We start from the raw sequence: 115,343 nt of genomic DNA on the forward strand, positions 1-115,343 counted from the left end.
CGGGCTCCACGGGCTCCCCGGACCTCACGGGCTCCGCGAGGTCGCGGTCTACGCCGAACTCCAGGTGGGCGGGACGGTCTTCTGGGGGGCCGGGACCGGACCGGACCTGCGGGCCGCCGCGCTGTCGGCCGCCGCCTCCGCCGTCGCCAGATCGCGGCGGGAACGGATGCGCCGCACGGCGGCCCCGGCGGCCCCGGCGGTCCCCGCGGAGACGGTTCCCACGGCGGCCCCCACGACGGCGCCCACGGCGGGTGTCGCGGCGGAGCCGGGGGCGCTCACCTGGACGAGGAACACGCGGACGAGAAGTGCGCGGGCGAGGAGCACGCGGACGACGGCGGGACGGTGACGACCGGCGGGTGATGACCGGCCGGATGACGGCGCGACGAGACGGAGAACCCCGGCGAGGGCGGGGCCGAGGAGGGATACGACGATGAAACTGGTCGAGCGGGAGGAGGAGCTGGCCTGCCTGCAGGCCCTCCTCGACAGCGCGGTGCTGGGCAGGGGCAAGGTGGCGCTGGTCGGCGGCGCCGTCGCGACGGGCAAGAGCGCGCTGCTGCACGTGTTCGCCGAGCAGGCCATCGAGCGGGGCGCGCTGGCCGTCACCGCGACGGGCTCGCGCATGGAACGGGACCTGCCACTGGGTGTGCTCGGCCAGCTCATCCAGGACGCGCCGCTGGTCCCCGAGGAGCGCGACCGGGCGCTGGCGCTGCTGAACGAGGGCGCGCGCGCCGTGCTCGCGGCCGGGCCGGAGGACACCGGCGGCCGGCAGATCGACGCCCAGACCGTCCACGTCCTGTGCACCGTCCTGCTGGAGCTCTCGGAGCGGTACCCGCTCATGATCATCGTCGACGACGTGCACCACGCCGACCGCGCCTCCCTGCTCTGCCTGGCGTACCTGGCGCGGCGGGTACGGCTCGCCCGGATCGTGATGGTGTTCGGCCACGCCGACCACGGCCGCTGGCCCGACGGGTTCTTCCAGACCGAGCTGGTCCGCCAGCCGCACTGCCGCCGCATCCAGCTCACCCGGCTGTCACGGGCCGGGGTGGCCGCCCTCGTCGAGGAGGAGGCGGGCCGGGAGACCGCCGACCGGCTCGCCGACGAGTGGTACGCCCTCAGCGGCGGCAACCCCCTGCTGGCCAACGCCCTGGCCGACGACTACCGGCAGCTCACCCGGTCCGCCGCGGACGAGCCTCCGGACGGGGTCACCGCCGGCGACCACTACGGCCAGGCCGTGCTGTCGTGCCTGCAGCGCGGCCACGAGCAGACCATGCGGGTCGCCCGGGGTCTGGCGATCCTCGGCGAGCCGGAGTCGCTCGACCGGCTGCTCGGCCTGCCCGGCCCCGACGTCGGCAGGGAACTGCACTCCCTCAGCGCCGCCGGGCTGCTCACCCTCGGCAGGTTCCGGCACGACGCCGTCCGCGAGGCCGTCCTCGCCGGAACGGACGCCCAGGAGCGGGCGGACCTGCACCGCCGGGCCGCGGAGCTGGGCTACGACCTGGGCTCCTCCCCGGCGGTGATCGCCGGACACCTGCTGCAGGCCGGCCGGGTCGAGGCCCCCTGGGTCGTGCCGATCCTGGAGGAGGCCGCCAGGAGCGCCCTGCGCACCGGGCGGGTGGAGGCGGCGGTCGACTACCTGCGCATGGCCTGGCGCGAGTGCGCCGACGAGACCCAGCGCGCGAAGATCATGACGATGCTGGTGCGCGCCGAGTGGCGGATCAACCCGGCCGCGCCGACCGGGCACCTCGCCGAGCTGGCCGAGGCGATGAACCGGGGCAGCCTGCGCGGCGTCGACGCCGTCGTGCTGGCCCGGGCGCTGCTGTGGTACGGCCGTTTCGACGACGCGCGCGACGTGCTCGAACAGCTCAACCGGCCGGGCGCCGCGGCGGACCCCGAGACGGCCGCCGAGCTCGTGGTGAGCCGGCTGTGGCTGCGCGCCACCCACCCGCCCTTCCTCGACCGGCTGCGGCACCTCGCCGGCGACCAGGGCCTGGCGACCATGGTCTCGGTGTCGGTCAGCCGGCGGCTGGAGTCGGCGCTCGCGCTCGCCGAGGTCCTCACCCGGGGCCCGCGGGAGGAGGACATGGACGCCGTCGAGCGGATCCTGGAGGACTCCCGCCTGGACGAGATGACGCTCGACACCGTCGAGAACTCGCTGCTGGCCCTCACCTACGCGGGCCGCTGCGAGCGGGTGGCCCCCTGGTGCGACCTGTTCAGCGTCGAGGCGTCGTCCCGGCAGGCGCCGAGCCGCCAGGCCCGGCTCGCCGCGATCCGCGCCGAGATCGCCGTCCGCCAGGGCGACATGCCCGCCGCCGAGCACCACGCGCGCCTGGCCCTGGACATCATCCCGGTGAGCAGCTGGGGCGTCGCCATCGGCGGGCCGCTGAGCAGCCTGATCCTCGCGCTCACCGCGATGGGCAAGTACGACGCGGTGCGCGAGCACCTGGACCGGCCGGTGCCCGAGGCGATGTTCCAGACCCGCTACGGCCTGCACTACCTGCACGCCCGGGGCCGCCACAGTCTGGCCACCGACTACTTCGCGCTGGCGCTGCGCGACTTCCAGCAGTGCGGTGACCTGATGGCCGCCTGGAACCTCGACACGCCCGGCCTGATCCCCTGGCGGGCCGACGCCGCCGAGGCGTGCCTGCGGATGGGCCAGGCGGAGGAGGCCCGGCAGCTCGTCCAGGCCCAGCTCGACCTGTGCGGCCCCGGCGCCACCCGGGGCCGGGGCGCCGCGCTCCGGCTGCTGGCCGCCGTCTCCGAGCTGCGCCGCCGCCCCCCGCTGCTGCGCCAGGCGACCGAGTACCTCCAGGCCGCGGGGGACAGGTACGAACTGGCCCGCGCGCTGTTCGACCTGGTCGAGGTCTATGAGGCGCTCGGCGAGCACCGCCGCGCCAAGACGATCGCCGGGCGGGCGCGGGCCGTGGCCGTGGAGTGCCACGCCCAGCCACTGGCCGGGACGCTGTCACGGGCCGACGACCCCGGCGCGCCGCCGGCCGTGCCCGCCGGGGACATGATCGACATGCTGAGCGACGCCGAGCGGCGGGTCGCCGCCCTGGCCGCGGCCGGCTACACCAACCGGGAGATCGCCGCCAAGCTCTACATCACGATCAGCACGGTCGAGCAGCACCTCACCCGCACCTACCGCAAGCTCAACATCAGCCGCCGCGCCGACCTGCCGCTCGTCCTGGAGTTCGGTGACCAGCTCGTCGTCTGAGACCCCGCTCCGGTGCGTACGGCGGGCGCCGTACGCACCGCCGTACGGCGCCCGCCGGAGACCCGCGCGGCCCGCCCCGGTCCGTGCGGACCCCCGAACCCCTCCCGGGTCCGTCCGGACCCCGAAACCCGCCGGGCCCGGGAGGGCATTCCCGAAGGTGCGCGCCGCCGCCGGCGGGTGGGACCTTCGTAGCCGGAGGTGCGCCGTGGAGGAGAACCCGATCCTGGCCGTCGTGCGGGGCAACCCGACAGCCGAGGAGCTGGCGGCGGTCGTCGCGGTCCTCACCGCGCGGGCCTCGGCCGCCGCGGCTGCGGCCGCCGAGGCCGCCGAGATCGCCGAGGCCGGCCGCCCGCGGACCGCCTGGCACGCCCAACCGGCCTGGGGCGCCGGGACGATCTGGGACGCCGGCTCCGCCTGGAGCGTCTGGGGCGCCTGGAGCACCGGGACGGCCCGGCCCGCCGCGGCCGTCCGCTGACCTGTCCGGGCGGTGTCCGCCGTGTCCGTCCGCTGACCCGCCCGGGTGCCGTCCGCCGCGCCCGGCCGGCGACCCGGTCGTTCCCGCGGGAAAGCCGGCGACCCGGTCGTTCCCGCGGGAAAGCCGGCGACCCGGTCGTTTCGGCGGGAAAATCCCGATCCGTGGTCCGATCGGTGATCATTCCGGTTGAATACGCCCCATGAGCGATCTGGCGACCGTCCTTTCGACCTGGCTGGACGGGCAGTCGACCACCGGCATGGATCTGTACGGGATCAGGATGCTGGCGGTCGGCCGGTTCGGGAAGGGGCTCCTGTTCCTCGCGGGCCTCTCCGTCGGCCTGGACCTGCTGGACCCCGACGGGGTCAAGCGGCGCGGCGAGGCGAACCAGGAACGCGCCGAGCGCACCCTCACCCGCAGCCGCCACAAACGCGACGTGGCCCGGCTGTCCGCGCTCCACGACACCGTCACCGAGGACATGGTCACCGTGTGGTCGGTGCCGGGCGACATCAACGGCCCGATCAGCGGCCTCTCCGTCCACACCACGCCTCCCGGCCGGGTGCCCGAGGGACTCGACGTCGCACTCGACGTCTACCGGAGCTTCCACCGCGCGGTCATCGACGAGCTGCGCGCCTACGCCGGAAACGAGAACGAGTACACGCACGCGAAGCACCGCGCCGCCGAGTTCCTGTCGAGCCACCTCAGCGGCCCCGACCGCGCGCTGTTCACCGAGGCGGAGCGGGCCGGCAGGAACGATGGCTGTGTCCTGGTCGCCCTGGCCGGCACGGTCATCGCGTTGGTGTTCGTCGTCGTCGCCCTCAAGACGAGCCCGGCGGCCGTGCCGTGGGCGTTCATGGTCATGATCGCCGCGATCGTCCTGCTCCTGGTCGCCCTTTCCACCGCGTCGCGCCTGAGGGTGGCCGCCGCCTGGCGGTGGCTCCTCGGGCGGGCGCTGCGGCGGCTCGCCGCCACGCTGCGGAGCGCCCGGCCGTTCCACGGGTTCCGGAAGGCGGCCTTCGCGCTCTTCTTCGTCGGGAGCATCCTCGACATGCTCGCCTCCTGACCGCCGGGAGCCTCCCCGACCGCTCGCCCTACGGCCACCCCCGCCGTCCCGGGCCCCGCATTCTCCGTCCCCGCCGGGGCGGCGCCCCCGTCCCGTGCCCTTCTCCGTTCGTGCGGACCGCCACCGCGTCCGCCGGCCCCGCATTCTGCGAAAAGCCCGAGCGGGCCGCCGGTCGCATCCTGAGTGGTGTGCGCGGGCGTCCCCCCCCGCACGCCGGGGACGCCCGCGGCGGTGGTCCTCGGGCCTCCCGGGCGGTTGAGGAGAGCGCCATGTCGACATTCTTCGGCTCGTTCCGTCGGTTGCTGCTGGCACCGTCCCTGGCGGACGTGACGTTCGCGGTGCGCGGCTTCCCCGGCGCGTCGTCACCGGCGGCCGAAAGGCTGGAGGCGATCCCGCAGTCCGTCGTGTGCGGCTTCGAGTGGGGCATCGACGCGCGGAACCAGTGGGAGGTCGAGCGGCGGCTGGGCATGATCGACGTGGAGCTGCGCGGCTTCGCCTACGAGGGCGCCACGATGGCGCTGACCGTCCTCGACGCGATGGGCGGGGGCCGCGGCCACCGTACCCGAGACCTGCTGCTCGGCCCCGGTCGCCCGCACATCTTCCTCACCTACATCGGCATCGGCTTCGCCATGGCGCGGCTGCCCCGGCCGCTGTGGAAGAAGGTCGTACCCGACCTGGGCGAGACGCCGTACCATCCGACGATGAGCTGGCTCGCGGTGGACGGCTACGGCTTCGACCGGGCCTACTTCGACACCCGGCGCTGGGTGGACGAGCAGCGGGTGCCCGCCCCCTACGCCTGGGAGGGGTCGCCCGGCTACTTCCCCCGGGCCGTCGACCAGGGCATCGGCCGCGCCCTGTGGTTCATCCACGGCGCGCGGACGGCGGACGTCGCCGCCGCGGTGCGCCGCTTCGCCGACGGCCGCCAGGCCGACCTGTGGAGCGGCGTCGGCCTGGCGGCGACGTTCGCCGGCGGCTGCGGGACCGAGGATCTGGCCGCGATGGGGGAGGAGGCCGGCGAGCACCGGGCCGAACTGGCACTGGGCGCGGTCTTCGCGGTCAAGGCCCGCGACCACGCCGGGTTCGTCCCCGAGCACACCGCGGCCGCCACCGCCGCGCTGACCGGCCTGTCGGTCGCCGACGCGGTCGCGCTCGCCGACGACACGGCCGTCGATCCCTACGGCTCCGGCCCGGTCCCGCAGTACGAGGTGTGGCGGCGGCGGATCCACGCCCGCTTCGCGGCGGACCGCGTCGGGCGCTGACGCCGGGCCGCCGCACCCGGGCGACCGCATCGGGCCCCGGTCACCGGGCCCGCGACACCGGACCCGCCGGACCGCCGGACCCCGGTCACCGGACCGCCGGGCGCTGCCGCCCGCCGTGGCGTCCGGCGGTGACGCCCGGTGAACTCACACGTGATTCATGAATGGTTTTCCCGGCCCGTTTTCCGGTTTTCGGAGAAAGGCGCGCTCCCGGGAAAAGCGCTCCGGATCAGCACTTCCGAAGTGGAGAGCGCAGCTCGGCATATGCGTGAATTTATGAAGGACACCTATTGACGAGGGGTGGAGGGGTTGGGTTGACCAGCATGTTCCGGTCATTGAGGCGTCGCGTCCTGACGCCGGGCATATCAGAGACGAAACTTGCCACCCGGGGTTTCCACGTGAAGGACGACGCGTCCCGGGAATTGTTGGAGACGATCGGCGAGACTTTTCTCACCGGTTACGCCTTCGCGGCCGAGACCCGTTCCGCGGCCGAGGCCGAGGAGCGCCTGGAGGAGATCCCCCGGCGCTTCCGCGGCTTCGCCTACGAGGGCGCCGGCATGGCCTTCGCCATCCTCGACCGGCTGACGCCGGGCGGCGGGCACCGGACCGCCGACTCCCTCGCCGGGCGGGGTGACGCCCACAACTACATGATCTACGTCGGCATCGGCTGGGCCATGGCGCGGCTGCCGCGCTTCCTGTGGCCGGACAGCCGCGGGCTGGACCCGCTGCTGCTGTGGCTCGTCCACGACGGCTACGGCTTCCACCAGGCCTACTTCCACACGCAGCGGTACGTGCACGAGCAGTACCGCGAGACGCGCTTCCCCTGGCCGGCCGGCGGGCCCGAGGCGTACGCCGCCCGCGCCATCGACCAGGGCATCGGCCGCGCGCTGTGGTTCGTCGGCGGCACCGACGTCGAGCAGGTCGTCTCGCTGGTCGAGCGGTTCCCCCGCTCGCGCCGGGCAGACCTGTACGCGGGCGTCGGCCTGGCCGCGACCTACGCGGGCGGCGCGCCCGAGGACGAGCTGCTGGAGCTGCGCGAGCGGGCCGGGACGTACCGGCCGCAGCTCGCCCAGGGCAGCTCGTTCGCGGCCGAGGCCCGCGTCCGCGCCGGCCTGCTGGTGCCGCACAACGAGGTCGCGACCCGGGTGCTGTGCGGCACCACGCCCGAGGACGCCGCCCTGACCAGCCGCCGGACCCGCCCCGACGGGCCCGTTACGGGCGACCTGCCCGCCTACGAGGTGTGGCGGCGCCGCATCGCCAATGAGTTCGCATTTGCTGGAGGTGTTACTCCGTGACCACGACAGCTGGCTGGCTGCGCAGGCAACTGCCGGGAATCGTCGCCCTCGTCATGATGGCGGCCCTTTTCGCGGCGGGCCGCCCGTCCTTCGCCTCGGACGAGGAGAAGGACGGCCTGGCGAGTACCTACGCGTTCGAGCCGATGAGCATCGCGCTGCCCGCCGGGTACCCGCAGAAGACGATCCGCAAGGTGAACCAGCGCTACAGCAACATCGACGCCTGGATCTCCTCGGTCGGGGCCGGCATCGCCATGAACGACCTCGACATGGACGGCCTGTCCAACGACCTGTGCGTCACCGACACCCGGATCGACCAGGTCGTGGTGACCCCCACCCCCGGCGCGCGCTCCGACCGCTACCGGCCGTTCGCGCTGAACCCCGGTTCGCTGCCGATGAGCGACACGATGGCCCCCATGGGCTGCCTGCCCGGTGACTACAACGAGGACGGCCGCACCGACCTGCTGGTCTACTTCTGGGGCCGCACGCCGATCGTCTACCTCGCGAAGAGCGGCGCCACGCAGCTCGCCGCGGACGCCTACGTGCCCACCGAGCTGGTGCAGGGCGTCGGCACGACCAAGTACACCGGCCCGCAGTGGAACAGCAACACCGCCACCGCCGCCGACTTCGACGGTGACGGCCACGTGGACGTCTTCATCGGCAACTACTTCCCGCACGGCCCCGTCCTGGACCCGAAGGTCAACGGCGGCGTGGAGATGAACGACTCCATGTCGGCGGCCGTCAACGGCGGCGAGAACTACTTCTTCCGCTGGACCGGCGCCACCGCCGGCGAGCGGCCGACGGTCGCCTTCGCCAAGCTCGACGACGTCCTGCCGACGAACGTCTCCAAGGGCTGGGAGCTCGGCGCCAGCACCGCCGACCTGGATGGCGACCAGCTGCCCGAGCTGTTCCTGAACAACGACTTCGGCCGCGACCGGCTGCTGTACAACCGCTCCACCCCCGGCCACATCGCCTTCTCCCTCGCCGAGGGCGAGTCCTCGCCGATCGTGCCCAAGTCCAAGACCCTGGGCCACGACTCGTTCAAGGGCATGGGCTCCGACTTCGGTGACCTGGACGGCGACGGCCTCTACGACGTCTTCGTCAGCAACATCACCACCTCCTTCGGCATCCAGGAGAGCAACTTCCAGTTCATGTCCACCGCCAAGGACCGGGCCGAGGTCGCCTCCGAGCTGAAGCGCGGCGTCGCGCCGTTCGCCGACCACAGCGCCCCGAGCCGCACCGCGTGGTCCGGCTGGGGCTGGGACGTCAAGATCGACGACTTCGACAACGGCGGCGTCCCGGCGATCGTCCAGGCCACCGGCTTCGTCAAGGGCGACGTCAACCGCTGGCCGCAGCTGCAGGAGCTCGCCACCGCCAACGACGGCGTGCTGCGCAACCCGCACTCCTGGCCGACCGTCCACGAGGGCGCCGACATCGGCGGCAGCCAGACGCTCGCCTTCTTCGTCAAGGACGCCAAGACCGGCCGCTACGCCGACCTGTCCCCGCAGCTCGGCATGGCCGTGCCGGTGCCCACCCGCGGCATCGCCACCGGCGACGCCGACGGCGACGGCCGGCTCGACATCGCGGTCGCCCGGCAGTGGGACGCCCCGGTCTTCTACCACAACCAGAGCCCGTCCCCCGGCGCGTTCCTAGAGCTGCGGCTGAACCACGAGAACGCCGCCGGCGCCGCCTCGTCCGCCGCGTCGCCCGTGATCGGCGCCGAGGTGAAGGTGACGCTCCCCGGCGGGCGCGTCGCCATCGGCAAGGTCGACGGCGGCAGCGGCCACTCCGGCCGGCGCAGCCACGAGGTGCACATCGGCCTCGGCCGGGACGTCACCGGTCCGCTGCCGGTGCGCCTGACCTGGCGCGACCGGACCGGGCAGGTCCACGAGCAGGATCTTCAGCTGACCCCGGGCCGGCACACCGTGCAGCTCGGCTCGCAAGCGAAGGAGCAGTGACGAAATGGCCGAGAAAGCCAAGACGCCCCCGCGGCACGACCCGAAGGTCATCACGGCCCTGCGCCGGTTCGCCCTCTCGATCACGGTCTTCAACATCCTCGGCTACACCGTCCTCGGCTTCGAGCAGCCCTGGACCTGGCCCCTCGTCGCCCTGGCGACCGCCTACACCACAGAGATCGTCCTGGAGCTGATCGGCGCCAAGGTCGAGGGCCGCGCCCCGCGCTTCAGCGGCAACGGCCCGCGCGGTCTGATGGAGTTCCTCTACCCGGCGCACATCAGCGGCATCGCGATGAACATGCTGATCTACGTCAACGACCAGATCCTGGTGATGATGTTCGGCGTCGTCGTCGCCGTCGGTACCAAGTGGGTCATCCGGGCCCCCGTCCGCGGCCGGCTGCGCCACGTGATGAACCCCTCCAACTTCGGCATCGCCGTCATCCTGCTGCTGTTCCCCTGGGCCAGCATCGCGCCGCCGTACCACTTCAGTGAGAACGTCACCAACCCGATCGACTGGATCATCCCCTGCGTGATCATCTTCTTCGGCACCATGCTGAACGCCAAGCTGACCAACCGCATGTGGCTGATCGGCGCCTGGGTGATCGGCTTCGCCCTGCAGGCCGTCGTGCGCAGCGTCATCCTGGACGACGTCGCCCTCCTCGGCGGCCTGGCCATGATGACCGGCGTGGCGTTCGTCCTGTTCACCAACTACATGATCACCGACCCGGGCACCACGCCGTCCAAGCCGCTGTCGCAGGTCGCCTTCGGCGGCGGCGTCGCCCTGGTGTACGGCCTGCTGACCGGCATGAGCATCCCCTACGGCATCTTCTTCGCCACCGCCACGGTCTGCCTGATCCGCGGTGCCTTCCTGTGGTCCCTGCACATCGTCGCCAAGGCCCGCGAGCGGGACGCCGCCCAGGTCAGCGCGGCGGCCGAGCAGGCCCTCGCCCCGGCCCGGAAAGAGGTCGCGAAGGTATGACCAGGCTCGCCATCGTCGGCATGGCATGCCGCTACCCGGATGCCACCTCGCCGCGTGAGCTGTGGGAGAACGCCGTCGCCGGCCGGCGGGCCTTCCGCCGGCTGCCCGACGTGCGAATGCGGCTCGACGACTACTGGGATCCCGACCCCTCGGCCCCCGACCGCTTCTACGCCCGCACCGCCGCGGTCATCGAGGGCTACGAGTTCGACCGGCTCGCCTACCGCGTCGCCGGCAGCACCTACCGCTCCACCGACCTGACCCACTGGCTCGCCCTCGACACGGCCGGCCGGGCGCTGGCCGACGCCGGCTTCCCCGACGCCGAGGGCCTGCCCCGCGAACGCACCGGCGTGGTGGTGGGCAACACCCTCACCGGCGAGTTCACCCGGGCCAACGTGCTGCGGCTGCGCTGGCCGTACGTGCGCCGGACCCTCGCCGCGGCGCTGAAGGAGCAGGGCTGGGACGACGAGCGGCTGGAGGCGTTCCTCGCCGACTACGAGGCCGCCTACAAGAGCCCGTTCCCGCCCATCGACGAGGACACCCTCGCCGGTGGCCTGTCCAACACCATCGCCGGGCGGATCTGCAACCACTTCGACCTCAACGGCGGCGGCTACACCGTGGACGGCGCCTGCTCGTCGTCGCTGCTGTCGGTGGTGACCGCCGGCAAGGCGCTGGCCGACGGCGACATCGACGTCGCCGTCGCCGGCGGGGTGGACCTGTCCATCGACCCGTTCGAGATCGTCGGATTCGCCAAGACCGGGGCGCTGGCCAAGAACGACTTCCGCCTCTACGACCGCCACTCCAACGGCTTCTGGCCGGGCGAGGGCTGCGGCATGGTCGTCCTGATGCGCGAGAGCGACGCGCTGGCCGCCGGGCACCGGATCTACGCCACCGTCGCCGGCTGGGGCATCTCCTCCGACGGCCGGGGCGGCATGACCCGGCCGGAGGTCAGCGGCTACCAGCTCGCCCTGCGCCGCGCCTACGAGCGGGCCGGGTTCGGCATCGAGACCGTCGCGCTGTTCGAGGGCCACGGAACCGGCACCGCCCTCGGCGACGCGACGGAGCTGAAGGCGCTGTCCGGCGCCCGGGCCGCCGCCGACCCTCGGCGCCGCCCGCCGCGGTCGGCTCGATCAAGGGCATGATCGGCCACGCCAAGGCCGCGGCCGGCGTGGCCGGCCTGATCAAGGCCGTGATGGCGGTGCACGGGCAGGTGCTGCCCCCACCGTCGGCTGCGTCGACCCGCACCCGGTGCTGGCCGAGGAGGGCGCGGCCCTGCGCGTACTGCGCAAGGCCGAGCCCTGGCCGGACGGCGCCCCGCTGCGGGCCGGCGTCACCGCCATGGGCTTCGGCGGCATCAACACCCACGTGGTGCTGGAGAACGCCGCCCCCGGCGGCGCTCCCCGCTGCCGGGCCGCACCCGCGCCCTGGCCGCCTCGCTGCAGGACGCCGAGCTGCTGCTGGCCGACGCGGCCTCGCCGCAGGCGCTGCGCGAGCGGCTCGCCGAGCTGGCGGACTTCGCGCCGAAGGTGTCCTACGCCCAGCTCGCCGACCTGGCCGCGACGCTCCAGCGGGAGCTGCGCGACCTGCCGTACCGGGCCGCGGTGGTCGTCACCTCGCCGGAGGACGCCGAGCGGCAGCTCCAGCGCCTGATCAACGCGCTGGAGGCGGGCGAGACCACCATGCTCGCCCCGGACGGCCGCGCCTTCCTCGGCCGGGCCGGCGGCCCGGCCCGGGTCGGCTACCTCTTCCCCGGCCAGGGTCGGGCCGCGGCACCAGCGGCGGCGCGCTGCGCCGCCGCTTCGCCGAGGTCGAGGAGATCTACCTGCGGGCCGCGCTGCCCACGGGCGGCGACACGGTGGCCACCGCCGTCGCCCAGCCGCGCATCGTCACCGGCTCGATGGCCGGCCTGCGTACCCTCGCCCTGCTGGGCGTGGAGGCCGACGTCGCGCTCGGCCACAGCCTGGGCGAGCTGTCGGCCCTGCACTGGGCCGGCGCGATGGACGAGGACACCCTGCTGCGCGTGGCGACCATGCGGGGGCAGGCCATGACCGAGCACAGCGCCTCGGGCACCATGGCCGGCGTCCGCGCCACCCCCGGCACGGTGACCGGCCTGATCGGTGACCTGCCCGTCGTCATCGCCGGCTACAACGGGCCCGGCCAGACCGTCGTCGCCGGGCCCGTCGACGCGGTCGAGACGGTCGGGCGCCGGGCCGCCGAGGCCGGTCTGACCTGGACCCGGCTGCGGGTGTCGCACGCCTTCCACTCGCCGCTGGTCGCCCCGGCGGCCGAGGTCCTCGGCGCCCGCCTGGCCGACGAGGACTTCGGCCCGATGGACCGCCGCGTCGTCTCCACCGTCACCGGAGAGGACCTGGCGCCGGACACCGACGTCCCGGCGCTGCTGCGGCGGCAGATCACCGAGCCCGTGCGGTTCACCCAGGCCGTACGGCAGGCCGCCCCCGACGTCGACCTGTTCGTCGAGGTCGGCCCGGGACGGGTGCTCAGCGGCCTGGCCGCGAACATCACCGACGTGCCGGTGGTCGCGCTGGACACCGACGACGAGTCGCTGACCTCGCTGCTGCGCGTGGCCGGCGCCGCCTACGTCACCGGTGTGCCCCTCGCCCACGAGGAGCTGTTCCACGGCCGCCTCGTCCGGCCCCTGGAGGTGGGCGCGGAGTTCTCCTTCTTCGCCAGCCCCACCGAGCAGGCGCCGCAGATCGGGATCGGCGCGGCCCACCGCGTCGCGGACCCGGCGACGGCGCCGGCATCCGCGGAGCGGACCGCCGGATCCGGCCAGAACGGGCAGCACGGGCAGCACGGGCAGAACGGGGCCGGGCAGAACGGCGAGTCGACCATCGACCTGCTGCGCCGCCTGGCCGCCGAGCGCGCCGAGCTGCCGCTGGAGATGGTCACCGAGGACAGCCGTCCGCTGGACGAGCTGCACCTCAGCTCGGTCACGGTGATGCACATCATCGACCAGGCCACCCAGCGGATGGGCGTGCCCGCCGCGCAGGCCCCGACGAACCTCGCCACCGCCAGCCTCCGGGAGCTGGGCGAGGCGCTCGACGGCCTGGCCAAGGCCCCCCAGGCGCAGCCCGCGAAGATCGTGGCCGGCGCCGCGGCCTGGGCCCGGCCGTTCGCCCTCGACCTGGACGAGATGCCGCTGCCGGAGCGGCCCGCGGTGCGCGAGAGCGGCAGGTGGCGGCTGTTCGCCGGCGCCGGCTCCCCGATCGCCGAACCGCTGCGCCAGGCCCTCGAGAACGGGAGAGTCGGATCCGGTGTCCTGGTGTGCCTACCGCCGGAGTGCCGGCGGGAAGACCTGGAGCAGGCGCTGCTCGGCGCCAAGGCGGCCGTCGCCGGCCCCGCGGGCACCCGGTTCGTGCTGGTGCAGCACGGCCGGGGCGCGGCCGGCCTGGCCAAGACGCTCCAGCTGGAGACCCCCCAGCTCCGCGTCACCATCGTGCACGTACCGGCGGCCGCCGAGGCCGTCGGCTGGGTGGTAGACGAGGTCGCGGCCACCACCGGCTACGCCGAGGCGTACTACGACGCCGCGGGCGTGCGGCGGGTGCCCACCATGCGCGCCCTTCCGGTACGGCCGGCCCGCACCGAGCAGCCGCTCGGCTCCGAGGACGTCCTGCTGGTCACCGGCGGCGGCAAGGGCATCACCGCCGAGTGCGCCCTGGCGGTCGCCGCCGACAGCGGCGCCAGGCTGGCCGTGCTCGGCCGGTCCGACCCGGCCGGGGACGCCGAACTGACCGCCAACCTCCGCCGGATGGCCGAGGCCGGGGTGACCGTCCACTACGCCCGGGCCGACGTCACCGACGCCGAGCAGGTCCGCCGCGCCGTCGCCGAGGTCCAGGCGGCGCTCGGGCCGGTCACCGCCGTGCTGCACGGCGCCGGCCGTAACGAGCCCGCCGCGCTGACCAGCCTCGACATGGCGGCCTTCGCCCGCACCTTCGCCCCCAAGGTGGACGGCCTGCGCAACGTGCTCGACGCCGTCGACGCGGCCGGGCTGCGCCTGCTCGTCACCTTCGGCAGCATCATCGGCCGCGCCGGGCTGCACGGCGAGGCCCACTACGCCACCGCCAACGAGTGGCTGGCCGAGCTCACCAGGGAGGTGGCCGACAAGCACCCCCGCTGCCGCGCCGTCTGCATGGAGTGGTCGGTCTGGTCCGACGTCGGCATGGGCGAGCGGCTGTCGGTGGTGGAGGGGCTGGCCCGCCAGGGCATCAGCCCGATCACCCCGCAGCAGGGCGTGCAGATCATGCGCCGCCTGGTCGCCGACCCCGACGTCCCGCCCGTCGTGGTGATCAGCGGCCGCACCGAGGGCATCGACACCGTCCGCTACGACCTGCCGCCGCTACCGCTGCTGCGCTTCGTCGGCAAGCCGCTGATCCACTACCACGACGTCGAGCTCGTCACCGACGTCGAGGTCAACCCCGGCACCGACCTCTACCTCACCGACCACCTCCTCGACGGCAACCTGCTGTTCCCGGCGGTGATCGGCATGGAGGCCATGGCCCAGGTCGCCCACGCCGCCACCGGACGGCAGGGCGCGCCGGTCATCGAGCACGCCGAGTTCCTGCGGCCGATCATCGTGCCGCCGGACGGCAGCACCACGCTCCGGATCGCCGCGACCGTCACCGACGACGACACCGTCGCGGTGACGATCCGCAGCGCCGAGACCGGCTTCGACGTGGACCACTTCCGTGCCCGGCTCGCCTACACCGCCGAACCCGCGCCGCAGGGCCCGCCCGGACAGGTCGCCGACGGCCTGCCCGCGGTGCCGCTGGACCCGGAGGCGGAGATGTACGGCGACGTGCTGTTCCAGGGGCGGCGCTTCCACCGGCTGCGCCGCTACCACCGGGCCGCGGCCCGCCACGTCGACGCCGACGTCGCGGCGCTGGAGTCCGGCGACTGGTTCGCCCGGTACCTCCCCGGAGACCTGCTCCTCGGGGACCCGGGCATGCGCGACGCGCTCATGCACGGCAACCAGGTCTGCGTGCCGGACGCCACGCTGCTGCCCACCGCGATCGAGCGGGTGCACGCGGGCGGCGCGGCGCTCGCCGCGGCCGGGGAGCTGCGCTACTGCGCCACCGAGCGCAGCCGCGAGGGCGACACGTACGTCTACGACATCGCGGTGCGCACCCCGGCCGGCGACGTCGTGGAGCGCTGGGACGGCCTGCGGCTGCAGGCCGTACGGAAGAAGGACGGACGCGGCCCCTGGGTGGCGCCGCTGCTCGGCTCCTACCTGGAGCGGACCGTCGAGGACCTCGTCGGCGCCCGGGTGGCGGTCGCCGTCGAGCCCTTCACGGCCGACGCGACCGGCGGTCCCGCCGGTGCGGCGGACGACGAGGCGGCCCGGGAGCGGGCGGCCGTGGGGCTGGGCAGGGCGCTCGGCCGCCCGGTCGCGCCCGGCGAACCGGGGACCGGCGGTGAGATCGGCGGCGAGGCCGGCGGCGCGACGGTCTCCGTCGCCCACGGCCCCGGCGTGACGCTCTGCGTCGCCGCCCCCGGCACGCTCGGCTGCGACGTCACGCCGGCCGCCGGGCGGACGCCCGCGGAGTGGACGGCCCTGCTGGGCCCGCACGCCCCGCTCGCCGAACGGGTCGCCGCCGCCACCGGCGACGGCCCCGACACCGCCGCCGCGCGCGTCGCCGCGGCCGCCGCGTCCCTGACGCGGGCCGGCCTGCCCCGGGAGTCGTCCCTGACCCTGACGGGGGAGGGGAACGGCGCCTGGGCCGTCTTCGCCGCGGAGGGCGTGCGCGTCGCGACGCTCGTCACGACCCTGCGGGACACCCCCGACCCCGTCGTCTTCGCGATCTGCGCCGGGGAACGGACGCCGGCCGCGAACGAGCACCCCGAAGGGCGGTCATAGGCCATGAGCAAGTACTACGAATACCTGCACACGGTCGGCTTCGAGGAGACCAACCTCGTGGGCAACGTCTACTACGTCAACTACCTGCGCTGGCAGGGACGCTGCCGGGAGATGTTCCTCAAGGAACGCGCCCCGGAGGTCCTGGCCGACCTGCAGGACGACCTGAAGCTGTTCACCCTCAAGGTCGACTGCGAGTTCTTCGCCGAGATCACCGCGTTCGACGAGCTGTCCATCAGGATGCGCCTGCTGGAGCTGGGACAGACCCAGGTGGAGTTCGGCTTCGACTACGTACGGCTCGGCAAGGGCGACGGGGAGGGCGAGATCCTCATCGCCCGCGGCAGACAGCGGGTGGCCTGCATGCGCGGACCCAACACCCGCACGGCACCAGCCAGGGTCCCCGAGCCGCTCGTCCGGGCGCTCGAACCGTATGCCAACTAGGCGCGGATCCAGGAGGTCAGCGTGAAAGTCGACCAATCTACGACGTCTTCCACGGTGGATGACGCCAAGGCGCTGCGGCGGGCGTTCGGTGCCTTCGCCACCGGTGTCACCGTGGTGACGACGGGAGGGCCCGTTCCGCACGCCATGACCGCCAACTCCTTCACCTCGGTCTCGCTCGACCCGCCGCTGGTGCTGGTCTGCATCGACCGGGGGGCGGTCATGCACCAGTGCCTCAGCATGACGGGGTTCTTCGGGGTCTCGGTGCTGGGGGCCCGCCAGGAGAAGGAGGCGCGGCACTTCGCCAACCGCTACCGGCCGATGGGCATGGCGCAGTTCGAGCCCGTCGAGTGGCTGCCCGGCGAGCTGACCGGCGTGCCGCTCATCGCCGGCACGGTCGCCCGCTTCGAGTGCGAGCTGTGGCGCTCCTACGACGGCGGCGATCACACGATCTTCATCGGGAAGGTCCTGGGCATGGAGCAGCAGGCCGACGGCGACGGCCTGCTGGTCTACCGGGGCCAGTTCCGGGAGGTCGCCTCCTACTGGCGGGAGGTCCCGGCGTGAGCCTGATCGGGGAGCGCACCCGGCCCGCCGCCCCCGCGGCACGGCGGGGTACGCGCACGGGCGGCACCGGCGCGGTGCCGCCCGGCCCCCCGCTCAGCGCCACACCGGGCCTGTTCGCCAAGCTCGTGACCGACCGCATCGGGCTGTTCACCGACGCCACCGCCCGGTACGGCGACGCGGTCCGGCTGTCCATCGGCCCGAAGTCGATCTACCTGTTCAACCATCCCGACCACGCCAAGCACGTCCTGGCCGACAACAGCGGCAACTACCACAAGGGCATCGGCCTGGCCGAGGCCCGCCGGGTCATCGGCGACGGGCTGCTGACCAGCGAGGGCGAGCTGTGGCGTGCGCAGCGCCGCACCATCCAGCCGATGTTCCAGAACAAGCGGATCGCCCGCCAGGACGAGGCCATCGCCCAGGAGGCGGCCCGCCTGGTCGCGCGGCTGCGGGCCCACGCGGGCGGACCGCCGGTGGACATCGCCGAGGAGATGACCGGACTGACCCTCGGCGTGCTGGGCCGTACCCTGCTCGACGCCGACCTCGGCGCCTTCGGCTCGATCGGGCACTCCTTCGAGGCGGTCCAGGACCAGGCCATGTTCGAGATGGTGTCGCTGAGCATGGTGCCGCTGTGGCTGCCGCTCCCCGGTCACCTGCGGTTCCGCCGGGCCCGCCGGGAGCTGTACCGGGTGGCCGACCACCTCCTCGCCTCCCACCTCCGGCGCGCCGGGGACGGCGACGGAGGCGACGGCGACGGCCTGGTGGCGCGGCTGCTGCGCTCCGGCGTGCCGCCGTCGGGCGACCTGTGCGCCGCCCATCAGCGGCTCCGTGAGGAGCTGGTCACGCTGCTGCTGGCCGGGCACGAGACGACGGCGAGCACGCTGTCGTGGGCCTTCCATCTCATCGACCGGCACCCGGAGGTGGGGGAGCGGCTGCGCGAGGAGGCCGTCGCCGTGCTGGGCGACCGGCTGCCCCGCTACGAGGACCTGCACCGGCTGCGGTACACGGCGATGGTCGTCGAGGAGGTCATGCGCCTCTACCCGCCGGTGTGGGCCCTGACCCGCAAGGCCCTGGCCGCCGACGAGGTCGGCGGCTACCACGTGCCAGCCGGCGCCGACGTCGTGGTCAGCACCTACACCCTGCACCGGAACCCCGCCTTCTGGGACGACCCCGACCGGTTCGACCCGGAGCGGTTCGACCCGGAGAGGCCGGCCGCCCGGCCCAGGTACGCCTACATCCCGTTCGGCGCGGGGCCGCGCTTCTGCGTCGGCAACCACCTCGGGATGATGGAGGCGACGTTCGTCATCGCCATGGTCGCCCGCGAGTTGCGCCTGGCCGGCCTGCCCGGCCGCGAGGCGTTTCCGGAGGCCATGCTCTCCCTGCGGGTCCGCGGCGGACTGCCGATGACCGTCCGCGCGGTGTGACGAGCCCGTACGGCGGGCCCCCGCGAGGGGGCCCGCCACACGGGCGTTTCCGCGTGCTCACACATGCTTCGGCGTGCCCACGTGCCCACGTGCCCACGTGCCCACGTGCCCACGTGCTCCGGCGTGCTCATGTGCTCCGGCGTGCTCGCGCGCGATCCCCCGCGCCCTCGCGGGCTCCCGCGTGTCCCGCCGTCCCGTGCGCTTACGTGCGTCTCCGCGTGCTCCGTGCCGTTCCGTGCGGGCGCGGAACGCGGCGGACGCGGAACGCGACGGTCCCCGGGCGGTGTCTCCACCACCCGGGGGCCGCCGTGCTCCGCTCCGGTCAGTACCTGCCGCCGCCGGTCAGCGCGTCCGCCGGGCGTGCCGGGCACACCGCGAGCGCCGGCCGGTCCGGCTCCTCCTCCTCCTCCTCCTCCTCGGCCGGGCGGCCCGTCCTCGCCGGGTCCGACGCCGACAGCAGGTCGCGCAGCGCCAGCAGCACCGGCGGGTCGAGTGGCCGCATCGGCCGCAGCTCGACGTCGGCGAGCTGGGGCCCGGCGTCCGGTCCCACGGTGACCGGCCGGCGCGCCAGGCAGAGCGCGTCGCCGTCACCGGGCCGGTGCCGGACGGCGTCCTCGTATCCGGGGGCGACGGACTGCGCGATCAGGTGCCAGCGGCCCTCGGGAACGTTCTCCAGCACGTACGGTCCCGGGCCGTCGAGCAGCGTGTAGCAGACGGGGCGGCCCTCCAGGATCCGGTCGGGGAACAGTCCCGCGAAGATCGGCCGGTCCTTCAGCGGGGAGGTGACCGTCCCGCGGACCGTCACGGCCGGGCCCGGCGCGACCCGGGCGCGGCCGTCGTCGAGGGACTGCGCGGTCACGCTCTTCAGCAGCCGGTACCGGCTGGGAGACAGGCCCACGCTGCTGGTGAACCGGGAGCTGAAGGTGCCGACGCTGGAGTAGCCCACCTGGTGGCTGATGTTGGTGATGCTCAGGGAGGTCGAGGCGAGCAGCCGCTTGGCCTCGCCCAGCCGTACGGCGGACAGGAAGCGTCCCGGGGACAGCCCGGTCACCCGCTGGAAGACGCGGGAGAAGTGGAACTTGCTGAACATCGCGGTCCGTGCCATGTCATCGACGGTGATCTGATCGCCGAGGTTCTCGTGCATGCTCTCGATCACCCGTAGAACGGCTCGCTCGATTACGTCATCCATTGCTCCTCCTGGGGTCCGGAGGCTTTCTGGTGGACAGGCCCGGACGAACAGGCCTTCGAAATAGGCCGGAATCCATCCAGGCTCGGCGGCGTCCGGACGGCGCTGTCGAGCGCTTTCTCCGGAGTGGCCTGGGATCTATTTCCTGCGTCCTTTTTCTTCGTCGACCTGTACACGCGGTGGGGGCCGTCCGGCGCTGCATCGCGACGCCGATTAATTCGCCCCGATACGCGGGCGATATATCCGTGACGACGTGTGCTCGGAGCGTGTCCGGGGTTTCCCCGGGCAGGTCACGGGTGTCTTGCCGATATCTCCACCGCCGTCTGCGGGCGGCGGAAAAAGACCGCCGGAGCGGCTTTCTTCTTCCGCGGCTGCGCCCCGTCCGGGCGCCTTTCCCCTAGCGTCCCCCCGCGTTCCTTCGCGCTTCTATCGCGCTTCTATCGCGACCGGCCCCGCGGGCCGGGCGGATCTGGGAAGGGGCGGCGGGCCGTGCGGTCCGGTGGCCGCCCGGTGGTGCGGGCGGCCCGAGGGCGGCCCGCCGGCGACCCTTCGCCGCCGGTCTGCGAGCTGGTCACCTGGCGAGCGTATGCCTGCTTCGCGGGGCGAAGAACGGGTTCGCCGGTTTTCTGGGGTCGGGGTGCCCCGGGTAAGGGCAGGTCAGAGGGCTCTAGGGGTTGTTGACCAGGAAATGTGCGCCAATTGTGAGGAGGTCGGACAAGAAGCGCCGAAACAACCTTTTGTCAGATTTAAACCCTTTTAACGTCCTATATTCACTGGACGTTCTTGGAGTGTGAACAATGGCCGGGACACGCGACGACGAGTTCGCGCACTTCGTCGAGGCGACCAGGCCCGCCCTGCGGCGCGCCGCGTTCCAGCTCTCCGACGACTGGTACGAGGCAGACGATCTCGTCCAGCGCACCCTGATGGCCCTCCACCGGCACTGGGAGCGGCTGGACCACCACGAGAAGATCAACGCGTACGCGCGGACGGTCATGACGCGGCTGCTCATCAGCGACCGCAGGTCGCACCGGTGGTCCCGGGAGGTGCTCGACGACTCGCTCCCCGAGTCCGCCCCCGCCACCGACCCCTACGCCACCCTGGGCGACCGCCTGATGCTCATGGACGCCCTCGCAGGCCTCGGCCCGCGGCAGCGGGCCGCCATCGTCCTGCGCTACTGGGAGGACCGCAGCGTCGAGGAGACCGCCCGCGCGATGGGCAGCGGCTGCTCGACCGTGCGCAGCCAGACCGTCCGCGGCCTGGCCGCGCTCCGCTCGGTCCTCCAGGCGGAGGGCGACGGCAACGTGGAAGATGCGCCGGACGAGGCGTTGTCCGGACCATGTGGAGAACCCGAGCTCAACTAGATGCGAGGAACGCGTATGCGCCCGCCAGCTCAGAACGAACCCCAGGACGACAGGACCATGACGCTTGAGGCGTTCGCGGACACGATCATCCCCGGTGAGAAGCGCTGGCCGGGGGATCGGGCCGTCGCGGGCGCGGCGCCGGGCGGCGGCGCGGTGGCCGCCGGCGCCATCGAGCTGCTGGAATGGGACGCGACCGGTATATCCGGTGGCCTCGGTGACTTCGCCCGGGCGCTGAACGAGCACGCCCTGGCCTACGCCGCCCAGCACGGGATCGCGCTGGAGGAGGACGTCCCGCCGTTCGTGGCCCTGGACCACGCCGGCCGCACCGCGCTGGTGGCGCTGCTCACCGCCCCCGGCCACCCCGAGAAGGACCTGTGGGTCAGCCTCGCCCTGTTCAGCAACATGGCCTACGACTCCGCCGCGCACCTGAACACCGCCGACGCCCTCGCCGCCGGTCACCCCGGGCTGACCGCGATGGGCGTCACCCGGCCCGACGCCGATGGCCTGTGGCGGTTCCCCGCCTACTCCTACGGCCGCCCCCTGGCCGACCTGCACCCGGACACGACCCCCTCAGGGAGCCCCGCATGAGCAGCCCGGAACGCACCGACGTCCTGGTGGTGGGAAGCGGCTTCGGCGGCTCGATCACCGCCTACCACCTCGCGGCCGGCGGCGCGAAGGTCGTCATCCTCGAACGCGGCCCCTGGCTGAAGAGCGACGACTTCGAACACGACTTCAAGCTCGGCTCGTCCTACACCCGCGCCTTCGACTTCGTCGTGGGCGACGGCATGAGCGTGCTCGGCGGCAACTGCGTGGGCGGCGGCAGCGTCGTCTACTTCGCCGCCATGCCCCGCGCGCCGCGCTTCGTCTTCGAGCGCCGCGGCAGCATCAACCGCCGCATGTGGCCCGCCGCCGTCAGCCGCGACACCCTCGACCCCTGGTACGACCGGGTCGCCGAGTCCATCCCGATCACCCACCAGGGCTGGGAGGACGCCACGTACGCCGGGGGGCTGTGGGCCGCCGCCTGCCGTCACGCCGGCCGTACGGCCAACCCCGTCCCGGCCGCCGTGGACCGGGAGAAGTGCGTCAACTGCAACTGGATGATGGCCGGCTGCCGCTTCGACGCCAAGCAGTCGCTGCTGCTCAACTACCTGCCCGCGGCCCTCGCCCACGGGGCCGAGATCCGCCCGCTGCACGAGGTGCAGCGGATCGAGCGGACCGACGACGGCGGCTACCGCGTCCACTACAGCGTCGTCGACGACGAGGACTACCGGGTCACCGCCGGTGACGGCGCGATCGACGCCAAGATCGTCATTCTCGCCGCCGGGGCCGGCGCCACCCCGGTCATCCTGCAGCGCAGCGAGGCCGGCCTCGGCCCGATGCCGCACGCCGTGGGCCGATACTTCTCCGGCAACGGCGAGAGGCTCAACACGGCCGTCCTCAACGAGGACCGGGTGCGCGAGGTGCTCGGCCTGGACCGCGGCGACGGCCTGGCCTACGCCGCCAACCAGATCGGCAAGGGGCCGACCGTGGCCAACTGGGACCGGCTGGACGGCTCGCTGCCCGAGTACACCCGCTACTCCCTCGAACAGCTCTACTTCCCGCCCGGCCTCGGCACCATCCTCGCCCAGGCGCCCGGCGCGAACCCCGGATGGTTCGGCGTCGGGAAGAAGGAGATGCTGAAGCGCTGGCAGTCGTGGCTGATCATCTTCCAGATGATCGAGGACGACAACGAGGGCGTGTTCGGCCCGCCGCCGGCCCGCGGCAACGCCGACCGCCTGTCGCAGCAGATGCTCGGCATCGGCCGGCTCAGCTACAAGCCGACCGCCAACACGCTGCGCGCCTGGGAGATGGCCGACGCCGACGTCAAGGACATCCTGGAGCGCGACGGGCTCGCCACGGTGACGCCGTGGACCAACGACCTCGTCGGCGCCTACACCGTCCACCCGCTGTCCTCCTGCCGCATCGGCGACGACCCGCACACCTCGGCCCTGGACGACCGGCACGAGCTGCGCGGCCACCCCGGCATCTTCGTCACCGACGGTTCGGCCGTGCCGGGCGCGCTGACCGTCAACCCCGCGATGACCATCGCCGCCCTGGCCGAGCGCGCCGTCCCCGGCATCGTCCAGGCGGCGCGGGAGCGCGGTGTCGAGGTCACTTACGGCGCGCCCGCCCCGGACGGGTCCGCCTCCGGCCGCCGCGGCGTCACCACGCTGGTCCCGGAACTCATGCGGCGGTGACCGCGCCGACGGCCGCGCCGGCGACCGCACAGGCGGCGAAGCCGGTGGGGGCGTCCGTGACGGAATCGATGACAGGACCGGCGGGGACGCCGGCGGCGGGGGAGAGGAGACGACGATGGGCGGGACGCTCGCGCGGCTGATGCGGCCGGGAACGCTGATCCAGGTCCGGCACGTCTCCCCGGTGCGGCCACGCGCCGCCCGCGGCCTCGTCGCCCGGGTCTACCGGCAGCTCGAAGGCGACTTCGGCCTGCTCGCCCCGCCGGTGATCCTGCACTCGCCCTCACCGGAGGCGCTGGCCGGCTGCTGGACGATGTTGCGCGAGTCGCTCCTGGCCGCCGGGCGGACCCGCCGGGCGGAGCGGGAGGCGGTCGCCGCCGCGGTGTCGGCGGCCAACGCCTGCCCGTACTGCACGGGCGTCCACACCGAGACGCTGCGCGGCCTGGTCCCGCCGGCCCGCGCGGCCGGGACCGCCGGCGACCCGGTCCCGCCGGAGATCACCGGGTGGGCGCGGGCGACCGCGACCCGCGAGACGGCCCGGCGGCACGCGGCCCCGCTCCCGGCGGAGCGGACGGCGGAGCTGGCCGCGGTGGCGGTCACCTTCCACTACCTGAACCGCATGGTGAACGTGTTCCTCGACGACTCCCCGTGGCCGCCGCAGGTGCCCGGGGTCGCGCGCCGCCCCTCTCCCGGCTGCTCGGCCTGCTCATGCTCCCGGCGGCGCGCCGGACCGCCGCGCCCGGCGCCTCACCCGGCCTGCTCCCCGCCGCGCCGCTCCCGGACCCGCCGTACGGCACGGACCCGGCGGACGGCACGGACCCGGCGGACGGCCGGCCGTACGGCGGGCCGGAGGACGGCGCGACCGCGGAGGACGGACCGTACGGCGTGGCGGCGGCGTGGGCGGCCGACGTGCCGCACTTCGCCGACGCCTTCGCCCGCGCGTCCGCCGCCGCCGGCGCCTACGGCCGGCGCTCGGTGCCCCACCGGGTGCGGGAACTGGTCGCCGCCGAGCTGGCCGCATGGGACGGCGGGCCGACGGGCCTCAGCCGGGCGTGGGCGACGGCCGCGGCGGATCGGCTGCCGGCCGCCGAGCGTCCCGCGGGCCGCCTGGCCCTGCTCACCGCGCTCGCCTCCCACCAGGTGGACCGGGCGGCCGTCGAGGAGTTCCGGGCCACCGGGGCGGGCGACCGGGAACTGGTCGAGCTGACCTCGTGGGCCGCCCTGGCCGCGGCGCGCCGGGTGGCCTCCTGGATACCCGTGCCACCCGCCTCCGCCGCAGCCCCCGCCCCCGCTCCCGCCGGTCATCCGGTCCCCGCCCCCGGCGAGGACCCCGTCCGGCACGCTCCGGCGTGACCGGCCGCACCACCCCACGACATCCGATGCGCCACCCGACGGAAACGACAACGAGGAGGACGGACGCGTGACCGACCTGGAGATCGTACTCGCGGACCTGACGGCCGACGGCGAGCAGCTCGACCGCCTGGTGGCGGGTCTGGACGCCGACCAGTGGAAGCTGCCCACCCCCGCCCCCGGCTGGACGGTGGCCGACCAGATCGCCCACCTGGCCTTCATCTTCCGGCTGGCCGGCACCGCCGCCTCCGACGCGGAGGCGTTCAAGGCCATGACCGCCAAGGCCCAGGAGAACTTCGACGGCGCGGTGAACGCCGCGCTGAAGGACTACGAGAACGACACCCCCGAGGTGCTGCTGGCCCGTTGGCGGGCCGAGCGCGAGGCCGTGGTGCCCGCCCTGGCCGCCGTCCCCGCCGGGCAGGTCGTGCCCTGGCTGGTCAACCCGCTGCCGCCCATCGTGCTGGCCTGCGCCGGCATCATGGAGCAGTTCGCCCACGGCCAGGACATCGCCGACGCCCTCGGCGTGGAGCTGGAGCGGACCGACAGCCTGCGCCACCTGGTGGTGTTCGCCGTCCTCACCCGCGACTTCGGCTACCTCGCCCGGGGCCTGACGCCGCCGGCCGCCGAGTTCCGCTTCGAGATCACCGGCCCCTCCGGCGAGCTGTGGGCCTACGGCCCCGAGGACGCCGAGCAGCGGGTCAGCGGCCCGGCGACCGACTTCTGCCTGCTGGCCACCCGGCGCAGGCACCGCGACGACCTCGCGGTCACCGCCGTCGGCGACGAGGCCGACCGCTGGCTGGACATCGCCCAGTGCTACCGGGGCCCGGCCGGCGCCGGCCGTACCCCGGGCCAGTTCGCCCCCGCCCTGCGTTAGGTTCCGTTCCGTGGATCATTGAAGGCCGAACGCGGCCCGCGCATGGGCCTTGCGGTCCGCGCGCGGCCCGCGCGCGGACCGTGTCCTCCGGGCTCCCGCTCCGGAACTTCCCGCCCCCTGGTGTCGACGCCCCAGGGAGACGCTTCTTCTCACCGTGCCGGAAGGGGATGAGGTGTCACCGATCGAGCTGACCCTGGCCCTGGAGGAGCCCCGGCCCGACGGGTTCCTGCTCGCCGGCCGCTACACCCTCCTCGACCACGAGCACGCTCTGCAGCGGCTGCTGCCCATGGCCCAGGAGCAGAACGTCGGCATGGTCGTCGGCGGCCCCTACAGCTCCGGCGTCCTCGCCGGCGGCACCCAGTTCGAGTACCAGCAGGCCCCGCCGGAGATCATCGAGCGCGTCAACAGGCTCAGGGCCCTCGCCGACAAGCACGGCGTCAGTGTCAAGGCCGCAGCCCTGCAGTTCTCCCTCGCCCACCCGGTGTCCGCCGCCGCCGTCCCCGGCGCCACCCGCCCCAGCCGGATCGCCGAGGACGTCGCCGCCCTGAACGAGACCGTCCCCGCCGCGTTCTGGCAGGAACTGCGCGCCCAGGGCCTGGTCAGCCCCGCCGCCCCGCTGCCCGACGGGGCCTGACCCACCACCACGCCGCCGAGGTCCGGTGGTCCGGCGTCCCGCGGGCCGGGCCGTACTAGAGGTAGAGGCCGACGGCCTCCGGCGCCTCCGGCGGGCCGGCCACGCCGTCGCGCAGGGCGAACAGCTCGGCCAGTGTGGCGCCCGAGGCGTGGACGCCTTCGGCGGTGCCGAGCCAGGCGGCCGCCTCGTCGTGGGGCAGGGCCCCCACCTCGATCTGGGCGAGGCAGCGGCCGGGGCGGACCACGGCGGGGTGGAGGCGGGCCAGATCCTCGTTGGTGGTGATGGCCACCAGCACGTCACGTCCCTGGCCGAGGAGGCCGTCGGTTAGGTTGAGCAGCCGCGACAGCCCCTGCCCGGTCGCCTCCTTGGCGCCGGACCTGATCAGCTCGTCGCAGTCCTCCAGCACCAGCAGCCGCCACTTCTCGTTCTCACCGTCCTCGTCCGAGCCGACCGCCACCTCCATCAGGTATCCGGGGGAGTTGAACAGGCGCTCGGGGTCGAGCACGCAGTCCACCTGGCACCACGACCGCCACTCGTGGGCGAGCGTCCGCAGCAGGGTGGTCTTGCCGGTGCCGGGCGGGCCGTGCAGCAGGACCAGGCGGCCGCGCACGTCGGCGGGGGTGACGGACATCAGGCGCGTCAGCGGGCCGCCCAGGGACCGGGCGTAGTTGCCGCTGATCCGCTCCCAGGGGGAGGCGGTGATCGGCTTGCTGGAGCGGCGGCCGCCGTGGGAGCCCTGCCACCAGAAGCCCATCTCGACGTGGTCGCTCCCGGGGACGGGCTCCGCCGCGTCCTTTGTGACCTCCTCCAGCACCGAGCGGGCCAGCTCCTCGTCGACCGCGGTCACGCTGATCGTGGCGGCCCGGTTGCGGTACCGGACCACGCGCAGCGTCCAGCCCTCCCCGCACACCAGTCGCGAGTCGCGGCCGTCCTCCTCCGACGCCACCCTGACCAGGGTCCCGGTGGCCGGCATCAGCGGCGCCCCGGGACGGACACGCTCCAGGGAGGCGGTGCGCGACCAGGGCTGGGCGCCGGTGGCGAAGGGCGACAGCGCGAGCGCGTCGATCACGTCGATCGCCGAGTCGCCGTCGTCCAGCCATACGTTCATCGGCAGTTCGGCCGGGCGCGGCTCCGGCCGGAAGGGGACCTCCTTGAGTACGGACATGACGGCAATGATCCCTTCTGCCGCCGCGGAGTTCGACGGGTTTTACCGGAGCCCCGGCGACGCCGCCGGGTCCTCGGGGCGCCGGCCGGCGGTGCTCGGCTCGGTACGGCGGCGGCGGGTGCGGGTCACCTCGACCGGGTCGATGTCGGCGGCCCACCGCCCGGCGAGCGCCAGCGTCGGCTCGCGGCCGTCGGCGACGTGGCGCAGCGCGCAGGCGGCCGCCCGGTCGGCGTCGCCGCCGGCGATCGCGGTGTAGAGCTCCTCGTGCTCGGTGCACTGCCTGGCGGGGTCGCGCTCGGAGGTCAGCAGGAACAACCGGCGCAACTGGGCGTCGAGGGGGCGCATCAACGTGCCGAGCAGGGCGTTCCCGGCGGCCTCGACGATCTCCGCGTGGAACTCGGCGTTGGCCGTCACGATGCCCCGGCGGTCGCCCCGCCGTACGGCGTCGCGGGCCCGGTCGAGGCAGCCGCGCAGCCGCGCGAGGTCGTCCGCCCCGGCCCGCCCGGCTGCCAGGCGCGCGGCCAGTACCTCCAGGCTCTCGCGCACGTCGAACAGGTCGCGCACGTCGGCGGGGGTGAGCGGGCTGACCAGGGCGCCCCGGTTGGGGACGATGACCACCAGGCCCTCGGCGGCCAGCAGGTGCAGCGCCTCGCGGAGCGGGATGCGGGAGACGTCGAGCTCGGCGGCGAGGTCGCGCTCCACCAGCCGCTCGCCCGGCCGCAGCTCCACCTCGACGATGCGCCGCTTGAGCGTCTCGTAGGCCCGGTCGCGCAACGCGCTCAACTTCCGCTCCTTCCTGCCTGCGTCGGAGCCAGCCTATTGCCCTCGCTATTGGTATACCGTTAATCTCGCGATGTCACCGTGGGAGAGAAGGACAGAGAAGAGCATGAGCGAGCTGCTGCTGCGCGACGCCCGGATCCAGGGCCATGAGGGCCCCGCCGACCTGCTGATCCGCGACGGCCGGATCGCCGCGCTGCTCACGCCCGGCGCAGGCGGGCCGGACGGCTTCGCGGGCGAGGTCGAGGACCTGAACGGCCGGCTCGTGCTGCCCGGCCTCGTCGACGGTCACGCGCACCTGGACAAGACGCTGTGGGGCGGCCCCTGGGTGCCGCACAACTCGGGCCCCGGCCTGATGGGCAAGATCCGCAACGGCCAGGAGCGGCGGCCCGAGCTCGGCATCCCCAACGCCGACCACATCACCGCCCTGCTCGAGAACATGATCGTCTGCGGTACCACGCACGTCCGGTCGCACGTCGACGTCGACCCGCTGGTGGGCCTGGACTCCGTCGAGGCGGTCCGCGAGGCCGTCGGGCGCCTCGACGGCCGGATCTCCGCCGAGCTCGTCGCCTTCCCGCAGGCGGGCATGCTGATCAGTCCCGGCACGGAGACGCTGCTGGAGGAGGCGCTGAAGGCGGGGGTCGAGATGATCGGCGGGCTCGACCCCGCCGGAGTGGACCGCGACCCCGTCAGGCACCTGGATGCGATCTTCGGCCTGGCCGGGCGGTACGGCGCGGGCGTGGACATCCACCTGCACGACGGCGGCACGCTCGGCACCTGGCAGTTCGAGCTCATCATCGAGCGGACCCGCGCCCTGGGACTGGGCGGCAAGGTCACCATCAGCCACGGCTTCGCGCTCGGCGACGCCGACCCGGCCACCCGCGACCGGCTGATCGAGGGCCTGGCCGAGGCCGGGATCGCCCTCGCCACCATCGCCCCGGCCAGGGGGGTGCTGCCGCTGCGGGCCCTGACCGAGGCCGGCGTCCCGGTGGCGCTGGGCAACGACGGCGTCCGCGACCTGTGGAGCCCGTTCGGTGACGGGGACATGCTGGAGCGCGCCTTCTTCCAGGCCAGGGGCACCGGCGCGCGCGACGAGGACATCGAGCTGGCCCTGGACGCCGCCACCCGCGGCGCCGCCCGCGCCCTGGGCCTCGAAGCCCACGGCCCGGCCGTGGGCGACCACGCCGACCTGGTGGTGGTGGACGCCCGCAACGCGGCCGAGGCGGTGTGCGTGCGCCCGCGCCGGTCCCTCGTCGTCAAGGCCGGCCGGATCGTCGCCCGCGACGGCCGCCTCGCCTGACGGCCCCCGGCGCCGCGGAGGGCGCCGAAGAGCCGGAGGGAGCCTGGAGACCTCGAACGTCAACGTCCCCGCCGTTCGCGCGTACCGGCGGACGGGGTTCGCCCTTTGCGGCCTCGACGCCGCCTTCTACCGGAGAACGGCGAGCGAGGGTGAGATCGCGCTGTTCACGAGCAGGGCGCTCGACGCCGGATAGCGGGCCGGCGGCCGGCCGCCACGGCGGACCGCCGCGCTCGCCCAGCGCCGGCACCCCCCCGCCGGCAGCGCTTCGGAACACGGGTCGTCGTCGGAGGCGCGCGGCCGGGAATGGGATCGGCCGATGCCCGGCAGCGCCAGCGGTCCGGAAGCCGCAGGGCGCCTCGGACAGAGGGATCTGTCCCCTTCGTCACCCCGGTAGCCCTTGTGCTGAGGCTGCGATGACCGCTTCGCACAAGTGGGTTCTCACCAGGGGATTTGACCTCAACAGCGGTTGAGCTGGTGAGGTCTTCGCTGTCTGCTGCGGGCTCAGAGAAAGCGAACGAACATGGCGAACGGCACAGACGGAACGGCCACAGAGGCCGCCCCGCACTCCGGCCTGGCGGATCGGCATTCTCGATTGACGCTTCCGGTGGTCCTGGTCGCCGTCGTCCTGGTGGCGATGTCCATCTCGGGGACGGCGGTGGCGCTCCCCAGCATCGGCCGTGATCTCGACACCTCCGGGTCGCCGTTGAACTGGGTCGTCGCCGGTTACAACCTGGCCTTCGCGGCCATGACGCTCATCGCGGGCTCGACCGCCGACCGGGTCGGGCGGCGACGGGTCTTCGTCGTCTCGGCGTCGGTCTTCTCGGCCGGATTTCTCGGGACGGCGCTGAGCCCGGTGATCGTGGCCACAGACACCTTTCGCATCGTCTCCGGCGTCGGAGGCGCCGGGATCATGGCGGCGGGCGGTGCCATCCTGGCCTCCACTTATGAGGGCGCCGCCCGCAATCGCGCCTTCGCCCTGATGGGAACCATGGCCGGGGTCGGCATCGCGATCGGCCCCACCTTGTCGGGGTTGCTGATCGGCGCCACTGGATGGCGGGGAGGCTTCGCGATCTTCGCCGTGATCGGCCTGCTGGTCGCCCTGGGTGGGACCCGTGCCTGCGAATCCCGCGCGACCGGCTCTGAGCGGACCGACTGGGCGGGCAGTGCCCTGTTCGTCGCCGCGCTGACGCTGTTGATGTTCGCGCTGCTGGAGGCGCCCGCGCTCGGCTGGGCGCATCCGGTCATCCCGGTGACCGGCATCGCAGGTCTGGCCGTCCTGGTCGTGTTCGGCGTCGTCCAGCGGCGCAGCGCCGCTCCGGTGCTGGCACCCGCCCTGATCGCCAACCGCGGTTTCCTGGGATGGAGCCTGGCGACCCTGACCACCTCCATCGGGTTCCTGGGCGTCCTGGTCTTCCTGCCCACTTATCTGCAGGCGGCGGCAGGTATGTCTCCCGCGGCCGCCGGGGTCACGATGCTGCTGCTGACCGCTCCCGTGCTGGTCATGCCCATGGCCGCGGTGGCGCTGGTGAACAAGGGCGTTCCGGCCCGTCCGCTGATCACGATCGCGCTGCTGCTGGTCACGGCCGGGAACCTGTGGCTGGTGACCCTGAACGCCGAGGACGCGGTCATGGTCGTGGCGGCGCCGCTCGTGCTGATCGGCATCGGCATGGGAGCGTCCTTCGGCATCACCGACGGCCAGGCCATGGCGCTGGTCGACCCCGACGCCGTCGGTATGGCGGCCGGTTTCCTCAACGCCCTGCGGGGAGCGGCCGAGGCCCTCGTGATCGCCGCGTACAGCGCCTCTCTCGTCGGTCTCCTGTCGGCCAAGCTCGACGATGCGACCCGCGCCGCCGAGATCGGCGCCGGGCGCCTCACCGACGGAGCGGAGGCCGTGGAACTGGACGCCTTCACCTGGTCCTGGCAGCTGACCCAGCTTGGTGTCGGCTTGCTCTGTCTCGTCCTGTCGATCATCATGACCGTCTTGATCTACGGCCGCGCCGCGGCGTCCCGCCGGACCACCTGACCGCCGGCGCCCCGGACATGGCAAGGAGCGAGGTAATGCACGTCAGTCCAGACGACCATCTCACGATCGGTGAGGTCGTCCGCCGGACGGGCGTGCCCGCCTCCGCCCTGCACTTCTACGAACGCAAGGGCCTGATCTTCAGCGAACGTGATGGCGCCCACCAGCGCATCTTCCCCCGGCACATGCTCCGCCGGATCTCCTTGATCATCGTGGCCAAGCGGCTCCACATCCCGCTGTCGGACGTCGCCGAGGTCTTCGCGGGCCTCCCCACCGACCGCGCCCCCACCCACAAGGACTGGCAGCGAGTCTCCCGACGCTGGAAGAAGCAGCTGGAGGAACGCCGCCGCGTCATCGAAAGCCTCGAACAGGAGCTCACCGGCTGCATCGGCTGCGGCTGCCTGTCGATGAAGGCATGCCTGCTCCTCAACCCCGACGACACCCTCGGCGGCCGCGGCCCCGGCCCGGTACGCCTCCAACGGCCCGGCGCCGCTCCCTGACCCGGCCGGAGTCCGAGAACACGACCATCGTGGCATGACGATCCAGAAACGTGACTCCACGGGACTCGGGGCATACCGGAGCCTGCACGGAACCCGGCGCGGCTCACCCCCTCCCGACGCCGGGACCAGATCGCCGGCCGCAAGCGGAAGGGCCGCCTCGGGGGCCGCCCTCCCGCAGGTGCCGCCATCGCGTCTCGCCCGGCCCGGTCAGGACCCGAGGGCCGGCGACCCCGCCTCCCGCCGCAGGGCGGCGACCTCCTCGCCGAGGGCGTCGACGGCCGCGGCGAGCTGGGCGTCCGACAGGTACGGCGCCGGCCCGAGCCGCAGATACTCCCCGCGGCTGTCGGTCAGGACGCCCCGCTTCGCCAGCCCGGCCTGCAGCCGCCCGGCGTACGGCGACCGCAGCGACAGGAACCCGCCGAAGTCTCCGGGGGAGCCGTCGCGGTCGCGGGTGACGAGGTCCTCCGGGGCGTCCAGAGCGTCGAACCGGGCGGTCAGCAGGCCCCGCTGGCGCAGCGAGATCCGGCGCAGCACGGACGGGGTCAGCCCCTGGTCGGCGAAGAAGCCGAACACGCGGGCGGCGCGGTAGTGGCTCGTCGGGTCGTAGGTGGACCCCGCGAACCGGGCGGCCCCGGCGGGGTAGCCGACGGTGCCCTCCCGGTGGTCGGCCGCCAGCTCGGCGAACTCGGCGTACCAGCCGGTGATCACCGGCCGCAGCCCGGCGGCGTGCGGCGGGATGCGCAGGAAGCAGTTGCCCTCGCCGAGCTGGAGATACTTGTAGCCGCCGCCGACGACCCACGCCGTGTCGATCCCGTCCATGCAGAACGGCACGACGCCCAGGGCGTGGTAGGCGTCCACCAGCAGTTCGGCGCCGCGCCGCCCGCAGGCGGCGGCCAGCTCGCCGAGGCCGGGGACGATCCGGGCGGTCTCGAACAGCACCGCCGACACCAGCACGGCGGCCGTGCGGTCGTCGACGGCCTCGGCCATCCGGGCCGCCAGCGTGCCGGCGGGCTCGGCCGGGACCCGGACGACCTCCACCCCTTCCTCGGCCAGGCGGCCGAGCTGGCGTCGCAGCGTGTGGAACTCCCCGTCGGAGGTGACCAGCCGGGGCCGGGCCCGCAGGTCCAGCGCCGACAGGAAGCGCAGCACCAGCTCGTGGGTGTTGCCGCCGAGGGCCAGCTCGGCCGAGGGGGCGCCGAGGAACCGCCGGAACCCCGCCCGCACCTCGTCGGCCTTGGCCATCGCCCGGCCCCACTTGGCGTCCACGTCGCGGGCGGCGTCCTCGAACGCCTCCATCTGGCCGGCCATCGCCACGTCGGGCCACGCCTGGTGCGAGTGGCCGGTCAGCAGCATCCGCTCCGCCACCCGGAACATCGAGTAGTGCGGCGCGAGCAGCGCCGACCGGTCACCATCCGGCACGGACGGGCCGTCCGGGGCGTCCGGGGCGGGAAGGTCTGCGCCGTCCGGGCGTCCGGGTCGGCCCTGCGGGTTCTCACGATGGTTCAAAGCAGGCTCCTGACCGCCCACAGGTCCGGGAAGACCGGGGCGAACACATCTCCGCGGGTGTCGGGGGCGTCGCCGTCGGCCGCCCGTTCCACGATCATGGCATGCCGGTAACGCCACTCCTGGAAGCCCTCGTCGAGGTCCACCAGCCGCTCGCAGATCTGGGCCGCCGCGCCGTCGTCGCGGTGGACCCGTACCAGGACGTCCTGGAGGCCGGGCGACGGCGCGACCGGAGCCGACACGTCCCGGTACAGCAGGTCGCACGGGACAGGATAGCCACGTGCCGCCAGGTAGCCCAGGAGGGAGTCGAAGACCGACGGCCGGTACGTCGCCGCCTCCGCCTCCACCCGCCCGCCGTCGTCCGCGGGGCCGTCCGCCGGGTACGGTCCCGCGGGCGGCGGCGGGCGGCGGTCGCGCCGTCCCAGCACCGCCTCGGCCTCGCGGAACCCCGCCGGGTCGAAGGACCCCGGCCCGGCCGTCCCACCGCCGTCCAGCTCCCACGCGGCCAGCGGCTCGACGACCTCCAGCTGGGCGACCAGCGCCCGCAGGATCCGCAGTGACCGGTCCACGGCGCGCAGCGCCCCGGGGCCGTCGCCGCGGTCGAGCCCGCGCTGCAGCGCGTCGAGCTCCCGCAGGAGCTGCCCGAACCACAGACCCTGCGCCCGGAGGGCGACGGTGAGCAGCGTCTCGCCGGACCCGCCGGGGCGCCCCCCGAGCGGCGGCGTCAGGATCTCGTCCAGCGCCAGGTAGGAGGGGTACGCCGTCTCCTGCGACTGGTCAACGATCATGTTCATCCTCCCGTGCCCCCCTTTTCAGGCCACCTCGGCCAGGCGTTCCGGGCGGTCCGCGCCGCTCCGGACAGCGGCCCCGCGGTCCTCGCGGTCCTTGCGGTTCTCGCGGTCACCGGGGTTGCCACGGTCCTCGTGGTCCCCGCGGTCACCGCCGTCGCCGTCGCTCAGGGCGCGGCGGTCGAGTTTGCCGGAGCCGGTGTGCGGCAGCTCCGCGACGAACCGGATGTCGCGCGGGCACTTCTGCGGCGCGATCCTGGACTTCGCGAACGCCCGCAGCTCCTCGGCGGACACCTCCCCGTCGGCCACGACGTAGGCCCGCAGCCGGGTCAGGCCGTCCACCCGGTTGCCGACGACCGCGCACTCCGTCACGGCGGGGTGGCCCAGCAGGCAGTTCTCCACCTCGGCGGGCGCCACCCAGATCCCGCCGATCTTCAGCATGTCGTCGGCCCTGCCGCGGTAGTAGAAGTAGCCCTCGGCGTCGCGGGTGAACAGGTCGCCCGAGCGCACCGTGTGCTCGCCGACGAACGTCTCGGCCGACTTCTCCGGCTCCTGCCAGTAGGCCAGGGCCACCGTCTCGCCGGTCACCTCCAGCAGCCCGGTCTCGCCGTCCGGCAGGGTCCGGCCGTGCCGGTCCACCACCCGCGCGCGGTAGCCGGGCACCACCCGGCCCAGGCTGCCGGGGCGGGACTGGCCCGGCCGGTTGGACAGGTAGATGTGGTACGCCTCGGAGGAGCCGATGCCGTCGACGACCTCGACGCCGAAGGTGTCCAGCCACCGGCGGTGCAGCTCCTCCGGCAGCGACTCGCCGGCCGACGTGCACAGCCGGATCGAGCTGAGGTCCTGCCGGGCGGCCTCGGGGTGGGCGATCATCGCGCTCATCATGGTCGGCACGTTGACCAGGATGGTCGGCCGGTACTTCGCGATCAGCTCGAAGATCCGGTCGGCGGTGCTGCGCTCGGGGAAGACGATGCCGGCCGCGCCCACCCCGAACGGGAACAGCGCGGTCAGGTCGCGGGCGTAGCCGAAGAACAGCTTGGGCACCGGCAGCACGACGTCGTCGGGCCGGATGTCCAGCACGCCGCGGGCGTACCACTCGAAGCTCAGCAGCGGGCTGCGCGCCGGCAGCACGCACGCCTTGGGCGCGCCGGTGCTGCCGGTGGTGAACTTCCAGATGGCCACGTCGTCGCGCGTCGTCTCCGCCTGGACCGGCTCGGCCGGCTGCGCGGCGACGAGGGTGGCGAAATGACGCTCGCCGGGACGCAGGTCCTCCTCGGGCACCCCGACCACCAGCAGGTTCGTCACCCCCGCCGCCCGCAGCCGGTCCAGGGTCACCGCATCGGCCACCACGACCGCGGGCTCGGCGTAGTCGGCGAAGTAGCGGTAGTCCTTGGGCTGCAGGTAGGTGTACACCTCGGCGGTGACGGCGCCGATCCGCTGCGCGCCGTACCAGGCGGCGACGAACTCCACCCCGTCGCCGAGCGCCAGCAGCACCCGGTCGCCGCGCCGCACGCCCAGCGCGCGCAGCGCGTTGCCCACCCGGCCGGCCAGTGCCCGCAGCTCGCCGTAGGTGACGGGACCGGCGTCGGTGAGGAGCGCGGTCCGCTCGCCGGGGTTGCGGTCCAGGAAACGCTCGGCGACGTTGAAGCGGGGAGCGTCGTCATGGCGACCGTGGACATCGAAGCCGGGCGGCGCGGTGACGGAAACGTCCATGGGAAACCTGCCTCGTGGCTGGTGATTCGTCCTCGTGCCACCCACGATGCATTCCGGGCGGAACGCCGGACAGGCGAAACGGAGGCAGCAAAATGGCCGCGGCTGACAGGTTCCTGCCAGCCGCCGGACCGCCCCGGGGCGCCCGCTCGACGTCCCCCGCGCGCCCGCGCGCCCCCGCCGCGCACCCCCTGCGCGGCTCCGGACACCCCTGCCCAAAGAGGGACGTCCCGCCGTATCTTCTCGCGGATTGCTGCATGGGCTCCGCCGCGTTGACCTCCCACGGGACCGGCGTGCTGTACTGGGTCCCGTACCGGCCCCCGTACCGTTTCCGACACCGGGAAGGGAAGCCGGTCGGCGGAGAAACCCCGGCCCGCGGCCGACCGACGCAGCCCCTTTCCGCGAGGTGAGCGGCGGCCGCGGGGCCGACGGCCTTCACTCCGGGCCCCCACGGGCCGGGATCTGTGAGGAGGAGGGACCGATGGCGTCCACATCTGCGGAATCCCGGCCGGCCACGGCACCGGAGGCGGCACCCGGAACGGCGGGGGAGGTGGCCGGCTGCCTGGGCGGCACGGTCTACCTGGCGCACGCGCAGGCGTCGCCCGCCGCGCCCGCCGTGATCGCCGCGGGCTTCTCCGCCTACGCGGCCCGGACCAGGGCGCGGGCCCGCGCCACCGCCCTCGACCTCCTGCACCGCCTGCCGCCCGGACCCGAGCCCATGGCCGTGGCCGGTCCCGGCGGGCGACGGCTGAGGCTGACCGACTTCGTGTCCGGCCCGCCGGAGGACGGGCCGGTCGTCGTGGGCACCGGCCTGCTGACCGGGGAGCGCTACCTCCTGCCGGCCGAGGTCTGCCGGCTGGGGGAGAGCGACGGCGCGGTCGAGCCCACCGAGGTCGGCGTGGTCGACAACGGGGTCTCCGCGGCGGTCGCCGAGCTGCTCGCCCACGACGTGGTCACGCGCTGGTGGGCCGACCCCCGGCAGCGGATCCTCCGGGTGTCCCGGTATCTCGACCGGCTGCTTCCCCCCGGGGTCGTCGAGGCCGCGTCCGGCCTGGGCCTGTGGGTGTCGGCGTTCGTGCTGCCCGCCCCCGGCGCCCGGATCGCCCTGGTCGGCGTGGGCGGCGAGGGGGCGACCATGGCCGCCGCCGCGGCGCGGACGGTCAAGGAGGCGGTCGGCGAGGCGTTCCTGCGGGCGATGGCGTCCCGCGCCCAGCCGTGGGACGAGCTGCCGGCCGGCGACTCGCTGCGCCGCCTCGTGGTCTGGCACCGCGAGGCCGACTACCTCGCCTACCTGGAGCGGTCGGCCGTCGACGCCGACTCGCGGCTCCTCGGCGAACCCGGCGGGCTGCGGCCGTCCAACTGGGCGGACGTCGCGTCCCGGCGGTTCGGGCACGAGCCGGTCGCCGTCACGGCCGGGCCGTCCCGCCAGGTCGTCAAGGTGGTCTGCCCGGGCGCCGCCTGCCACCGGCCGGTCCCGCCGGGCACCGTACTGCCGTGCCCGGTCAACTGACCCCTCCTCCCCGGGCGTACGGTGGCCCTCGACGTGCGGAGGACGCCGCCGATTGACGGGACGGCCGGCGGTCGGTGAACCTGACGGTCCGCGACCGCCGCCGGGAGCGGACGCGGTGAGCCGGGAGGGGACGCGGTGACCATGGACGGCGTGAGAGGCTCGGCCCCCGCCACGGAGATGCTCGCCGGGACGACCGGCTGGCTGCTGCACGAGGCTGCCCGGCGGGTCGTCGCCGAGACGGAGGAGGCGCTGCGGGGCGAGGGCCTGCGCTGGCGCGACTACGGCGTGCTCGGCCTGCTGCAGGCCGCGGGCCCGCTGTCCCAGCAGGAGATCGGCCGCCGCCTGGGGGTGGACCGCTCGACCATGGTCCACCTCATCGACGCCCTGGAGGAGAGAGGGCTGGTCGATCGCGCGCGTGATCCCGCCGACCGCCGCGCCTACGCCGTACGGCTGACCGGCGCGGGCCACGCCCTGCTCGCCGACGTGCTGCGCCCGGTGACCGAGACGGTCCACGACAGACTGCTCGGCGGCCTGACGGCCGAGGACCGGGCACACCTCGACCGCGTTCTTGCTCACCTGGCCGTTCAGGGGGTCATCGGCTAGATATGCCGATTTACTGATTATCTCTTTGTTGTTAGATTGTAGGCAGGCGCACCTGTATGGCGGGGCGGTTCGCCCGCCTTTGGGGACGGGTGCGCATGGCCGGGAGGTGAGCCGTGGACGTGTCCGTCATCGGCATCTCGCCGGAGGCGGTGGAGATCTATCGATACTTCCTCCGGCACCGGGGGGAGGGCGTCGACTCCGTTCCCGAGGCGTTGGGCCTCGATCCGGATCTCGTGGAGTCCACCGTCGAGACACTCGGCCGGCTGGGTCTGCTCGACCTGCACGACCGGCACCGGGTCGTGGCCACCGAGCCGCGGATCGGCATCGAGCGCCTGGTGGAGAAGCGGCTCAACGAGCTCAACGCCGAGGTCCTGCGCGTCCTCGCGGCGCGCGACGCCATCTCGGTCTTCATGGAGGACAAGCAGGAGGGGGAGCGCGCCGCGACGGCCCTCGACATCGAACGGGTCGAGGGCGCCGACCGGGTCCGCCAGCGGCTCGACGACCTCGCCTTCTTCTCCTACAAGGAGACGCTCTGCCTGCACCCCGGCGGGCCGTTCAGCCGGGTGATGATCGAGTCGGCGCTGCCGCTGGACACCCGCTCGCTGCGCCGCGGCCTGTCGATCAAAGGGGTGTACCACCCCAAGGCGCTCGAAGACGCCTTCATGCTCTCCTACCTCCGCGAGCTGGTCAGCCTCGGCGGCGAGGTGCGCATCACCGAGCAGCCCATGGACCGCATGCTGATCTACGACCGGAGCGTGGCGGTCGTGCCGATCGACCCCAAGGAGAGCGCCAGGGGCGCCCTGCTGGTCAGGGAGCCGGGCCTGGTGTCCCAGCTCGTGATCTACTTCGAGGGCATGTGGAAGTCCGCCGTCGACCTCCGCGAGTTCATCGAGCCCTCCACTGAGCAGCCGCTGCTCTCGGAGATGGAGCAGCGGGTGCTGGAGGTGATGGCCACGGCCGACAAGGACGAGATCGCCGCCCGCGAGCTGGACATCTCGGTGCGGACCTACCGCCGCTACGTCGCCGACCTCATGGCCCGCCTCGGCGCGGTCAACCGCTTCCAGGCCGCGCTGCGGGCCAAGGAGGAGAACTGGATCTGACCGGCCGCCCCGGTCATCGGCCGGCGGGCGTCCTCCGCTCCGGGCGGGATTCTCCGGGGAGGCCTCGCCGGCGGCGTTGACACGCCGGTCGGTCGCCTCGGGGAGATCCGCCTGCCACCCGGAGGTCCTCTTCGGTCAGCCCCAGGTGTTGCCGTCGCCCCGCGCGGCGGAGCCCCAGGTGTTGCCGGGACCCTCCGCCAGGACACCCCAGGTGTTGCCGTCGCCCCGCGCGGCGGAGCCCCAGGTGTTGCCGTCGCCCTGCGCGGCCGAGCCCCAGGTGTTGCCGTCGGCCAGCACCGCCGCGTGCCGCCCGCCGGCCTGCCCGGCCACCGCCTCCGGGGCGCCGGCCGCGAAGGTCATCACCAGCGCGCCGGAGGCGACCGCGACGGCGCCCTTGACGATGTTCCTGTAGTTCGCCGGGAAGGCGGTCAGGTTCTTCATATCACTGCCTCTTTCTCGTTCTTCGTTTTCTCGGCGAGTCGTCCTCGCACAATCAACTCTGCGTTCCCGGAAGGGCCCGGACCAGGCTTGGCGGAGGCAGCAAGTTGCATACCGGTTACCACTTCCTGCCAGCCCCCTGCCCCGGGATAAGGGCCTTGTGACAGCAATCGGCCACGCATTTCCAGGAAGGGCCGGACGGTCCGTGAGGTGCGCGTTCGGCGGCAAGCACAACAGGAGGTGACACCGGACGGCCCGCCGCCTTTGACTGGTGGGGATTGGGAGAGGTGAACCGATGCTCGTAACTGTCACCGGCGGCACCGGATTCGTCGGCGCCCATTCGATCGCGGCGATGGTGAGCGCGGGCCACCGGGTCCGCATGCTGGTCCGCGACCCCTCGAAGGTGGAGCGCGCGCTGGCGCCCCTGCACGTCGAGCCGTCGGCCGTGGACGTGGTGGCGGGCGACGTGACCGACGAGAGAAGCGTGGCCGGGGCCGTGCGCGGGGCCGACGCGGTGCTGCACGCGGCGTCGGTCTACTCCTTCGACAGCAGGCTGCGGGCGCGGATGCGCCGGGTCAACGAGCGCGGCACCGAGGTCGTCCTCGGCGCCGCGCGGCGCGCCGTCGGCGGGCCGATCATCCACGTCTCCACCGTCGTGGCCCTGGCCCCGGAGCCCTCACGCGACCCGTCGTCCCCGGCACGGCCCGGGACGATCGACGAGCGGTCGCCCGTCGCCCGCCCGCGCGAGACCTACGCGGCGACCAAGGCCGCGGCCGAGCTGGTGGCCCGCCGCCACCAGGCCGAGGGCGCCCCGGTGGTGATCACCTACCCGCCCGCCCTGCTCGGGCCGCACGACCCCAACCTGGGCGACCAGACGGCCAGGCTGCGCGACGCGCTGCGCGGACTGATGCCGCTGTGGCCGGCGGGCGGGTTCCCGCTGGGCGACGTGCGGGACACCGCGGCGTTGCACGCCCGGCTGCTGACCGCACCGGACGCCACGCCCGCCGTACGGAATACCGCGACCATCGCGCTCACCGCGCGCACCGGGTCCGCCCCGCACGCCGCATGTGACGCCGCGCCCGCCGGGCCGGGCGGTCCGGAGACGGGCCGCCACTTCGGGCCCGGCCGGTACGTGACGACCCGGGAGTACGTCCGGGTGCTGCGCGAGGTCACCGGCCGCGCCCTGCCGGCGGCCTTCCTGCCCGCGGCGACGATGATCCCGGTCGGCCTGCTCGCCGACCTGGTGCAGCGGGTGTGGCCGTGGCACATCCCCGCCGAGTACGGCGCCATCCACACCTGCGCCCACGCCGGACGCCCCGCCGGAACCGCCGGCGCGGGCGGGATCACCCCGCGCCCCCTGGCCGAGACCGTCGGGGACACGGTGCGGTGGCTGTGCGAGAGCGGGCACCTGCCCGCCGGTCGCGCCGGCCTCGCCTACCCGGCGCCCGCGCTCGTGAGGTGACGCCCCACGTGGCCGCGGGCGGCCGGGGTCACCCGGCACGCCGGCGCGTGCAACACCTGAGGGAGGATCTCCAGTGAGTATCTCGGAACTCGACGCCGTATCCATACCGGCGCCGGCGCCCGCCAGGGAGGACCTCGCCGTCCGCCCCGTGGCGCCCGCCGGCGACCGGCCCGCCGGGCCCGCAGCGCCCGCCGGCGGCTGTGACGACGTGCCGCCGGCCGTACCGGCGGCGCTGGCCGCACCCCGGGCCGGCCGTACCCCCGCACCGCCCGCGACGGCCGTACCGCCCGCGACGGCCGCCCGGCCGGCGTCCCGCTCCATGCGGGCGCTGCGCGAGGAGCACGGCCGGCTGCGGGACGGCATCGCCGCCGGAAACGGCGAGGCCGTCGCCCGCCAGCACAGGCTCGGCAAGCGCACGGCCCGCGAGCGGCTGGACCTGCTGCTCGACGAGGGGTCGTTCGTCGAGGTGGAGATGTACCGGCGGCACCGGGCGCACGGCCTCAAGATGGAGCGGCAGCGCCCGTACACCGACGGCGTGGTCGCCGGATCGGGCACGATCCACGGCCGCCGCGTGTTCGTCTACGCCCAGGACTTCACCGTCTTCGGCGGCTCGCTCGGTGAGGCGCACGCCCTGAAGATCCAGAAGGTGATGGACCTGGCGATCGCCACCGGCTCGCCGTTCATCGGGCTGAACGACAGCGGCGGCGCCCGGATCCAGGAGGGGGTGATGTCGCTCAACGGCTACGGCGGCATCTTCCAGCGCAACGTCCAGGCGTCCGGGGTCATCCCGCAGATCAGCGTCGTGCTCGGGCCCTGCGCGGGCGGCGCGGCCTACTCCACGGCGCTGGCCGACTTCACCTTCATGGCCGGTGAGAACGCCCAGCTCTACCTGACGGGTCCCGACGTCGTGGAGGTGGTGACCGGCCAGCGGGTCACCCACGCCCAGCTCGGCGGCGCGCAGGTGCACGGCACCCGGTCGGGGGTGGCCACGTTCGTGCACGACGACGAGGAGAGCTGTCTGGCCGAGGTGCGCTACCTCGTCTCGATGCTGCCGGGCAACAACCAGGAACCGCCGCCCCGCCATCCGTCCCGCGGCGCGACCGACGACCCGCGGCCCCGGCTGGCCGAGATCGTGCCCGTCGAGCCGAACAAGCCCTACGACATGCGCCTGGTCATCGCCGAACTGGTGGACGACGGGGACTTCCTGGAACTGCACCAGGGCTGGGCGCCCAACGTGATCTGCGCGCTCGCCAGGATCGACGGCGAGGTGGTCGGCCTGGTCGGCAACCAGCCCATGGTGCTCGCCGGCGTGCTGGACGTCGCCGCGTCCCAGAAGGCCGCCCGCTTCGTGCGTTTCTGCGATGCCTTCGGCATCCCGCTGGTGACCCTGGTGGACGTGCCCGGCTTCCTGCCGGGCACCGACCAGGAGTACGCCGGGGTCATCCGGCACGGCGCCAAGCTGCTGTACGCCTACTGCGAGGCCACCGTGCCCCGCGTCCAGGTCATCGTGCGCAAGGCGTACGGCGGGGCCTACATCGTGATGGACTCCCGCTCCATCGGCACCGACCTGTCGCTCGCGTGGCCGACCAACGAGATCGCCGTGATGGGCGCCGAGGGCGCGGTGAACGTCATCTACCGCAAGGACCTCGTCGCCGCGGCCGACCCCGCCGCGCTGCGCGCGGAACTGCTCGGCCGGTACGTCGAGGAGCTCGTCCATCCGTACTACGCCGCCGAGCGGGGGCTGGTCGACGACGTGATCGACCCCGTGGAGACCCGGTCGGCGGTCGCCCGCGGGCTGGCGATGCTGCGCGACAAGCGCAGGGCCGGGGCCCGGCGCAAGCACGGGAACGTGCCCCTCTGACGTCCGCCGCGCCCGCCCCCCGGAGCCGTGCCTCGAACATCGAGGCACGGCTCCTTCGTGTTCACCGCCTCACTCCCGCACCACCTCCGCGCCGCCCCGCACGCCGGCCCGCGGCACCCCGCCCCGCCGCCGTCCCGTACGCCCCGTCCCGCCGCCACCTCGCACGCTGACCCGTACGCCCCGTCCCGCCGCCGCCCCGTACGCCGGTCCGCGCGCCCCGCTCCGGCCGCCGTCCCGCACGCCGCCCCCGTACACCCCGGCGCGTCCCGTAGGGCCCCGTCACGCCCGCCGGCCGGTGACAGGATGCGGCTACCCACGTGCAACTTGCTGCCTCGCCGAAGCCTGGTCCCGCCCCATCCCGCATCGCAGAGTTGAGGGTGTGAGAACGAATCACCGACCACGCCGGACGGCGGGGGCATCGAAGGGACGATGACCCGGCCCTCATCAGGTGAATTCGGGAGGTTCGCTGGGGCGGCCGTTCATCCGGACGGGCGTGAAACGTCGAGGAACCGGTCTTTTCCGATGGGCCGGTAAATGGGAGAAGGACCGTGGCTCATGCTGGTTCAGTTGACGATGCGCCATATCGACGGGCGACCGATACCGAATTCTCCGGTAGACGGAATCCGGGTTCTGGCGCTTCTTCCGGAGGAATGGCACAAGGACCTCAGGCAGGCGGCCGGTGACATCGTCATCCGGGTACGCGCCGAGGAGGAGGCCACGAGCGCGCAGATCCGCGCCGAGGTGGTCCGGATCCTCGCCAGGCCGGAGGTCAGCCACCTGGAACTGGTGACCTGCCGCGCCCTGTCCGCCGGTCACCGCGAGTAGAACGCTGCGACAAGGAGAAGATCGATGATCACTTCTGTTCTGTCGGCGGGCGAGTGCCACGTGTGGTGGGCCGATCCGCGGCAGGGGACGATCGAGGGCCTGACCGAGGTGCTGAGCCCCAGCGAACTGGAGCGGGCGGCGCGCTTCCGGCGCGAGCCGGACCTGCGCCGCTTCCTCACCGGGGCCTGGCTGCTGCGGGTCACGGCCGGCGCCCAGCTCGGCCTCCGCCCGGAGGACGTGGCGGTCGACAGGTCGTGCTCGGACTGCGCCAGGAACCACGGCAAACCGCGGATCCACACCGGCGGGCCCCCGCTGCACGTCTCGATCTCCCACTCGGGCGACCGGGTCGGGGTCGCGCTGACGGCCGAGGGGCCGCTGGGCGTGGACGTGGAGGCGGTGCCGACGACCTCGGTCGACGAGCTGGCGCGGTGCGCGCTGACGCCGGCCGAGCGCAGGACCCTGGAGTCGCTTCCCGGCGACGAGCGGTACGAGGCGTTCGCCCGGACGTGGGTGCGCAAGGAGGCGGCACTGAAGGCAACCGGGCACGGGTTGCGGATCTCCCCGGACCGCGTCGAGGTCAGCGGCCCGGACGAGAGGCCCGCGCTGCTGAGCTGGCCGCTGGACGTCCCCGTGGACGGGGTGCGGCTCCTGCCGCTGGACCCCGGATACGGCTACGTCGGGGTGGTGGCGATCCTCACCGGGAACCCCGACGTCCGGGTCGTGGAGTCCGACGCCGCCGTCCTCGACCGGGCCTCCCTCGCCGGGGCATCCGGTAAGGCCGCCTGACGAAAGCTTGACGGGACCCGGCGCCGGACTGCTGAATGGCGATGGGCGTCGCCATCGCCGGACCTTCGACAACGACGATGTCCCACCGCCGGAACGCGCCTCCCACGAGGCGCGGACCGGCCGGAAGCAGGGGAAACGGACTCCTCATGAAGAACTTCGTTCTCATCCCCGGCCCGTGGATGGGCGCCTGGGCCTGGGAGCCGGTGGCGCGGCGCCTGCGCGGCCACGGCCACCGGGTCCACGCGGTCACGCTGCCGGGCCTGACCACCGCCGAGGCCGACGTCGCCGACGTCGGGCTGGAGACGCACGTCGGCCACGTCCTGGCGACCATCGAGAGGGACGACCTGCGCGACGTCATCGTCGTGGGGCACAGCTACTCGGGTATCGTGGCCGGCCTGGTGGCCGACCGGGCCCGCGACCGGGTGGCGCACACGGTGTTCGTCGAGGCGTTCCTGCCCCACGACGGCAAGTCGATGCTGCACGCCTTCCCCGAGCGCCTGCGCGCCGAGGAACTGCGGCTCATCGCCGCCAACAACGGCCGCTGGCCGGCTCCCGACGCGTCGGTCGTGGCCGACGGCCAGGGGCTCTCCCGCCGCCAGGCCGGCTGGCTCGCCAGGCGCTTCGTCGGCCACCCCGGGCGCACCGTCGCCGAGTCCGCCGTCCTGACGCGCCCGCTGGCGCAGCAGCGGGCCACCTACGTCATGTGCTCGATGGAGCACTTCGGCGGCCGGGTGTCCGCCGACGTCTCGGCCATGCGCGCCGCGCCGACCTGGGACTTCCGCACCATCGACACCGGCCACTGGCCCATGGTCTCGGCCCCCGGCCACCTCGCCGCCCTCCTCGACCAGGTCGCGGCCCGGCACTCCTGAGCACCCGGAAGAGCCGGCCGTGAGAACACCCGCGACCGCGCGACGAGGGCCCGGCCGCCGGCCGGGCCCTCGCACCGGCCCTCAGCGGACCGGTTCCGACTCCTGCGGCTCCGGGCGGCCCGCGTCACCGGGCGTCCCGGGTGCCCCGCGGCCGGTGAGCGCGCGGCGCAGCGGCCCGCCGTACAGGTACACCGGGATGGCGACCCCGATCAGGAGCAGCAGCCCGGTGAAGACCCACTCCATGGAGCCGCCCGGGCCGTACACCTGGCGGGGACGGCCGACGTCCACGGCAGGGGTCTCCTGCCCGGCCCGCAGCGACTCGCGGGAGCTCCCGTACAGCGCGATCCCGTTCCTGCGGACCGTGCCGTCGGCGGAGCGGAAGTCGCCCATCCAGGTGCAGGACTCGTGCCCGGGGTGCTGGACGCACTCGAGCTGCCGCGCGGTGAACCTGCCGTCGATCCCGTCGGCCCGCGCGGCGCGGACGACCGGGCCGATGTTCGGCACGGCCAGGTAGAGCAGGAAGACCGCGACGAACGTCAGGACCGTGTTGAAGAAGGGGGAGCGCCTCCTCACCGCGGGCCCGCCGTGCCGCCTCACCACTGGTGCGCGACCGCGCAGGTGCACCGCATCAGCGAGCGCTCCGACGCGCGGGGACGCCGGTGGAGGACCATCGCGACCACCATGGGGATGAACACGAGGGTGTTGTAGAACAGGTGCAACTCCACCCGCGGCACCAGGAGCTGGATGACGCTGGTCACGGTGGGGCGTCCCAGCAGGTGGTAGCCGCTCATCGCCTGGCTGAGCAGCAGCAGGTGCTCGAAGTGGTGCCAGACCTGGATGCCGAGGGAGATGTTCCACCAGGTGCGCGACCTGCCGGTGAAGCCGTGCCGGAGCAGGATCAGGCCGATCAGCATGATCAGTGCGTAGCCGTAGTGCATCCACTCGGAGGTGACCAGCCAGGGGAACGGCATGCCCAGGACGCCGCGTGCCTCCGGGACCGTCCAGCCCAGGACGTAGATCTGGATGGCCTGGACGATGTGCTCGGCCCAGTGGCCGAGGACGATCAGCATGTAGACGCCGAGTGCCGTCCTGTGGTGCCGGGTGTTGAGCGCGGAGACCCATCCGCCGGATGGACGTGCTGAGACTGTCTCGGTTGCCATGCGCGAACCTCGCTTCGGGGTCGTGACCGTGTGCCGTCACGCGGACCGCGATCCCCGACGCCCCGCGTTCCGCATCCCGGAGGCGGGAACCGCGGGCCGCAGGGTCGATTTTTCCGCCGGGCCCCCACGAGTGTTTATCGGCGAGTGCTGATTTTCCAGTGCTCCGGCGTGAATTTCCGGCCTGACGCCGGGCCGCGGCCGGGTTCGGACCGCGGGCCGCGGCCCGGTTCGGACCGCGGGCCTGGTCCGGGCGGCGGGTCCGGGCGGTGGGTCCCGGCGGCGGCCCGGTCCGGGCGGGTTCGAGCCGACGGGCCGCGCACCGGTTCTCCGGTGCGCGGCCCGCCGTCCCTCAGACGCGCTCAGGCGCTCTCAAGCGTTCTCAGGCGCTCGCTCGGACGCTCTCTCAGGCGTCCCAAGGCACTCTCGGGTGCTCCTCTCAGGCGTTACGGCCGCGGCGCAGGCCCAGCACGCCGGCCACGGCGCCGACGAGCCCGAGGACCAGACCGGCGACGCCCAGCGCGCGGGCGGTGCCGTCGGAGGAGTCCGCGCCGGAGGCCGCGACCGCGGTGACCGACGGCGCGGCAGGCGAGGCGTCCGTCGCGGCCGGGGCCGCCGAGGGGCTCGCCGTACCGGTGCCGTGGCCGTCGCCGCCGGCGGCGGCCGGGGTGAGCCGCAGCACCGGGGCCGGGTGTTCCGGCTCGGAGCCGTCGGCCTTGGGCTCGTCGGCCCACTTGACGACCTCGCCGCCGTCGTAGGTCTGGGTCGTGGGGAAGAGGAGGCGGTCGGTGTCCTCGGGCAGCGCGCCCATGGACACCTCGAACTCCTGGAACTGGCCGGGCTCGATCTTCCCGCCCGACCAGGTCACCTTGGTGACGGCCTCGGTGATCTCGCCGTACTCGGTGGTGACCGGCTTGGGCAGCTTGCCCTCGGTCACCTTGACCTTCCAGCCGGGCACCGGCTTGACCGAGACGAACGGCAGCGGGTGGTCGAGCGGGAAGGACACCTCGACCTTGCTCGTCGAGTCCTTGTCGCGCTCGTTGGGGACCCGGAAGGCGACCTTGGTGAAGCCGCCCTGCTCGGCGGTGCCGGGGTTGATGCTCACGTGCGCGAGCGCGGGCACGGCGAGGCCGATGGTGAGGGCGGCGGCGCCGGCGGTCACGGCGGCCAGACGGCGGAACGCTGCGGGGAACGACATGGGATTCTCCACTTCGGGGTTCGGGACGTTCGGAGGAGGCGCGGAACCCCGCGACGGGACCACGGCGCGCACTGATCACGGGCGCGCACCGATCACGGGCGTGCGACGGCCGGCGGCGGTCACGCCGCGCACGGACGCGGGCGCGGTGGCCGCCGCCCGGCGCGGAACGGTTCCCGCGCGAAGGGACGGATTCCGCGGTGCCGGGAAGGCACGGGAAAAGAGATCAGGCGGCGGGGAGTGGAGGGCCGCGCCGGCTGACGATGTGCCGCAGGACGCCCCGCGCCGGGAGGAGCGGGACGGAGGCGACGGCCGCGCGCGGGGGAGCGGGCGGCATGGCGGGGGAGGGAGCAGCCGCAGCGCCGCGCCGAGGCGCCGGCCCGCGGCGCGCAGCAGCGTCCACAGGGCGGCCTCGCCGCGGGCCAGCCACCAGCCGGTGAGCAGCGTGGCGGTCAGGTGCGCGAGAAGCATGCCCAGGCCCTCGCCCAGACCCTGGCCGTGGGAGTGCGTGACCAGGGAGATCCCCGAGGGGTCGCCGTAGGCGAACAGCTCGTGCAGGACGAGCTGCGCGGCCCCCAGACCGGCACTGATCACCGTGGCGGAGCGCTCGCGCCCGGCGAGCACCGCCGTCGCCGCCGCGACGGCCGTCCAGGCGGCGGCCACCGCCTGCGGCTCGGGCCCGGACCCGCCCGCGGCCCGGTGGCCGGCGACGGCCAGCGCCACGCACACGGCCGAGAAGGCCGCCGCGCGGGCGAGGCGCAGGGGGAGATGGGCACGCATGGTGCCCACATGTTCTCACGTACCGTCAACGCCTGCCTTTTCTGGTCTTTTGCAGCTATGGTTGCCGCGAGCACGACAGGCAGTTCGTAGCTAGGCGGGGTCCATGCGACATTTTTCCGGTTTGCTGGTCGGGCTGCTTCTCACCGCCGCCCTGCTGGGCGGAGCCGGCTGGGCCGTACAGGAGGGACTGTCTGCGGCGGCGGCCTTCGCGCTCGGCGGCCCGAGGTCCTGGACCGCGCTGGGCGTCATGGCGGGCGTCGGCCTCCTGCTCGGGCTGGTGGCCTCCGGCCGGGTCTCCCCGATGGCCGCGTTCGTCCCGTCGATCGTCCTGCTCGCCTGGACCGTGGTCTACGCCCTCGACCCCGCCCGCGCCACGGACCTGGTCCCGCGCGACCCCTCCCTGCCCGCCGCGCTCCTGCAGGCCGGCCGGGGCATGGGCGTGCTGCTGGCCGCCGACGTCTACGCCCTCGTGGGCGTCGCCCTCTTCCTGCCCGTCCTCATGCCCTCCCGCTGGGCGCCCCGGGTCCGCGACGAGGACTACGACGAGGACTACGACGACCACTGAACGCGGACCGGTGCTCCGGCCGTGATTCCGGCGGGGTGCGTCTCGGCCGTGAGCGGTGTGTTCCGCCGGGCGCGAAGGCGGCCGGGAGACCACTCGAATCGTCCGGCTCGCGCGGCTCTCGCCGCCGGGTGGGCCGACAGGTCGCCGGCGGGTGCGGCCGGGTCATGAGGGCGTCCCGAGCAGCATCGCGGCGGCGGCGCGTGCGTGCCGGGCCGGTGCGGGGTCGCCGCTGATACCGGCGGTCACGATGGCCCCTTCGGCGAGCAGGAAGATGGGTTCGGCCGCCGACGTCCCGGCGGCGTGGACCCACGCGGCGATCTGGTCGTGGAACGCCTGTTTGTGCGATCGGACCTCAGCGAGCACCGCCTCGGACGAGGAGCCGAGCTCGCCGTGGGCGTTGATCCAGACGCATCCGCGGAAACCGGGCTCGGCGAACCAGTCCGTGAGCCAGTCGAAGACCGCCAGGACCCGCTCCCGAGGATCCGCGACCTGCTCCACACGGTCCGCCAGACTCCTCCGCCAGCGCTGATCCCGGCGTCGGAGCATCGCGACGACGAGGTCCTCCTTGGCGGCGAAGAGCCGGTAGATCCGCTTGAGCGGCAGGTCGGACGCCGCACGGATCTTGTCCATGCCGACCGCCTGAATCCCTCGCTCGTAGAACAGCCTCTCCGCCACGTCGAGCAGCGCCTCACGGTCCAGTCGCGTCTGTTCGTCGCTGATCGGGGCCGGCATCCGCACCTCCTTGACACTGAGAACGATCGTTCTCTATCTTAGGGCGCCCACCGCTTGAGAACGACCGTTCTCGACCTGAGGAGGCCCCATTGTCAGAAGATCGCCCGCCCTATCCGCCGTTCACCCGCGAGACGGCCCTGCGGAAGGTCCAGGCGGCCGAGGACGCATGGAACACCCGCGATCCCCACCGCGTGGCGTCGGCCTACACGCCGGACTCGCTGTGGCGGAACCGAGACACGTTCGTCAGAGGCCGGGAGGAGATCGTCGCCTTCCTGGCGCGCAAGTGGGAACGCGAACTGGACTACGCGCTGCGCAAGAGCCTCTGGGCATTCGAGGACGACCGGATCGCCGTCCGGTTCCAGTACGAGTGGCACGACGCGGCAGGCCGGTGGTGGCGCAGCTACGGCAATGAACTGTGGGAGTTCGACGACCGCGGTCTCATGCGACGCCGCGAGGCGAGCATCGACGACGTCGCCATCACCGAGGCCGACAGGCGCATCCACGGTCCCCGCCCACGGGGCGAACACGGGACCGACATCCCGCTGCGATAGCCCCGCCACCAGGCGCCGACGTCACCCTTGCCGCGCGGTGTCGCCGCCGTGGCATCGGCCCTCGCCCGTCACAGAGAACCCGACACACCACCTGAGAGAAGAGCACTGAGATGACCGTCCAGCAGATCCGCCACACCACCGTCGAGATCCAGGGACTGCCCGTCTTCTACCGAGAGGCCGGCGACCGCGCCAACCCCACACTGCTCCTGCTGCATGGCTTCCCGAGCAGCTCGGCCATGTACCGCGACCTGATCGCCGACCTGGCCGACTCGTATCACCTGATCGCGCCCGACCACATCGGCTTCGGACAGTCGGCGATGCCTCCGGTGGAGGAGTTCGACTACAGCTTCGACAAGCTCACCGAGATCACCTTGGAACTGCTCGACACGCTCGGGCTCGACCGGTTCGCCCTCTACATCCAGGACTACGGTGCCCCCATCGGACTGCGCATCGCCTCCCGCCACCCCGAACGGGTCACCGCCATCGTCAGCCAGAGCGGCAACGCCTACATCGAGGGCTTCACCCCGTTCTGGGACGTGCTGTTCGCCCACGCCAAGGATCGGGCCGCCAACGAGCCCGCCGTCCGCCGGCTGCTGACCGCCGAGGCGACCCGCTGGCAGCACACCCACGGTGTACCCGCCGACCTGCTGGAGCACGTCAACCCGGACGCCTGGGTGCTGGACCAGGCGTACCTGGACCGTCCGGGCAACAAGGAGATCCAGCTCCAGCTGTTCTGGGACTACCAGTTCAACCTCGACGGCTACCCCGCCTTCCAGGAGTACTTCCGCACCCACCGGCCGCCCGTCCTGGTCGCCTGGGGCCAGAACGACGAGATCTTCGGCCCCGAAGGCGCCAAGGCCTTCGCCCGCGACCTGCCCGACGCCGAGATCCACCTCCTGGACGCGGGCCACTTCGCCCTCGCCACCCACGGAACCGAAATCGCCGCCCTCGTCCGCGACTTCCTCGACCGCAAGGTCGCCACGGCCTGAGCAGCGTCTCCATCCCCGCCGGAGCCACGCCTCCCCGGTGGATCCGACGATCCACCGGGGGGGCGGTGGTCGTTCGTCAGGTGGTGGGCGGGGGTGGTGAAAGCGGCGGCCGGCGCTCCAACCGCTGAATGATCTCGGTGATGTCGATGAAGGCGGACCGGGGCGGCCGGGAAGGGCGCCGGCCCCGGGCCCGGCAACGGATCTCGGATGGTGGAGCGGGGAACGGGTGGCCCGGCGGGGGGAGTAGGGGGATCCGCCGTGGGGAATCCTCTTTACAGAAGGTCCGCGTGCACGGCCTTTCGGCAGGTCCGCGCTCGCGGCCCTGCGGGAGGTCCGCATGCATGACGAGATCGACGTGGACGTCTGTCCCGGCTATCCGGTGAGCTGGCAGGCCGCGGCTCTCAACGCGATGATGCGCGGGACCTTCAAACCGCTCGCCGGCCTGTTGCTCCGCTCCGAGGCCGGGGTGACCGCCGGTTCCCAGCTCGCCGCCCTCGCCGCGCGGGTGCCGGTGCGTCTGCCCTCCCACGTGCGGGTGACCCGGGACGACACCGGGGTCTGCCGGGGGGAGTGGGTCCGCGCGGGGGAGGACCTCGACGAGAGCGGGGTGCTGCTCTACTTCCACGGCGGCGGTTACTTCGCCTGCTCCCCGGCGACCCACCGGGCGATCACCTGGCGTCTGTCGGCGGTCGCCCGGCGTCCGGTGCTGGCCGTGGACTACCGGCAGGGTCCGGTCCACCGGCCCACCGAGTCCCTCCAGGACGCGATCACCGCGTACGGGTGCCTGCTGGAGCGCGGCTACGATCCGGCGAGGATCCTGTTCGCCGGGGACTCGGCGGGCGGTCACCTGACCCTCACCGCGCTGCTGGCGCTGCGCGACCGGGGGTCGCCGCTGCCGTCGGCGGCGGTGTGCCTGTCGCCGTGGGCGGACCTGACGGACGTGCCGCGGCGGGTCAACCGGCTGGTGGATCCGCTGATCCCGGCCGGCCGGGTGGACTGGCTGGCCCGCCGCTGGACGGCGGGCCTGGACGTGCGCGACCCCCTGGTGTCCCCGGTCTTCGGCGACTACCGGGGGCTGCCGCCGTTGATGGTCGTGACCGGTTCCACCGAGGTCCTCCGGGACGACGGGCGCCGCGTGGCCGAGCGGGCGAGGGCCGGGGGAGTACCGGTGACCTACGAGGAGTGGCGGCGGATGCCGCACGTCTTCGCCATCCTGGCCGACGTCCTGCCCGAGGCGCGTCAGGTCTTCCGGCACATCGACCGGTTTCTCGCGGCGGCCCGGGGCCTGTCGGCCGGGTCCGGTCCCGCGGAGGCCCCCGGCCTTCCGGCGCCGGACCTCTCCGGCGATTCCGGCCTGGTGGCGGCCGGGGAAACCGTACGGCCGGGCACCGCGGCGGCGGAGGACCTGGCGCGGCCGGGCGCCGTGACGGCCGAGGATCTCGCGCGGCCCGGCGCCGTGACGGCCCGGGACCTGCCGGCGCCGTCCGGCTCGGCCGCCGCCTGACCTCCGGGCGCCACGGCCTCGGGCGTCCCGGTGCCCGGCCGCGCCGGTCTCCGGGTGACCCGGTGTCCGGTCGTGCCGCTCTCCGGGCGTCCCGGTGCCGGGCCGCGTCCGCTCTCCGGGCGTCCCGGCCCCGGGGCCCGCCGCGGGCCGTACCGGCCGGTCACGGTGTCACGCCGGGCACCATCCGTGTCCCGCGTACCAGGGGTTACTTACCTTGAGGGATCAGTCGCCTTACCTGTCATATCGCTTGTGTCCGGTCGGGCGCGAAGCGCCGCGGGTTACGGCCACAGTGTGTTCTGCCGTATCGCGGACACGGGAGGCTCGACCAGGATGGTGCGTGGCGGAACCGGACCCATCGACGGCCTGCCGCCCGGTGTGCGGCCGCTGACCGTGGGAGACCCGGTCATCATCGGCCGTTACCTGCTGCTCGGCCGTCTCGGCGTGGGCGGGATGGGCGTCGTCTATCTCGCCGAGCATCCCCAGGGCGGCGTGGTGGCGCTCAAGACGCCGCATCCGCTGCACCTGCACGATCCCACGCTCCGGGCCCGGTTCGCCGAGGAGGTGGCGTTCTCCCGGCGCGTGGTGCCCTTCTGCACCGCGGCCGTGGTCGAGGACGGCACCGACCGCGACCGGCCCTTCCTGGTCTGCGAGTACATCCCCGGGCCCGCGCTGTCCCAGGTGGTGCCCGCCGGCGGCCCGCTCACGCCCGACCTGGCCTACGGCGTCGCCCTTGGGGTGGCCGCGGCGCTGGTCGCGGTGCACGAGGCGGGGCTGGTGCACCGCGACCTCAAGCCCGGCAACGTGCTGCTGTCGCCCTCCGGGCCCCGGGTGATCGACTTCGGTATCGCCACGGACGTGGACGCCCCCGGCGCGCACACCCAGGCCGGACAGGTCATGGGCAGCCCCGGCTGGGTCGCCCCGGAGCGGCTCACCGGGGGGCCCGCGCGGCCCGCCTCCGACGTCTTCGCCTGGGGCTGCGTGATCGCCTACGCGGCCACCGGACACCACCCCTTCGGCACGGGCGAGCTCGACGTGCTGACCCGGCGCATCATGGTCGAGCCGCCACGTCTCTCCTCGGTGCCCATGCTGCTGCGCCCGGCGGTCGAGGCGTGCCTGGCCAAGGACCCGGCGCACCGTCCCCGCGCCGCCGACCTGCTCGTGGCGTTGCTGGCGGCGGGCGGTGTGGCCGCGCCGGCTGATCCGCGTGAGGCGGTCGCCGGGGTGCTGGGGGATATCTGGACGGCGGTGCCGTATCCCCCCGCCGCGCCGCGGGTCCCGGGCCCGGGGCGCTCCGGGGCGTCGCGGGCCGCGTCCCCCTGGGCGGGGGCGGGGGTCGCGTCCGGTGCCGTGCCGTACCCGTACGCGGCGGCGCCGTATCCGTCGGCGGGTGTGCCGTACCGGCCGGGAGAGGAGGGGCGGTCCGCGCCCGCCGGCCCCTCGCGGGAACGTTCCCGGGCGCGGGGTTCCAGGCGGGCGGCGCCGGGACGCGGCGGGAGCTTCTCGCAGGCGGGGTTCGCCGCGCTGGCCACGGTGTCCATGGCGGCGCTGACCGTGGTGGCCGCGGCGAGGGCCGGTGACGGCGGGGTGGACGGGGCCGGCGGGGTCGGCGTCCCCGAGCGCGTCCCGGTGGTGGTGCCGGCCGAGGGCGCGACGGCGACGTCCGCGTTCCGCCCGTCCCGCCCGCCGGAGGGCGGGACGCGGTCGGCGCCCCCGGTCGAGCCGACCACGGTCACGGTCACCGCCACCCGCACGGTGCCGGTTCCCACCGCCCACACCTCTCCGGACATCTCGGCCGAGCCGTCCCCGAGCCGTACCCGCGACACCGCCGGCCCGCCCGGCGGCGGTGACGGGCCGCAGACCTGCGCTGACCTCCCGGGCAACGGCAAAGGCAACGGCCGGGGCAGCGGCAACGGGCGGGGCAACGGCCGGGGCCGGGGTGCGAACCGCGGCTGCCCGGAGGCGACGGGCGCGCCCACTCCCGGTACCAGGCCCTCCTTCACCCAGATCCCGCAGACCGGTGACGGCGAGAGCCCGGCGCCGTCGCAGGCGCCGTCGGCCACGGAGAGCACGTCCTCGCCCCCGCCGGGCGCGACCCCGTCGGTCCAGATCGGCGATTGAGAGGCCGTGATCCGGCGGCTTCCGCCCGGCCGGAGGCGAGGACCGCCGGGTCGGCTAGGGTGATCATCGTCGTACGTGCGGAGCCGGACGGAGGACGATGAGCGGGTTCGGACCCGGGGCGGTGGAGCTGAGCGGCGTCGAGGTACGGGTGGTGGGGCGGACCCTCCTGTCCGGCGTCGACTGGCGGGTGGAGTACGGCCAGCACTGGGTGGTGCTGGGACCCAACGGGGCGGGCAAGACCACGCTGCTGTCCCTGGCGGCCGCCGTGCGGCACCCCAGCAGCGGCTCGGTCACCGTGCTCGGCCAGCGCCTGGGCCGGGTCGACCTGCGGGAGCTGCGCCGCCGGATCGGGTTGGTGGCGGCGAGTCAGCGGCTCGTCGACGAGGAGCTGCTGGAGGGCGAGGGCGCGACCGCGCACACCGTCGTCCTGACCGGTCACACCGGCACCAGCGCCCCGCTGTGGGACCGCTACGGCCCGGCCGAGCACGAGCGGGCCCACCGGCTGCTGGCGGACATGGGGTGCAAGGACCTCGCCGAGCGGCCGTTCGGCGTCTGCTCCCAGGGGGAGCGGGCCAGGGTCAGGGTCGCCAGGGCGCTGATGGCCGAGCCGGTGATACTGCTGCTGGACGAGCCGTTCGCCGGGCTCGACCTGCCCGCGCGCGAGGACCTGATCGCCTCCGTGGAGGGCTTGGCCGCGTCCCGGCCCGCGCTGACCACGGTCACGGTGACCCATCACCTGGAGGAGGTCCCGGCCACCACCACCCACGCCCTGCTGATGCGCGACACCCGTGTCCAGGCGGCCGGTCCGGCGGGGGAGGTGCTGACCGGGGAGAACCTGTCGGAGTGCTTCGGCAGGCCGCTGCGGATCGACGCCCTGGACGGGCGCTGGTACGCCCGTGCCGTTCGGGGCTGACCGCGGCGTCAGTCCTTCTTGCGCTGGCGGATGAGGCCCATGAAGCCCGGACTGGGCTTGAACTTGGCGGTCCAGGTCTCCGCGATCTCCAGGGGTTCGCCGGTCTGCGGGTTGCGCCCGGTGCGTGCCGGCTTGTGGACGATCTCGAAGGATCCGAAGCCGGGGATGGCCACCTTCTCCTCGGCCGCCACGGTCGTCTGGATGACGCCGAGGATGGCGTCCAGGGCTGCGGCGGTCTGTCGCCTGCTGAGCCCCGCCTCGGCCGCGGCCTTGTCGATCAGCTCGCGCTTGTTCATCGAAACTCCTTGAGCGTGGAGACCCCGGACTTCAACCGTGGGGAGGATGCCAAGGGGAATAGCTAACGCCATCATCGGCCGCGGCGTCGAGCCGGGTTCCCCGTACGGCCGCGGCGTACCGGGACACCACGGCCGTACGGGGAGTCCTGCCGTGCGTCCCGGGCAGGGGCGTGCCGGTCAGGTGAGGCCGGCCTGCGCGGCCAGCCGTTCCGCTTCGCGGTGCAGGGCTTCGATGAGGAGGAGCTCCAGGCGGAGCCTCTCGTCAGCGAGGCCGTCGAGTACTTCCATGCTGGCCTCCCTGTGCACAGGGACGCTTCGGTGATCGGGGAAGTTCACCTCGATGCCGAACCGGCCTCGCCCCCGGGGCGGCCGGTCGCCGGTTCCGTACGGGGCCTCGCCCTCCGGGCGGCCCGTCGTTCCGCCCGCGGTTCCTCCCGGCGGTGCGGAACCGCCTTCGCCGTACCCGTCCCGCCCGGGGAACGGCCGGTCGGCCTCCCGTCGTTCCCCGCGGTCGTCCTCCCGCCGTTCCCCGCACACCCGGCCGTCTCCTCAGGAGGCGACCAGTTCGGCCAGGTCGACGTGTTCGCCGACCTCCCGCACGTCGGTGCAGTACGCCAGGAGCACCTGACGGTCACCGACACGCCGGGTAACCCGCAGGCAGGGGAGGTCGTGGAGCACGACCGCCTCCACCTCGATGCCGTCCGGTCCTTGCCAGATACTCATGAGGTCGAGGCTACGAAGAGTCAGGTAAGTCTGGGGTAACCATTCGGGCATATCGTGGTGGTCAGTGGCAGATGCCCTGTTTTTCCCTGGTTCCAGGATGATTAGCCGCGTCGCTGTGGGTAACAGGACGGCAGAACCCAAGCAACCAGGGAGAAACCAACATGGCCTTGCCCAAGCTAACCCCCGAACAGCGTCAAGCGGCACTTGCCAAGGCCGCCGAGACGCGTGCGGCCCGGGCCAAGCTCCTGGCCGACGTCAAGGCCGGGTCCGTGAGCCTTGAGCAGCTGCTCGGCCGCGACGACGAGGTCGCCAAGCGCATCAAGGTCTCGCAGGCGCTGCGGGCACTGCCGGGCATCGGCAACGTCAAGGCGGCCCAGCTCATGAAGACGGCCGACGTGGACGAGACCCGCCGGCTCGGCGGTCTCGGCGCCCAGCAGCGCCGCAAGCTGCTGCAGGCCGTCGAGCGCTGAACACCCCGGGCGCGCCGATCCCCCGGCGCGCCCAGGCGGGAGGGCGGCGGGAAAGTGAGGCCCCGCCGTACGGACGTCCAATCGTCCGTACGGCGGGGCCTCACCACGTCGCGCAGCGTCGCCATGAGCCCGCGAGGGGGCGCCGGTGTCTGGACTGAGGAGAGAGCGAGCGCAGCGAGCGAACGACGAGGGAAGGCGCCGGGCAAGAGCCCCCGAGCCGCGACACGAAGTGTCGCCGTGAACACAGCGAGGGGGCGCCGGTGTCTGGACTGAGGAGAGAGCGAGCGCAGCGAGCGAACGACGAGGGAAGGCACCGGACTCAAGCCCCCGAGCCGCGACACGAAGTGTCGCCATGAGCCCGCGAGGGGGCGCCGGTGTCTGGACTGAGGAGAGAGCGAGCGCAGCGAGCGAGTGACGAGGGAAGGCACCGGGCAAGAGCCCCCGAGCCGCGACGCGCAGCGTCGCCATGAACACAGCCCCGAGCCGCGACGCGAAGTGTCGCCATGAACACAGCCCCGAGCCGCGACGCGCAGCGTCGCCATGAGTACAGCAAGACGGGGAAGAAGTAGAAGAGGGAGCATCGGCCGGGCCGGGAGGTTCCCTGGATGGTTACTCGTCCACGGTGGAAATCCCGCGTTCGCGTATCGGATACTGGATGCCAAAGGGGGGCATCATGAAGCGGATCATCGCAGTGGCGGCGCTGTTGGCGGGCACCGCGGCGACGCTTTCCGGCGCGGGTGCCGCGGCCGAGGCGAAGCCCAGGACGCCGGTGAGCGAATCGCAGTACCGGATTCTCCTCAACCAGTGCGACTACGCGGGCAGAGCGTCGCTCCGGGCCGACTGCCGGGCCCGGGTCAAGAGCACCTACCGGATCGGCGCGGCGAACCCGAACCTCGACTGCCGCACCTACTCCGGCGTCACCGTCTGCGGCGATCTCACGCTCACCGGGAAACAGTGCGAGTGCATCGCGAATCTGGTGAAGGCCGGGCTGACCTATCGGCGGGCCGAAGTGGAGTGCTACACCGCCGTCTCCTAGCCCCCGTGATCGTGGCCGCGCATCGGACGTCGCCGGGCCCGGAAAGCGCCTTGCCCGTGTCACCCGCTCCGGCCCGGCAGTGGAACGCCCAGCCTCCCGGGGGATGACGCTTTCCAGCGGTCGTCGTAACACATTGATCTGCCGGTGGCGGCCGGCCTGGCGAAGGCGTGGGTTCCGTATCACCTCATGGTGGGGGAACGCGGAAACGCGCAGCCCCGAATCAGGGAGATCGGCCGGCGCGGGCGCGTTCAGCCGATAGAGATCACCACCCCCGTCTGGAAACGGTCCGCGTGCCCGTCCGCCCACTGCGCGAACGTACATGCCGGACGGCCGGTCACCCGTGCGGCCGCGTCGTCCACGGTCGTGGAGGAATCACCGGGCGCGGCGTACCAGCCGATGACATACCCGGCGTCCGCCCGGGACACTCCGATGGCCATTGGCCATCGGCCTGTTGATCGCCTGTTCGTGCGTCCTCGGCTCGAAGGCGATGTCGCGGAGCGCCCGGACGGGATCGCGATCCGCTCACCCGGGGACAGCGTTCGGGCCCGGTGAGGTTGCAGGACCGCCGATGGTTCTGGGCTCGAACAGGACCGGATGGGTCCGGCGCGATGAACGGCCTCGTGCGTCAACGGAGCCGATCTCGTCGCGGAGACCTCCGGTGGTCCTAGGCCCAAGGTCCCGGGGTCATGTCGATCGGTAGCCCGATCCCGTGGACCGCTGCGAGCGGCATAGTCGTACCGAAAACGGCGCGGAACACGCAGGGAAGGGAGGGGCGATGACCGGACCGGACGAATCGAGCCCGGGCGCCGCCCATCCCAGTGCCCTCAAGGGGTGTGCCAACAAATGCCCGCCGGTCCCGGTGCAGCCATGACAGGCCACCGGACCACACACGGACGAAAGGCACACCCATGTCCACAACTCAGTCCCCGGCCCGCAGCCGACGGCCGGGATGGAGCCTCGCGCTGCTCGCGCTCGGGCACTTGATCATCAGTCTCGACTTCACCATCATCTATGTGGCCCTGCCCGACATCGCCGCCGAGGTCGGCTTCACCCCGCACACCCTGCAGTGGGTGGTCACCGCGTACGCCGTCCTCTACGGAGGCTTCCTGCTGGTCGGCGGCCGGCTGTCCGACCTGATGGGACGTCGGCGGATGTTCGTGCTCGGCATGGCGCTGTACGGCGTGGCCTCCGTTCTGGGCGGCCTGGCCACGGCGCCGGCGGTGCTGCTCGCCGCGCGCGCCTTGCAGGGCCTCGCCGGCGCGGTGCTGTTCCCCGCCGTGCTGGCCCTGGTCAACACGGCCTTCGCCGAAGGCAGGGAGCGCAACCGTGCGCTGACGGTCTGGGCCATGGCGGGTGCGGGCGGGCTCACGGTGGGCGCGCTGGCCGGCGGGGTGCTCACCCAGGCGCTGGGCTGGCAGGCCGTGTTCCACGTCAACGTCCCGCTGGCCGCCGCGGGTGCCGTCGCCGCCTTCGCCCTGCTGCCCCCGGACGGCCGCGTCACCAGAGGAAGCATCGACGTCCCCGGAACCCTGACCGGCACCGCAGGCGTCACACTGTTGATCTTTGCGATCGCGCACGGCTCCGAGGTCGGCTGGGCACGGGCCGAGGTGATCACCGCTGCCGTTCTCGCGGCGGTCCTGCTGGCCGCGTTCCCGCGTGTCCAGGCCCGCGGTCGGACGCCGTTGATGCCGCTGCGGCTGTTCCGTAACCGTGCGTTCAGCGGAGCGGTCGTGGTCATCCTCGTCTTCGGGCTGACGATGCAGGCCGTGCCGTACTTCCTGACCCTGTACTTCCAGAACGTCCTTGACTTCAGCGCCCTGGAGACCGGGCTGGCATTCCTCGGCCCGACCCTGTCGATCACGGCCGGCAACTTCCTCAGCGAGCGGCTGATCCACCGCTTCGGCACCCGAAGCACGCTGATCACCGGCATCGTCGCCAACGCCGTGGGCGCTGCGCTCCTGGCCCCCGGCATGCACGCGGACGGATCCGTCCTCACCGTCCTGGCCGGGGTCGTCGTCATCGGTCTGGGCATGGGCATCACCTACGAGGCCATGTGGATCGCCGCCGGCACCGGCGTCTCGGCGGACGAACAGGGTCTGACCTCCGGGGTGGCCTCCACCGCGCTGCAGGTGGGAACCGCCGCGGGTCTGGCGATCCTCGTGGCCGTCGCCAACCACGGCATCGAGGGGCTGTCCGGGCAGGCCATGCGCGCCGCCTCCACCGGGGGAATGCGCACCGCCGTCTACGTTCTGGGCGCCGTCATGCTGACGGCCGTCCTGGCCGCCCTCAGGCTCCCCGGTCCGCGTGCCCGGGGCGCCGAGGTCGCGTCCCGGCCCGTCCCCGACCCGGACGCCGACCTGCGCCTCACCGGCTGACAGCGTCAGAGAAGGGGCCCGCCGGTCGTCTGACCGGCGGGCCCCTTCTCGCCTGTCCGGCGCCGAGCCGTTCCGTCACCGCTTCCCGGCCCGGGACCGCGTCGGCGCCCGCGGTCACCGCCGCCGGGGCGTGTCCTCGCGGGTCAGTGAGCCTCGAACTGCTCCTCCTCGGTGGAGCCCCGCAGGGCCGTGGTCGAGGAGTCCGGCGCGATGGCCGTGCTGACCAGGTCGAAGTATCCGGTGCCGACCTCCCGCTGGTGGCGGGTGGCGGTGTAGCCGCGCGCCTCGGAGGCGAACTCGGCCTCCTGCAGCCGGACGTAGGCGCTCATGCCCTCCTCGGCGTAGCCGTGGGCCAGGTCGAACATCGAGTGGTTGAGCGAGTGGAAACCCGCCAGCGTGATGAACTGGAACTTGTACCCCATGTGGCCCAGCTCCCGCTGGAACTTGGCGATCGTGGAGTCGTCCAGGTGCTTCTTCCAGTTGAAGGACGGCGAGCAGTTGTAGGCCAGCATCTGGTCCGGGTAGCGCGCCCTGATCGCCTCGGCGAACTCGCGGGCCACGTCCAGGTCCGGCGTGGAGGTCTCCATCCACAGCAGGTCGGCGTAGGGCGCGTAGGCCAGGCCGCGGGCGACGCAGGCGTCCACGCCGTTGCGGACCCGGTAGAAGCCCTCGGCGGTGCGCTCGCCGGTGGTGAAGACCTGGTCGCGGGGGTCGACGTCCGTGGTCAGCAGCGTCGCGGCCTGGGCGTCGGTCCGCGCGATGATCAGGGACGGGACCCCACAGACGTCGGCCGCCAGGCGGGCCGCGTTGAGGGTCTTGATGTGCTGGCTCGTCGGGATGAGCACCTTGCCGCCGAGGTGGCCGCACTTCTTCTCGGAGGCGAGCTGGTCCTCCCAGTGCACGCCCGCCGCGCCGGCGGCGATCATGCCCTTCATCAGCTCGAAGGCGTTGAGCACGCCGCCGAAGCCGGCCTCGGCGTCGGCCACGATCGGGGCCAGCCAGTGCGGCGCGTTCCCGTCGCCCTCCGACCAGGTGATCTGGTCGGCGCGCAGCAGCGCGTTGTTGATGCGCCGCACCACCGCCGGGACCGAGTTCGCCGGGTAGAGGCTCTGGTCGGGGTAGGTCTGCCCGCCCAGGTTGGCGTCGGCGGCGACCTGCCAGCCGGACAGGTAGATCGCCTTCAGACCGGCCTTGACCTGCTGCACCGCCTGGTTGCCGGTGAGCGCGCCCAGGGCGTGCACGTAGTCCTCGGAGTGGAGCAGGCTCCACAGCCGTTCGGCGCCGAGCCGGGCCAGGGTGTGCTCCTCCTGGACCGACCCCCTTAGCCGGATCACATCCTCGGCGGTGTAGGCCCGCTCGGTGCCCTTCCAGCGGGGGTCGTTCTCCCACTCGCGCCGCAGTTCCTCTGCGGCTCCCTTGAGGCGATCGATCATTTTTCACTCCTTGTCGTCCCCTGGGTGCCTTGGTCTGAGTGTGAGTCGGGGCGAAACGGGCGAACAAGGCCGAAGTTGGCGAAAGAACGTCATTTTTTCCCACAGAGCTAATACCAGCCGGTATTCAGAGCAGAAGAACCGTACAGTTTGCGCTGTGGACTAGACCAATCGCGCAACGAGGGTCACAGCTGTCCTCGCTGTATGGAAATATCCGTTGAAATTTCGTCTAGCATCGGAGCATGGGATCACTGGTGGGTGAAGAACCGCTGACCTTGACGCAGGAGCTGGACCTCATCGCGTTCGGCCAGCGTCTCCGCCACCTGCGCAAGCAGCGCGGCCTGACCCTCGCCGACCTCGGCGAGCGCGTCGGCCGCGCCCCCAGCCAGCTGTCCCTGCTGGAGAACGGCAAGCGCGAGCCGAAGCTGTCGCTGCTGAAGTCGCTGGCCGCCGCGTTGAACGTGCCGGTGGAGGAGCTGCTGCGCCGCCAGGCGCCCAGCAGGCGGGCGCAGCTGGAGATGGCGCTGGAGGAGGCGCAGCGCGACCCGGTCTACGCCGGGCTCGGCCTGGCCAGGCTCAAGGTCTCCGCCCGCGTCCCCAACGACGTGCTGGAGCACATCCTCGGCCTGTACGGCGAGCTGCGCTCGCGCCAGGCCAAGGGCACCGCCACCCCCGAGGAGGCGCGCGCCGCCAACGCCGAGCTGCGCCGTACGCAGCGTGAGCTGGGCAACTACTTCGAGGAGATCGAGAAGGCCGCGGCCGAGGCGTTGTCGGCCGTCGGCTACCGCGCCGGCGCGCTGTCGCAGAGCACCGTCCAGGCCCTGGTCACGCACTTCGGCTACACCGTGCAGACCGTCCAGGACCTGCCGCGCTCGGTGCGTTCCATCACCGACCTGCGCAACCGGCGCATCTACGTCAAGCACGAGCAGCTCGGCATGCACACGCCGCGCACCATCCTGCTGCAGACCCTCGGCCACCTCGCCCTCGGCCACCACAAGCCGCGCGACTTCGCCGACTTCCTGCGCCAGCGCACCGAGGCCAACTACTTCGCCGCGGCCGTGCTGGTGCCCGAGGCCACGGCCGTGCCGTACCTGCGGGAGGCCAAGCAGGACCGGGCGCTGAGCGTGGAGGACCTGCGTGACGTCTACGCCGTCTCCTACGAGATGGCCGCGCACCGCTTCACCAACCTCGCCACCCACCACCTGGACCTGGTCTGCCACTTCGTCCGCAACGACGCCGGCGGCATCATCTACAAGGCCTACGAGAACGACGGCATCGTCTTCCCCGCCGACGAGCAGGGCGCGATCGAGGGCCAGCGGATGTGCCAGCAGTGGTCGGGCCGGCAGGTCTTCCTCTCACCGGACCGGTTCTCGGTCTTCTACCAGTACTCCGACTCGCCCACCGGCACCTACTTCTGCGTCGCGCACGTCGATCCGAGCCGCGAGCGGGACTTCGCGATCACCCTCGGCGTGCCGTACCGGGAGTCGCGCTGGTTCCGCGGGCGGGAGACCACCAACCGGACCCGCTCCGGCTGCCCCACCGGCGACTGCTGCCGCCGCCCGCCGGTCGAGCTGGCTCGCCGCTGGGAGGGCTACGCCTGGCCCTCCGCCCGGGGCAACTCCCACGTCCTGGCGGCGCTGCCCCCGGGCTCCTTCCCCGGGGTGGACGAGGCCGACGTCTACACCTTCCTGGAGCGCCACGCCCTCGACTGACCCGCGCCGCCCCGTCCTCCGGCCGGCGCCACGCCCTCGACTGACCCGCGCCGCCCCGTCCTCCGGCCGGCGGGACCGCGGCGTCCCGGCGGGCACGGCGTGTCACGCGGTCCGCCGGGGCGGCCCGTCACGCGGGCGGGCCGCCGGGCGACAGCGTCAGCGACGGGTGGCCGAAGAACCGGTAGGCCGTCGCGGTGGCCGGGGCCTGGCAGCGCAGGGAGCGCAACACCTCCGCCGGGGGTTCCCCGGCCAGGCAGCGCCGGTAGAACTCCTGCGGCAGGCCGTCGTCGCCGACCGGCCAGAGGGGGGCGACCACCGCGCTCGCGCCCGCCAGCAGGAACGCCTGGCAGTCGTCCGGCTCCTCCAGGAAGACGAACGGCGCGCCGCCCATGCCCCGGCCCAGCGCCTCGGCCGCCGAGCCTCCGGCGGTGAAGTGCACCATGTCCGTGGGCTGGGACAGCAGGGCCAGCACCTCGCTCAGCACGGGGTTGATCCGGGCGGCGCCGTACGCGCCGGTCAGCGGGTGGGGCTCGGCGCCGCCGTAGACCACCGCCATGCTCCGCCCGGCCGCCCGCGCCGGCGGCGGCAGCTCCGGGCGCCGCCCGCCCAGCGGCCAGCGGCCGGTCACCGCCTGGCAGTTCAGGAACGGCGGCACCGACGGGTCGAACGGGTGCTCCAGCGCGGCCAGCTCCCAGGGGACGTGCGTCTCCTGGGAGACGATCAGCACGTTCGGGCGGCGTGGGGCCACCCGGGCCGCCACCGCGTGCAGCAGCTCCCAGAAGCCCCGCGGGATCCGCGCGGCGATCCGGCGTCCCATGTCGTCGAGGCTGCCGGCCTGCTCCGCCAGATGCCGCCCGAACTCCGAGATCCGCGTGCCCAGCTCGCAGACCTCCGCCCGGTCAGGGGTGAGGAAGTGCGGCGAGTGGTAGGTCCACCACAGCCGTCCCGGCTGGTCGCCGTGCACGACGACTGCCGTGACGTCCGGCGGGTCGGCGTCGCTCCCCGTCCGGACCCGGGTGCCGGCGACCGGCTGAGCGTCGCCCTCCTGGGGGAGCATGCCGGGTGCGCCGACGACGGCGAGCGCGCGCACCCCGAACCCTGTCACCTGGCCGCGCACCGAGTGGACCGCCTGGATCTGCCGCGCGGTGACCGGCTGCTCCTGCGGGAGCGCCACCATGCGCACCGCCGTCCTCGGGTACGGCGTCGCCGGATCGACGCGCAGCCGCACCCGCCAGCCGCCGGGCGCCTCGAACCCCTCGGCGACGAGCTGGACGTCCAGGTCGAACGGCTCACCGCTGTACGGCGCCGCCGGGGCGGCCGGGGACGCCGGAGCGGCGCCCGGACCCGCGGCCTGGTTCCCGGGCGGGGCTCCGGTGGCCACGCCGGGTTCGCCGGGCACCACGCCGACCTCCACCCGCGTCTCCGTCCCGGCGACCACCTCGCCGGTCACCTGGATCAGCGGGAACCCGGCCCACGCCGGGCCGGAGGGGGCGGACTCGGGGCGCCGCCTGCGGAAGGCGCCGGTCAGCCGGCCGAGTACCGAGGGACCCTTGCCTCCCTGCGCGGGACGGGCGGGCTGCGGCTCCTCCGTACCGTCCCGCCGTACGGACGTGGTGGCCTGCTCCTCCTCGGTCCGCGCGGAGCCCAGCAGTCCGGGCGGCGGCCACTCGGGCCCGGTCCGCACCGGGGGCGCACCGGCCGGGCCCGTCTGCGGGGGCGGCGCGCCGGCCGGCCCGTCAGGTGCGGACGGCCCGGTCTGCCCGGACGGCGGCCACACGGGCACGGGCGGCGGGAGCGGCGGTGCGGCCTGACCCGGTGGCGCCCAGCCGGGTGCGGGCGGCGGTACGGCCTGGCCCGGCGACGTCCACCCGGGTACGGGCGGCGGGGGCGGCGGTGCGGCCTGACCGGGTGGCGGCCACTCGGGCCCGGCCGGACCGGATGGCGCATCCATCGGCCCGCCCCACGCGGGCGGCGCGCCGATCGGCCCGTCCTGGCCGGGGAACCCCCACTCCGGGGAGCCCGGCTCAGCGGAGGGCCCGGCCGGCGGCTCCGGCTCCACCTGGCCGATGACCGGCGGGTTCACGTCCACCGGATCTGCGATCAGCGGTGGGCCGACGGGCGCGGGAGGCGGCGGGTTCGGCCCGGCCTGGCCGGGCGGCGGCGCGCCGGGGCCCGCCGCGCCGGGAGGCATCGGCGGGTTCGGAGAACCGGGAATCGGAGAACCGGGAAACGGCGTCGGCGGGTTCGGGGGCCGGGGAACGGCGTCCCGGGGCCGGCCGAACCGGGGGCGTCGGCGGGTTCGGGGATCCGGGGAACGGCGCGCCGGGAGCGGCCGGAAGCGCGGGAGCGGCCCCGTGCGGCGCGCCGGGACCGGCGGGTCCGCCGCCGTCCACGCTGTTCACGTCGCCCGCGACCATCAGCTCGCTGAACCGTTCCCAGACGGGACCGTACTGGACGATCAGCATCACGATGGCGTCGGCCAGCGGCCCGGGGGCCTGCCGGCCCTCCTCGGCCAGCAGCGGATCGAGTCGCCCGCGCAGTTCCCCGGAAGACCCGCCCAGCAGCCGGTCAAGCTCGTCACGGACGATGCGTGCCGCCTTCATCACGGCCACCGGGTCCATGGTGCCCCTTTCCCTCCGGTCTGTGCAGATCCTCCCACCTGCGGGGAGCACAGAAGACAGGAGGTGTTCCCCGATAGTCGTCCATGATTATCGACGCATATGGTGATAGCCGTAGGTCGCCGAGGATGAGAAGGGTGGGCTGTGCTGCCTGAAGTGGAGGCATGGCTGCGGAGACGCACCTCATCGTCGGAGGACTGGCCGCTGCCGTGGCTGCTGGAGGCCAAGGGCGACGCGACCGTCAGCGTCGTGCTGCCCGCGCGCGACGAGGCCGAGACGGTCGGGGGCATCGTCGCCGCGATCCGGCGCGACCTGATGGAGGCGGTCCCCCTCGTGGACGAGCTCGTGGTCGTCGACTCCCGCTCGGTGGACGACACCGCCGCGCGCGCCGCCCGGGCCGGCGCCAGGGTGGTGGCGCAGGACGAGGTCCTCCCCGACCTCAAGCCGCTGGACGGCAAGGGGGAGGCGCTGTGGAAGTCGCTCGCCGCGACCTCCGGCGACCTGCTGGTCTTCGTCGACGCCGACCTGCGCGAGTTCCGGACCTCGTTCGTGACCGGGCTGCTCGGCCCGCTGCTCGCCGACCCGGGCGTGGTCTATGTCAAGGGCTGCTACGACCGGCCGCTGCGGGACGTCCAGGGCGGCGGCGGGCGCGTCACCGAGCTCGTCGCCCGCCCGCTGCTCAACCTGCACTGGCCGATGCTCGCCGGGTTCGTCCAGCCCCTGGCGGGGGAGTACGCCGGGCGGCGCTCCGCGCTGGAGCGCGTCCCTTTCGTCACCGGCTACGGCGTGGAGCTGGCCCTGCTGGTCGACCTGCTGGAGCTCGCCGGGCTCGACGCCCTGGCCCAGGTCGACCTGGGCCGCCGGGTCCACTCCCACCAGTCCACCGAGGCGCTCGGCGGCATGGCCGCCCAGATCCTGCAGACCTGCTGGTCCCGGCTGGAGCGCCAGAACAAGATGATCCCCCTGCACGAGCCGTCCCCCCGGCTGGTGCAGTTCCGCCGCGGGGCCGGGGGGGCCGGGGGACACCGGGCGACCGTCCGCGACACGGCCGTGGCCGAGCGTCCCCCGATGGCCACCGTCCCCGGCCGGCGTTCCCACGCCACCGGCTGACCTTCCGCCCCGTCGGGGCCGCCGGTCGGACGGGCGTCCGCCTGGCGCCGTCCCGTGGCCCTGGAATCCCGGTCCCGGGGCCGGCTGCCCGGCCACGCCGGCGACGGTCCGGTACGGCCGTGCCCGCGGCGGGACCGGCTCCGGGCCGCCATATGCTTTTCTGAGGGGAAGGCCCGTGCGACGGGCGGAGCGCGAACGCGGAGGAGGGGAGATGGACGGCACGACCCGCCGACCGGCCCTTCCGGCGTACCGCTGGCTGCTCCTCGTCGCCCTGGTCCTCGGCATCGCCGGGATGCACACGCTCGGGCACCTCGACCACGGCGGGCGGCACGACGGCATGCCCGGCATGGACGAAGCCGCCGTCGCCGTACACGACCGCGGTATGCCAAGAACAGGCGAAGCCGCCGTCGCCGTACACGGCCGCGGTCACGGTGCGCCGGAGGTGCTGCCCGGTGATCACGGGCGGCCCGGCGCCGGCGCGGCGTCCCACCTGACGCCGGACCCCCGGGGCTCGCTCTCCGGCCCCGGCGGCACCCTTCCCTCCTCCGATCCGTCCTCCGTCTGCCTGGCCGTGCTCACCTCGCTCGTGCTGATCCTCGCCGGAGCGGCGTGGGCGTGGACGCGGCGGAGCCGGGAGGCGCGGCCCGCCGGCGTACGGCCGGCGCCGCTCGTCGCCCGGCCGCCCCCGCCCAGGACGGCCCTGCGTCTCGCACGTCTGTCGGTCCTCCGCATATAGGCCGGCCGTCCACCGCGGGCGGCGGTTGAAGCGCGCCCGCGGACGACCGGTTCGCAGACCCGACGGAACGAAAAGAGGACGCGAAGATGTCCACGCACCACCTCACCCGCCCCGCCCTGCGCAGGCTCGCCCTCGCCGTCACCGCGGGGGCCGGCGCCCTCGCACTCCTCACCGCCTGCGGCGGCGGGGGCGACGCGACGAGCGCCCAGCCGGGCAACGCCGGCATGGCCGGCATGACGAGCGGTGCGCCCGCGCCCGCCGCGAGCGCCTCACCCGCCGAGAGCACCTCGCCGGCGACCGGTTCCAACGCCGCCGACGTGATGTTCGCCCAGATGATGATCCCGCACCACCGGCAGGCCGTCGCGATGGCCGAACTCGCCGAGACCCGGGCCGCCGACCCGGAGGTGAAGGACCTGGCCGCGAAGATCAAGGGAGCGCAGGACCCGGAGATCGCCGCCATGACCGGCTGGCTCAAGGCCTGGGGCGCGCCCGAGATGCCCGACGGCGGCCACATGGGCCACGACATGCCCGGCATGATGAGCGACAAGGAGATGGCCGACCTCAAGGCGGCCAAGGGCGCCGAGTTCGACCGGATGTTCGCGAAGATGATGATCGCTCACCATGAGGGCGCGGTCGGCATGGCCGAGACCGAGCAGGCACAGGGCGCCGACCCCGCCGCCAAGAAGCTCGCGGCCGACATCATCGCCGCCCAGCAGGCCGAGATCAAGCAGATGAGGAAGCTCCTCGACCGGTTGTGAGCCGACCGTCCTAGGCGGGGCCGTCCGGGCGGGGACCGTTCGCGTCCCCCTCCGCGGCCCCGCTCGGCCGCCCGCCCGGGATCGGGCGGGCGGCGTCCGGCTCCCCGCCCAGGGCGGCCCGGGCGAAGGCGACGAGATGCTCGCGCATCTGCAGCCGCCCCTCCTCGGTCGCCGCCTCGTCACCGAGGATGACCCGGCCGAGCCGTGACATGACCACCGGCCAGCCGGCCAGCCCGATCAGCGTCATCATGGTGCGCGCCGTCTCCTGGGACGGCTCGCGGCCGAGCCCGGCGGCGAGTGACTCGGCCTTCCTGGCGCACCTGGCGACCCGGTGCTCCTGCCCCTCCAGCTCGCCGTCGCGGTAGTGCAGCGACTCCCACATCAGCAGGCGGGTCAGCTCCGGGTGGGTGCGGTAGTAGTCGTAGATCTTGGCGACGTACTCGACCGGGTCGTCGCCCGGCATGGCGACCGCCGCGGTCAGCTCGTCCAGCACGGTGATCATGACCTGGTCGAAGAGCTTCTCCTTGCTGCCGAAGTAGCCGTAGATGCGCTCCTTGTTGACCCCGGCGCGCTCGGCGATGCGGTCGACCCGGGCTCCGGCGATGCCGTGGGCGGCGAACTCGGCGCGGGCGGCGGACAGGAGGGCGTCCCTGGTGGATTCCTTCGACATGCGCCGAAGTGTACGGGACCGTCCGCCGGAACGCTATCCAACTGGTTGGTTGACTTCCAACCGGTTGGTTGGCTACGGTCCCGCCATGACGATCTCCCCGCCGGCCTCGGCCACCCCGGCCGCGGCCCCCCGCTCCGGCGGATTCGCCCCCCTCGGGCCCACCCTCGCCGTCTTCTCCCTCGCCGCCGTGCTGTCCAGCGGCCAGCTGTACGTGGTGATCCCCCTGCTGCACGGCATGGCCACCGGCTGGGGCGCCGCCCAGGCGAGCCTCACCTGGCTCGTCACCGCGTTCGGCGTGGGCTACGCCGCCGGCTTCCTGCTCTTCGGCCCGCTCTCCGACCGGTACGGCCGCAGGCGGCTGATCCTCGCCGGCCTGCTGGCCGCCGCGGCCACCACCGCCCTCGTCACCGTCGCGCCGGGACCCGGCGCGGCGATCGGGCTCCGCGTGCTGCAGGGCGTCGCGGTCTCGATCTTCCCCCCGGCGGCCATGGCCTACCTCGGCGAACGCGTCGCCCCGCACCGCCGTACGCTGTCGCTGGCCACCATCACCAGCGCCTTCCTCGCCGCCGCGGTGCTGCTCCAGGTCGCCGCCCAGGCGCTGGCCGGGGTGATCGGCTGGCGCGGGGTGTTCCTGTTGTCCGCCGCGGTGTTCGCGGTCACCGCCGTCGCCGCCCGCGCCGTCATGCTGCCCGACCCGCCGCGTACGGCCACCGGCTCCCTCGCCTCCGCCTACCGCGCGATCCCGTCCCTGCTGGCCACCCCCGCGCTGCTGCTCCGCTACGCCGGCACCGTCACCATCCTGACCACGTTCGTCGCCGTCTACACCGGCCTGCAGCTCGCCGGCCCCGCCGAGATCGCCGGCTCCCCGCAGGCCCTGCTGGCCCTGCGGATCAGCGGACTGCCGTTCATGCTGGCCGTCCCGCTGCTGACCCCCGTGCTGGCCCGCGTCCCCGCCCCCCGGCGCGCGACGGCGCTGCTCGCGGTGGCCGCCCTAGCGCTCGCCACCGCCGGGGCCACCGGGCCGGGCGTGATCGGACTCGCCCTGCTGCTCGCCCTCTACGTCTTCGGCATCGCCGCCGGCACCCCCGCGGTCAACGAGAGCATCGGCGCGATCGCCGGCGGCGCCCGCGGCACCGCCCTGTCCCTGTTCACCTTCGCCCTCTTCCTCGGCGGGAGTCTCGGCCCGCAGCTCGCCACCGCCTTCGCCGGCGGTGGGTTCGGCCTCCTGATGTACGGCACGGCCGCCCTGCTCCTCCTCGGCGTCCTGGCCCTGGCCGCCGCCGCCCGCACCGGCCGCGCATGACGCCGCCGCGGCGCCCGCACCCGCGGGACCGCCGCGCCGACGACCGTCCGGCCCGCCGTACGGCCTGATCTACCGGACGGCGGGGTGAGCCGTTACGGTGGGCAGCGCGCGAAAGGGGTTGATCACGATGAGCGAGACCGGCTTCTGCCCGGAGCTGGGTGACGACGTGCGGGAGGTGCGCGACTGGGTGCGGGAGTTCGCCCGCACGGTCGTCCGCCCCGCCGGGGCCGAATGGGACGAGCGCGAGGAGACGCCCTGGCCCGTCATCCAGGAGGCCGCCCGGATCGGCCTGTACTCGCTCGACTTCTTCGCCCAGCAGTGGTTCGAGCCCAGCGGCCTCGGCCTGATCGCCGCGTTCGAGGAGCTGTTCTGGGGCGACGCCGGCATCGGCCTGTCCATCGCCGGCACCGGCCTGGCCGCGGCGTCCCTGGCCTCCGGCGGCACCCCCGAACAGGTGGGGGAGTGGCTGCCGCAGATGTTCGGCACCCCCGACGACGTCAAGGTCGGCGCGTTCTGCGCCTCCGAGCCCGACGCCGGCTCCGACGTCGGCGCCATCCGCACCCGCGCCGTCCCCGACGGGGACGACTGGATCCTCAACGGCGTCAAGACCTGGGTCACCAACGGCGGCATCGCCAACGTCCACGTCGTCGTCGCCTCGGTGGACCCGGCGCTGGGCACCCGGGGCCAGGCGTCCTTCATCGTGCCGCCCGGCACGCCCGGCCTGTCGATGGGCCAGAAGTTCAAGAAGCACGGCATCCGCGCCTCCCATACCGCCGAGGTCGTCCTGGAGGACGTCCGGGTGCCGGGCTCGTGCCTGGTCGGCGGCCGGGAGAAGCTGGAGGCCCGGCTGGCGCGGGTCCGCTCCGGCGGCCGGGCCGGCGAGCAGGGCGCGATGCGGACCTTCGAGACCACCCGCCCGGTGGTGGCGGCGATGGCCGTGGGCATCGCCCGCGCGGCGTACGAGTACGCCCGCGACTACGCCCGCGAGCGCGAGCAGTTCGGCCGGAAGATCGGCGAGAACCAGGCGATCGCGTTCCGGCTCGCCGACATGGCCACCCGCGTCGACATCGCCCGCCTGATGACCTGGCGCGCGGCCTGGATGGCCCGCAACGACCGCGCCTTCGGCCAGGCCGAGGGGTCGATGTGCAAGCTCGTGGCCAGCGAGGCCGCCGTCTGGGTGACCGAGCAGGCCATCCAGATCCTCGGCGGCGCCGGCTACACCCGCGAGCACCCGGTCGAGCGCTTCCACCGCGACGCCAAGATCTTCACGATCTTCGAGGGCACCAGCGAGATCCAGCGCCTCATCATCGGCCGCGCCGTCACCGGCCTGCCCGTCCGCTGACCTCGCACGACGCCGGGCCGGCCCCGCCGCTCCCCATGGCGAGGCCGGCCCTCGCCACCGGACCGGAGGCGGCGGCGTGCCCGGGGCGACGGGTGGGCACGTCGCCAAGGGATGAACGAACGCGCCGCTCAGGGTGAGGATGCAGGGATGTGAAAAGACCCCGGCGGCGTGAGGCTGACGGAGTCTCGGTGCGCGGGTTGGCGGCTTGGCGCGCGGGTTGGCACCGTGCTGGTCATTCCGCCGAGTCGGCATCCTTGGTGGCCTCGGGCGAGGGCGATGCCTGCACTGTCCGGACGGCCTTCTTCACCGACGCCTCCGCCTGGAACGCGGTGTGCAGCCTGATGATCGTCAAGGTGCGCTCCAGCGGGGGCGGGAGGCCCGACAAGACGAGGTCGCGGTGTTGTTCCCGGCTCTACCTGAGCGGCCGTCGGCATCAAAGGACCTTTTGGCGGAGCGCGGAGACCTCGCTCGCCAGGGGCTGTCACGCACTGTGACCAGGAGGGGCACGACGAAGATCAGGACAGAAGCGGGAAGTGTTCCGCTTGAGGGCCGAGCAGGGTCCGCTCATCCCCTGTCAAGGCTCGGCGACCGGTTGCCACGGCCAGAAATGCTTGGTCATCCCAGTTCAAGGCGGCTGGAATCTCTGTGCCGAGCAGCGCGGTGAAAACCGGTCGCATGACGTGCAGCGCGGAGGGCGAGGTCCATGGCGTCAGCTTCAGGGTCAACGCGACGTCCAGCCCATGGGCCGCGACAGAGACGACACGGGTGACGACCCAGTCGGCCAGTCTCATCGCACCTCGACCGGGGATCAGGACGATGCGGCCCAGATCTTCTCGGCTCAGTTCGGTGATCGAGTCGTGGGAAACCTCATCGAACCACCGGGCCGCAGAGGTCGAGACGAGGACCCTCCGGGTCAGTTCCTGGGTCCGATCAACGTTGCTTTGTCTGTAGACCTGCGTATCTCGTTCGGGTCTGCGGTAGTAATCGGCCGCGCTGACGAGTGGCGCATGCGGTACGGCATCGGGGAAGCCGGCGTCGCCGAGGCTGATGCTGGCGGCGATGTGGACGACGAGTTCTTGTAAGTCCCAGGGCGGGCAGTTCGTTGGAAGCCGCAGGTCTTGCGGTTCCAGTTCTCGTAGAGCCGCGGACAACGCCCGGCTCTCTTCCGCCAGCGCAATCAGCGCATCATGATCGAACACCAGACTCCCTTGACCATCGACGTGTCCATCAAGGTGATCATTCCAGCTCCGCATCTGACCCGTCACGACCACGCGGGCCGCCAACGAAGTGAAGACGACGAAGCCCCGGACCGTTCTGCAGGAGAAGACGATCGGCCCGCCGCGGAGTGTGAGGAGGCCACGGCCGGGCCGGCCTCTTCCGGTCGGTCTCACGCTTGCCGAATTACATACTTTTCTGGCAGGAAATACTCATGTTCCTGCCCGTGTGCCTGGTCCGACGTCTCCACCTCGACCTGTGCCGGATGACCGGCTCGGCCCGTAGCTCCTGACCCGGCGGCTCCCCGCTCGGGGGCGCCCGCGGCCGATCCCCTTTCCTCGTCATGCCGTGCCCGCGTTCCGCCGGTACGGCTGTCAGACGTGTGCTTTCGGGCGCGTGGCGGAGGCGACCGCGACGGCTGCGGCCAGCGGGTCGCGGGCCGGGCGGCCGAGAAGGTCCGTGAGGGCGGGAGCGGTGCCGTCCAGGAAGCCGTGCCGGACGCCCGTGGCGATCGAGGCGAGCATGGGCGGCTGGAACGGCAGGAGCCCCGGCGCCTCCAGGAGCCTGCGCCGGTACTCGCCCAGGCCGATGGCGCGGTGCGGGACCCCGAGCCGGTCGGCCACCTGACCCGCCGTGATCGGCGTGCCGACGAGGTCGTAGACGCGTCCACTGTGTCCCGCCGGACTCGCCGCGACGATCGCCGCGGCATCGGCGAGGTCCTCCCGCGCGACCGCCGCCAGGGCGCCATCCCCGAACGGGGACTCCACACCGTCCTCGGCCCACATCAGCAGACCGCCGAAGAGTTCGGCGTACAGGCCGTTGCGCAGGATCGTCCACGGCAGTCCGCTCGCCCGCACCAGGCGTTCGGTGGCACGGTGCGCCGCCGCGAAACCGAGATGATCGCCGGCCGTGGTCAGGCTCGTGTAGACGACATGGCCGACGCCGTCGCGGACGGAGGCGTCCAGGACCGCCGCGTGCCGCTCGATGACCTGGTCGTCCTCGGCGTAACCGGCGGAGATCAGCACCAGGGTCGACACCCCGGCGAGATCGAGACCCGCGTGGTCATCGAAGTCGAGACGCCGCATCCCCTCGTCCGGCGTGCGGCTTCCGCCCGTCGCGGCGACGCCGCGGGCACGCAGCGCGGTGAGGGTGGCCGAGCCCAGGTTCCCGTTCGCTCCCGTCACCAGGATCATGTCAATCACAGTCTTCCGTCGTGGTTCTCATCGGTAACTAAGCTTGATCCTCGATCACACGCCCACCGGCCACAAGAAGGCAGTTCGATGTCACCCACGCACACCGGGGTAACCGCCCCCGCCGACCTCGACCCCTGCGGACGCGCAGACCACCCCGACTGCGGCATTCGCGATGTCCTGGACCGTATCGGCGATAAATGGTCGGTGCTCGTGATCGTTGAGCTTGCGAGCGGGCCGCGCCGGTTCCGCGAACTGCAGCGCGCCATCGACGGCATCTCCCAGCGCATGCTCACCCTCACCGTGCGCAGGCTCGAACGTGACGGCCTCGTGCTGCGCACCGTGTACCCGACCGTTCCGGCCCAGGTCGACTACCGCCTGACCGGGACCGGGGCCGATCTGACCCACCTGGTCAAGGCGCTCGCCGACTGGTCACTCGCCCACCGCGCCGTCATCGCCGAGGCGCGGCACGCATACGACCAGACCCACCCCGACCATGACATCCGCTGACGAGGGTCGCTGCCGCCGTACATCGGCTACTCGTGGGAGCGGCGCCGGCCGATGCGGCGGGTGCTCAGGACCGGTGGCCGGCCAGGCCGGTTGACGGAGGCCGGAGGGCCTCGCCGGCCGCATCGGTGAGCCCCTTTCCCGTCACCGCGCCTGCTTCCAGTCCAGCTCGCCCTTCCGCACCACGGGACGCCAGCCGCGGATCGGTCTCCCGGTCTCCAGGGAGTCGGCGGTGGCCCGAAGCAGGGCGAGATAGGAAGGCCAGACGACGTCGCCGTCGAATCGCAGCCCCGTCTCGTTGAAGTACTCGCCGGTCTTGCCGGTGCGGGTGTCGATGAACAGGTTGCCGCCGTCGATGGCGGTCGCGAACGGCAGGAGATGACCGTCCCACCAGAAGCCGGCCATCTCCTCGGGCCCGCCCAGGACGATGCCGCACAGCATCTTCCAGTCCGCGCGCAGCGCTTTGACCGACATGAACTCATAGAACGGCGCGGGACCGAACCCGCCCCAGTAGCGGGCGCCGTTGTGCCGCAGCAGGGACGCGCGCAGGTCGTCGGGGAACCTCATGCCCATCGCCGCCTCGGCCCTGGCGATCTGAACCGGGGTGGCCGGGCCGTACAGGGTCCGGTTGCTCACCGGCGCCCTGGCCGCCAGCCAGCGCTCGATCCGCCGCCACGCCGCATTCACCCGCGCGGCGACCGCGGGATCCACGGGCCGTACGGCGGGCCGGCGCCGGGCGGGGCGGCAACCGCTGGCGCGGGCCTGCGCCGGGGTGAGCTCCTGCGAGACCGGGGTCGGGGACGGGGAGGGGGTCGGTGACGGGCGCGGGGCGCCGGCGCAGCCGCCGGGCAGCGCGTCGGCAGGCTCCTCGTTCCAGCGCAGTTCGCAGCCCGCGGTGACGGACGGGTACCGCTCGCGCAGTGCCGTACCGCTCTCCAGGGAGGAGGCCAGCGCCTCCAGCAGGGCCAGGTAGGAAGGCCAGCCCATCGGGCCGTCGTAGCGCAGGTTCCGGCCGTACTCCTTCTCGCCGACCCGGCCGGTGCGCGGATCGACGAACAGTTCCTGGCCGTAGCCCGTGGCGGCGAACGGCAGCAGGCTGCCGTGCCAGGCGCCGCTCTCGGGGTCGGCCGCCTCCGGCGGTCCCTCCATCACCAGGTCGCGGCAGTTGTACGCGCGCAGGCTGGTGAAGCTGTCCAGCGAGGCCAGGCCGTGGGAGAACGGCAACTGGAACCCGGCGCCGAAGTTCCCGTCGGCCCCGTCGTGGCGGAGCAGCGACGCGTACAGGTCGTCGGGAAGCCGGGTCTGCTGGTAGTGCTCCCACCGGGCGATGTCCTGCGGCTGCGCCGGGTTCCGGAGCCTGCGCAGCGTGGCCGAGGCGTGCGCGCCGAGCCAGCGCTCGATCCCGTCCCACGCCCGGTCCACCCGGGCGGTGACCGCCGGATCGAGGGCGCGCGGGCTGAAGGTGGGCGTCGGCTCGTCGGTGACGAGCGGCTCGGCGGTCACCTCCGGCTCCGGTGATTCCCCGTCCCAGGAGATGGGCTCGCAGCCGGCCGCGCGGGCCTGGGCCGGGCTGAGCGCCCGCGCCCGGATCGCCGCCTCCAGCTCCGTGTCCCGGCGCCCCTCGGAGTCGTAGCACGTCATCGATATGGAGCCGAAGCTCATGGTGCTGCACATGGACATCTCGCCCATCTCCGGCGCACTGGCCACGACGGCGCTTCCCACCAGCACGAGGGCGAGTGCTGCGCGAACGCCACGCGATATCGGCACTCGCCGCACCCTACCGGCTCGTTTTGATCTTCACCACAGAACGACCGGCACCGGCTCATGCCGACGAGCGGCAGGGGATACCGGTACGGCGAAGCTCCAGTGCGATGGCCCGATGGCCGGGGTCGCACGCGAGGCCGGCGTGCCGTGTGATCACCGTGGGACCCGGCGAGCGTGCCGTCGTCGCCGGGCCCCTGTGCCGATGGTCAGGTATCTGAGCGCTCACGGCCCGGTGGCCGGTGCCTGTCGCGGTTCACGGGCAGGGCGGCGTGCTGAACGTCACGCCGTCCAGGAAGTTGCCGAGCGCGGGGCTGCCGCCCGTGGCCGACACCGACTCGAAGGCGAACCGGGTGGTGGTCTGTCCCGGAGGGACGATGTACGTCCCGGTGTAGCGGCGCCAGGCGGTGTTGTCGTCGGAGATGTCCGGGGAGGAGGCGCCGGTGGGGGTCTGCGCCACGGTCGCGCCCGGCGGGCCGACGAGCACCCGCATCACATCGGTGCCGAGGCGGCCGCGGTGGTAGAGCGACCAGGTCATCGGCGTACCCGGCACGGTGGGCAGGTCCTGGTAGAGCGTGGAGACCTCGTTGGCGTTGAGTTCGGCGAACTGCTGGCCGTCGGCCGCCGGGACCCCGCTCGCGCCGCCGCGCCAGAACTCCAGCTTGCGGTCGGTGGCGGTGGTCTGCCAGCCGACGGCCGGGTTGGTGGAGGCGTCGGGGATGGAGTAGTCGATCGTGGCCACGGGCGGCGCCTCGAAGCTTCCGTTGACCAGGCTGACCGGTTTCCAGTTGCAGGGGACGGTGACGGTGACCTTGGCGGTGCTGGTCCCGCAGTCGGTGGTGATGGTGTACGTGAAGGTGTCGGTGCCGCTGAAGCCGGGGTCGGGCGTGTAGACCACGTTGCCGCCGGAGATGGTCGCGGTGCCGTTGGCGGGCTTGGTGACACCGCTGATCGTCGGTGCGGTGGCGGTGTCGTTGGCCAGGACGGGCACGTTGACGGCCGTGCCCGGCGCGGTGGTGGCGGTGTCGTCGGCGGCCGTGGTGGGGGAGATGGACTGCCCGCTTGCGATCTGGATCGGCGGGGCGGGGGTGTTGCCGCCGAGCTGGCCCGGGGCGGCGAGGACGCTGCTGATCCCGGTCGGCCGGATGGTCATGCTGTTGCCGACGGTGCCCTGCTTGACCCGGAAGGTGATGACCTTCGAGGGCGGGTCCGTCTTGGTGCCAGGCGAGGTGATCGTCAGGGTGTTGCCGCCGATGGTCCCGGTCCCCGACTGGCTGACGATGTCGGCGTTGGCCAGGAGGGACGACAGATCCCAGGTGGTGGTGTAGGTCCTGACCAGCAGCGGCCACTGGGCCGTGCGGTGCGTGACCGTGAGGGTGAAGGTGCCGCCCGGTGTGATCCGCCCGCCCCACAGGGACGGGGAGGTGCCGACCGAGACCGTTCCGCTGCCCAGCCTCATGCCGAGCGCGTTCTTCCAGTAGTAGCTGACGGGGTAGGTCGCCTGCCCCTGCTGGAGGCAGGGCGCGGCGGCTTGCGTGGTGGCCTGCGGCGCAGTGGCGGTGTGCGCGCTCGCGTCGGCCGCGACCCGCGTCCCGGCCGAGGCCGGCAGAACCGACAGGGCACAGGCCAGCACGGTGAGCGTGGATCTCGGGTGATATGACCTCGACACTGAATTTCTCCCCTGCGTGAAGGATGTCTTCGTAGATCAACTTCACGGGGATGTTACTGTGCGGGTTCTTTCGATCACCCTTGGTGGCGAACGAGTGATCTTCGTGTCGCGTTCAGGATCCTGGCGGCGGCCCCGCGAACCGGGCACGGCGATCTTCCGTCGCCGGTCCGCGGGGCCTCCGCCAGGACCCGCTCCGTCAGGAGGCGACGACCAGGGCCTGGGGCGCGGCCTGCTTCATCCGGGTGCGCAGCCACAGCATCTGGGTGGAGGTCTCCTGCTCGCAGGCGTTGACCGTGCCGAGCAGTTCCTCGTCCCTGGCGCCCTGGGCGGCCTGCCCGATCAGCGTCCAGCAGATGTCGCACTCGGCGGCCATGAGGTACAGGTCGTGCAGGTCCCGCAGCAGGCCCAGACCGCCGGCGCGGGTACCGGAGAACAGCGTGGAGTGCAGCCGCTCGGGCTCGTCGGACGCCTCCTCGGAGTAGCGTCCGACGAACGGCTCCAGCCTCCGGGAGTGCTCAACGCACTGGTCGGCCAACTGTTCGCAGACGTGGTGGACGTCCGGCTCGCCCGCATGGCTCCGGCCGACCTCGCTGAAGGCGCCGGCCAGCTCGTTCAGGGAGCGGTGCAGCATTCCCAGATAGTGCGCCAGATGCATGGTCACGCCTCCTCGGTGTCTCGTCGGGTCGGATCGGCCCGCCCCGTGTGTCCGCCGGCTCCCGCCACATGCGCGCCCGCGGCTGCCGTACGGTCACCTGCCCGCGCCATATGGTCGCCCACGCTCGCCGTACGGTACCGGCCAGGGGCTGTGCCGCCCGGGGAGCGACGCGGCGAGCCGTCCGGCGGCGGACGGGGGACCGTACGGCGCGCGGGGTCCCCACGGGTCGGTGATCCGGTCTGCCATCTCGGCCTCTCCCCTCCGGACGTGCGCGGACTCGACGGATGATCGTCACTCCTACCCCACCCGTCACGCGACACACGCGGAGGCGGAGCGGGTGGCCGTGTACAGGGTGCCTGTGAGCCGATCCGTGCCGTCAGGCGGTCAGCCGACGGCCGCGGCGAGGGGCGGATCGTCAGGGGTCCTGGACGAATTCGGTGAAGGGGAAGTGGACGGAATCCGCCACAGGATCGGCGAGTTCCAGGCGATCCTGATCGAGTATTCCGGGGTTTCCTGTATCCGCGACCTCCTGGGTGAGTTGGTCCAGGGAGTATCGGGATTGCTGGACACGAACTTCGGTGAGCTGATCGAGTACGAAGAGGTCCTGGAACGCTTCCGTCGCGACCCTCTCTGGGATTGGCGCTCCGCGGCAGCCGGATGCTCAGGAAGGCCAGTGGGGACGCGCCCAGTGACCAACACGTAGACAGGTGGACAGCCTCAGGTCCGGGCAGATCTGAGGCGGTCGGGCCTGCGCGCTCTTTCAGCCGGTGTGGAGGATCCGGAAGCGATCGGGTTCCGCCGGATCCCGATCGACGACCTGGATCGGCGGCCAGTCCCACTGCCGAACGCCGATGCCCGGCACGCGGGAGAACCGGATCCGCCCGCGGGTGCCCTCGACCGCGACGCGCGACCAGGCTTCGGCGGTGCGCGTCCGGTCCGCGCCGTGAGAGCGCAACACGTCGGCGAGGACGGTGACCGTGTCATAACCCTCGAAGGCGACGAAGGAGGGCGCCTCGGCCAGCCGCTCACGGAGGGCCGTCTCGACGCGTGCACCGAGTGGGCTGAGGTGCTCGGGCAGGTAGCGCAGGAACGGGATCGCGGCGCCGTCACCGCCCAGCAGCGTCGCCCATTCGGTGAACTCCGGTTGCCCGGCCGGAGCACCGATCATGATCTCGGCGAGGCGCCGGTCGCGGCGGACGGACCTGACGATCGGCACCGCCGGCTCCGGGTGGCCGACCAGGAGAAGGAGGGCTGTCGCGCGATTGCCGGCGAGTTCGTCGCACACGGCCGCGGGGGTGAGCACGCTCATGTCGAGTTCGAGGACGGTGCCGCCGCGTGCGGCGAGGTGGTCCCGCAGGATGCGGGCCCCGGAGGCCCAGTAGACACTCGGCTGGGTCGCCACGGCGATCCGGCTGTGGCCCGCGCCGAGGAGGAAGTCCGCGTAGATCTGCCAGCCGCGGGACTGCGCCGGGGCGAGGCGCGCGACCCATTCCGTCGGCTGTTCGGTGAGCGCGTCGAGAACCGCCGACGAACAGAGGAACGGCAGGCCGAGGGCGTCGGCCCTGGCGGCGGCGGCGCGGGCGACGACGCTGTGATACTCCCCCGCCAGGGCGGCCACGCCCAGGCGGGCCAGCTCGTCCACGGCCGCCACGGCCCTCTGCGGGTCGGCCGCGGTGTCCCGGACCACCAGTTCGAGGGGCCTTCCGGCGATCCCGCCGGTGTCGTTGACCTCGCGAACGGCCAGCTCGAGTCCGGCGAGCAGGTGCCGGCCCGCCTCGACCCAGCCGGGCCGGGTCAGCGGGACGAGAGCGCCGATCCGGACGGCTGCTCCGTCGGTTCGCTCCGCTCCAGGTGACGATGGTGGCGTATTCATGCGTCGGCGTCTCCCGAGTGATGATCCGGCCGCAGCTTGCCCGGATCGTAGAGCGAACGTCAGTGGCGCCGAGAGTAGCCGAGCCGGGAATGGCCGGCTCCGGCGCCCCGTCCCATCGCCGTCGGCCCGCCCTCGCCGGGAAAGCAGCCGCCGTATCAGCCCCCTGGGAAGGCAGCCGCCGTACCGGCCTCCGCCGGGAAAGCGGCGGGGCCCGGCCGGTGACGACCGGCCGGGCCCCGCTGAGGCGTTCACCCGGTCACCGGGCGAGCCCCTCCCGAGATCACCGGGCCGGAGCCGCCCCCACCAGCAGCGCGGCGTCCGCCTCCGCCTGGACCGCGTCCAGGTCGTCGGCGATCTCCGCGCCCGCCACCGCGTCGGGCAGCGCGTCCTCCATGCGCCGCAGCGGCCGGTACCACAGTCCCAGCGCGCCCCACAGCGCCAGCAGCGCGCCGCAGGCGACGAGCAGCAGGCCGACGCCGCGGCCCGGTCCCACTCCGACGATGTCGCCGACGACGGTGCCGTCGAGGAGGCCGCCCGGGGCGAGCAGCGGGCCGAAGACGTCGTCGGCCAGCGGCGAGGCGGTGAGGAACGCCAGCGGTGTCATCGACACCGCCATCATCTGGTTGGTGGCCAGCACCCGGCCCTGCAGTTCCAGGCCGACCTTGAGCTGGATGATGGACAGCCAGTGCGCGTTCAGCACGCTGAGCGAGGCCCACGACAGCAGGCCGCCGAGGGCCGCCAGCGGCAGCGAGGGCCGCAGGCCCACCAGCAGCACGCCGATCCCGAGGCTGACCACGAAGCCGACCATGCCGATCGCGCGCCGCTCGGTGCCGCCCCAGAACACCATGACCAGGGAGCCCAGCACCGCGCCCAGACCCTGCATCGCGGTGACCAGGCCGACGCCGCCGACGTCGCTGAACGACATCACCGCCGGCACGGTCACCGACATGGCGAGCATGTTCAGGTAGTTCTGCACGACGAAGAACCCGATCATGATCATCAGAGGGCGGCGCCGTACGAGGAAGCGCCAGCCGCCGACGATGGCCTGGCTGAAGGACTCCTCCAGCCGGTAGAACAGCCGGTCGGGGAACCGTACGGCCAGCAGCGTGCCGAGCCCGGCGAGGAACGTGACGACGTCCACGGCCACCACGCCGTGCAGCCCGACCAGCGAGATGAGCGCGGCGCCGCCCAGCGGGCCGACGAGCATGCCCAGGCCGGTGCCGAGGTTGGCCAGCGCGTTGGCCTGCATGAGGTACGGCTTGGGCACCAGCTGTGCCACCGCCGCCAGGTAGGCGGGCCGGTGGAAGGCCGACACCAGCGACAGCATCCCGGCGACGATCCCGACCTGCCAGATCTCCAGCCGGCCCAGCCACAGCAGGAGCACCAGGGCGGCGGTGGCCACGGCGGAGACGCCGTCGCAGACCAGCATGATCCGCCGCCGGTCCATTCGGTCGGCCAGCGCGCCGCCCAGCGGCGCCCCCAGCAGCGACGGCAGCAGGGCGAGCATGCTGACCAGGGCGTAGTCCAGCACCCGGCCGCTCTTCTGGTAGGCCCACACGCCCAGCGCGAAGGAGGTCAGCGCCGCGCCGAGCAGCGACAGGGTCTGCCCGGCCGCGACGGTGTAGAAGCGGCGCAGGTCCCGGCGGGCGCTGCCGCCCGACACGCCGACCTCCCCGACCGGCTCGGGCAGCTCGCCCGCGGTCCAGCGGTCCAGGCGGTCGCACATCAGCCGGGCCAGGGACTCGGCCTGGTGCTTGAGGAAGTAGTGGCCGGCCTTGGGAATCGTGGCCAGGTCCACCCGGTCGGCGAACGCCCCCCACTCGCGGTAGCGCTCCTGGTAGAGCTCGGTGGCCCGGTCCCGCTCGCCGATCACGCACAGCAGCGGCGCGGCGAGCCTGCGCTGCTGCGCGGCGGGGTCGCCGAGGCGGCGGCTGAACCAGCCCTGGGCCTCCTCCACGTCGTGCCGCAGGCCGCGCAGCATGATCCCGGTGTCGCCGAAGTCCTCGTCCAGGGCGCCCAGCGTGCGCAGGAAGTCGCGCTGGGCGCGGTCGGAGGACCAGCGGTGCGCCGGGAACCTACGGTTCCACCAGGCCGACAGCCGTCCGGGCAGTCGCGCGTCGGGGAAGCTGCCGCCGACGAAGACGCCGGCGACCGGCGTCCCGGCCTCCTCCAGCCGCAGTGCCAGCTCGGTCGCGGCGGCCGAGCCGACGCAGTGGCCGTACAGCACGATCGGGCCGGTCGCGTCGGCCTGTTCGGCCAGTTCGGCCAGGACCCGGTCGGTCAGCTCCGCCATCGGCAGCACGTCCTCGTCGGGCCGGGCCGGGTCGTGGCCGGGCAGCTCGACGGCGAGCACCGCGGTGGCGGGGGAGAGGCGGGCCAGCTCGGTGGCCAGCGGCTGGAACGCGGCGGCCGAGCCGCCGCCGTAGGGCAGGCACACGACGGTACGGCTCGCCCGGCGCGGACCGGCCAGGCGGTGCAGCAGCCCGGCGGGGGCGTCGGAGCCGCCGTCGAGGTGCGCGGCCAGCTCGCGGATCGTGGGCCGGGTGAACAGGTCGATCACCCGCAGCGCCGGGTCGATCTCCCGGACCGCCCGCACCGCGCGGAAGGAGTCGCCGCCGAGGTCGAAGAAGTCGTCGTCGACCCCGACCTCCGTCAGGTCCAGGAGTCTGGACCAGACCTCGGCGATCCGCAGCTCGGTCGGGGTGCCCGGCGCGACCCGCTCGCCGGCGGGCGCGGCCTCGGGGACCGGCAGCCGAGCCCGGTCGATCTTGCCCAGCGGGGTGAGCGGCAGGTCGTCCAGGACGACGATGCCGGACGGCACCATGTAGTCGGGCAGCCGCTCGCGCAGCCCGGCCCGGATCGCGGCGACGTCCACCGAGGCGGGCGCGACCCAGGCGGCCAGCCGCCGGGAGCGGCCCTCGCCGACCGGCAGCACCGCGGCCTCCCGGACGCCGGGCTGCTCCTGCAGGGCGGCCTTCACCTCGCCCAGCTCCACCCGGAAGCCCCTGATCTTGACCTGGTCGTCGACCCGGCCGAGGAACTCCACGAGCCCGGCGGAGTTGAGCCGGACCCGGTCGCCGGTGCGGTAGCAGCGGGCGGTCCCGTTCACCGGGTCGGAGACGAACCGCTCGGCGGTCAGGTCGGGACGGTTCAGGTAGCCGCGGGCCAGGCTGGGCCCGGCCACCCACAGCTCGCCCGGCACCCCGGCGGGCAGCGGGCGGCCCGCCGGGTCGACGATGTGGCAGTCGACGCCGGCCAGCGGCCGGCCCAGCGGGACCGACCCCGACCCCGACGGCACCTCGGGCACCCGGCCGCCGAGCACCGAGACCGTCGTCTCGGTCGGCCCGCAGTGGATCTGCACCTCCAGGTCGGGGCGGGCCGCGCGGATCCGCTCGGCGAACTCCCACGACGTCGCCTCGCCGGCGAGGATCAGCAGCCGGTGCGGCAGCATCCGGGCCAGGTCGCCGTGGGCGGCCAGCAGCTCCAGGTGGCTGGGCACCATCTTGATCACATCGACCCGGTGGCTCTCCAGGTAGGCGGCGTACGCCTCCGGGTCGGTGGAGGTCTCCTGGTCCACCAGGTGGACCGCCGCGCCCTGGAAGAGCGGGCCGTACAGGCAGGTCATCACCAGGTCGGCGGCGATCGTGGAGACCACGGCGTAGGACTCGCACCCCTCGGGCACCAGCTCGGCCAGGCCGTGCAGGTAGTGCAGGGCCGAGCGGTGCTCGATCGCCACGCCCTTGGGCCGCCCGGTGGAGCCGGACGTGAAGATCACGTGCAGCAGGTGGCCGGGGGTGACGCCGGCGTCCACCGGTCCGTCGGGCCGGTCGGGCCCGCCGGGGTCGGCGGCCAGCAGGTCGGGCAGCACCAGCGCGCCGGGCACCCGGCCGGCGTACTCGCGGTCGGTCAGCACGACGCGCGCGCCGGCCGTCTCCAGGATGTAGGCCAGCCGGTCGTCGGGGTAGGCGGGGTCCATCGGCAGGTACGCGCCGCCCGCGCGCAGCACGCCGAGCAGCGCCGGGACCAGCCCCCGGTGCCGGTCGATCAGGATGCCGACCGGCTCGTCCGGCCGTACCCCGGCCGCGATCAGATGCCGGGCCAGGCGTTCGGCCAGCCGGTCCGCCTCGCCGTAGGTGATCGAGCCGGAGGCGTCCACCGCGGCGACCGCGTCGGGCGTGCGCCGCGCCCAGTCGGCGGCCACCTCGTGCAGCGGCCGGGTCAGGTCCATCGGGATCCGCGCGCCCGAGACGGCGGGCCCGGTCACCGGCTCCAGCGGCACGGCCGCCGCGGGCGCGTCCAGGTCGGCGAGCACGCCCTCCAGCAGGTTCAGGTACCAGCCGGCCATCCGCAGGGCGGTGGACTCGTCGAACAGGTCGGTGCGGTAGACCAGCTCGCCGTGGTACTCCTCGCCGGCGTTGGCGAAGGCGAGGTTGAGGTCGTACTTGGTGGTGCGCGGCGCCGGGTTGACGTCCTCGGCGGTCAGGCCGGGGAAGTCCAGCGCCCGCGGCGGGTCGTCCAGGACGTTCAGCATCACCTGGAAGATCGGCGTGGTGGCGAGGCTGCGCTCGGGGTGCAGCCGCTCCACGATCCGCTCGAACGGCACGTCGCGGTGGGTGAGGGCGTCCAGCACGGCGTCCTTGGTCCGGGCCAGCAGCTCCCGGCCGGTCGGCTCGCCGGACCGGTCGCCGCGCAGGACGAGCGTGTTGACGAAGCAGCCCAGCATGCGCGCGGTGTCGGGGTGCAGCCGCCCGGCCTCCGGCACGCCGACCGGCACGTCGTCGGTGCCGGAGACGCGGCCCAGCAGCTCCTGCCAGGCGGCCAGCAGCACCATGAACGGTGTGCAGCCGGTCTCGGCGGCGGCCTCGCGGATCCGGGCGGTCAGCGCGGGCGTCAGCCGTACCGGGACGGTCGCGCCGGTCCAGTCGGCGATCGACGGCCGGGCCCGGTCCACCGGCAGGTCCAGCACCGGTTCGAGACCGGCCAGCCGCTCGGTCCACCAGGTGACGTCGCCCTCCGGCTGCCCGGCCAGCCACGCCGCGTAGTCGGCGTAGCGCACCTGCGGCGGCGCGGGCGGGCCGGCCAGGCCGAGCCGCGCCGCGTACAGGGCGGCCAGCTCGGCCAGCGCCAGGTTCCGCGACCAGGCGTCGAAGGCGATGTGGTGCACGGTCAGCGCCAGGACGTGCTCCTCGCCGCCGGACAGCCGCAGCAGCAGGGCGCGGGTGGGCGGCTCGGTGTCCAGCGCGAACGGCCGGGCCAGCTCCTCGGACAGCCGCGGCCCCAGCAGGGCGGGGTCGCCGAGGTCCTCGACGGTGACCGGCACCCGGGCGGCCTCGACCGGGGTGGCGCCCTCGTCGGTGACCAGGCTGCGCAGCACCTCGTGCCGGTCGGCGAGGTCGCGCACCGCCCCGGTCAGCGCCTCGACGTCCAGCGGGCCGCGCAGCCGTACGGCGGCGGGCACGTTGTAGGCGGCCAGGTCGTCGAGCTGGGACAGGAACCACAGCCGGGCCTGGGCGGGGGACAGCGGGGCGGGGCCGCCGGTCGCCTCCCGGACGGGGATCGCCGGGACGGTCTGGGCGGCGGCGAGCCGCGCCGCCGCCAGCCGCGCCGACAGGGCGCCGCGGCGTTCGTCGCTGACGGTCATGGGATCTCCTTCACCGGTACGGTGCCCGGCGTGTCGTACCGGTCGTCGGTCGTCGCGAGTCCGCTCACGCCTCCGCCTCCAGGTCGTCCAGCAGCAGCTCCTCCAGGCGCACGGCGTAGCCCGACAGCGTGCGCCGTTCGAACATCATCCGCACCGGCAACCGCAGGCCCAGGGCGTCGCTCAGCCGGGCCGTGACGAGCGCGGCGGTCGCCGAGTGGCCGCCGACGGCGAAGAAGTCGTCGTGCGCGCCGATCTCGGAGCGGCCCAGCACGGTGGCCCACACCTCGGCGACCAGCAGCTCGGCCTCGGTCCTCGGCGGCACCGTCCCGGCCTCGTCGCCGGGCTCGGGCAGCGCGGTGCGGTCCACCTTGCCGGAGGCGGTGAGGGGCAGGGCGTCCATGACCACCCAGCGGCGGGGCACCATGTACTCCGGGAGCCGGGCGGCCAGGCGCCGCTCCAGCCCGCCGGTGTCGGTCCCCGGCGGCGCGGCGACGTAGCCGACCAGGTGGTCGCCGCCGTGGACGGTCACGGCCGCGTCGGCGACGTCCTCGCCCTCTCGCAGCACGGTCTCGATCTCGCCCAGCTCGATGCGGTGGCCGCGGACCTTGACCTGCCGGTCCCGGCGGCCGAGGAAGTCGAGCGTGCCGTCGGACCGCCAGCGGGCCAGGTCGCCGGTGCGGTAGCGGCGGCCGCCCGCCGGGTCCAGCGGGTCCTCGGTGAACGCCGCGGCGGTCAGCTCCGGCCGGCCGCGGTACCCCCGGGCCACGCCGACTCCGCCGATCCACAGCTCGCCGGCCGTCCCGGCGGGCAGCATCCGGCCCGCCCGGTCCAGTACGTAGGCCCGCTCCCCGGCCAGCGGGACGCCGACCGACACCGGGTCGCCCACCGGGGCGGTGACGCGGACCATGGTGGAGTAGATCGTGGTCTCGGTGGGGCCGTAGGCGTTCCACAGCTCGGCGACCCGCTCCACCAGTTCGGCGGCCAGGGCGGCGTCGAGCACCTCGCCGATGCTGACCACGCGCACGTCCCCGCCGCGCCAGCCGGAGGCGACCAGCATGCGCAGCGTCGTCGGGGTCGCGGTCATCAGCGTGACCCCGGCCTCCTCGATCCGCCGGGCGACGGCCCGTCCGTCGAGCGCGTCGTCGCGGCCCAGCAGCTCCAGCCGCAGGCCGTGGCACAGGCTCACCCACAGGTCGAAGCCGAACACGTCGAACGAGAACGGCGTCAGGCCGAGCATCACGTCGCCGGGCCGGATCCCCGGCGCGAGCCGCATCGAGGCGGTGAACGCGGCGAGGTTGGCGTGGGTGACCTCGACGCCCTTGGGCCGGCCGGTGGAGCCGGAGGTGTACAGCACGTAGGCCAGGTCGCCGGGCTCCACCCGGGAGGCGCCGGTCCCCGCCGGGGAGACGTCGCCGGTCTCCGTCGCGGGCAGCCCGGCCAGGTCGACGACGGTGCAGCCGAACCGCCCGGCCACCTCCAGGCCCTCGCCCGCCGCGAGGATCACCTTGGCGCCGGAGTCCTCGACCTGGTGGCGGAGCCGTTCGGCCGGGTGGCCCGGGTCGAGCGGGACGTAGGCGGCGCCGGCCAGCAGCACGCCCAGCAGCGCCGCGGGCAGGTGGCGGTCGCGGGGCAGGCACACGCCCACGCAGGAACCCGCCGCGGCCGGGCCGAGCGCCGCGGCCACCCGCCGCGCCCGGGCGGTCAGCTCGCCGTAGGTCAGGACGCCCCCGGCGTCGGCGACCGCCGGCGCGTCCGGGCGCCGTACGGCCTGCTCCAGCACCGCCTCCACCACGGTCCGCGGCGTGTCGGCGGGCAGCGGCGCGCCGGTCCCGGCGGCCAGCAGCGCCGCCCGCTCCTCTGCGCCGACCACCTCGAACGCCGACAGCGGCCGGTCGGGGTGGGCCAGCGCGTCCTCCAGCAGGCGGACCAGCCGGTCGGTGAAACCTTCGGCCGCGGCCCGGCCCAGGTACTCCAGGTCGTACTCGACCTGGAGCTCGGGTCCGGCCGCGGTGTCGTTGACGTAGACGATCAGGGGTGCCTGTGCGCTGCCCGCGTCCAGCTCGCCGATCAGGTCCACGCCCACGCCGTCGCGCTCCAGCGAGAGGGGGACCTCCGCGGGCTGGATGGACAGCGTGACGGGCGTCAGCACCGCACCGGGCGGCCGCTCGACGCCGCCGACGTCGGCGCGGTCCCGCGCGGGCAGCGCGCGGTGGTCCATCGCCCGGACCGTCGCGGTTCCCGCGTGCCGTACGGCCTCGCGCAGCGACAGCCCGTCGCCCAGGCGCAGCCGCACCGGAACCACGTCGACCAGCACGCCGACCACGGACTCCATGCCCGGGGCGGCGCGGTCGGCCACCGCGGCGCCGAGGACGACGTCCGGCCGGTCGGTCAGCCCGGCGACCAGCATGCCCAGCACCGTCAGGTGGACGGCGAACGGGGTGGCGCCGCAGTCGGCCGCGAGCTCGCCGATCCGCGCGACCGCCGCCGGGTCGAGCGGGCGCACCAGGCGCTCGCCGCGCATCCGGCTGGGACGCCCGTCGAAGCCGGGCATCAGCTCGTACGGCGGGACCGCCCCGGCCAGCTCCTCGGCCCAGAAGGCCCGCAGCGTCCCGGTGTCCAGGACGGTGGCCTGCTCGTGCAGCGCGATGTCGCCGATCTGCAGCGCCGGCTCGGGCAGGGAGATGTCGCCGGAGTGGGCCAGGCCGTCGAGGAGCTCGTGCATCACGACCCCCAGCGACCAGCCGTCGAACGCGGTGTGGTCGGTCAGCAGCACCAGTTCCGCGCTGTCCGGTCCCGACCACAGCAGGGTGGCCCGCAGCAGCGGCGAGTCCCGGGTGACGTCGAAGCCGTGGGCGACCGCGGCGCTGCGCAGCCCGGCGGCCTCCTCCTCCGACGCCGGGCGGTGCTCGGTCAGCGGCACCGGGATCGGCGGCCCGACCTCGGCGGTCGCACCGTCGGTGACGACGGTGCGCAGCGCCTCGTGGCGGCGCACGATCCCGTCCAGCGCGGCGCGCAGCGGCTCGGCCGAGGCGAGGCCGCGCAGCCCGAGGCGGAAGGCGATGGCGGTGGAGCCGTGGTTCTGGCTGACCTCGCGCATCAGGCACAGGTCGCGGTGGATCCCGGTCAGCGGGTAGGTGGTCCGCCCGGCGTTGCGGACCAGCGGCGTCACCGCCGCGGGGGCGGCCTCGGCGACGTACGCCGCCAGCTCGGCGACCGTGGGGCGGGCCAGGAACGCCGTCAGCGGGACGCGGACGCCGAACTCGTGCTCGATCCTGACGCAGATCTTGGCCGCGGCCAGGGAGTGCCCGCCCAGGTCGAGGAAGTGGTCGTGCGCGCCGACCCGCTCGGCGCCGAGCACTTCGGCGGTGACCGCGGCGAGCCGCCGCTCGGTCTCGTCGCGGGGCGCGACGAACTCGGCGCCGGCGTTCCCCGCCGCTCCGGCGGTTCCGGCGGCCGGGGAGAACGTCACCGCGGGCAGCCGGGAGCGGTCGGCCTTGCCCGTCGGGCCGACCGGGATGGCGTCGAGGAAGACGATCCTCGCGGGGATCATGTAGTCGGGCAGCCACTCGCGCAGCCAGGACCGCAGCCCCCCGTCGTCGAGGCCGGGACCGGCCGGCTCGACGTAGGCGACCAGCCGCCGGGTGCCCTCGGAGTCGGTGGGGGCCAGCACGACGGCGTGGTTCACCAGCGGGTGGCGCGCCAGCCTGCCCTGCACCTCGCCCAGCTCGACGCGGAAACCCGCCACCTTCACCTGGTCGTCGATGCGCCCCTCGTAGAAGTGGACCCCGCCCTCCCAGCGGACCAGGTCGCCGGTGCGGTAGTGGCGCACGCCCGCGGCGTCGGTCACGAACCGCTCGGCGGTCAGCTCGGGCCGGTGCAGGTAGCCCCGGCCGACCAGCGGGCCGGCCACCCACAGCTCGCCGATCTCGCCGTCGCCCAGCGCCGCGCCGTCGGCGCCGCGCACCGACAGCTCCGACCAGGCGTACGGCATGCCGATCGGCGGCTCGCCCGAGGAGTCCCGGGAGATCTCGTGCGCGCAGCAGTGGACGGTGCACTCGGTCGGCCCGTACAGGTTCACCATGCGCCGTACGCCGGGGTTGGCGAAGACGCGGTCGGCCAGCGCCCGGCTCACCGGCTCGCCGCTGGACAGCACCGTGCGCACGTTCGGCGGCAGCGGCTCCCGCAGCAGCGCGGTCAGCGCCGAGGCCGCCGCGCTGACCATCGTGACCTCGTCCTTCGCGGGCAGGGAGTGCAGCGCCAGGGGGCTCTCGGCGATGATCACCGTGCCGCCGAGCAGGAGGGGGAGGTAGAGCTGGGGGACCGACGGGTCGAAGCAGACCGAGGTCGAGGCGAGGAAGCCGGCCAGCTCCTCCTCGGTGAAGTAGTCGGCGTCCCAGCGCAGCAGCGTCATCACGTTGCGGTGCTCGATCATGACGCCCTTGGGGCGGCCGGTGGAGCCGGAGGTGTACATGATGTAGGCCAGGTCGGCCGGGTCGCTCGGCAGGCCGGGATCGTTCCAAGGCCGCTCCCCGACGGACTCCACCGGCACGATCTCGGTCTCCGGTAGCCGCTCGGCCAGCGCCGCGGAGGTGACCACGTGCGACACCCCGGCGTCCTCGACGATGAACTCCAGCCGCTCGGCCGGGAAGGTGGACTCCAGCGGCACGTAGGCGGCGCCGGTCTTCCACACGCCCAGGAGCGCCGCGATCAGCTTCTCGTCGCGGTCCAGGCACACGCCGACGGTCGAACCCCGTCCCACTCCCCGGGAGAGGAGCTCGTGGGCTATCCGGTTGGCCAGCGCGTTGAGGTCGGTGTAGGTCGTGCGGGTCGCCCCGGCGACGACCGCCGTCCGCTCGGGGGTGCGCCGCACCTGCTCTTCGAAGGCCTTGTAGACCGGTTCGAGCAGCGTGAGTTTGCGAGCCACCTGCGATCTCCTCTTGGGGGCGGGGGTTGCTTGGAATGTACGCGGGCAAGGGTTGCAAAAGGTAGAAGGGCGATACAACGCAAAGATCGTTTCGTTACGTTAAAGAGGCGAATCGGACATATTTAGTTTTATGCAATGTTCCGCCCAGGCTGCGAAGGGTGACACTCCGTAAGACCGTTCGCGGAAAGATTTCGCGATGTGACGCGCTGGTGGCGCGAGGTGCCGAGCTTTCTGGTGGTATTTACTGACTTTTCCTCGAAAAGTCATTAATAGCGCTTTGTCAGGGGCGTTCGATCTGGTTGCGCTCCGTATCGCGCATCCGCCGATCGGACCGTCGCGGCATCGGCCGGCCGCCGCGGCACCGATCGACCTTTCGTCCGCTTTGTCGCCCGTTTCCGGGCTTCACGATCCGGTGGTGCCACCTGGGGCGAATATCCGATTCATCCGTTTAGTTCGCGGTTCGGTTTCCGGAATCTTGCCCGGACCGGACGGTTCGGCAATCGCCGTGCATGCGGAGAGTAATCAATCAGTGTCATAATGTGACCGTCGTGCATCCTTCAACGAAAGGAACGTCATGATCAGATCGGTGTTCAGGGCCGGAGCCGCGGCCCTCGCGACGACCGTCCTGCTCTGCGCCCCCGCGCCCGCCGGCGCGACCCCCCGGTCGGCCGCGGGCAACGACGTGTACCGCGACTGGTACTGGACCCACTCCGCCTGCGTGGCGGCCGGCCAGGGCGGGATAGACCGGGGCCACTGGGAGACCTACACCTGTTCCGAGGGCGACTGGCTCTGGCATCTGTGGACCAACCGCTGAACGGCTGACACCCCGGCCGGTCGCCCGCATGCCGCGCGGGCGCGGCGGCCGTCCGGGCCGGCCGTACCGTTCCGCCCCGCTCACATCGATCGGACGGATACGTGAGCCGGCGCGCCGCGGACGCCCGCGCCGTCCCGTCCACCCCGATAATCCGGTTGTCCGGCGGACGCGCGGTTCGCCATCCTGCGGAGGATGAACGTCCCGTACCGGCAGATCCGAGCCTCCTTCACCGATGAAGCGATCACCGTCTACCAGGCCTACGATCCGGCCGTCGCGGCCCCGGCCGTCACCGCGCAACGCTTCGTCCCACCCTTCAAACGTGAGCGGATGACCTGGATCAAACCGTCCTTCCTGTGGATGATGTACCGCTGCGGCTGGGCCACGAAGCCGGGCCAGACCAGGGTCCTGGCCGTGGACATCACGCGCGAGGGGTTCGAGTGGGCGCTGGGACACTCCTGCCTCAGCCACCCCGACGCCGGGACGGACCGGACGGTGTGGAAGAAGCGCCTTCAGGAGAGCCCGGTCCGCATCCAGTGGGATCCGGAACGCGACCCGCACCACAACGCCCTGCCGTACCGGTCCATCCAGGTGGGCCTGTCCGGTGACGCCGCCGCCCGTTACGCCGACCAGTGGGTCCTCGGGATCACCGACCTGACCGACCGGGTCCATGACGTCCGGCAGGCGCTGCGCGACGGGAAGGACGTCACCGGCATGCTCCCCGCGGAGCACCCGTACCCCCTGTCCGCCGAACTCGCCCGAGCCGTCGGCGCGAGCGTCACGCCCGATGCGGTCTGAGCCCGCACCGGCGTGGCCTGCCGGCGCGGCACGGCCAGGGTCCGCCTGATCCTGGGCCGATGGCCGGGGCCGGACGTTCCGCCCGGCGTCAGTCGGCGAGGTAGCCGATCGAGTGGATCTCGTAGCCGGTGGCGGCCGAGCCGCGCGCGTGCATCACCATGGCGCCGCCCTCGTAGTAGTAGGCGCAGGCCTGTCCACGGGGCTCCGGCGTGCACCCCTGGAAGATGTGGCGGACGCCGCGCGGGTCGTACGCGGTCCGGAACAGCCTGCCGACCGCCGCGGTGGTGGCGACCTCCAGGCCGGCGTTCCGGTCGCCGCGCCGCCAGGCCGAGAAGAGATGCCGGGCGGCGGCCGAGGGCGTGGTGAGCAGCCGCGAGGTGTACACCGCGGTGACCTTCGAGCCGGAGACCACCATGAGGACGCCGTTGAGACCGCCCCGCACGCGCACGCTGGTGTGGACGAAGCGGCACGCGGTGCCCCGGCATCCGACGAACTCGTCCGGGGCGCGGTAGCGGTAGGAGAAGATCGCGCGCACCGCGGACGGCGTGGCGACCCGGGCGGCGGCCCCGCGGTCGGCGCGCAGCCAGGCTCGGAACAGCTTCCTGGCCACGGCCGAGGGAGCGGGGGCCGTGGCGGTCACCGCCCCGGCGGCGGACACCGGCGCGTTGGCCGGGGTGGCCGGGGTGGTGCTCATGGTGGTGCTCGCGGCGGTGACGGCCCCGGCGCGCGCCGGGGAGCCGGTGGTGACGGCGCCGGCCGTACGGGCGGAGGCCGGGACGGCGGGGAGCAGCAGCGTGGCGCTCGCCGCGATCGCCGCGCCGCCGAGGATCAATCGTCTGGACACACTCCGAAGGTAGGAGCTCCAACTTGCACAGGGGTTGAGGGTCACTTGCAGGTGCGCTCCGACGCCGCCCGGCTGTCCCCGCTCGGCCACGCCCACCTCAATGTCCTGGGCCGCTACTCCATCTCCTCAGGATCAGGGCACGGCGCGGTCAGTGGCCGTCCGGTCTGGGGATATGGACGCCTGCGGCGCGGAGCTCGGCCTCGACGAGCGCGACCCCCCGGGCCGTGGCCGATCCCTGCTCTTCGCCGTAGTGGGCGATCAGGTGGTACCGGGCCGCGGCGTCGGTGCGGGCCTGCAGGCCGGTCACGATCCTCAGCTGGGCGGGGTTGGCGAGGAGGTGGTCGGCAACGGCGGCGGCGAGTTCGGCCAGGCGCGGGTCGTCCGGCTCCCATGCCGTGGCTTCGATTGCGCGTTTGCTCAAGGCGACGAAGCGGGGGTCATCGAGGGCGTGCTCGACATGGGTGAGGTAGTCGTCGAAGCCCTCGGGGACCAGGGCCCTGGCCAGCACCCAGCCCTCCCTGGTGGCCGCCACCTCCTCCGCGGGGAAGCCGAGGCCGGACATCCTCTCCAGCAACGCCACTGCACGGTCGGGCAGCAGAGCCCGGTCGCCATCGGCGAGCCGGTGCAGTGTGTCACGCCGCGCGACCAACTCCTCGATCCGGTCGGTGAGCCGCCGCTCGACGTCGGCGAGCGCGGCGGCGAACAGCGCCGGGTCGGCGTCGAGCAGGGACCCGATCTCGGCCAGGGGCACCCCGGCGGCGGCCAGCGTCCGGGCCTGCACCAGCCGTAACAGCTCGGCCGATCCGTACCGCCGGTAGCCGGAGCCGTCGCGTTCCGGCTCCTTCACCAGGCCGAGCTTGTGGTAGTGCCGCACCGTCTTCACCGTGACGCCGACGAATGCCGCCGCCTGCCCGATCGTGACTCCGTTCATCTGCGCAATCCTGCCTTTGCTCAAGCTCGGCGACCAGGCAGAGCACAGCCGAGCATGGTGGACAGGCCACATCGGGCTTGACGAGCTCGGCGTGGCCCCGGTTCGCGTTGCACCTGACGCACGACCGGAAGGGATCGCCCCCTGGGGCGTACGGGTCACAGGCGCTCAGCCCGTCGGCCGGGCCGGATCGGCCTGCCCGCCGCAGAACACCTCGTTGAGGAGCCTCTGCTGGGCCTTCCGGAACGCTGTCGTTATGGACAGGTCGGCGTCGTCCACGCAGGTCAGTGCGGCGGTCAGGGTCTTGCCGCCGTCGGGTGTGCCGTACATCAGCGTCACGGAGCCGACTGTGCCGCCGTTGTGGGTGATGACGGTGCCGCCGCAGTCCGTCTTCTGTATGAACACTCCCAGGCCGTAGTCCATGTTCGGGATGCCCGTGGCATGCGGGGTGCACATCTCGGCCAGCAGCGGGGCCGGCAGGAGTCTGCCGCCCATCAGCGCGGAGACGAACGTGTGCAGGTCCTGGGTGGTCGAGATCATGTCACCGCCGGTGGAGACCCAGGAGGGGTTGTGGCGGGTGACGTCGATCGTCTTCTGCCGGCCGTCTTCCTCGTAGCGGTAGTAGGTGTGGGCGTGCGGCGCGGGGATCTCCGGTGAGGCGTCCGGCGCCACGGTGCCCGACAGCCCGAGCGGCCCCAGGATCAGCCGCCGCATCTCCTCCGCCAGCGTGCGGCCGGTGACCTTCTCGATCAGCAGCCGGGCCAGCACGTAGTTGGTGTTGGAATAGCTCCAGCCCGTCCCCGGCTCGAACCGGGCCGGCTTGGACAGCGCCAGACGTACCAGCTCCTCGGGCCGGTAGGTGTGGAACCGGTTGTCCACCCACTCCTTGCCCGTGGTGCCGTAGGGGATGGGGATCCCGTGCACGATCGTCCCGTCGTCGTAGACCTCGCCGGTGAAGTTGAACAGCCCGCTGGTGTGCTGCAACAGCATCCGCACCGTGATCCGCAGGTCCAGCCCGAACTCGGGCAGGTGGTCGGCCGCCGGGATGTCCAGCTCGATCTCGCCCTCGGCCACCAGCTGCAGCATCAGGGTCGCGGTGAAGGTCTTGGTGTTGCTGCCGATCCGGGCGTGCCCGTTGATCGGCGGTTTGGCGGTCCCGCCCAGCTCGGCCGCCCCGGCGCTGCCGGCCCACTCGCCCCGCTCGTCGTGCACGCGCAGCGACACCCCGAGGAAACCGGAAGCGACGATCTCCTCGATCGCCTTCCGCAGCTCCGGACGATCCTGCCCGGCCGCGGTCTCCGGCACGGCCCCGCTGTCCGCGGCGGCGGCCCCGGCGGCGTCGAGGGCTTCGGCGATCTCGTGAGGCCCGCCGGCGGCGGTCATCAGCGGCACGACGCCGTCCGCGGCGGTCCGCAGGGTGTTCCTGTCATGGTCGGAAGGGGCGTGCGTCATGGTGGCCTGTCCTTCGAAGTCGTCATGTCCCGGTCGGCGTCGTGCCGCTGCGCCGAGCTTCCACCCTGACCCAAGGTCAACCTCAACTGTGATCTGGATCACAGCCGCTATGGGGCTTGAGACGGCTTCGGGAACGGGACGCCCGGGTAGGGCGATCACACGCCGAATCCGGACGCAATACTTCGTTCGAGATCATTCTTGGTGTCAAAGACTGTTCCCGGGTTCCTCGGCCCCTGGTCCGCCGTGCTGACGGATGCGGGAGGGCGGCCGTCGGGGAAGTTCCGGGTGTCCGGCAGGATTCCCCGGGTGGTCACCGTTCCTGCCGGATGAATCACCTTCGCTCCATGCGGCTCCCGAAGGAGGGACATGGCCCTGAGGCTCTGGTACGCACGTCCGGCGGGGAACTGGATGGAGGCCCTGCCCGTCGGCAACGGCCGCATCGGGGCCATGGTGTTCGGCGGCCCGCGGCGGGAGCGCATCGCGCTCAACGTCGACACGCTGTGGTCGGGCGGCCTGCTCGGGCGGGCCTCCTTCACCGCCGGACGCGACCGCGTCGTCACCCTGGCCCCGCCCCCGGGCGTGACGGGACCGGACGAGCTGCGCCTGGCGGCCGGTGAGCCCCGGGTCGTGACGTTCGACCCGGCCTGACCGCCGGAGGACCCGGCCCGGTCCGGCCCCGGCGTCCCCGCGCGCCGTGCCCTCCGGCGCCCCGGGGGGCGGCGGGGACGCCGACCCGGGCGGTCACGCCGCCGAGCAGGTGGGGACCGGCGCGGTGTTCACGCCGTTCCACGAGGCAAGGAAGCCGAAGGTGGTCGAGGCGCCCGCGGCGAGGGAGCCGTTCCAGGAGAGGTTCCGTACGGTCACCGCGGAGCCGCTCGTGGACGGCTCGCCGTTCCAGACCTGGGTGATCCGCTGGCCGTCGGCGAAGGTCCACCGCACCGTCCAGGAGCGGATCGCGGCGGTTCCGGTGTTCCTGACCGTGACCTCGCCCTGGAAGCCGCCCGCCCACTGGTTGGTGTTCCTGAAGGCGGCCGAGCAGCCGCCCACCGGAGCGGTGGGGGTCGGCGTGACCGTGGGGGTGGGGCTCGGGTGGGCGCCGTCCAGCAGGCCGGTGAGCGCCGGGTACCACCGGTCGGACATCTTCCGGTCGCCCGCCGCGTTCGGGTGCACGCCGTCGTAGGTGTCGGTGGCCGTGTCGAACCCCGTCCACTGGTCCACGACGACGATCGGAGACCGCGCGGTGGAGGTGGCCGCAGCCCAGGCGGGGACGGCGTTGTTGAAGTCCACCGCCCGCTGCCCGCATTCGGCGCAGGTGGACGGGTTCATCGGGATGATCTTGGCGACCAGGATCCTCATGTCGGGGTTGGCGGCCCGCATCTGGCCCACCAGCTTGGTGAACGCGCCGAGGATCGTCGCGGGGGCGATGTTGCTCCACACGTCATTGGTGCCGAAGTGCATCATCACGATGTCGGGCCTGGTGGCCTCCAGCCAGCCGGGCAGCAGGTTCTGGTCGGCCACGTCGGTCGCCAGGTAGCCGCCGTGACCCTCGTTGTCGCCGTCGTGGGCCACCGAGCAGCCCTGCGGCGGCAGCGTGCCGACGAAGTCGATGCCGGTGTACCCGCTGCTTCGCAGCCTGTCCCAGAGCAGGGCCCGCCAGCAGCCGGGGGAGCCGGTGATCGAGTCGCCGAGCGGCATGATCCTGGTGGCCGCGGCGCCCGCGGGCGCGGAGACCGCGAACGTCACCGCCATGAACATCGCCGCTCCGGCCAGCGCCGCCAGCATCGTCCGGAATGCGTTCCTCCGCGTCATCGTCCCCTCCGCCGTCGGTTGCGCAGATCGTAGGAGCGCGGTCCCGGCGGCCGGAAACGACCGGCCACCGGGGCCGCTGTGACCTGCCGGTCCGGCGGAGCCCTCCTGTAACTTTCAGGGCCGGCCCGGCGGCCGGCCGGTGAACCCCGTCCCGGACGGCAGCCGGGGAACGGTGGCCGTCCGGGACGGGAACCGGGCGGGACGGAAGCCGCCCGGAGCGGATGCCGCCCGGGACGGAGACCGGGCGGGGACGGGAGCCGGGTGTGGGGCGGGGGCGGGACGGGCCGTGTCAGGCGGCCGCGGGGACGGCCACGGGGGAGTAGGCGGCGGCGTCGCCGGCCAGTGCCGTGCTGGGCCGGCCGTCCACCCCGACGGGGATGTCCCCGGCGATGGTGACGCGGTGCAGGCGGCGTGGCCGGTCGCCGAAGTCGTGCACGACCCGGTGCTGGGTCGCGCGGTTGTCCCACACGGCGACGTCGCCCTCGGCCCAGCGCCAGCGCACGGTGTTCTCCACCTGGGTGACCTGGTCCTGGACCAGCCGGATGAGCGCGTCCGACGCCTGGCCGGTCAGGCCGGTCAGCCGCCGGGCGAAGTCTCCGAGCAGGATGGACCGCTCGCCGGTCTCGGGGTGGACCCGTACGACGGGATGCTCGGTCTCGAAGACCGTGGAGGCGAAGACCTCGGCGTAGGCGCGGGTCCGCTCGGGGTCGTCGGAGGCGGAGATCCGGGCGTAGTCGTAGCGGTTGGTGTGGACGGCGCGCAGCCGCTCCAGCAGCTCGCGCAGCTCGACGGGCAGGTGCTCGTAGGCGGTGACGGTGTTGGCCCACAGGGTGTCGCCGCCGGCCGGGGGCACGGTGATCGCCCGCAGCACCGAGGCCGCGGGCGGGCGGTCGACGAAGGTGACGTCGGTGTGCCAGCGGTCGACCTTCTGGCCGTCGGCGTAGTCGAGGTCGAGGATGTGGGTGTTGCCGTCCAGGGACGGCACGGTCGGGTGGGCGGCGGTCGGCTCGCCGAGCAGCCGGGCGAACGCCGTCTGGCCCTGCTCGTCGAGGTGGTCCTGGCCGCGGAAGAAGATCACCTTGTGGGTGAGCAGGGCCAGGCGGATCCCGGCGACGACCTCGCCGGGCAGGTCGCCGCCGAGCCGTACGCCGGAGACCTCGGCGCCGATGCGGCCCGCGACGGGGGTGATGAGAAGAGAGGACATGGTTCGGGTTCCTTCCAGGGACGTGTCCGGGTCGGGGGTCAGGGCTGGAAGGAGCGACAGAGCGCGCTGGCCACGCGGCAGAAGTCCACGTGGCCGCGGGTGGTCAGTGGAGCCGGGTTCGTCACGTCTCGAACGTAGGCCGCCCGCCGGATAAAGTCAATCTAATTGGTAGGTAATTAGGGTTTTATCGGGCCGGCGCGGCGTACGGCCCCGAGGACGTGGGCGGCCCGCCCGCCGCGGCCCGGCGCCTCCGGCATGGGAGGCCGCCTCTCCCGCCGCGCGGGCCGCCTCCCGTAGGCTCCACGGGAGATCCCGCGAGGAGCGTCGGCATGAGCGCAGTGAACACCGTCCGCGGCCCCGTCGAGGCGGATGCCCTGGGCCGCACCTACATGCACGAGCACATCTTCGTGCTCACCGCGGACGTCCAGCGCAACTACCCGGGGGAGTGGGGGGAGGAGGACCGGCGGGTCGCCGACGCCGTGGACAGGCTGCGGGCGCTGGCCGCGCAGGGGGTGCGGACCATCGTCGATCCCACCGTCGTGGGCCTCGGACGTGACGTCCACCGCGTCCGGCGCATCGCCGAGCGGGTGCCCGAGCTCAACATCGTCATGGCGACCGGGCTCTACACCTACGACAGCGTCCCGTTCTTCTTCCACCACCGGGGACCGGCCCTCAACGAGGCGCTGGGCGCCGACGTGCCCGACCCGATGGTCGAGATGTTCCACACCGACGTCACCGAGGGCATCTCCGGCACCGGCGTGCGGGCCGGGATGCTCAAGTGCGCGATCGACCGGCAGGGCCTGACGCCCGGCGTGGAGCGCGTGATGCGCGCCGTCGCCCGCGTCCACCACCTGACCGGGGTCCCCGTCACCGTGCACACCCACCCGGAGACGCGGACCGGCCTGGACGTCAGGCGGGTGATGTGCGAGGAGGAGGGCGTGGACCCGGGCAGGATCGTGCTCGGCCACAGCGGGGACACCACCGACTGCGACCACCTCGCCGAGCTCGCCGGCGCCGGCTTCGTGCTCGGCATGGACCGCTTCGGCCTCAACCTCGGCACCACCTTCGAGGCCCGCGCCGACACCGTCGTGGAGATGTGCCGGCGCGGCCACGCCGCCGCCATGGTCCTGTCGCAGGACGCCGCCTGCTACATCGACTGGATCGACCCGGACGTGATGGCGTTCCTGCCGCAGTGGCACTACCTGCACCTGGGCCAGGAGGTGCTCCCCTACCTGCGCCGGAACGGGGTCACCGACGAGCAGCTCACCACCATGCTGGTGGACACCCCGCGCCGCGTCCTGTCCCCGGTGCCCCCGGCCGCCCCGTGAGCCGTCCGGGGCGGCGCCCCGGCCTTCCCGCCGCACCTCACCGGATCCTCGGGGAGGATGGCGGGATGTCGCATATCGGGACTTCGACCGCTGACATGGCGCCCGGCACCGTGCGGACCCTCGACGAGACGGCCCTGGTGCGCGCCTGCCGGGAGGGCCGGACCGTCCGGGCCCGGGACGGCGGGAGGCTCCTCGTCGAGGCCCGGCTGGTGCGCGAGCTGTGCCGGCGGGGACGCGAGGAGATCGACCCGCGAGGACTGACCGTCGAGGGCGCCAGGATCACCGGGGATCTCGACCTGAGCGGGATGGAGGTCCCCTTCCCGCTGCGCTTCACCGGTTGCACGTTCGACCGGCCCGTCGATCTGGACGGCGCCGACCTGCACCTGCTGGCACTCGACGGCTGCGCGGTGCCCGGCCTGCGGGCCAACGGGCTGCGGGTCCGCCGGGACCTGGATCTGTCCAGATCCCGCGTCACCGGTGACCTGCAGACCACGGCCAGCACCTCCCGCAGCGCGGCCGTGTGGCTGTGCGAGTCGGAGATCGGCGGACGCCTGCTCTGCCTCGACACGGTCGTCGAGTCCTCGGACCGGGCGATCCAGGCCGACCGGATGCGGGTCGGCGGGACGGTCCGGCTGCTGCACGGTTTCGAGGCGCGCGGCGGGCTGCGGCTGCTGGGAGTGCAGGTGGCGGGCTCGCTGGACCTGACCGGCGCCCGGCTGACCCACCCGGACCGGGGACTGGCGCTGGACCTGGGGGACGCGCAGATCGGCGGCAGCGTCTTCCTCATCGACGACCAGACGGGTCGCCGTCCGCTGGTCCGCGGCTGCGTCAACCTCGGCAACGCCCGGATCTCCGGGCGGCTCCTGATCCGCCATGCCGCCTTCGAACCCGCCGAGATGGTCAGGGGCGCCGGGTACGCCAGCGGGCGCGACGGGGGAGACGCGATCAGCGCCCCGGGACTCTTCGTCGGCGGCGAGCTGAGCGTCGAGGGTGAGTGCGGGATCGGCGGCGGCGTGGATCTCGCGATGGGCTCCTTCGGCGCCATCCGGATCCACCGCGGGAGCTCGTTCACCGTCGGCGGTGGGCGCGCCCTCGACCTGACCAACGCCGAACTGCGCTCCGGCCTGCTCATCGAGGCGGGGACGGCGGTCGAGGGCACGCTGCGGCTGGCCGGGGCGCGCATCAGGGGCGACCTGGTCGTCAGAGGCACCCGGTGGAGCCGGCCGGAGAAGGACACGCTCGTCGCGGCCCAGGGCGTCGTCGTCGACGGCATGGTCGACCTGCGCGACGTCGAGACCGACGGCGGCAAGGTGAGGTTCCGCTCCGCGACCCTCGGCGGCGTCCTGGACGCCCACGGAGCGCGGCTGCGCAATCCGGGCGGTGAGGCGCTCGCGCTGCAACAGGCGCTGGTCCGCGGTCCGGTGCTGCTGGGCGGCGGATTCGCCGCCGAGGGCCGGGTGACGCTGGACCGGTGCGCGGTGGAGGGCCGGCTCGACTGCGACGGCGGCACGTTCGCCGGAGGGCTGGACGCGGTCTCGGCCGCGGTGCGCAGCGGCATGCGCCTGCGCTGGGCCGAGATCCCGCCGCGGGTGGACCTGACCGGCGCGTCCACCACGGTGCTCTCGGACGACCCGGCCCGGTGGCCGCGGGACTCGGCGATCTCCGGTTTCGTCTACGACCGGTTCGACGGCGCGTGGGACTGGCGGGCCCGTCGCGACTGGCTGCGCGCGATCGTCCCTTTCGACGCCGGTCCCTACGAGCAGGCGGCCAGGGTGTTCCGTCAGCACGGCCGTCCGGTGGAGGCCGAGAACCTGCTCATCGAGCAGCGGCGACAGGCCCGGAAGGTGTCCCCGCCGGGCGGCCGATCGCCGCGCCGGTGGGTCAGGAACGCCCGTGACCTGCTCTACGGCCTCACCGTCGGCTACGGTTACCGGCCGGGCCGGGTGCTGTGGATGCTGGGCGCCCTGCTCGCCCTGGTGGGCGTCATGACGATGATTCCCGCCGTCCAGCAGACCCTCCGGGCCACGGACCCGCGCGGGAACGTCTACGCGGTGGACGGCCGGCTGGTCACCGTCGACGACGTGTCGGCGCCCGGGGACGGCACCGCGACCGCGGCACGGCGCGGCGCCCGCCCGGGGCCGTGCGGGGACGGGCAGGTGCGCTGCTTCGACCCGCTGTTCTACACCGTCGACACCGTCATCCCGCTCGTCTCGCTGGGTCAGCGCGCGACGTGGTACCCGGAGACGCGCAGCTCGGCGGGGCGCTGGGTCTCGGCGTCGCTGAACGTCGCCGGCCTGCTGGGCTGGCTGCTGTCGACGGTGGTGGTGCTCTCCTTCGCCCGGCTCGCCCGCCCGGCCTGAGACCGCCGCCGGCGCTTCCCGCCCCCGTCCGCCCGGCCCGGGGCGGTCGCCGGGACTCTCATCCCGGCACGGACGCCGCCAGGCGCCGCACCTCCGGGTGGTCGGGGCCGAGGGTGAGGCGTTTGACGCGCAGGGCGTCCCGCCGGCGCCGCGCCGCCTCGTCGGCGCGGCCCCGGAGGGCGTCCAGGCGCGCCAGGTTCACCTGGCACACCGCCACCTCGTAGTGGTCGTCGCCCAGGCGCTCGCGGAGGATGTCATCGGCCCGGCGCAGCGCGTCCTCCGCCTCGTCGAGGTCGCCCCGCTCGGTCAGCAGCGCGCCCAGCACGGTGAGGTCGGCGGCGACCTGGACGTGCCGGGGGCCCAGCACCGCCCGCCGGATGCCGATCGCGGCCCGGATGTGCCGCTCCCCGCCGGCCTCGCGCCGGGCGTGTGCGAGTCCGGCGAGGTTGTGCAGCGCGTCGGCCCGCGCCAGCGGGTCACCGCCGTGCCGCTCCAGCAGGGCCAGCGCCTCCCGGTAGAAGACCTCCGCCTCGCCGTGCCGTCCGGTCTCCTTGCACAGCACCCCGAGGGCCAGGCGCACCGCCACGAGCCGCCGCCGGTCGGCCTCGCCGGCCAGTTCCTCCGCGCGGCGCAGGTACGCCTCGGCCCGGCCGTACCGTGCCAGCCTGCGCTCGACGTCGCCCAGCAGGACCAGCGCGTCGACGAGCGGCCCGTCACGCCCCGGGCCCGGCGGCGCGGCCGACAGCGGACCCGCCACCCGCAGGGCGCACTCGCGCGCCGGCCGGTAGCGGATGAGCCCGTGCCACAGTGACGCGAGCTCCACCATGAGCGCCGGATGCCCGGCGGGATCCATCCGGTGCGCGACCTCCTCCGCCCGCCGCGCCCACCGCTCGCCCTCGGCGTACCAGCCGCGCCGCAGGCAGTGGGCGCCCCGGAGGATGTGCCGCCGGACCACACGGGCCCGGCGGCGGCCCAGGAGACCGTCAGTCCTCGTCAAGGGACGGCTCGCAGTGGTTGGCGATGCGGATGCCGGCCTCCGTCACATCACTCGTCATGGCCAGCAGGAACGGTACGGCCAGCACCGTGGCCGCCATCCGGATACGTCTGATCACTCGCATGGCTGCTCCTCGTCGTCCGGGAATGTCCTCCTCACGGTGGCCGCGGGAACTTGTGACCCGGTTGGAAACGACTGACCCGCCCGCTCCGCGGTCCCCGCTGCCCCCGGCGGCCCGGCGGCGCCTCCGCGACCGTCACCGGGACCCGGCTGCCCGCCGGCGCGGGACGCGGGGGGAGCCAGGGAGCCGCCGTGCCCCGCGGCCTGCGGCGACGTACGATCGACCAATGACCGAAATGACCGAAACAACGCCCGGCTGGCTCTCCCCCGAGGAACTGGAGCTGACGCGCGCGCGGATGCCGATCCTCTACGTCGACGCCGTGCCCGTGCGCGTCGACGACACCGGGGTGGTCACGCACGTCGGCCTGCTGCTGCGCATCGGATCGGACGGGACGGTCAGCCGCGCCCTGGTGTCCGGGCGGGTCCTCCACCACGAGCGGGTCCGCGACGCGCTGCTGCGCCACCTGGAGAAGGACCTCGGCCCGGTGGCGCTGCCCCGCGTCCCGCCCTCGCCGCAGCCGTTCACCATCGCCGAGTACTTCCCGACCGAGGGCGTCACGCCCTACCACGACCCCCGCCAGCACGCGGTCTCCATGGCCTACATCGTCCCGGTCGCCGGGGACTGCCGTCCCCGCCAGGACGCCCTCGACCTGGTCTGGTTCACCCCGCAGGAGGCGGCGTCGCCGATGGTGCAGCAGGAGATGGCGGGCGGCCAGGGCGTCCTGCTGAAGCAGGCGCTGGCGCACGTCGGCTGCCTCACCTGACGTCCCCGGGCGACGCGGCCGCGCACCCGGCCCGCGCCGGGCGGGCGGGGCCGACTTGATAGGTAGGAGATTTCCTACCTATAGTGGGCGCGTGACCGACACACGCGCCGGGTCCGCCCGGCCAGGCGGCGGCGCGTCGGCGGACGCCGCGGACATGGCCGGGGACCGGGTCTTCGCGGCGCTGGCCAGCCCGGTGCGCCGGGAGGTGCTGCGGCTGCTGCGCGAGGAGGGTCCCCAGCCCGTCCAGCGGATCGCCGGCCGCTTCGACATGGCCCGCCCCAGCCTCTCCGAGCACCTGAGGGTGCTGCGGGAGGCCGGGCTGGTCAGCGAACGAAAGGTGGGCCGGCAGCGGCTCTACCGGCTGGAGGCGGTCCCGCTGCACGAGGTGCGGGAGTGGCTGAACCCGTTCGAGCGGTTCTGGCGCGAGAAGCTCACCGGGCTGCGCGACCTGCTCGACGACCTGGACGAATCCTGACCATCCCGACCGTCCCCGCCCGGGGCGGCGGGCTTCCCCCGGAGGCACCGATGACCGGCGACGACCTGACCGTCCTCCACCTCGACCAGTTCCTGCCGCACCCGCCGGCCAAGGTGTGGCGGGCGCTGACCGAGCCGGAGCTGATCGCCAGATGGCTGATGCCCGGCGACTTCCGGCTGGAGGTCGGGCACCGCTACACCATGCGCGGCGTCGCGATGCCCGGAACAGGGTTCTCCGGCGTCGTCCAGGCCGAGGTGCTGGCCTTCACCCCCGGGCGGATGCTCCGCCTCGGCTGGCGCGACGCCGACCCCGGAGACGGGGCCGGCGTCGACTGGACGGTCACCTGGACCCTGGAACCGGAGGGCACGGGCACCCGGCTGTTCCTGGCGCACGAGGGTTTCGGCCCGGACGATCCGCTCCAGCGGCGGGTCCACACGATCATGGGCGGCGGCTGGCGGTCCCGCGTCGTGCCCGCCCTGGCGGACGTCCTGGACCGTCTCCCTTTCCCGGACGACCGGAGGAGCCTCCCGGATGACCTGGGCGCGGACCTCGCGGCCGGACGGCCGGGGCATACGAAAGGATGACGATGTCCGACATCGCGGAGAGATACGGCCGGCTCGCGGACGGCTTCCTGGCCCGGATCGAGGCGACGCCCGGCGACAGATGGGACGCCGTCAGCCCCTGCCAGGGGTGGACGGCCCGCGACGTCGTCGCGCACGTCGTCAACGGGCACCGCGGGATCGTCGCGGCGGTGCGCGGCACCCGCCCGGAACCGGCGCACGGCGTGGGCGTCTCCGGCATGGCCGGCGCCCCGGAGGTGGCCCCGGACGCCGACCTGGCCGCCGCCTTCGCCGAGTGCCGGGCGGGCGTGCTCGCCGTACTCGCTGATCCGGATCTGGCCGCCGCGGGCTTCCGCGCCCCCATCGGCGCCGTCACCGTGGCGGAGGCGGTCGACGTGATCGGCGCCCTGGAACTGCTCGTGCACACCTGGGATCTGGCCCGCGCCGTCGGCGGGGACGAGACCCTGGACGCCGAGGCCGTCGTCCGGACCTACGAGGCGCTGCGTCCCCACTACGCCGCGCTGCAGGCCACCGGCGCCTTCTCCCCGGCGGTCGAACCTCCGGCCGGCGCCGACCCGCGGACGAGGTTCCTCTGCTTCGCCGGCCGCCGCCCCTGACGGAGGGCGCCTCGCCGCTCCCGCCCCAGCCGCCGTGCTCTGCGCAAAACGCGTTGAGCAGGCGGTACGCGCACAACCATGATGAACCTCATGGACCTCAGCTTCTCTCTGCCCGCCTTCGTCCTCGCCGTGGTGCTGATCTCCGCCTCGCCGGGCCCGGCGATGGCGCTGATCCTGCGCCGCGCGGCCCTGCGTGGCTTCTCCGGCGCGGTGCCCACGGTGCTGGGCCTGGAGGTCGGCCTGTACCTGTGGGCGTTGCTCGCCGCCGCCGGGCTCGCAGCCCTGGTGGCCGCCTCGGAGGTGGCCTTCCTCGTCCTGCGCGTGGTGGGCGCGGCCTTCCTGCTGTACCTCGGGATCAAGACCTGGCGTTCAGCGTGGCGCGACCGCGGGACGGACGGGGCGGCCGAGGAGGTCGCGGCCGGGGAACCGAAGCGCGGCTCGGCGCTGACCTGGTGGAGGGCGTTCGGCGAGGGATCGGTGGTGATGCTGGCCAACCCGAAGGCCGCCGCCTTCATGATCGCGTTCTATCCGCAGTTCGTACCGGCCGACCGGCCGCTGTTCGCCACGACCGCGCTGCTCGCCGTGCTCCAGGTGGCCATCGAGACCGTTCTGTATCTGGCGCTGGCGGCCGCGGTCGGGCGGGCCGGCGCGTGGTTCCGCCGCCCGGTGATCCGGCGTCGGCTGGACGCGGTCAGCGGCACGGTCCTCATCGCCCTGGGCCTGCGCGTGGCCGCCGAGAGCCGCTGACGCGCCGGAGCCGGTCAGGTGGCGAAGCGGCGCAGGAGCCGTTCCGCCTCGGCGAACCCGGCGACCACCTCGGCGGCGGTCCGCCGCCGGCGCACCATCCCCACCGCCTGGCCCGCGTAGACGTAGGCGGTGTCGTAGTCGCCGGACCGGCGGGCCGCCTCCAGTTCGGCGCGCGCCTCCTCGTCCGAGGCGAGCTCCTCCTCCCGGCCCGCCCACCGGTCGAAGAACGCGTTGCGCAGCGCGCGCCCGCCGTACTCCGGCGGCCAGGCGAGCCGCTGGACGACGTCGAAGACCCGGCCGTAGGCGGTGTCGGTCTCCCCGGCCGCCAGCACCCGCCCGGTGGCCGCGTCCGGGAGCGTCGTCTCGACGCAGCCCATGAACGCCGTGCCCACCCAGGCACCGGCGGCGCCCGCGGCGAGCACGGCGGCCAGCCCGCGGGCGGTCGCGACGCCTCCCGCGGCGAGGACCGGGATCCGAACCTCATCCAGGACGCTCTGCAGCAGGGGCAGGGTCGCCACGTCGCCACGCCCGTGTCCGCCCGCCTCGGAGCCCCGCGCCACCACGGCGTCCACCCCGGCCCGCTCGGCGGCGCGCGCCTCGTCGGTGGTGCCCGCCTGGGTGACCACGGTGATCCCGGCCCGCCGTAGCCGCTCGATGTGACCGGCGTACGGGCCGAAGCTCACCGACACCAGGCTCGGCCGGGCGTCGAGGACGGCGTCGAGCCGGGCGGGGTCGCCGTCCAGCGTCCAGGCCAGGAGCCCGATCCCGTACGGCCGGCCGGCCCCGCCCGTGATCGCGGCCTGCTCGGCGATCCACTCGGCCGTCGCGGCGGAGGGGACGCCGATCATGCCCAGCGCCCCGGCCGCCGACACGGCCGCGGCCAGGCGCCCCGCGCCCACGCCGGCCATCGGCGCGCCCACCACGGGCACCTCGATCCCGAACCGCTCGGTAAGCCAGGTACGCATCGCAGTTCCCCTCTCCGCCGCCCGCGCGTTCCGCGTCTCTCACCCGCCGCGCGCCCGGCCGTCCGCCGTCCCTCGTCGTTCCGACGAGCATGCCACCCCGGCTCCCGGAGCCCGTACGGCGGGCCATGCCTGTCAGGCGCCGCGGTCCGGTCCGTGATCTTGCGAAGATCACGAAGGGGTGTAAGCCTGGTGCGCCGGTCCCCGTACCGAGGAGGCATTCATGACCGAACCCGACCCGATCACCACCGCGGACCTGTGGGATCTGAAGACCGATCCGGCACGCCTGGACATCCTGGCCGGCACGTGGCGCAGCCTCGGGGCCGAAGTGGGCAGCGCGGAGGGCCTGATCAACGACGCCGCGCACGCGGTGTTCTCCAAGGAGGACTGGACGGGCGACACCGCCGCCTCGTTCAACGACTATCGCAAGAGGCTCACCGCCGACGTGGAGCGGTTCGGCCGGTGGGCCGCCAACGTCGCCGACCTCCTCTCCTACACCGCCACGGTGCTGCGTGTGCAGCAGGGGCTCCTCGACGACGAACGCAGAAAGCTCAGCGCGGTGCCCACGGTCACCGGCCTCGACAGCCTGACCTTCCGCCCGCGCGACGCCGAACAGGCGGGCCTGGTCACCGGCGCGATCAGCGTGGCGCAGGAGATCCGCGACCGGGTGGACGGAGTGCTGGCGGAGAAGAAGCGCGACATGAAGTTCTACGAGAACCAGTTCGAGCTGATAGCCAAGGAATGGAAGCCGCGCACGCTGCGCCTGCTCAACCTCAACATCGGCCAGGGCGCCGGCAACTCACCCGGCGACTCGAGCGGCACCGACTCCGGTGACATCCCCAAGATCGCCCAGGTGATCGCCGACCAGGACGCGGACGTCGCCACCATCCAGGAGGTCTTCCGGCACAACACCTTCGACCTGGAGGAGGAGCTGGAGGAGCGGACCGGCGACAACTGGGAGGTCAGGTTCGAGGAGGCGAGCAAGAAGTACCACGCGAGCGATGACTGGCCCATCATCGGAGACGTCATCAACGCGCCGTTCGGCAACGCCGTGCTCGTCCGCGAGGGCGACGTCATCGAGGGGGCCGGCGACAACGAGAAGGTGAAGCTGGACGTCGACGGCGGCAGCATCACGGTGCCCGCCAACGAGCCCGGCGCGGGCGACAGGCGGATCGACGACGGCGAGGGTCGATCCGCGGCCGGGACGGAGGTGCGGATCAGGCCCCGGTGACGCCGCCTACCAGTTGGGGACGTCCACGTCGACCCGCTGCGCGTCATGGTCGGAGGTGGCCCCGTCGACCAGGACCGGCTGCCCGCTCAGATCGAAGGCCGGCGACCCCGCGACATGGTCGATGCGGGTGCCGGAGGGAGACGTGCCGACGACCTTGCCGGTCTCGTCGGCCGCGCCCGAGTAGACCGTGTACCCCTCGTTCTTGAAGTCGTGGATCGCGTTGCCGGAGGAGTTGTTCTTCGGGTTGTCCCCGTTGTGCGTCACGACGTTGAGGTCGGCGCCCAGCAGCGACGGTCCGCGGTTCATGGCCTCGTGGAGTCTGTCGATCTGGCCGGTGCGGACGAAGTCGTCGTACCCGTGCAGGCCGTGGCTGTGCACGTGAGCGCTGTAGACGTCGAAGGACTTGTTCGCCCCGGCGAACAGCCGGTCGGCGATCTCGTCGTCCAGCTCCCTGAACGCCTTGATGACCTTGTGGAGCCTGCCCTCGTCGGAACGGAGCACGCCGATGAGGATCTCCGCCAAGCCGTCGGCCGACGCCTGCAGATCGGCGTGCGCGGAACCGGCGGAGACGGCCCCGCTCGTGCCCCCGAACGCGTTGGAACCCGGAACGCTGGGCACGGGGATGTAGGTCACGGCTCCGGGACCGCCGGAGAGGGCCTCCCGTCCCCGCGTGATGGACCTGTGGGCCTCGCCCACCTTTTCGGCCAGCTTGCCGACCGCGCCGAAGTCCATGCTCGCTTCGCTGCTCATGGTCGGACAGCGTAGAACAAATGATCATCCTGGCGCGATGGGCCGCGGGGCGCGCCGTCCACGCCGGCCGAAGTAAGATCGTTAGCGGTTGTCGTTGGGACGAAGGGGACACCGGATGACCGAGGTGTTGCGCTTCGATCGGTCGTCGCTGGTCGGTGCCGGTCAGGGCCTGCTGGATGCCGCGGCCGACTTCGAGCGGCGCACCGGTGGCCTGCTGGCGACCGTGCGCGGCACGGGGGACACGGCGTGGGGCGGAACCCCCACCGGGGCGGCGATGGACCGGCTCGGCGACCTGCTCGACGACGTCTGCCGTCTGTTGCACTCCAACCTCCACCAGACCGGCGACGGCGTCCGCGCCATGGCCGACGATCTCCGCCTGACGGAGGCCGACTCCGCCGCCGCCGTGCAGAGCCTCGACTCCGCCGTGCAGGGCCCCGGCGTACCCCGCGCCGGCCGGCCGGTCCGACCGGTCTGAGGCGCACATGGCACTGACCCTGTCCCCGGACCTGCAGGCCCCGTTCGGTCTGCTCGGTGTGCGCTGGCCGCCGGAGGACGAAGACCATATCCGCGCCTGCGGGGCGGCCCTGCGCGCGTGCGCCGTCGCCCTCGACGGCCAGACGATCCCGGCGGCGCACGGGGCCGTCGGCCACGCGGCCCGGAACAACGCCGGCGACCACATCGACGCGCTGACCGGCCATTGGGCCGACTACCACGCCGACGACGCGCGATCCGGCCACCTGCAGAGCCTCGCCGTCTCCCTGCACGCCCTGGCGGACGGCTGTGACCTGTTCGCCCGGATCATCGAGATCGTCAAGGCCGTCCTGATATTCCTGGCGACCTACGTCCTGCTCGCCCTGATCTGGGCGGCGTCCATGGCCGTCATCTCCGGTGGGCTCGCCGCGCTCCAGGCGCGCGGCTTCGTCATGATGCTGCGGACGTTCGCCAGGAAGGCCGTGGCGACGCTGCGCGGCAGGCTCGAACGATACTTCGGCGGCAGGCTGATCCGTGCCGTGGAGACCCGCCTGCGCCGCATCCTGCACGCCAAGCCCCCGTCGTTCCCGGTCCGCCCGGCGGTCTCGCCGCTGCGTCGCGTGTACGGGGTCAAGGGCCTGGCCGCCTCGTCCGCGGGCGTGGCCTGGCTGGTGGAGGGGCAGCCGGAGAGCCGCCCGCGCCCGCCCCTGGACAGTCCCGAGGAGGGCCCGCGTAACGGCCGGTACGACCTCGGGCCGCCCCGGGACCCGGGCATCCCCTACGACGATCCCTGGCCGTACGACCCGGACGCCGAACCCTCGCTCGGTGACCAGGCGGCCTGGCACAAGTGGCGGGCGCTGCAACTCGCCGAGGAGGCGACGCCGGGGTTCGACGAGGCGGCCGCCACCTTCAAGCACTACCTGGAGGGCGACGGCAGCGACTACCGCATCGACTACGACAAGGCGTACCGCGACGACAAGCTGATCCGCGACGCCGTGGACGCGGAGATCCGCCGTGCCCAGGAGAACGTCGAGCGCATCCACCGGGAGACCGGACAGCGGGACTTCCAGATGACCGGCGAGCCGGCGGCGATCAAGCAGACGGAGACCAAGAACTGGGAGTTCGCGCTGGGCCGCCACTCCATCTGGGGCAGCGCGGACGTCCGGATCGACGGTGACCAGGCCACCATGGACATCACCGTTCACGCCTACGACCGCTACAACTTCAACCGCGAGGATAAGTGGATCAACCAGGAGAACGGCCGGTTCGAGACCCTCGGCTGGGCTCGGTCCTATGACACGCACGGGTCCTTGAAACGAAGGGTCACCTGGACCCTGCCCTGACGGTGAGGACGTGGGCGGACGTCTTCGGTGAGGCCCGGCTCCCGCTCTGACCGGTCACGGTGCCCTCGACCGGGTCTGCCGGCCCCGTCCCGTCGCCCTCCGCCGGGAACCGGCGCGGTCGCGGCGGCGGGCACAATGGGGACGTGTCCCGACGCAGCTCACGCTCTCCGCGCCCGTCCGCCGCATCCGCCGGTCCCTGCCCGTGCGGGCTGCCCGCGCCCTACCGCGACTGCTGCGGGCGGCTGCACCGGGGGGAGGGCGCCGCGCCCACCGCGGAGGCGCTCATGCGCTCGCGGTACAGCGCCTTCAGCGTCGGCGACGCGGGGTACCTCCTGCGGACCTGGCATCCGCGGACCCGGCCGCCGCGCCTCGACCTCGACCGCTCGCTGCGGTGGACCGGCCTGGAGGTCCTGGAGACGACCGGCGGCAGCGCGTTCCACACCGAGGGCACCGTGCGCTTCCGCGCCCACTACGTCGAGCGCGGCGCCGAGGGGCGGCTCGACGAGCACAGCCGGTTCGTCCGCGAGGCGGGCGCCTGGGCGTACGTCGGGGCGATCCCGGACTCGCCCGCGCGCCCGGCGGGCGATCCGCGGCTTTAGGGCCTGGGATCGCGGCGCGACGGGACGACCGCACGGCACCCTGATGATCGGAGATGTCGGTGGCCGCTGGCATACTCCCGGTCCATGACAGTGGAGAGAGTCGTGCTCACCGGCGCCGCCGGACGGGTCGGGTCCGTGTTGCGCGAGCCGCTGCGGCGCCGGCTGCGCCGCCTGGTCTCGGTCGACCGCGAGCCGCTGACCGCCCAGGGGCCGGATGAGGAGGTCCGCCGGGCCCACCTGGACGGCATCGAGGACGCGGCCTCGGTCATCGAGGGCGCGGACGCGGTCGTGCACCTGGCCGGGGTGCCGGACGAGGCGCCGCTCGCCGATCTTCTGGACGGCAACGTCCTGGGCACCCACCACGTGCTGGAGGCGGCGCGCCGTACGGGGGTCGGGCGCGTGGTGCTGGCGAGCAGCAACCGGCTGACCGGCTGCTACCCGGCCGCGCAGCAGGTATCGGCGTCGGCGCCGCCCCGCCCCGACGGGCTGTACGGCGTCAGCAAGGTCGCGGTGGAGGCGCTGGGCCGGCTGTACGCCGACAAGTTCGGCCTGCAGGTGGTGTGCCTGCGCATCGGCAGCCTCGAACCCGAGCCGAGCGAGCCGCGGCACCTCGCCACCTGGCTGAGCCCGCGCGACTGCGCCGGGTTCGTCTGGGCCGCGCTGACCCGGCCCGGCGTCACCTTCACCGCCGCGTACGCGGTGTCGGCCAACACCCGCCGGTTCTGGGAGCTCGACGACGGGCTCGGCTACCACCCTCTCGACGACGCCGAGGCGTACGCCGACCGGATCCCCGGGGTGGCGGAGCACTTCGCCTCCGATCCGCTCCAGGGCGGCGACTTCGCCACCGCCGAGTACACCCTCCGCCACGCCTTCGGCCGGCGGCCGGCCGAAGGGTCCTGAGGGCGGCCGGTCACCCGGTCACGGTGAAGCCGCCGAACAGCAGGACGAGGCCGAGGCCGAGGCCGAGGATCGTGGCGGCCCGGTCCTCGGGGAGGGCGGTACGGCTCTCACCGCCGGTCGGCGGTTCCTGCTCGCTCACGAGGGTCGCCTTTCCGCGGCCCGGGGGCCGCATCGGCACGGGCGGGGAGCCCCCGGCCCCGCTCGTGCTTTCGCCGGTGGGCGTGCTCCGACCCTGACCCGCATTTCCCAGTAAGTCAATAGGAAATCCATGGAATAGCATGGCGTCCCCCAAGAGAGGGTGGACATCCATGACTGCTTCCCGGCCGCGGCCTAACGTCGTGCCCATGTCGATCGAAGAGAACGCCTCCCGCTTCGCGGGGCTGCTGCCCGACCCCGGACGTTCGGCCGTCGCGGTCGCGCCGCCGCTCCCGCGGGAGGGGCACTGGGCCGGCGCGCCCAGCGCGGTGGCGGGCGGTGGCCTGATCCACCTGGCCTACCGGCTGCGCAGGCCGGTGGGGGAGGGGCGCGGCTACGCGGTCGTCGTGGCGCGCTCCGCCGACGGCGAGCGCTTCGAGAACATCCTGGCGATCACCCAGGAGGAGATGGACACCGAGTCCCTGGAGCGGCCGGCCCTGGTGCGCACCCCCGAGGGGCGCTGGCGGCTGTATCTGAGCTGCGCCACGTACGGCACCAAGCACTGGCGGGTGGAGGTGCTGGAGGCCGACGACCCGGCGGGCTTCGGCCCCCGTCGGCGCACGACCGTCCTGCCCGGCGACCCCAAGACCGGGGTCAAGGACCCGGTGATCCTGTGGCGGGACGGGATGTGGCACCTGTGGGCCTCCTGCCACCCGCTGGAGGACCCCGAGGAGGCCGACCGGATGGTCACCGGGTACGCGACCAGCGCCGACGGCCTCGAATGGACCTGGCAGGGCACGGCGCTGAGCGGCCGTCCGGGGACCTGGGACGGCCGGGGCGTCCGGGTCTCCGCGGTCCGCTTCTCGGCCGGCCGGGTGCTGGCCTTCTACGACGGCCGGGCGAGCGCGGCCGAGAACTACGAGGAGCGGACCGGCGTCGCGGAGGGGTGGGACCCGGCCGCGCTGGCCGCCGTGGGCGACCGCCCGGCCGCGGTCTCGCCGTACCGGGGCGGTGGCCTGCGCTATCTCGACATCGTCGACCTGCCCGGGGGCGGCACGCGGCTGTACTACGAGTACACCCGCGCCGACGGCGCGCACGAGCTGCGCACGGAGCTGCGCTGAGCGCACGGGACCGCGTTCACGGAGCCGCGCCGGGCGCACGGGACCGCGCTGAGCGCATGAGCCGCGCCGGGGCGCGTCGGGTCGCGCCCCTGCGCACGGGACGGGCGGGCCGGCCGAGGGAGT

99 protein-coding genes and 2 pseudogenes (1 of these 101 running past the window's edge) are annotated in these 115,343 nt (G+C 73.5%); 64 read left to right on the plus strand and 37 right to left on the minus strand.

Translation table 11 applies throughout. The features are described 5' to 3' along the window. The 14 genes and pseudogenes from ACQP10_RS14830 to ACQP10_RS14895 form a co-directional block, all read left to right on the plus strand. On the plus strand, positions 1-346 hold the end of the coding sequence (locus ACQP10_RS14830; protein WP_433541552.1) for a 2-isopropylmalate synthase. It extends 1,610 nt beyond the left edge of the window; only the last 346 of its 1,956 coding nucleotides appear in the window; its start codon lies beyond the left edge, outside the window; the stop codon is at positions 344-346. 84 nt (positions 347-430) lie between these two features. Further along, a complete protein-coding gene (locus tag ACQP10_RS14835) occupies positions 431-3,214 on the plus strand; it encodes a helix-turn-helix transcriptional regulator (RefSeq protein WP_346019932.1) in 2,784 nt (927 codons plus the stop codon). 205 nt (positions 3,215-3,419) lie between these two features. Further along, complete coding sequence (locus ACQP10_RS14840) at positions 3,420-3,689, plus strand: acyl-CoA carboxylase subunit epsilon (RefSeq protein ID WP_346019931.1); 270 nt, start codon at positions 3,420-3,422, stop codon at positions 3,687-3,689. Positions 3,690-3,888: 199 nt separating this feature from the next. Further along, positions 3,889-4,749 (plus strand): hypothetical protein, encoded by an 861-nt coding sequence (locus ACQP10_RS14845; RefSeq protein WP_389995244.1) that lies wholly within the window; start codon positions 3,889-3,891, stop codon positions 4,747-4,749. Between the two features lie 269 nt (positions 4,750-5,018). Continuing rightward, complete coding sequence (locus tag ACQP10_RS14850; protein WP_346019929.1) at positions 5,019-6,008, plus strand: DUF1702 family protein; 990 nt, start codon at positions 5,019-5,021, stop codon at positions 6,006-6,008. Between the two features lie 320 nt (positions 6,009-6,328). Further along, on the plus strand, positions 6,329-7,300 hold the full coding sequence (locus tag ACQP10_RS14855; protein WP_179817977.1) for a DUF1702 family protein: 972 nt from the start codon (positions 6,329-6,331) through the stop codon (positions 7,298-7,300). Next, positions 7,297-9,255, plus strand: coding sequence for a CRTAC1 family protein (locus ACQP10_RS14860; RefSeq protein WP_346019928.1), 1,959 nt, complete (start codon positions 7,297-7,299; stop codon positions 9,253-9,255). The genes ACQP10_RS14855 and ACQP10_RS14860 overlap by 4 nt, the downstream gene beginning before the upstream one ends. Before the next feature lie 4 nt (positions 9,256-9,259). Then, positions 9,260-10,231 (plus strand): enediyne biosynthesis protein, encoded by a 972-nt coding sequence (locus ACQP10_RS14865; protein ID WP_346019927.1) that lies wholly within the window; start codon positions 9,260-9,262, stop codon positions 10,229-10,231. Next, positions 10,228-11,370, plus strand: a complete 1,143-nt coding sequence (locus ACQP10_RS14870; RefSeq protein WP_433541553.1) for a beta-ketoacyl synthase N-terminal-like domain-containing protein — start codon at positions 10,228-10,230, stop codon at positions 11,368-11,370. The genes ACQP10_RS14865 and ACQP10_RS14870 overlap by 4 nt, the downstream gene beginning before the upstream one ends. Positions 11,371-11,733: 363 nt before the next feature. Further along, positions 11,734-11,823 (plus strand): annotated as a pseudogene (locus ACQP10_RS14875) (hypothetical protein); the annotation flags it as partial. A gap of 260 nt (positions 11,824-12,083) precedes the next feature. Then, positions 12,084-16,103, plus strand: coding sequence for an SDR family NAD(P)-dependent oxidoreductase (locus ACQP10_RS14880; RefSeq protein ID WP_433541903.1), 4,020 nt, complete (start codon positions 12,084-12,086; stop codon positions 16,101-16,103). Between the two features lie 3 nt (positions 16,104-16,106). Continuing rightward, positions 16,107-16,541: an acyl-CoA thioesterase gene (locus ACQP10_RS14885; protein ID WP_179817973.1), complete on the plus strand. Its 435-nt coding sequence runs from the start codon at positions 16,107-16,109 to the stop codon at positions 16,539-16,541. Positions 16,542-16,562: 21 nt separating this feature from the next. Further along, the gene (locus ACQP10_RS14890; RefSeq protein WP_179817972.1) at positions 16,563-17,102 is read left to right on the plus strand and encodes a flavin reductase family protein; all 540 of its coding nucleotides are present in this window, start codon (positions 16,563-16,565) and stop codon (positions 17,100-17,102) included. Continuing rightward, positions 17,099-18,523: a cytochrome P450 gene (locus ACQP10_RS14895; RefSeq protein ID WP_346023249.1), complete on the plus strand. Its 1,425-nt coding sequence runs from the start codon at positions 17,099-17,101 to the stop codon at positions 18,521-18,523. The genes ACQP10_RS14890 and ACQP10_RS14895 overlap by 4 nt, the downstream gene beginning before the upstream one ends. A gap of 322 nt (positions 18,524-18,845) precedes the next feature. On the opposite strand, the gene ACQP10_RS14900 is transcribed toward ACQP10_RS14895, so the two are convergent. Further along, entirely contained in the window at positions 18,846-19,712 is an 867-nt protein-coding gene (locus ACQP10_RS14900; RefSeq protein WP_433541554.1) for a helix-turn-helix domain-containing protein, read from the minus strand. Positions 19,713-20,506: 794 nt separating this feature from the next. On the opposite strand from ACQP10_RS14900, the gene ACQP10_RS14905 reads away from it, so the two are divergent. From ACQP10_RS14905 to ACQP10_RS14935, 7 genes and pseudogenes are all read left to right on the plus strand, one after another. After that, positions 20,507-21,070, plus strand: coding sequence for a SigE family RNA polymerase sigma factor (locus ACQP10_RS14905; RefSeq protein WP_346023251.1), 564 nt, complete (start codon positions 20,507-20,509; stop codon positions 21,068-21,070). A gap of 15 nt (positions 21,071-21,085) precedes the next feature. Beyond that, positions 21,086-21,658: a DUF5987 family protein gene (locus ACQP10_RS14910; RefSeq protein ID WP_346023252.1), complete on the plus strand. Its 573-nt coding sequence runs from the start codon at positions 21,086-21,088 to the stop codon at positions 21,656-21,658. Then, positions 21,655-23,307 (plus strand): GMC family oxidoreductase, encoded by a 1,653-nt coding sequence (locus ACQP10_RS14915; protein ID WP_346023253.1) that lies wholly within the window; start codon positions 21,655-21,657, stop codon positions 23,305-23,307. The genes ACQP10_RS14910 and ACQP10_RS14915 overlap by 4 nt, the downstream gene beginning before the upstream one ends. A gap of 310 nt (positions 23,308-23,617) precedes the next feature. After that, positions 23,618-23,701, plus strand: a pseudogene (locus tag ACQP10_RS14920) (hypothetical protein); the annotation flags it as partial. 251 nt (positions 23,702-23,952) lie between these two features. Beyond that, positions 23,953-24,657, plus strand: a complete 705-nt coding sequence (locus ACQP10_RS14925) for a hypothetical protein (protein ID WP_433541975.1) — start codon at positions 23,953-23,955, stop codon at positions 24,655-24,657. Between the two features lie 67 nt (positions 24,658-24,724). After that, entirely contained in the window at positions 24,725-25,528 is an 804-nt protein-coding gene (locus ACQP10_RS14930; protein ID WP_179817966.1) for a TIGR03084 family metal-binding protein, read from the plus strand. Between the two features lie 172 nt (positions 25,529-25,700). After that, the gene (locus ACQP10_RS14935) at positions 25,701-26,162 is read left to right on the plus strand and encodes an aldo/keto reductase (RefSeq protein WP_433541555.1); all 462 of its coding nucleotides are present in this window, start codon (positions 25,701-25,703) and stop codon (positions 26,160-26,162) included. Positions 26,163-26,217: 55 nt separating this feature from the next. On the opposite strand, the gene ACQP10_RS14940 is transcribed toward ACQP10_RS14935, so the two are convergent. Further along, on the minus strand, positions 26,218-27,327 hold the full coding sequence (locus ACQP10_RS14940; RefSeq protein WP_346023257.1) for a DUF5925 domain-containing protein: 1,110 nt from the start codon (positions 27,325-27,327) through the stop codon (positions 26,218-26,220). 42 nt (positions 27,328-27,369) lie between these two features. Beyond that, positions 27,370-28,110, minus strand: a complete 741-nt coding sequence (locus tag ACQP10_RS14945; protein ID WP_399500420.1) for a GntR family transcriptional regulator — start codon at positions 28,108-28,110, stop codon at positions 27,370-27,372. Between the two features lie 103 nt (positions 28,111-28,213). Here ACQP10_RS14945 and ACQP10_RS14950 point away from each other — a divergent pair, with 103 nt between their 5' ends. From ACQP10_RS14950 to soxR, 3 genes are all read left to right on the plus strand, one after another. Then, positions 28,214-29,404, plus strand: coding sequence for an amidohydrolase (locus ACQP10_RS14950; protein WP_433541556.1), 1,191 nt, complete (start codon positions 28,214-28,216; stop codon positions 29,402-29,404). A gap of 592 nt (positions 29,405-29,996) precedes the next feature. Beyond that, complete coding sequence (locus ACQP10_RS14955; protein ID WP_433541557.1) at positions 29,997-31,427, plus strand: MFS transporter; 1,431 nt, start codon at positions 29,997-29,999, stop codon at positions 31,425-31,427. Between the two features lie 35 nt (positions 31,428-31,462). Then, a complete protein-coding gene (gene soxR / locus ACQP10_RS14960) occupies positions 31,463-31,924 on the plus strand; it encodes a redox-sensitive transcriptional activator SoxR (protein ID WP_389995282.1) in 462 nt (153 codons plus the stop codon). Between the two features lie 207 nt (positions 31,925-32,131). Here the strand turns inward: soxR and ACQP10_RS14965 are convergent, their stop codons facing one another. From ACQP10_RS14965 to ACQP10_RS14975, 3 genes are read right to left on the minus strand one after another with little or no spacing between them, the layout of a single operon-like run. Then, a complete protein-coding gene (locus ACQP10_RS14965; RefSeq protein WP_433541558.1) occupies positions 32,132-33,430 on the minus strand; it encodes an aminotransferase class V-fold PLP-dependent enzyme in 1,299 nt (432 codons plus the stop codon). Then, positions 33,427-34,215 (minus strand): tryptophan 2,3-dioxygenase, encoded by a 789-nt coding sequence (locus tag ACQP10_RS14970; RefSeq protein WP_346023262.1) that lies wholly within the window; start codon positions 34,213-34,215, stop codon positions 33,427-33,429. The genes ACQP10_RS14965 and ACQP10_RS14970 overlap by 4 nt, the downstream gene beginning before the upstream one ends. Positions 34,216-34,239: 24 nt before the next feature. After that, the gene (locus ACQP10_RS14975) at positions 34,240-35,928 is read right to left on the minus strand and encodes a benzoate-CoA ligase family protein (protein ID WP_346023263.1); all 1,689 of its coding nucleotides are present in this window, start codon (positions 35,926-35,928) and stop codon (positions 34,240-34,242) included. Between the two features lie 478 nt (positions 35,929-36,406). Here ACQP10_RS14975 and ACQP10_RS14980 point away from each other — a divergent pair, with 478 nt between their 5' ends. The 3 genes from ACQP10_RS14980 to ACQP10_RS14990 all read left to right on the plus strand — a co-directional run bounded on the left by ACQP10_RS14980 (position 36,407) and on the right by ACQP10_RS14990 (position 39,138). Beyond that, positions 36,407-37,435 (plus strand): hypothetical protein, encoded by a 1,029-nt coding sequence (locus ACQP10_RS14980; RefSeq protein ID WP_433541559.1) that lies wholly within the window; start codon positions 36,407-36,409, stop codon positions 37,433-37,435. Between the two features lie 150 nt (positions 37,436-37,585). Next, positions 37,586-38,038 carry a MarR family winged helix-turn-helix transcriptional regulator gene (locus tag ACQP10_RS14985; protein WP_346023265.1) on the plus strand — a complete coding sequence of 151 codons (453 nt, stop codon included), beginning with the start codon at positions 37,586-37,588 and terminating at the stop codon, positions 38,036-38,038. A gap of 113 nt (positions 38,039-38,151) precedes the next feature. Beyond that, complete coding sequence (locus ACQP10_RS14990; RefSeq protein ID WP_346023266.1) at positions 38,152-39,138, plus strand: helix-turn-helix transcriptional regulator; 987 nt, start codon at positions 38,152-38,154, stop codon at positions 39,136-39,138. Positions 39,139-39,273: 135 nt separating this feature from the next. Here the strand turns inward: ACQP10_RS14990 and ACQP10_RS14995 are convergent, their stop codons facing one another. After that, positions 39,274-39,579: a hypothetical protein gene (locus tag ACQP10_RS14995; protein WP_346023267.1), complete on the minus strand. Its 306-nt coding sequence runs from the start codon at positions 39,577-39,579 to the stop codon at positions 39,274-39,276. 292 nt (positions 39,580-39,871) lie between these two features. Here ACQP10_RS14995 and ACQP10_RS15000 point away from each other — a divergent pair, with 292 nt between their 5' ends. The 5 genes from ACQP10_RS15000 (at position 39,872) to ACQP10_RS15020 (ending at position 45,379) form a co-directional block, all read left to right on the plus strand. Next, positions 39,872-41,038: an NAD-dependent epimerase/dehydratase family protein gene (locus tag ACQP10_RS15000; RefSeq protein WP_433541560.1), complete on the plus strand. Its 1,167-nt coding sequence runs from the start codon at positions 39,872-39,874 to the stop codon at positions 41,036-41,038. Positions 41,039-41,357: 319 nt separating this feature from the next. Continuing rightward, on the plus strand, positions 41,358-42,899 hold the full coding sequence (locus ACQP10_RS15005; RefSeq protein ID WP_433541904.1) for an acyl-CoA carboxylase subunit beta: 1,542 nt from the start codon (positions 41,358-41,360) through the stop codon (positions 42,897-42,899). A 555-nt stretch (positions 42,900-43,454) separates the two neighbouring features. Then, positions 43,455-43,724, plus strand: coding sequence for a hypothetical protein (locus ACQP10_RS15010; protein WP_179817949.1), 270 nt, complete (start codon positions 43,455-43,457; stop codon positions 43,722-43,724). 24 nt (positions 43,725-43,748) lie between these two features. After that, on the plus strand, positions 43,749-44,510 hold the full coding sequence (locus tag ACQP10_RS15015; protein ID WP_389995296.1) for a 4'-phosphopantetheinyl transferase family protein: 762 nt from the start codon (positions 43,749-43,751) through the stop codon (positions 44,508-44,510). A 146-nt stretch (positions 44,511-44,656) separates the two neighbouring features. Further along, positions 44,657-45,379, plus strand: coding sequence for an alpha/beta fold hydrolase (locus ACQP10_RS15020; protein ID WP_346023270.1), 723 nt, complete (start codon positions 44,657-44,659; stop codon positions 45,377-45,379). 81 nt (positions 45,380-45,460) lie between these two features. Here ACQP10_RS15020 and ACQP10_RS15025 read toward each other — a convergent pair whose 3' ends face one another. The 4 genes from ACQP10_RS15025 to ACQP10_RS15040 form a co-directional block, all read right to left on the minus strand. Then, positions 45,461-45,952 (minus strand): hypothetical protein, encoded by a 492-nt coding sequence (locus ACQP10_RS15025; protein WP_433541561.1) that lies wholly within the window; start codon positions 45,950-45,952, stop codon positions 45,461-45,463. 20 nt (positions 45,953-45,972) lie between these two features. Next, the gene (locus tag ACQP10_RS15030) at positions 45,973-46,539 is read right to left on the minus strand and encodes a hypothetical protein (protein ID WP_389995302.1); all 567 of its coding nucleotides are present in this window, start codon (positions 46,537-46,539) and stop codon (positions 45,973-45,975) included. Positions 46,540-46,975: 436 nt separating this feature from the next. Beyond that, positions 46,976-47,734, minus strand: a complete 759-nt coding sequence (locus ACQP10_RS15035) for a YcnI family copper-binding membrane protein (RefSeq protein ID WP_346023273.1) — start codon at positions 47,732-47,734, stop codon at positions 46,976-46,978. 75 nt (positions 47,735-47,809) lie between these two features. Further along, entirely contained in the window at positions 47,810-48,511 is a 702-nt protein-coding gene (locus ACQP10_RS15040) for a hypothetical protein (RefSeq protein WP_433541562.1), read from the minus strand. A 121-nt stretch (positions 48,512-48,632) separates the two neighbouring features. On the opposite strand from ACQP10_RS15040, the gene ACQP10_RS15045 reads away from it, so the two are divergent. Continuing rightward, positions 48,633-49,076, plus strand: a complete 444-nt coding sequence (locus tag ACQP10_RS15045; protein WP_433541563.1) for a hypothetical protein — start codon at positions 48,633-48,635, stop codon at positions 49,074-49,076. Positions 49,077-49,238: 162 nt separating this feature from the next. Here the strand turns inward: ACQP10_RS15045 and ACQP10_RS15050 are convergent, their stop codons facing one another. Then, positions 49,239-49,808: a TetR/AcrR family transcriptional regulator gene (locus ACQP10_RS15050; protein WP_346023276.1), complete on the minus strand. Its 570-nt coding sequence runs from the start codon at positions 49,806-49,808 to the stop codon at positions 49,239-49,241. A gap of 89 nt (positions 49,809-49,897) precedes the next feature. Here ACQP10_RS15050 and ACQP10_RS15055 point away from each other — a divergent pair, with 89 nt between their 5' ends. From ACQP10_RS15055 to ACQP10_RS15075, 5 genes are all read left to right on the plus strand, one after another. After that, on the plus strand, positions 49,898-50,359 hold the full coding sequence (locus tag ACQP10_RS15055) for a nuclear transport factor 2 family protein (RefSeq protein ID WP_346023277.1): 462 nt from the start codon (positions 49,898-49,900) through the stop codon (positions 50,357-50,359). 110 nt (positions 50,360-50,469) lie between these two features. After that, the gene (locus ACQP10_RS15060) at positions 50,470-51,348 is read left to right on the plus strand and encodes an alpha/beta fold hydrolase (RefSeq protein ID WP_346023278.1); all 879 of its coding nucleotides are present in this window, start codon (positions 50,470-50,472) and stop codon (positions 51,346-51,348) included. Between the two features lie 337 nt (positions 51,349-51,685). Continuing rightward, positions 51,686-52,852 carry an alpha/beta hydrolase gene (locus tag ACQP10_RS15065; RefSeq protein ID WP_433541564.1) on the plus strand — a complete coding sequence of 389 codons (1,167 nt, stop codon included), beginning with the start codon at positions 51,686-51,688 and terminating at the stop codon, positions 52,850-52,852. A gap of 330 nt (positions 52,853-53,182) precedes the next feature. After that, entirely contained in the window at positions 53,183-54,970 is a 1,788-nt protein-coding gene (locus tag ACQP10_RS15070; RefSeq protein ID WP_346023280.1) for a serine/threonine-protein kinase, read from the plus strand. A 97-nt stretch (positions 54,971-55,067) separates the two neighbouring features. Beyond that, entirely contained in the window at positions 55,068-55,883 is an 816-nt protein-coding gene (locus ACQP10_RS15075) for an ABC transporter ATP-binding protein (RefSeq protein ID WP_346023281.1), read from the plus strand. An 8-nt stretch (positions 55,884-55,891) separates the two neighbouring features. Here ACQP10_RS15075 and ACQP10_RS15080 read toward each other — a convergent pair whose 3' ends face one another. Both ACQP10_RS15080 and ACQP10_RS15085 read right to left on the minus strand, forming a co-directional pair. Then, the gene (locus ACQP10_RS15080; RefSeq protein WP_179817935.1) at positions 55,892-56,179 is read right to left on the minus strand and encodes an HU family DNA-binding protein; all 288 of its coding nucleotides are present in this window, start codon (positions 56,177-56,179) and stop codon (positions 55,892-55,894) included. Between the two features lie 549 nt (positions 56,180-56,728). Next, a complete protein-coding gene (locus tag ACQP10_RS15085; protein WP_189249375.1) occupies positions 56,729-56,902 on the minus strand; it encodes a hypothetical protein in 174 nt (57 codons plus the stop codon). A gap of 161 nt (positions 56,903-57,063) precedes the next feature. On the opposite strand from ACQP10_RS15085, the gene mihF reads away from it, so the two are divergent. From mihF to ACQP10_RS15100, 3 genes are all read left to right on the plus strand, one after another. Continuing rightward, a complete protein-coding gene (mihF, locus tag ACQP10_RS15090) occupies positions 57,064-57,372 on the plus strand; it encodes an integration host factor, actinobacterial type (protein ID WP_179817933.1) in 309 nt (102 codons plus the stop codon). Between the two features lie 673 nt (positions 57,373-58,045). After that, positions 58,046-58,408: a hypothetical protein gene (locus ACQP10_RS15095; RefSeq protein ID WP_346023282.1), complete on the plus strand. Its 363-nt coding sequence runs from the start codon at positions 58,046-58,048 to the stop codon at positions 58,406-58,408. A gap of 908 nt (positions 58,409-59,316) precedes the next feature. Then, entirely contained in the window at positions 59,317-60,783 is a 1,467-nt protein-coding gene (locus ACQP10_RS15100; RefSeq protein ID WP_433541565.1) for an MFS transporter, read from the plus strand. A 143-nt stretch (positions 60,784-60,926) separates the two neighbouring features. On the opposite strand, the gene aceA is transcribed toward ACQP10_RS15100, so the two are convergent. Continuing rightward, entirely contained in the window at positions 60,927-62,216 is a 1,290-nt protein-coding gene (gene aceA / locus ACQP10_RS15105; RefSeq protein WP_179817930.1) for an isocitrate lyase, read from the minus strand. A gap of 239 nt (positions 62,217-62,455) precedes the next feature. Between aceA and ACQP10_RS15110 the strand changes: the two genes are divergently transcribed. Continuing rightward, positions 62,456-63,925: a helix-turn-helix domain-containing protein gene (locus ACQP10_RS15110; protein ID WP_386148880.1), complete on the plus strand. Its 1,470-nt coding sequence runs from the start codon at positions 62,456-62,458 to the stop codon at positions 63,923-63,925. Positions 63,926-64,052: 127 nt separating this feature from the next. Here ACQP10_RS15110 and ACQP10_RS15115 read toward each other — a convergent pair whose 3' ends face one another. Together ACQP10_RS15115 and ACQP10_RS15120 are read right to left on the minus strand one after the other, a co-directional pair. Beyond that, a complete protein-coding gene (locus ACQP10_RS15115; RefSeq protein ID WP_433541566.1) occupies positions 64,053-65,609 on the minus strand; it encodes a hypothetical protein in 1,557 nt (518 codons plus the stop codon). 340 nt (positions 65,610-65,949) lie between these two features. Further along, the gene (locus tag ACQP10_RS15120; RefSeq protein ID WP_433541567.1) at positions 65,950-66,537 is read right to left on the minus strand and encodes a hypothetical protein; all 588 of its coding nucleotides are present in this window, start codon (positions 66,535-66,537) and stop codon (positions 65,950-65,952) included. Positions 66,538-66,687: 150 nt separating this feature from the next. Here ACQP10_RS15120 and ACQP10_RS15125 point away from each other — a divergent pair, with 150 nt between their 5' ends. The 3 genes from ACQP10_RS15125 to ACQP10_RS15135 all read left to right on the plus strand — a co-directional run bounded on the left by ACQP10_RS15125 (position 66,688) and on the right by ACQP10_RS15135 (position 69,147). Then, positions 66,688-67,653 (plus strand): glucosyl-3-phosphoglycerate synthase, encoded by a 966-nt coding sequence (locus ACQP10_RS15125; RefSeq protein WP_346023285.1) that lies wholly within the window; start codon positions 66,688-66,690, stop codon positions 67,651-67,653. A 211-nt stretch (positions 67,654-67,864) separates the two neighbouring features. Beyond that, the gene (locus ACQP10_RS15130; RefSeq protein WP_433541568.1) at positions 67,865-68,389 is read left to right on the plus strand and encodes a hypothetical protein; all 525 of its coding nucleotides are present in this window, start codon (positions 67,865-67,867) and stop codon (positions 68,387-68,389) included. Between the two features lie 86 nt (positions 68,390-68,475). Continuing rightward, on the plus strand, positions 68,476-69,147 hold the full coding sequence (locus ACQP10_RS15135) for a DUF305 domain-containing protein (protein ID WP_433541569.1): 672 nt from the start codon (positions 68,476-68,478) through the stop codon (positions 69,145-69,147). Positions 69,148-69,157: 10 nt separating this feature from the next. Here ACQP10_RS15135 and ACQP10_RS15140 read toward each other — a convergent pair whose 3' ends face one another. After that, positions 69,158-69,817 carry a TetR/AcrR family transcriptional regulator gene (locus ACQP10_RS15140; protein ID WP_346023288.1) on the minus strand — a complete coding sequence of 220 codons (660 nt, stop codon included), beginning with the start codon at positions 69,815-69,817 and terminating at the stop codon, positions 69,158-69,160. Between the two features lie 85 nt (positions 69,818-69,902). Here ACQP10_RS15140 and ACQP10_RS15145 point away from each other — a divergent pair, with 85 nt between their 5' ends. Both ACQP10_RS15145 and ACQP10_RS15150 read left to right on the plus strand, forming a co-directional pair. Next, positions 69,903-71,120: an MFS transporter gene (locus tag ACQP10_RS15145; protein ID WP_346023289.1), complete on the plus strand. Its 1,218-nt coding sequence runs from the start codon at positions 69,903-69,905 to the stop codon at positions 71,118-71,120. Positions 71,121-71,247: 127 nt separating this feature from the next. After that, the gene (locus ACQP10_RS15150) at positions 71,248-72,462 is read left to right on the plus strand and encodes an acyl-CoA dehydrogenase family protein (RefSeq protein ID WP_346023290.1); all 1,215 of its coding nucleotides are present in this window, start codon (positions 71,248-71,250) and stop codon (positions 72,460-72,462) included. 515 nt (positions 72,463-72,977) lie between these two features. Here the strand turns inward: ACQP10_RS15150 and ACQP10_RS15155 are convergent. Both ACQP10_RS15155 and ACQP10_RS15160 read right to left on the minus strand, forming a co-directional pair. Next, positions 72,978-73,661, minus strand: coding sequence for a maleylpyruvate isomerase N-terminal domain-containing protein (locus tag ACQP10_RS15155; protein WP_346023291.1), 684 nt, complete (start codon positions 73,659-73,661; stop codon positions 72,978-72,980). Positions 73,662-74,051: 390 nt separating this feature from the next. Then, positions 74,052-74,870, minus strand: a complete 819-nt coding sequence (locus ACQP10_RS15160; RefSeq protein WP_399500406.1) for an NAD(P)H-binding protein — start codon at positions 74,868-74,870, stop codon at positions 74,052-74,054. An 87-nt stretch (positions 74,871-74,957) separates the two neighbouring features. Here ACQP10_RS15160 and ACQP10_RS15165 point away from each other — a divergent pair, with 87 nt between their 5' ends. Continuing rightward, entirely contained in the window at positions 74,958-75,377 is a 420-nt protein-coding gene (locus tag ACQP10_RS15165; RefSeq protein WP_346023293.1) for a winged helix-turn-helix transcriptional regulator, read from the plus strand. Positions 75,378-75,518: 141 nt separating this feature from the next. On the opposite strand, the gene ACQP10_RS15170 is transcribed toward ACQP10_RS15165, so the two are convergent. The 6 genes from ACQP10_RS15170 to ACQP10_RS15195 form a co-directional block, all read right to left on the minus strand. Then, on the minus strand, positions 75,519-77,141 hold the full coding sequence (locus ACQP10_RS15170; RefSeq protein WP_433541570.1) for an SMI1/KNR4 family protein: 1,623 nt from the start codon (positions 77,139-77,141) through the stop codon (positions 75,519-75,521). Between the two features lie 250 nt (positions 77,142-77,391). After that, positions 77,392-78,804, minus strand: coding sequence for an Ig-like domain-containing protein (locus ACQP10_RS15175; protein ID WP_433541571.1), 1,413 nt, complete (start codon positions 78,802-78,804; stop codon positions 77,392-77,394). 196 nt (positions 78,805-79,000) lie between these two features. Further along, entirely contained in the window at positions 79,001-79,465 is a 465-nt protein-coding gene (locus tag ACQP10_RS15180) for a hypothetical protein (protein WP_346023296.1), read from the minus strand. Between the two features lie 754 nt (positions 79,466-80,219). Continuing rightward, positions 80,220-81,332, minus strand: a complete 1,113-nt coding sequence (locus ACQP10_RS15185) for an ABC transporter substrate-binding protein (protein ID WP_433541572.1) — start codon at positions 81,330-81,332, stop codon at positions 80,220-80,222. A gap of 280 nt (positions 81,333-81,612) precedes the next feature. Continuing rightward, positions 81,613-86,973, minus strand: coding sequence for a non-ribosomal peptide synthetase/MFS transporter (locus ACQP10_RS15190; protein WP_433541573.1), 5,361 nt, complete (start codon positions 86,971-86,973; stop codon positions 81,613-81,615). Between the two features lie 64 nt (positions 86,974-87,037). Continuing rightward, entirely contained in the window at positions 87,038-91,897 is a 4,860-nt protein-coding gene (locus ACQP10_RS15195; RefSeq protein ID WP_433541574.1) for an amino acid adenylation domain-containing protein, read from the minus strand. Positions 91,898-92,471: 574 nt separating this feature from the next. Here ACQP10_RS15195 and ACQP10_RS15200 point away from each other — a divergent pair. Next, positions 92,472-92,711, plus strand: a complete 240-nt coding sequence (locus tag ACQP10_RS15200; RefSeq protein WP_179817910.1) for a hypothetical protein — start codon at positions 92,472-92,474, stop codon at positions 92,709-92,711. 192 nt (positions 92,712-92,903) lie between these two features. Further along, positions 92,904-93,506, plus strand: a complete 603-nt coding sequence (locus ACQP10_RS15205) for a DUF4291 domain-containing protein (RefSeq protein ID WP_433541575.1) — start codon at positions 92,904-92,906, stop codon at positions 93,504-93,506. Between the two features lie 88 nt (positions 93,507-93,594). Here ACQP10_RS15205 and ACQP10_RS15210 read toward each other — a convergent pair whose 3' ends face one another. The 3 genes from ACQP10_RS15210 to ACQP10_RS15220 form a co-directional block, all read right to left on the minus strand. Continuing rightward, a complete protein-coding gene (locus ACQP10_RS15210; RefSeq protein ID WP_433541576.1) occupies positions 93,595-94,350 on the minus strand; it encodes a hypothetical protein in 756 nt (251 codons plus the stop codon). A 148-nt stretch (positions 94,351-94,498) separates the two neighbouring features. Continuing rightward, a complete protein-coding gene (locus tag ACQP10_RS15215; protein WP_433541577.1) occupies positions 94,499-95,281 on the minus strand; it encodes a MerR family transcriptional regulator in 783 nt (260 codons plus the stop codon). Positions 95,282-95,446: 165 nt separating this feature from the next. After that, entirely contained in the window at positions 95,447-96,730 is a 1,284-nt protein-coding gene (locus ACQP10_RS15220; RefSeq protein WP_433541578.1) for a serine hydrolase domain-containing protein, read from the minus strand. A 366-nt stretch (positions 96,731-97,096) separates the two neighbouring features. Between ACQP10_RS15220 and ACQP10_RS15225 the strand changes: the two genes are divergently transcribed. Beyond that, positions 97,097-97,378, plus strand: coding sequence for a glycoside hydrolase N-terminal domain-containing protein (locus ACQP10_RS15225; RefSeq protein ID WP_433541579.1), 282 nt, complete (start codon positions 97,097-97,099; stop codon positions 97,376-97,378). 93 nt (positions 97,379-97,471) lie between these two features. Here ACQP10_RS15225 and ACQP10_RS15230 read toward each other — a convergent pair whose 3' ends face one another. From ACQP10_RS15230 to ACQP10_RS15240, 3 genes are all read right to left on the minus strand, one after another. Continuing rightward, positions 97,472-98,539 carry a cellulose binding domain-containing protein gene (locus tag ACQP10_RS15230; protein WP_433541580.1) on the minus strand — a complete coding sequence of 356 codons (1,068 nt, stop codon included), beginning with the start codon at positions 98,537-98,539 and terminating at the stop codon, positions 97,472-97,474. 289 nt (positions 98,540-98,828) lie between these two features. Continuing rightward, the gene (locus ACQP10_RS15235) at positions 98,829-99,743 is read right to left on the minus strand and encodes a TauD/TfdA dioxygenase family protein (RefSeq protein ID WP_433541581.1); all 915 of its coding nucleotides are present in this window, start codon (positions 99,741-99,743) and stop codon (positions 98,829-98,831) included. A gap of 38 nt (positions 99,744-99,781) precedes the next feature. Continuing rightward, complete coding sequence (locus ACQP10_RS15240) at positions 99,782-99,868, minus strand: putative leader peptide (RefSeq protein WP_355645606.1); 87 nt, start codon at positions 99,866-99,868, stop codon at positions 99,782-99,784. Positions 99,869-100,072: 204 nt separating this feature from the next. Here ACQP10_RS15240 and ACQP10_RS15245 point away from each other — a divergent pair, with 204 nt between their 5' ends. Both ACQP10_RS15245 and ACQP10_RS15250 read left to right on the plus strand, forming a co-directional pair. Continuing rightward, positions 100,073-101,071 (plus strand): phosphotriesterase family protein, encoded by a 999-nt coding sequence (locus ACQP10_RS15245; protein ID WP_433541582.1) that lies wholly within the window; start codon positions 100,073-100,075, stop codon positions 101,069-101,071. A gap of 65 nt (positions 101,072-101,136) precedes the next feature. Next, a complete protein-coding gene (locus ACQP10_RS15250; protein WP_399500388.1) occupies positions 101,137-103,431 on the plus strand; it encodes a hypothetical protein in 2,295 nt (764 codons plus the stop codon). 58 nt (positions 103,432-103,489) lie between these two features. Here the strand turns inward: ACQP10_RS15250 and ACQP10_RS15255 are convergent, their stop codons facing one another. Together ACQP10_RS15255 and ACQP10_RS15260 are read right to left on the minus strand one after the other, a co-directional pair. Next, positions 103,490-104,428 (minus strand): tetratricopeptide repeat protein, encoded by a 939-nt coding sequence (locus tag ACQP10_RS15255; protein ID WP_433541583.1) that lies wholly within the window; start codon positions 104,426-104,428, stop codon positions 103,490-103,492. Beyond that, positions 104,415-104,549 (minus strand): hypothetical protein, encoded by a 135-nt coding sequence (locus ACQP10_RS15260; protein ID WP_346023310.1) that lies wholly within the window; start codon positions 104,547-104,549, stop codon positions 104,415-104,417. The genes ACQP10_RS15255 and ACQP10_RS15260 overlap by 14 nt, the downstream gene beginning before the upstream one ends. A gap of 223 nt (positions 104,550-104,772) precedes the next feature. Between ACQP10_RS15260 and ACQP10_RS15265 the strand changes: the two genes are divergently transcribed. The 5 genes from ACQP10_RS15265 to ACQP10_RS15285 all read left to right on the plus strand — a co-directional run bounded on the left by ACQP10_RS15265 (position 104,773) and on the right by ACQP10_RS15285 (position 107,708). Next, positions 104,773-105,309 (plus strand): NUDIX hydrolase family protein, encoded by a 537-nt coding sequence (locus ACQP10_RS15265; RefSeq protein ID WP_179817901.1) that lies wholly within the window; start codon positions 104,773-104,775, stop codon positions 105,307-105,309. A gap of 91 nt (positions 105,310-105,400) precedes the next feature. Further along, on the plus strand, positions 105,401-105,784 hold the full coding sequence (locus tag ACQP10_RS15270) for an ArsR/SmtB family transcription factor (protein WP_346023311.1): 384 nt from the start codon (positions 105,401-105,403) through the stop codon (positions 105,782-105,784). A 50-nt stretch (positions 105,785-105,834) separates the two neighbouring features. Continuing rightward, positions 105,835-106,368, plus strand: coding sequence for an SRPBCC family protein (locus ACQP10_RS15275; protein WP_433541584.1), 534 nt, complete (start codon positions 105,835-105,837; stop codon positions 106,366-106,368). A gap of 2 nt (positions 106,369-106,370) precedes the next feature. Then, positions 106,371-106,961, plus strand: coding sequence for a TIGR03086 family metal-binding protein (locus tag ACQP10_RS15280; protein ID WP_179817899.1), 591 nt, complete (start codon positions 106,371-106,373; stop codon positions 106,959-106,961). A 90-nt stretch (positions 106,962-107,051) separates the two neighbouring features. Next, positions 107,052-107,708 (plus strand): LysE family translocator, encoded by a 657-nt coding sequence (locus ACQP10_RS15285; protein WP_389995410.1) that lies wholly within the window; start codon positions 107,052-107,054, stop codon positions 107,706-107,708. A 14-nt stretch (positions 107,709-107,722) separates the two neighbouring features. On the opposite strand, the gene ACQP10_RS15290 is transcribed toward ACQP10_RS15285, so the two are convergent. Continuing rightward, positions 107,723-108,673, minus strand: a complete 951-nt coding sequence (locus tag ACQP10_RS15290) for an NAD(P)H-dependent flavin oxidoreductase (RefSeq protein ID WP_433541585.1) — start codon at positions 108,671-108,673, stop codon at positions 107,723-107,725. 220 nt (positions 108,674-108,893) lie between these two features. On the opposite strand from ACQP10_RS15290, the gene ACQP10_RS15295 reads away from it, so the two are divergent. Continuing rightward, positions 108,894-109,901 carry a hypothetical protein gene (locus ACQP10_RS15295; RefSeq protein WP_346023315.1) on the plus strand — a complete coding sequence of 336 codons (1,008 nt, stop codon included), beginning with the start codon at positions 108,894-108,896 and terminating at the stop codon, positions 109,899-109,901. Positions 109,902-109,907: 6 nt separating this feature from the next. Here the strand turns inward: ACQP10_RS15295 and ACQP10_RS15300 are convergent, their stop codons facing one another. After that, complete coding sequence (locus tag ACQP10_RS15300) at positions 109,908-110,651, minus strand: hypothetical protein (RefSeq protein WP_433541586.1); 744 nt, start codon at positions 110,649-110,651, stop codon at positions 109,908-109,910. Positions 110,652-110,766: 115 nt separating this feature from the next. On the opposite strand from ACQP10_RS15300, the gene ACQP10_RS15305 reads away from it, so the two are divergent. From ACQP10_RS15305 to ACQP10_RS15320, 4 genes are all read left to right on the plus strand, one after another. Beyond that, positions 110,767-111,126: a hypothetical protein gene (locus ACQP10_RS15305; protein WP_346023317.1), complete on the plus strand. Its 360-nt coding sequence runs from the start codon at positions 110,767-110,769 to the stop codon at positions 111,124-111,126. A 7-nt stretch (positions 111,127-111,133) separates the two neighbouring features. Continuing rightward, a complete protein-coding gene (locus ACQP10_RS15310; RefSeq protein ID WP_346023318.1) occupies positions 111,134-112,465 on the plus strand; it encodes a hypothetical protein in 1,332 nt (443 codons plus the stop codon). Between the two features lie 143 nt (positions 112,466-112,608). Further along, positions 112,609-113,064 (plus strand): YchJ family protein, encoded by a 456-nt coding sequence (locus ACQP10_RS15315; protein WP_433541587.1) that lies wholly within the window; start codon positions 112,609-112,611, stop codon positions 113,062-113,064. Positions 113,065-113,148: 84 nt separating this feature from the next. Then, positions 113,149-113,964 (plus strand): NAD-dependent epimerase/dehydratase family protein, encoded by an 816-nt coding sequence (locus ACQP10_RS15320; protein WP_389995425.1) that lies wholly within the window; start codon positions 113,149-113,151, stop codon positions 113,962-113,964. Between the two features lie 10 nt (positions 113,965-113,974). On the opposite strand, the gene ACQP10_RS15325 is transcribed toward ACQP10_RS15320, so the two are convergent. Then, entirely contained in the window at positions 113,975-114,103 is a 129-nt protein-coding gene (locus ACQP10_RS15325) for a hypothetical protein (protein WP_399500384.1), read from the minus strand. 205 nt (positions 114,104-114,308) lie between these two features. Between ACQP10_RS15325 and ACQP10_RS15330 the strand changes: the two genes are divergently transcribed. Then, entirely contained in the window at positions 114,309-115,220 is a 912-nt protein-coding gene (locus tag ACQP10_RS15330; RefSeq protein WP_346023322.1) for a hypothetical protein, read from the plus strand. The last annotated feature ends 123 nt before the right edge of the window (positions 115,221-115,343 follow it).

The organism is Streptosporangium sandarakinum (assembly GCF_050942225.1).
GTDB lineage: Bacteria > Actinomycetota > Actinomycetes > Streptosporangiales > Streptosporangiaceae > Streptosporangium > Streptosporangium nondiastaticum.

Coding starts and splice junctions, on each gene's coding strand:
- ACQP10_RS14835 (WP_346019932.1), top strand. CDS start 431: ATGAAACTGGTCGAGCGGGAGGAGGAGCTGGCCTGCCTGCAGGCCCTC.
- ACQP10_RS14845 (WP_389995244.1), top strand. CDS start 3,889: ATGAGCGATCTGGCGACCGTCCTTTCGACCTGGCTGGACGGGCAGTCG.
- ACQP10_RS14850 (WP_346019929.1), top strand. CDS start 5,019: ATGTCGACATTCTTCGGCTCGTTCCGTCGGTTGCTGCTGGCACCGTCC.
- ACQP10_RS14855 (WP_179817977.1), top strand. CDS start 6,329: ATGTTCCGGTCATTGAGGCGTCGCGTCCTGACGCCGGGCATATCAGAG.
- ACQP10_RS14865 (WP_346019927.1), top strand. CDS start 9,260: ATGGCCGAGAAAGCCAAGACGCCCCCGCGGCACGACCCGAAGGTCATC.
- ACQP10_RS14870 (WP_433541553.1), top strand. CDS start 10,228: ATGACCAGGCTCGCCATCGTCGGCATGGCATGCCGCTACCCGGATGCC.
- ACQP10_RS14885 (WP_179817973.1), top strand. CDS start 16,107: ATGAGCAAGTACTACGAATACCTGCACACGGTCGGCTTCGAGGAGACC.
- ACQP10_RS14900 (WP_433541554.1), bottom strand. CDS start 19,712: ATGGATGACGTAATCGAGCGAGCCGTTCTACGGGTGATCGAGAGCATG.
- ACQP10_RS14905 (WP_346023251.1), top strand. CDS start 20,507: ATGGCCGGGACACGCGACGACGAGTTCGCGCACTTCGTCGAGGCGACC.
- ACQP10_RS14910 (WP_346023252.1), top strand. CDS start 21,086: ATGCGCCCGCCAGCTCAGAACGAACCCCAGGACGACAGGACCATGACG.
- ACQP10_RS14915 (WP_346023253.1), top strand. CDS start 21,655: ATGAGCAGCCCGGAACGCACCGACGTCCTGGTGGTGGGAAGCGGCTTC.
- ACQP10_RS14940 (WP_346023257.1), bottom strand. CDS start 27,327: ATGTCCGTACTCAAGGAGGTCCCCTTCCGGCCGGAGCCGCGCCCGGCC.
- ACQP10_RS14950 (WP_433541556.1), top strand. CDS start 28,214: ATGAGCGAGCTGCTGCTGCGCGACGCCCGGATCCAGGGCCATGAGGGC.
- soxR (WP_389995282.1), top strand. CDS start 31,463: ATGCACGTCAGTCCAGACGACCATCTCACGATCGGTGAGGTCGTCCGC.
- ACQP10_RS14970 (WP_346023262.1), bottom strand. CDS start 34,215: ATGATCGTTGACCAGTCGCAGGAGACGGCGTACCCCTCCTACCTGGCG.
- ACQP10_RS14975 (WP_346023263.1), bottom strand. CDS start 35,928: ATGGACGTTTCCGTCACCGCGCCGCCCGGCTTCGATGTCCACGGTCGC.
- ACQP10_RS14980 (WP_433541559.1), top strand. CDS start 36,407: ATGGCGTCCACATCTGCGGAATCCCGGCCGGCCACGGCACCGGAGGCG.
- ACQP10_RS14995 (WP_346023267.1), bottom strand. CDS start 39,579: ATGAAGAACCTGACCGCCTTCCCGGCGAACTACAGGAACATCGTCAAG.
- ACQP10_RS15000 (WP_433541560.1), top strand. CDS start 39,872: ATGCTCGTAACTGTCACCGGCGGCACCGGATTCGTCGGCGCCCATTCG.
- ACQP10_RS15005 (WP_433541904.1), top strand. CDS start 41,358: ATGCGGGCGCTGCGCGAGGAGCACGGCCGGCTGCGGGACGGCATCGCC.
- ACQP10_RS15010 (WP_179817949.1), top strand. CDS start 43,455: ATGCTGGTTCAGTTGACGATGCGCCATATCGACGGGCGACCGATACCG.
- ACQP10_RS15015 (WP_389995296.1), top strand. CDS start 43,749: ATGATCACTTCTGTTCTGTCGGCGGGCGAGTGCCACGTGTGGTGGGCC.
- ACQP10_RS15020 (WP_346023270.1), top strand. CDS start 44,657: ATGAAGAACTTCGTTCTCATCCCCGGCCCGTGGATGGGCGCCTGGGCC.
- ACQP10_RS15030 (WP_389995302.1), bottom strand. CDS start 46,539: ATGGCAACCGAGACAGTCTCAGCACGTCCATCCGGCGGATGGGTCTCC.
- ACQP10_RS15035 (WP_346023273.1), bottom strand. CDS start 47,734: ATGTCGTTCCCCGCAGCGTTCCGCCGTCTGGCCGCCGTGACCGCCGGC.
- ACQP10_RS15040 (WP_433541562.1), bottom strand. CDS start 48,511: ATGCGTGCCCATCTCCCCCTGCGCCTCGCCCGCGCGGCGGCCTTCTCG.
- ACQP10_RS15050 (WP_346023276.1), bottom strand. CDS start 49,808: ATGCCGGCCCCGATCAGCGACGAACAGACGCGACTGGACCGTGAGGCG.
- ACQP10_RS15060 (WP_346023278.1), top strand. CDS start 50,470: ATGACCGTCCAGCAGATCCGCCACACCACCGTCGAGATCCAGGGACTG.
- ACQP10_RS15065 (WP_433541564.1), top strand. CDS start 51,686: ATGCATGACGAGATCGACGTGGACGTCTGTCCCGGCTATCCGGTGAGC.
- ACQP10_RS15070 (WP_346023280.1), top strand. CDS start 53,183: ATGGTGCGTGGCGGAACCGGACCCATCGACGGCCTGCCGCCCGGTGTG.
- ACQP10_RS15075 (WP_346023281.1), top strand. CDS start 55,068: ATGAGCGGGTTCGGACCCGGGGCGGTGGAGCTGAGCGGCGTCGAGGTA.
- ACQP10_RS15080 (WP_179817935.1), bottom strand. CDS start 56,179: ATGAACAAGCGCGAGCTGATCGACAAGGCCGCGGCCGAGGCGGGGCTC.
- ACQP10_RS15085 (WP_189249375.1), bottom strand. CDS start 56,902: ATGAGTATCTGGCAAGGACCGGACGGCATCGAGGTGGAGGCGGTCGTG.
- mihF (WP_179817933.1), top strand. CDS start 57,064: ATGGCCTTGCCCAAGCTAACCCCCGAACAGCGTCAAGCGGCACTTGCC.
- ACQP10_RS15095 (WP_346023282.1), top strand. CDS start 58,046: ATGAAGCGGATCATCGCAGTGGCGGCGCTGTTGGCGGGCACCGCGGCG.
- ACQP10_RS15100 (WP_433541565.1), top strand. CDS start 59,317: ATGTCCACAACTCAGTCCCCGGCCCGCAGCCGACGGCCGGGATGGAGC.
- aceA (WP_179817930.1), bottom strand. CDS start 62,216: ATGATCGATCGCCTCAAGGGAGCCGCAGAGGAACTGCGGCGCGAGTGG.
- ACQP10_RS15110 (WP_386148880.1), top strand. CDS start 62,456: ATGGGATCACTGGTGGGTGAAGAACCGCTGACCTTGACGCAGGAGCTG.
- ACQP10_RS15130 (WP_433541568.1), top strand. CDS start 67,865: ATGGACGGCACGACCCGCCGACCGGCCCTTCCGGCGTACCGCTGGCTG.
- ACQP10_RS15135 (WP_433541569.1), top strand. CDS start 68,476: ATGTCCACGCACCACCTCACCCGCCCCGCCCTGCGCAGGCTCGCCCTC.
- ACQP10_RS15140 (WP_346023288.1), bottom strand. CDS start 69,817: ATGTCGAAGGAATCCACCAGGGACGCCCTCCTGTCCGCCGCCCGCGCC.
- ACQP10_RS15145 (WP_346023289.1), top strand. CDS start 69,903: ATGACGATCTCCCCGCCGGCCTCGGCCACCCCGGCCGCGGCCCCCCGC.
- ACQP10_RS15150 (WP_346023290.1), top strand. CDS start 71,248: ATGAGCGAGACCGGCTTCTGCCCGGAGCTGGGTGACGACGTGCGGGAG.
- ACQP10_RS15160 (WP_399500406.1), bottom strand. CDS start 74,870: ATGATCCTGGTGACGGGAGCGAACGGGAACCTGGGCTCGGCCACCCTC.
- ACQP10_RS15165 (WP_346023293.1), top strand. CDS start 74,958: ATGTCACCCACGCACACCGGGGTAACCGCCCCCGCCGACCTCGACCCC.
- ACQP10_RS15185 (WP_433541572.1), bottom strand. CDS start 81,332: ATGAATACGCCACCATCGTCACCTGGAGCGGAGCGAACCGACGGAGCA.
- ACQP10_RS15190 (WP_433541573.1), bottom strand. CDS start 86,973: ATGACCGTCAGCGACGAACGCCGCGGCGCCCTGTCGGCGCGGCTGGCG.
- ACQP10_RS15200 (WP_179817910.1), top strand. CDS start 92,472: ATGATCAGATCGGTGTTCAGGGCCGGAGCCGCGGCCCTCGCGACGACC.
- ACQP10_RS15205 (WP_433541575.1), top strand. CDS start 92,904: ATGAACGTCCCGTACCGGCAGATCCGAGCCTCCTTCACCGATGAAGCG.
- ACQP10_RS15215 (WP_433541577.1), bottom strand. CDS start 95,281: ATGAACGGAGTCACGATCGGGCAGGCGGCGGCATTCGTCGGCGTCACG.
- ACQP10_RS15220 (WP_433541578.1), bottom strand. CDS start 96,730: ATGACGCACGCCCCTTCCGACCATGACAGGAACACCCTGCGGACCGCC.
- ACQP10_RS15225 (WP_433541579.1), top strand. CDS start 97,097: ATGGCCCTGAGGCTCTGGTACGCACGTCCGGCGGGGAACTGGATGGAG.
- ACQP10_RS15230 (WP_433541580.1), bottom strand. CDS start 98,539: ATGACGCGGAGGAACGCATTCCGGACGATGCTGGCGGCGCTGGCCGGA.
- ACQP10_RS15235 (WP_433541581.1), bottom strand. CDS start 99,743: ATGTCCTCTCTTCTCATCACCCCCGTCGCGGGCCGCATCGGCGCCGAG.
- ACQP10_RS15245 (WP_433541582.1), top strand. CDS start 100,073: ATGAGCGCAGTGAACACCGTCCGCGGCCCCGTCGAGGCGGATGCCCTG.
- ACQP10_RS15250 (WP_399500388.1), top strand. CDS start 101,137: ATGTCGCATATCGGGACTTCGACCGCTGACATGGCGCCCGGCACCGTG.
- ACQP10_RS15260 (WP_346023310.1), bottom strand. CDS start 104,549: ATGCGAGTGATCAGACGTATCCGGATGGCGGCCACGGTGCTGGCCGTA.
- ACQP10_RS15265 (WP_179817901.1), top strand. CDS start 104,773: ATGACCGAAATGACCGAAACAACGCCCGGCTGGCTCTCCCCCGAGGAA.
- ACQP10_RS15275 (WP_433541584.1), top strand. CDS start 105,835: ATGACCGGCGACGACCTGACCGTCCTCCACCTCGACCAGTTCCTGCCG.
- ACQP10_RS15280 (WP_179817899.1), top strand. CDS start 106,371: ATGTCCGACATCGCGGAGAGATACGGCCGGCTCGCGGACGGCTTCCTG.
- ACQP10_RS15285 (WP_389995410.1), top strand. CDS start 107,052: ATGGACCTCAGCTTCTCTCTGCCCGCCTTCGTCCTCGCCGTGGTGCTG.
- ACQP10_RS15290 (WP_433541585.1), bottom strand. CDS start 108,673: ATGCGTACCTGGCTTACCGAGCGGTTCGGGATCGAGGTGCCCGTGGTG.
- ACQP10_RS15295 (WP_346023315.1), top strand. CDS start 108,894: ATGACCGAACCCGACCCGATCACCACCGCGGACCTGTGGGATCTGAAG.
- ACQP10_RS15300 (WP_433541586.1), bottom strand. CDS start 110,651: ATGAGCAGCGAAGCGAGCATGGACTTCGGCGCGGTCGGCAAGCTGGCC.
- ACQP10_RS15305 (WP_346023317.1), top strand. CDS start 110,767: ATGACCGAGGTGTTGCGCTTCGATCGGTCGTCGCTGGTCGGTGCCGGT.
- ACQP10_RS15310 (WP_346023318.1), top strand. CDS start 111,134: ATGGCACTGACCCTGTCCCCGGACCTGCAGGCCCCGTTCGGTCTGCTC.
- ACQP10_RS15320 (WP_389995425.1), top strand. CDS start 113,149: ATGACAGTGGAGAGAGTCGTGCTCACCGGCGCCGCCGGACGGGTCGGG.
- ACQP10_RS15330 (WP_346023322.1), top strand. CDS start 114,309: ATGTCGATCGAAGAGAACGCCTCCCGCTTCGCGGGGCTGCTGCCCGAC.